The sequence below is a fragment of the Mesobacillus zeae genome (assembly GCF_003570705.1).
GTDB classification, from domain to species: domain Bacteria; phylum Bacillota; class Bacilli; order Bacillales; family Cytobacillaceae; genus Mesobacillus_C; species Mesobacillus_C zeae.
The window spans coordinates 1-115,343 of sequence record NZ_QWVT01000002.1 but is presented as its reverse complement, the minus strand read 5'-3'; the positions used below and the strand labels follow the sequence as shown (position 1 = coordinate 115,343).

Here is a 115,343-nt window from a genome sequence, read left to right as displayed (position 1 = left end):
GGCCATTCTTTTGCCTCCTCGACGAATCTGTTGAAGTCGGAGACGAGCCGGTTAAGGACAATGGCTTGTTCACCAGCCTGCCTGCGTACACCTTTTGCATCAAACATGGTGATGACCGCAAAGATGGCTGATAGGGCGAATACAGGTGAATCAAGGCCTGATTCAAGAGCAATGCCTGTAGCGAGAGCTGTCACAGCGGCGGAGTGAGAACTTGGCATGCCGCCGGTACTGGTAAGCAGGGACCAGTCAATACGCCTTGTAGCGATATACTGGATGGGGACCTTGATGAATTGTGCGAAGAAAATGGCTGCAAAGGACACCCATAAAGGAAAATTTTCAAATAAGTCCATGACGTAACCCCCTCTGAAATTAGGATTGTTCTCTACATTTATACCCTTAACGAGCTGGATCATGACCTGGGAGCAGGTCTTTTGTTATGCTGTTTTTAACGGGAAGGATGGGAGTGAAAGTATGCAGGACTATCCAATGGAATATTACCAGTTTTTTATCCGTTTCAATGAGGGTGATTATTATACATGCCATGATTTGCTTGAAGATATGTGGATGGAGGAGAAGGGAAATTTATTTTTGAAAGGACTCCTCCAGATGACTGTTGCTCTTTATCATTACAGCTATGGCAATGTAAAAGGAGCAAGGGTAATGATGTATGTAGCATTGGAATATCTTCAGCCTTACAGGCCAGGCCATTGGGGGCTGGACCTTGAAAAGGTGGTGAATTTCATTCAGGATTGCCTTTTTATTATACCAGAAGATATAGATGCAATACCGTATTCAGCCATTGGCAGTCTGCCGGTGCTACCTTCCCTGTTTTTATTTCTCGAGGATGATTAGCAAGTCGAAATAATACTATTGTTCAGATATAATAGAACTATATTATGGAGGTGACAGACATTGTTTAATGTAAAAAGAGAATTTGATTTCTCAGCTGCGGGGGAATGTCTCGCAATGGGGATTTTCAACCGGACAGGCAATCTTGAAGGTTTACAGGGAGAAGCAGATGCAATCTTTGGCGGTCAGCTGCAGGAGCTTGTAAAAAGCGGGGATATTGGCACAAAAAAGAAAACGGTATCAAAAATACATACTTTTGGCAAGATAGGGGCGAAGAGACTATATTTCCTTGGCCTAGGGCATGAAAAAGAGCTGACCTTCGAATTGCTGAGGGAATCATTCGGGAAGCTGCTCAAGTCTACCAAGCATGAAAAGTGGTCTGAGGCAGCCATTCTGCTTGATACTTTTGCGACTGATAAAGTTGGCACGCTTGATGCTGCTTATGCCCTTGGGGAAGCAATGGCTCTCGCGACATACGAATTTGAAAGCTACAGACAAAAGTCGAATGAACCAGACAGGAAACTGGAGAACGTGACAGTTTATTCCCAGGTAGAAGAACAAGAGGATGTTGAAGCGGCACTGAGAGTCGGATACGTATTTGGCAGCGCAACGAATTCAACCAGGACGCTAGTCAACCTTCCAGGAAATATGCTGACAGCATCTGTTATGGCCGATTATGCGCTGAAGCTTGCAGACAAATACGGGTTTGAATCTGAAATCCTTGAAAAAGAAGACATGGAGAAGCTTGGAATGGGTGCATTTCTGGCTGTCAACCAAGGCTCTTTAGAGCCTCCGAAGATGATTGTTCTTAAATATCAGGGCAAGGAGGAATGGAAGGATGTCATCGGTCTTGTAGGCAAAGGCATCACCTTTGATACCGGCGGTTATTCCATTAAACCAAAGGACGGAATCGTTGGAATGAAGACCGACATGGGCGGGGCTGCCGCTGTTCTTGGGGCAATGGAAATAATTGGTGAATTGATGCCGGAGCAAAACATTGTTGCAGTCATTCCTTCAACAGACAACATGATCAGCGGAAACGCATTTAAACCAGATGATGTGATCACGTCGATGAGCGGTAAAACAATTGAAGTGCTGAATACTGATGCTGAAGGCCGACTTGTGCTGGCTGATGCCGTAACCTATGCGAAGCATCATGGAGCCGACTACCTTGTCGATGTAGCGACTTTGACGGGCGGCGTTGTAGTTGCGCTCGGCACAGATATCACTGGTGCACTCACGAACAACGAGGGCTGGTTTGAGCAGGTTCTTGAAGCTTCCAATGAAGCCGGAGAGCCAATCTGGCGGCTTCCATTGTTTGAAAAAGACATCGAGCGCGTGAGAGGCAGCAAGATTGCCGATCTAAATAACTCGCCTGGACGCGAGGGACACGCCATTATGGGTGGTGCTTTTGTTGGTGAATTTGCTGAAGGCACACCATGGGTCCATCTTGATATCGCCGGAACAGCTACTACTGAGAAAGAGCATGACCTCGGACCGGCAGGTGCAACTGGAGTAATGGCCCGAACACTGGCCCTTCTGGTTGAACGTTTTGAACCAATTTCATAAGCAAATGTGAAAAACCGGCTGCTGTTGTAGCCGGTTTTTTTGCGTTTCAGCAAATGAGCAGTTTACTTGCCGGTTTTCAAAGTTAATTAAGATCTAGGGAGGTTTTTGGATATTCGCGTAAAAAGGGTTCAACTCGCCCCAAAACTCGTCTTATCAAACCAATAATCAATTTGTGTAAAATACCACTTTGAATGCCACTTGCTGGAAAAGCACCAGCCGGCTTCTCTTAAAGGATACAATCCCCAGTGAAAATTCATTGACAGAAAAATAAGCCTATGATAATTTTATATTTATATTTTAACTCTCTACCAATTTACCAAACTAAAGTATAGAGAAAGGGGCAGGACTTACATCATGAATGCCGTAATTATTGCAGTCCTTGTCATGCTAGTATTAAGCCTTTTGCGTGTCAATGTGGTTATTTCCTTAATTGTTTCTTCGCTAATAGGAGGATTAACAGGAGGGCTTGGTCTTGAAAATGCAATTGAAGTCTTCACAGAGGGCCTTGGAGGAAGCGCTTCTGTTGCCTTGAGTTATGCACTCCTTGGCGCATTTGCAGTGGCTGTTTCCAGCACAGGGCTTCCAAATCTGCTTGTAGAATGGATGCTTAAAATCATTGGAAGAAGCGGAGAAGCCAAGGGAAGGGCCTACTCAAAGGTCCTTATCATTTTTCTAATTCTAATGATGGCCATTTTTTCACAGAACTTGATTCCGATCCACATTGCATTCATTCCAATTTTCATTCCGCCACTCTTGACTATTTTTAACGAACTGAAAATCGACAGACGCCTGATTTCTTCTATTATTACTTTTGGGCTGATTACACCATATATGTTTCTCCCGGCGGGCTTCGGAAAGATATTTCATGAAATCCTCCAGAAGAATATGGCGGACAGCGGCCTGTCTGTAAAAATGGAGGATATCCCGGATGCTATGCTGATCCCTGCGATCGGCATGATTGTTGGATTGGCCATTGCTGTTTTCATTAGTTACCGGAAACCAAGAAGCTATGTGCAGCACGATTGGATAACCACTGAAAAGACGGTTTATTCGAGAAAGAATATTGCTTTTTCAGTACTCGCAATCATTGCAGCGCTGGCTATTCAGATCATGCTTGATTCAATGATTTTTGGAGCGCTTGCGGGTATCGGTGTCATATATTTAAGCGGAGCTGTCAATTGGCGTGAGGCCGACAGTCTTTTAATGGATGGAATGAAGATGATGGCATTCATAGGTTTCGTGATGCTGTCGGCATTTGGATTTGCTGCTGTCCTTAAGGAGACTGGTGATGTTGAAGGCCTTGTCACGATGGCTGCAGGCATGATCGGGGATAATCAGGCGCTAGGTGCCTTGATTATGCTGTTAGTAGGTTTGCTTGTCACATTGGGGATCGGTTCGTCTTTCTCTACAATTCCCATCATCGCCACAATCTTTGTGCCGCTATGCATTCAACTTGGTTTCAGCCCTCTGGCTACTATTGCGATTGTCGGAACGTCGGCAGCGCTCGGGGATGCTGGTTCACCAGCATCTGACAGTACGCTTGGACCGACTTCGGGCCTGAATGCGGATGGCCAGCATAACCACATTTGGGATACTTGTGTCCCTACTTTCACCCACTATAACATTTCGCTCATTGTCTTCGGATGGATTGCAGCAATGGTTTTGTAGCGTTACTTTTTGACTGCTTTTTTTCTGGATGAAGTAGCTAAATAGGCAAAAACTCCATGTCCGCGGACAGATGCCCACTCCATTCAAGGCCCATCTGCATATGAAATAGTGTAGGAAGAAGAGGAGGAGGATGCATCATATGAGGAATCTATACCCCGGTTATCGAGGAGACAGCCGGTTTTTCTTTGGAGGGCCGTTTCTCGGAGGCTTGCTGGGAGGGCTTGTTGGCAGTGCTATTTTTGCACCGCGGCCGTTTTACCCGCCGCCATACCCTGCCTTTCAGCCATACCCGGCATACCCGCCGTATCAGCCGTACCCGTTTTCTCCCTATGGAGGGGTTCCATACTAGCGATAAGGTTTTTTAGAACAGCTCTTTAAAGAAAGGGCTGTTTTTTTATAAATAAGAACCACTTACCGCCATCTTAATTGTATAGTCAGCTCTGCAGAAGGCCTATTATTCTTCCTTCCGGTAAAATGAATGGTAAAGCCGTCCGGGTTAAAAGAGAGGGAGGGCTTGTTCCTGACTCCAGTTGAAAGGATTAGCCCTTCAACCGCTGAATGCTTTGATTCCTGTGCAGCGCTCATGATTCTGGAAGAAAATGATGGGGAAGCCGAAATTTTCTCCATTATTTTACGTGCATCCTGAAACAGGGCCAAAGATACACCAGCCGACTGGCGAAACTGTGCGGTATTGACAGGAGGAAAAGCCCTCCAGACTGGGCGGCGCTGGTAAAAGGGCTGGATATATTGCCGAGGGTATCCGCTTCTGAAATGATGAAAATATCTCATTTATTCTCTCCTCCCATTTTATATAGGGCATTTTCATTATATGAAGACCCCCTTCCATGTATGTGGGAGAAACTACAGAGTTTCAATTGCAAAAAAGAGGGTATTTTTCGGAAAATGGCGAACTGTTTATTCATATACTTGAAGAATTCCCATAAATTATGGTGGAAGGGCAATACAGGGGAGGGGCCTGAATGGATTTAGACCTCGTCATGGAATTAATCGCAGAGAATGGGTACCTCGGCTTGTTTTTTTGGCTGTGGTTAGGTGTCTTTGGTGTGCCCCTGCCCAATGAAGTGATAGTTATGGGAGTCGGTTTCGCTTCTTCAATAGAAGTGTTTCATCCCTTGCTTGCGTTTGCAGTTACATACACGGGAATCATTTTTGCGCTTACGACAAGCTATTTGCTTGGAAGGCTTGTGGGGAAGCGAATACTCGAAATCTTGAAGAAGAACAAGCAATTTTCAAAATCACTGGAATCATCATTTAGATTAATGGAGAAATATCATGCCTTTTCCTTGTCCTTCAGCTATTTCATTCCTGGTGTACGAAACTTTATTCCATTCTTATATGGAATGGGAGGATTGCGGTTTCGCACATTTGCGCTCTTTTCCTATTCGGGTTCGCTAACATGGCTCTTGGTGGTCTTTTCGCTTGGATTTTTATTTGGAGATAATATGGATAGGTTACTGAAGTTCGGGGGTGAATCGGGAGTCATTCTTTTAGGAGTTGCCCTGCTGACAGCGGCTGTGTTAGTCTTCAGAAGAAAACGGCGCAGCGGGTCGAGAGTCCTTGACAGGTAAGGACGGGAATCCTCCCGCCCTTATTTGGGAACTGCTTATTGCCTGTGTTCAAATAAATCAATGGCTCCAAGGACGATATGTGCAAGGCCGAATCCGACAACAGTATTCGATAGCATGCTGTCCACCCTGCGGTTTTGTTTTATGGCATAGCCTGCAGCTGTTACGGCAGTTCCAAGCACAGTAGGAATTAAGCCTTCACGGACTGAATTCATGCTTTATTTACCTCGGATATGATCATTTGACCATCAGGACAATAAAAGTATTTCCTGTTTCAAGGTTATTATTTTGGAGTTAATTGCTGATTAAAAATTGGAGGAATTGTCGTGGAAATAGAAAATACACTCATGAACGCACTCGGTATAGAAATTACGAAAATAGAAAAAGGATTGGTGACAGCCAAGATGCCTGTGGATGGACGTACACGCCAGCCATTTGGCCTTCTCCACGGCGGGGCATCGGTTGCACTTGCTGAAACCGCAGCAAGTGTTGGGGCTTATGAGCTGGCTGATAAAGAGACCGAAGCCGTCGTCGGGCTTGAAATTAATGCGAACCATATCCGCTCGGTACGGGAAGGCTGGGTGACAGCGACTGGAACCATCCTTCATCAAGGAAAATCGACAATGGTGTGGGAAATCAAGATCACCGATGAAGAGGACCAGCTTATCTGCATTTCCAGATGCACGATGGCAATCATAAAGAAAAAGTAAAAAGCAGCCTGGCTGCTTTTTACTTTTTCTACATGCTGGACGAAAGACGGCATGGATGGATTTCAAAAATGTCTCCTAGCCGCCTGCTGTGGAAAGACGTCGGCGCCAGCCTTAACAAATTGTTCCTAATTGTACAAAGGGCGGGCATCTCAATCTGTGCCACCTTACCGAAATTTTTTATAGTGCTCGATACTTTCCTTAAATGGCCAGGACGGTGTTCTGAGTAGGAAAGGAAGCCTTCCTCAAGAGACTCTGATTCAGCAAGAGTATTCGCCAGCATGACTGCATCCTCGATTGCCTGTGAGGCACCTTGCCCTATATTGGGAATGGAAGAGTGGGCAGCATCCCCCAATAGAAGGATATGGTTGTACAGAAACCTGGATATCGGCTTGAACTCATATAAGTCATGGTTAAGGATTTCCTCATCCTTAACTCTTTCAAGTATTTGCTGGATAGGGTCGTGGTAATAGAAAAAATTGAACAATAAATCAATGGATGTCCATTTTGCCATTGCTTCGCTGTGGCCTTCACTATTTTTGACTGCATACCAGTACAGGCGATTTCCCGGTAAAGGGACAATGCCGAATCTTCCGCGCGGGCCCCATGTTTCACTAAAAGCACACTCCCCTAAATCCTTATCGTGTTCGAGAATGCCCCTCCAGCATGTATAGCCGGAAAATACCGGTTTATGGCCACTGATCACACGGGATCGTACTGTGGAATGGCACCCGTCACACGCAATCATGTAAGTGCACTCTTCCATGGTCCCATCTCTGAAATACAGGCGAACGCCGTTTTTATGCTGTTTAAAGTCTGCAAGTTTTTTACCGTAATGAAGAGTCCCAGGAGCAAGTGAACCAGCAAGAATCCTTAAAAAGTCAATTCCGCTGAAAAACCGAAAACACGTTGCAAGTGCTGGAGAACTGTACTTAAGTGTTGAAATAAGTTTCCCTGAGTCTGCCTTGATATTGTATTCATTTGTTCCAAGGCTGCATTCGGACATGGCAGGGGAAAGCCCGAGCAGTTCCAGGCAGATAAGGGCATTACCCCCAAGAATCATCCCGGAGTCGGGCATGTCTGCCGTTTTGTTCCGTTCATAAACCTCTGCCCTAATCCCTTTTCTCTGCAGGGCGAGGGCTGTGCATAAACCGCTGATTCCGCCGCCAATTACCGCAACCTTTTCGCCTGCCATAAGGACTCTTCCTTTCTTTATATTGTTAATTTCATAATACGCTAACTTCTTGTATGCAGGTATGGATAAAAATTGAACTTTCTGGAAAATTATTATGACTTTAAAAACAAACATAGAAAAGCCATTCATTTGTCTTAAAATGAATGGCTTCACAGTGTTTATCTCGTATTGGCAGTTTTTTTTCTTTGTTTTGCAAGGTCATCCCTTACACTGTTGCCCCAAAGTTTAACGCCGGAATTATAGGCCGCACGGCTGATAAGATGGCCGGACACTGGAGAAGTCATAAAAATGAAGGCAATCCCAAGCAGCAGCCTTGAGTGGAAATGGCCGGTATCGAGATACGCATATAATAGCGCCCCCAAAAGGACGAGCATGACGCCCATCGTCGCACTTTTTGAAGCAGCATGATTCCTTGTATAAACATCAGGCAGGCGAAGCAGCCCAAAAGCAGTCACAAGGCTCAAAAGCGCTCCTGATAAAACAAACAATCCGATGAGGAATTTAAAGATCACGATCACGTTCCATAATCACTCCTTTCTCCAAATACTTTGAAAAGGCGACTGTACCGATAAAAGCCAGGATGCCAATCAAGAGGATGATATCGAGAAAGGCAGTAGTATTCAAAAGAATGGAGACGACGGCAATGATGGATACAAGGTTGATGCCCAAAGCGTCAAGGGCGACCACTCTGTCTGGAGTGGTCGGCCCTTTTATGACCCGGTAAATCAAGCCGAGCATCGACAGTGAAATAATGAACAGCGATATGCGGAGGACTAATTCAAACATTACCTGCTCACCTCCATGATCGCTTTTTCGAAAGAGTTTTTGATGCTGTCAATCGCTTCCTGTGTATCGTCAATATTCATGGCATGGACGTATAGGATTTTGTTGTCCGGAGAAACATCGACCACAAGTGTCCCGGGTGTCAGTGTAATCAGGTTTGCAAGGATGGTAATTTCCCAGTCTTCCGTCAACTCCGTCGGAAGGGCAAAAATGCCAGGCTTTATATTTAATTTCGGCCTCAGAATCACCTTGAGTACCGCAATGTTGGATAGAAATAACTCTTTATTGAAGATTAAGAAGAGCTTGATGACAGCCAGTACTTTGTTCAAATAAAAGTTAGTGCTGAAAAATCGGCGAAAAGTAAATATGATCAAGAGGCCGAAGAAATAACCTATAAAAAAAGTTGCAGGTGTATAGGATGTTTTCAGAAACATCCATATAAACGCAAGAAAGACATTAAGCAGAATCTGAAAAGCCATCCTCTATCACTCCTTTAGAACCGCATTGATATATATATCGGGATTGGTCAGTGTCTCTGCAGCGAGCGAGATGACCGGATAGATTGCCTCTGTTCCAAGGCCGTACAGGACAGCGATGGCTGTCAGGATGGCCGGTGCTGCCAACAACCCTTTCACAGGGACTTTCTCCTCATCTTTGAAAGCCCGCTCACTTCCCCAGAAAGCTCCCATAAATATCTTCATGACAGAAAAAAGGACGAAGAGGCTTGACATCAGGACAATTCCTGAACCCCAGAAGCTCGCGGATTCAAAGCCTGATCTTACAATCAAAAGCTTTCCGACAAATCCGCTAAGCGGCGGAATGCCTGCAAGGGCAAGCGCAGCAATGAAGAAAGTCCACCCGAGTCCCGGGTACTTGTTAATGAGCCCGCCCATTTTCCGAAGGTCAGCTGTCCCGGCAAGTTTGGCGATTATGCCGATAATCAGGAAGAGGGCAGCCTTAATCACCATGTCATGGATAAGGTAAAAAACAGAACCGGTCATTGACTCTTTCGTCATAATGGATACACCGAACAGGATGACTCCGACTGCAATGATGATATTGTAAATGATGATTTTTTTAATATCATTAAAGGCGATTGCCCCAATGACCCCGGCAACGATGGTCAAAATAGAAAGCACCTGCAGGAGATCATGTGTAAAGATATCATGAGGGAAAAACAGCGTATATGTTCTAATGATCGAGTACACACCAACCTTGGTTAATAACGCCCCGAACAGGGCCATGACAGGAGCGGGGGGTGCGTAATAAGATCCGGGAAGCCAGAAATAAAGCGGAAAGATAGCGCCCTTAAGCCCGAATACGATTAAAAAAAGGACAGCAATAACAGTTAGGATACCATGATTTCCAGCTTCCGCGATCCTTACGGAAATATGGGCCATGTTCAGGGTTCCGACAACTGAATATAAAAAGGCAACAGAGATGACGAAAAGCGCGGAAGAAATCACGTTGACAAGTATATATTTTATCGACTCACGGAGCTGAATTTTTGTACCGCCCAGAACGAGGAGAACATAGGATGCCATCAGCATTACTTCAAAAAAGACGAATAGGTTGAAAATGTCGCCAGTTGTAAACGCCCCGTTTACGCCGACTATCAAAAAGTTGAAGATGGAATAGTAATAGAATTTCTCCCTGTCTTCCCCGATGGAGCGGAAAGAATAAAATAGACAGGCTGCAGCAATCACGCTTGTCGTCAGCACCAGGAGGGCTGAAAGCATATCAGAAACAAGTGTAATCCCAAAAGGTGCTTCCCAGTTGCTTACATTCATTGTCTGGATTCCATCATTGTAAACCTGTGTAGCAAGCACCGCTGATACTGCAATTGCAAGGAGTGCACTGAATCCCGAAATATAACGCTGAACTTTAATGCTATTGGCGAAAAAAATAAGGATGATTCCTGTGAAAAGCGGAATCAAAATTGGCATTATCAATAAATTACTCATGTCCTTCCTTTCCTCTCAAGCGATCCATATTATCTGTGCCCAGCTCCTGATATGCACGGTATGCAAGCACCAGGAAGAATGAAGTAACACCAAAACTGATAACAATCGCGGTTAAGATCAAAGCTTGTGGAAGCGGGTCTACGTATGACTTCGCATGCTCACCAAGCAAAGGGGCAGCGCCGCGTTTCAGGCCGCCCATCGTCAGAATTAAAAGATGGGCGCCATGGCTTAAGAGGCCAGTGCCGATAATGATCCTGAGCAGACTTTTTGAAAGCATGAGATAGGTTGCTGTCATAAACAATATTCCAATCAGAAAACTCATTAAAATTTCCATTATTCACTCTCCCCGATCGTCTGGATGATCGTCATCGTCACACCGATAACGACAAGAAAGACACCTGTGTCAAAAAGGACTGCTGTGTGGAGGGAAGTCTTCCCGAGCAGCGGCAGGGAGACGTATGTGTATGCATGTGTCAGGAAAGGCTTACCTGCAATCAAAGCTCCAGTACCGGTCCCCGCTGAAAACAGCAGGCCGGCACCGATCATTTTTTTATAGTCGACCGGAAGAATCGCGGTAACCGTTTTAATATCATAAGCAAGAAGCAAAAGCACAATGGCCCCTGACGACATCAGACCCCCGATAAAGCCTCCGCCGGGATGGTAATGACCTGTAAAAAAAAGATAAATCGAAAAAAGGATAATGACAAACAGGGTTACTTTTGTCACTGTTTGCAAAATGATATCATTTGTTTTCATCATTCCGTTTTCCCCTTTGCCAGACGCAACTTGATCATTCCGTATATCCCTAAAGCAGCGATTCCAAGCACGCAAATTTCGAACAATGTATCAAAGCCGCGGAAGTCTACAAGGATAACGTTCACCATATTTTCGCCGCCGGCTTTTTTATAGGTATTTTCAATATAGTAGTTGGAGATGCTTTCAAACTTCTTGCTGCTGTGCGCTGAAAGGGATATAACGGTGACAATGGCACCAACCCCGGCGGCGATCAGCAGATTGAAGAGCTTGAAGCCGACCCGTCCTTCGCTTTTCCGAAGCTTTGGAAGGTGGTAGAAACAAAGCAGAAACAGTGAAACAGAGACTGTTTCGATGACTAGCTGGGTCAAGGCAAGGTCTGGAGCCCTGAAGATAACAAAGAACAATGCCACAGTATAGCCGACTGCCCCGAGCAGGATAATTGATGTTAGCCTGGATTTGGCAAACAGGATGGACACAGATGAAAGCGCAATGATCGCCACCAGAATGACCTCGTAGAACCGGACTTCAGCCAGGTCTGCCGTATCAAATTTGACAGCTTGTGAATAAACAAGGGCAACTCCAAGAATGAAGATAAAGAACGAAAAAATATAGACAAGATACGTTCTGATAAAACCGTTCATATACATTCTTGTGAATTTGCGCGATACTCGCTGTAATAATTCAAGCGAATGATCATAAAGCTTGTTGAAAGAAAATTTTTCCGGGAACAGCCTGTAAATCCCAGACCAGGATTCCTGCGTTTTATAAAGAAGGATACCAACAAGAACCACACCTATCGTCATGAACAGCTCCGGTTTAAACCCGTGCCAATGGCTGATATGGACGTTAAACTGTTTCCCGTCTTCCACAAGGGATGGCAAGATTGCAGCCATGGCAGGTGAAATCAAAGTATTGGCAAGCAGTTTTGGGAACAGTCCGAACACGATTACAAGAGATGCGAGGATAATCGGGGGCACAAGCATGCCGAGCGGTGCTTCGTGCGGTTCCTTATCCAATTTTTCGGGCTTGAATCCTCCTGTGAAAGTCCTGAATAACAGGATCATGCAGTAAACGAAGGTGAAAACGCTCCCTGTCCATGCGATAACAGGAAATAATATACCCCAAACATCGAGGCTGAAGATACCAGCTTCTTTTGCGTTAAGCATTCCTGTGAAGAACATTTCCTTGCTCAGGAACCCGTTGAATGGAGGGAGGCCAGCCATTGAAAGAGTGCCAATCAGGGAAATGGTGAACGTGATCGGCATAAGTGTCATCAAGCCGCCAAGGCGGCGGATATCCCGTGTGCCTGTTTCATGGTCGATAATGCCGACAGCCATAAAAAGACTTCCTTTGAAGGTTGCATGGTTGATCAGATGAAAGACTGCAGCAGTGACGGCAACGGTATATATTCCGTCATTTACTCCGTCAAAATGAAGTGCCACCGCTCCAATTCCTAAGAGAGACATAATCATGCCAAGCTGGCTGATGGTTGAATAGGCAAGGATTCCTTTTAAGTCTGACTGTCTGACAGCCGAGAAGGACCCCCAAAAAAGCGTAATGATCCCAATGCCCGCAACGAGCCACAGCCATATTCCGGATTGCGCGAATATTGGTGTAAGACGGGCAACCAGGTAGATTCCCGCTTTCACCATTGTTGCTGAGTGTAAATAAGCACTGACCGGTGTCGGTGCTTCCATGGCATCTGGAAGCCAGATATGGAATGGAAATTGGGCAGACTTCGTAAAGGCTCCGAGCAAAAAGCAAAGCAAAGCCGGAATAAACAGCTGGCTGCCAGGCAGTTCGCCAGCAACAGCAATTGTTTCCGAGATACTGAAAGTGCCTGTCATCATGTAAAGCAGTAGAATGCCGCCAAGCATAGCCAAGCCGCCAAAAACGGTGATAAGCATGGACTTTTGCGCTCCGTAGCGTGATCTTTCCCTGTGATGCCAATAACCAATTAGCAAAAAAGATGAAAAACTGGTGAGTTCCCAGAAGCTGTAGAGCAAAATAAGATTGTCGGAGAGGACCACGCCAAGCATCGCTCCCATAAATAGAAGCAAATAGACGTAAAAGAGATTCAGTTTTTCCTTTTCCTTTGATAAATAATAAATGGAATAAAGGACAACCAGCGATCCAATCCCTGTAATCAGCAGGGCAAACAATAATCCCAACCCATCAATTTTCACAGTGAAATCAATGCCGAGTGAGGGGATCCATTGAAGATTCCTGGTGATGGTGTTTCCCTGGGAGGTTTGGGAAATGAACTGCAGAAAATAGGAGAAGAGCAATATTGGCAGTGGCAGAAGAAACCAGCCAGTATGTATTTTTGGGAATGTTCTATATAGTGTCGGAATAAGCGCTGCCAACACCAATGGTGAAACGATGGCTAGGTGTAGTAAAGACAAAAGCATAACCTCCTTGATAACCTTGTATATTCCTTCTTTCAATCCCGACTTTACTCTAACATTTTTAGTCTTTTGTCATCAAACCATAGTGATTCAACGGAAATATCGGAACCTTTAGACAAAAGTATACCTTAAAAGACATGATTCTGCATTAATGCAATATTCAAAGCTGCCGATAGGGTATAGAATCTGTTATTTTGTGCGAGGCTATGCCCAGATGGGAGGCGTGAAGATTGGCCAAGAAAATCATAGTATGCATGGCTTTGTTTTTTGTATTGCTGTCTGGAGCATATTACGCCGATAACAGGATTGGTGCAAGAGATGGAACAAATGGCAGCAGGACTGAACAAATACAAACCATTGAAACTTCAGAGGAAGAACAAATAAAAGATCGTACTGTATTTAAACCGCGTGAATATGTGAAAATCATCCCGAAATAAAAGGGTTGCCTTCTTTCTGATAAAAGTCTAAAAGTCCGGACGCACTCACGGGAGAGCAGCTGGGCTTTTTATGATTTTTTGAAGCCTGCGGAATTTGCCGGAGAGAGCCTGAAAAAGTTATATTTTCGACATAATAAAATTGCAGAAAAGTTAAAAAACTATAAACAATACATGCTATAATAATTTAAATATGGCTGCGTATTGTGGCGTGCGGAAAGTTGGGAGACTATGAAAGAAAAGGAACGGGTCGTTTTTATTGATTTCGAATTTACGATGCCTGACCGCAACAGCCGCCGAAAAGGCTTTTATCCGGAAATCATTGAAGCTGGAGTGGTTTTAACCGAAAGGGGGCAGATTGCAGAGCAGTTTTCAACCTTTGTTGTGCCGGTGAAATTCCCGGCTTTGACAGAAAGGTGCAAATCCTTCCTGAATATTTCCCAGGAGCAGGTTGATTCAGGGATCAGCTTGCAGGAGCTGGCAGGAAGGTTTAACAATATTCAGGGGAATTGGCCTTGCTGTATTGTCACTTGGGGAAATATGGATATGAAAGTTTTACGCCATAACTGCCAGCAGGCTTCTATTCCTTTTCCGCTCTCGGGCAGGGAAATCGATTTATCGATGGAGTATAAGCGGTTTTTTGGGGACCAGAACCAGACGGGGTTATGGAAGGCTGTCCAGGAATATGGCAGGGAAGGGACAGGCAAGCATCACCGGGCGCTGGATGATGCACTGACAACCTACCATATTTACAAGCTAGTCGAGAAAGATAAACGATACTTGCAAAAGCCTGAACCAACAACAATAGGTGATAGAGTGGACTTTGCAAAACTGTTTAACAAATTCGCATAAAAAACCAGATCACCATAAAGGTAATCTGGTTTTTTGCTTGTTCCATTAATGTTTGAAGTAATCTTGTTCAAGGGACTCGATATTCCTCAAGCTCATGCTTGCCCATTCAGAATCGTCTGCTTTAAGTGAATCTTTTAGTTTCTCCACAGCTTCCTTTAATGATTCCTGATAGTCTGGAATTTCTCCGTCAAAGTGTTTGACCATTGTTTTAGGGACATTGGTCTGTTCCCGGCAGGAAAGGGCTTTTCGTTCGTGGAAGAAACCGACATCTGCCTGTTTCGGGTTATGAAGGTCACCCTGCATTGGATGTTTCAGTACTCCCAGAATCCGCACAAGATAGTGTTCAGGGCGGATATCCGTCACTTCCCCGATATACTTGCCGGTCTTATAAATAGCAGTTACAGAATCGCCAATTTGAATCGCGCTCATTTTTTTCACTCCTTCCTCGTTCGTGTCTATGTCATATTATGGGGCAAACAATAGAAAAAACAAAGTGCAAACCGGAAAGGAATCCAGTAAAGTATTGAAAGGAGGGATGAATTATATGAGAAAATCAATCACTGCCCTGCTCCTTGCATCTGTCCTTTTACTTGGTGCATGCGGAACAGGAGAAGAAAAATTAAAAGAAGGAAAGAATGCTGGAGAAAAAACTGAACAGCAGCATAACAATCCAGAACAATCTGTAAAAAGGCCGGGTGAGGCTGATGGATACTTTCCACAGCTGACAACTAAAGTGGCAGATAATGAAAGGCTTGTGGAGATGGTTACCTCCATGGGGCACATTAAAATAAAGTTATTCCCCGAACAGGCGCCAAAAGCTGTCGAGAATTTCATCACACACAGCAAGAATGGATATTATGACGGAGTGCTATTCCATCGCGTTATTGACGAATTCATGATCCAAGGGGGAGACCCGACAGGAACGGGAAGGGGCGGTGAAAGCATTTACGGACAGCCGTTTGAGGATGAATTTTCAAAGAACCTCTTCAATCTTCGCGGGGCGTTGTCCATGGCTAATGCTGGTCCTAATACCAACGGAAGCCAGTTTTTCATTGTTCAGAACAGCTCTCTTCACCCAAAGGCTAAGGACGCTATAAAAGATTATCCGGAAGAAATCAGGGAGGCATACGAAAAAGGCGGGACTCCCTGGCTTGATTTTAAGCATACAGTCTTTGGGCAGGTTACCGAAGGGATGGACATTGTCGACAAGATTGCGGCCGTATCCGTAAACGAGAAAGGTAAGCCTGATGAAGATGTTAAGATTAAAAAGGTGAAAATATTGAAATAGCAGAGCCTTTCATTGGAGGCGGAGGGGGCATGTTGCTATAATGGTGGAAGAATGCCTGCCGCTTTGGCAGAAAGGAAGTCGGCTATGCTGCAATCTTATGTTTTGTCGTTGTTTTTATATTTTCCGAAGGATAAGTCAGAGTATATCCCGGCCTCAATTACTTTTGTCATCTTTGCTGTTGCTGCTGTCCTTACGATGAGGCTTATTGTTAAAGTTTCAAATAAAGAAGCGGAAAAAGCAAAGGAATTTGAGGCAGAGCTTGAGAAAAAAATGGCTCAACCAAAACAAAAATCTTAAACACTGAGAAAGCTCCGTGTAAGTCGGACTCTTAGATTGTTGAAGAAGCTACCTTCTTGAAGGTGGAAAAATGAGATTACGTAAAGGTCGTTTTTACTTAGCTAACCTTAGCTGGGTAAAGGCGATTTTTTTTGTTCCTTAACTGTTTTCGAAACGCTTATTGTTTTTATAGAAGAATACGGTGGTTTTTTATTGTTTTTGATGAGGAAAAGTGAATTTTCAACCATTTAGGAGCAATCTTTCTTGCCTAGTGTGTCCGTAACCGGTTCCATAAAAGAATCTTTTAAAAAGGATCTACTCTGTAAATCGGTCTATCTACGGTAACGGGCATTCTATCTCCGGTCACGACAATTGCTGAACCAAAACGCATTCGAGATATTCGTATCAAACTGAGGGAGTTGGAGTTCTCTGCATCGGGTGTCTCCGGGTTAACCGGATTCTTTTTTTTGACGTTTATTTAGGTCTAAAGACTGAAAAGTAAGAAACATTACCTGCCGATACGTTTCATAAGTATAAAAAGAGGGTAAATTTTTTGATTTATGTACCCTGATTCCGGAAATACTGTTGTTTATATTTTCTTAAACAGGGAGCAGGGGAGAACAATGCAGGATATTCAAATTCAAATATTAATCGAAAGTATTATAGAGAATTCAGGTACTGAGGCAAAGGTGGTTCTTGAGGGGGATTTCCCAGGGGACCGTTTTGCTGGAGGCAAGTACCAGTTTGGGACACATACGATTACTCTGTACATAGAAGAGATAAGAAGACAATGTAAAAAGATTTTCGGTTCGGAGGATTGCTTCTTCGATTACCTTGCGGTGGTTTTTGCCCATGAAATTGGCCACGCTGAGGACCGGGAGCTTCTTGGGCTGATTGACAGGATGGATAACAGTGAGGATGAGGAAGAGAGAAATAACATTCTGCTGACAATTGAACAGAATGCCTGGGAATATGCCAGGACAATCGTTCCGGAGAGCAGCAGCAGGCGTTTTCTTGAAACGATTATCTTTCATTCTCTGCAGCCGCACTATGATGTGCTCGGCCTTGTACAAGAAGGGTCAGGCACTCATCCGCGCTTTAAAGCGCCGATGGGTGCCTGACCCCTTTTTTGTATTTCATTGATCTGGTGTGCTCCAGTCCATACGACGCTAAACGGGCGCTTTCGCTTTTCTTAGGTTAAGGCGGTTTTTAGTCTTTTCAATCCGTCCATTAGGACACTTTCGGGGCAGGCTACATTCATTCGGACAAAGCCTTCACCACCCGGCCCGTACTTTGGTCCAGGCTCAAGTGCAAGCTTTCCCTTTTGCAGAAGCAACGATCGAAGTTCTTCATCACTAAGGCCGAGCTTGCGGCAGTCAATCCACAGAAGGTAGGAGGCGTCGGGGAATTCTGTATGTACTCCGGGAATCTCCCTATGTATGTATTCAATGGCTGTATTCAGGTTGTTTTTTAGGTAGGATAGCAGATGGTCAAGCCACTCATCACCAAATTGGTAAGCTGCCTGGAGTGCAGTGATTCCAAATGCATTGATACCAAAAAGGCCTTGTTTAGCCTGCTGCGCCTGGAATTTTTCATATAGCTGTTGATTCGGGATAATTACAGCTGATGCCTGTAGGCCGGCAATGTTAAAGGTCTTGCTTGGAGCTACAAAGGTAATGACATGGTCTTTAAATTCTTCTTTAGCTGAAGCAATTGGAATATGGCGGTTAGGCTGGAATACAAGGTCTGAGTGAATCTCGTCAGAAATGATAAGACAGTCGTATTGTCGGCAAAGCTCACCCATTCTTTCCAGCTCATTCCTTTGCCAAACCCTACCGCCAGGATTATGCGGGCTGCAAAGAATGAAAAGTTTAACTCCCTCTTTTAGTTTCTCCTCAAAATCAGAGAAGTCGATATTGTAGCGGCCGTCCTTCAATAGCAGCGGGGAATTGACAAGAGTGCACCCATTTTTTTCAGTCATTTCCATGAATGGCGGGTAGATGGGAGATTGAACCATAACTTTGTCTCCTGGCTTGGTGAATGCGCCAATGGCAGTACTGATGGAAGGAACGACCCCAGGGCTATATAACATCCATGATGTTTCGATATTCCAGTCGTGCCTCCTCGCCAGCCAGCCCTGCACGGCTTCATTTGCAGCAGGAGATGCAAACGTATATCCATAAATGCCATGTTCCATCCTGTCTTTTATTGCATTTGTGACAGCATCAGGGGGGAGGAAGTCCATATCTGCGACCCACATTGGGAGAACATCGTTTGTTCCGAACATTTCCTTTGTCTTTTCCCATTTCACTGAATTGGATCCAACTCTGTCAATCACTCTGCTGAAGTCAATCTTTATCATAATTTCCACTCCTGTCGGATAAATTCTCTTCGTGCTGTTTTCATGATAGAATAAGCATACCAAAAAAGTTGAAAATATAGGTGATTAAAATGGAAGCCCAGGAAATGACCCGTCAAATGACAAATATTTTGAATGAGTGGGACCCGTTTAGCTGCGGAGCAGGCGGATACGACCCTGAAATCGCCGATGTTCTGCAGGCTGTCCACGACCTGGATGAGCCGCATAATCTTGCTGTTAGAATACAGGCAATATATGAACATTCCTTTGAGGAAACTCTTCCATATGACGCCTGTTTTCTTCTGGCTAAATCGCTGCTGGCTGTCAAAGGTCTGGGAGAATGCACACTATAGGGTTGATGAACAATTAGCATCAGGTAAAAACGGCAGCCATCACTGGCTGCCGTTTGCCGTTCCCAAGCTTTTTCTTCCTATAAAACGTTTGATGCTACTATACACTGCCTCCGGCTTTTCCTCCGGGACAAGATGGCCTGTCTCTTTTAGCACGGTCAACTCTGAATTAGGAAGATCCTGGCTAAGCCTTTTGCCTATTTCAAGCGGAACCACCCGGTCATGATCTCCCCAAATAAGCAGGCAAGGTTCATGTATCCTTTTTAACGCTTCGGGAGGAAGGTCACCTTCCCTATGGCGAATCATATTTGTCAGTGCCTTAAATATCCGGTTCTCCAAAAATGGGGCGAGATACCCCTGCTCCATTTCATCGTCAATTAAAGAATGATCGTGGACGACCTGCTGCAGATTTTTCCGGACTCCTGTCTTGGCAAAGTGATACTTTACATAGTGGTGGAAGAACGGAAGATAGCTTGAAACGACCAGCGGAACGGCGGCCCGTTTCGAGTAGCCAGAACTGCACAGCAGAACCGCCTTTCCAGCGGACTTGGGGAAATGGTAGAGCACATTAAGGGCAATTTGGCCGCCCATGGAATGTCCGATTAAGGTATACGATGTGATGCCAAGCGATTCAAGCAAACTTGTAACCGTAGCCGCCATGTTCCTGTACGAATAGGTGAACCCTGTAGTTTTCCCGCTTTTTCCAAATGGCGGGAGATCAACCGAAATGACATTGAAATCCTTGCACAGCAAAGGGACAAGCTGTCTGAAACTGAAAGTGGACGAAAGAAAACCATGGAGGAGCACGACTGTCTCTGTTGAACTGGCATGAGGAAAATGCTCATAATATACATCAATATTGTTGATAAACTTCGTACCTGTAAAGGAAGGGGCTGTCATCATTTTTCCTCCTTGAAAGGGGCCTATTAAGCATTAGTTTTTTTATTTTCCCCACAGATGCGGGTTTAAACACATATTTGTCCCTGTGATGGGAGGAAAAAGGGCTTTAGAAAAAGAGTTTTAAACAGTAAAAAAGCAGGCAGGGTTGTTAGCCTGCCTGCTAAAAAAGGGGGGGAATACTGGAAAGCCTTATACCATCATGTTTTCCAATTCCCCATTTTTCATACAATAAAAAGAAAAAATCTCCTCATCATTCATGCTGTTTTAGGAACTTCTCAAGTTCAATAAATCTACTTCGTCGATTTCTTTTGCCATTTTGAGGAACAGCTACGCTTTTTTTGTGCCAAGCTCTTCAACAAGCTGCGTTTATTCATCGTCAATGGCAGAATGGTCATTGCGTGACTTATGCTCCAAAAGCTCTGATGCCGGAACGTCAAGCACGGTTGAAAATTTCATGACTGTTTGGAGATCCGGTATTTTTTCACCGTTTTCATATTTTTCAATGGTGTGGGTTCCTACCCTGGCTTTAAGCGCAAGATCTTCAAGGGTAAGATTCTGTTCTAAACGGATGGTTCTAATGTTCTGGCCAATTGCAGACATATTGATCCCTCCCTTTTTTCCTTATAGTTTATTTTATCATGAATACCCTTAGTAAATTTGACCTCTATTTGAACTTTTTGTTAAATTCAGAATTGTAGAATTGAATATTTTCTTATGACATATGGGAGCCAAGACAATTTGTTAACATTCTTTTTGTCATAATTGATTTTCTGTGATATAATTTTATATTGCGTATAATCAGGATAAAATCATATTTATGAATTAGGAGTGTTTACATGACAGAGAAGATTGAAACAGGCAGTGTCTTAACAGGAAAAGTTACAGGGATTCAGCCATACGGAGCATTTGTAGCCCTAAATGAAAGCACGCAGGGCCTTGTCCACATTTCAGAAATCACTCACGGATATGTTAAAGATATCAATGAGTTCCTTAAAGTAGGAGACGAAGTAAACGTCAAGGTTTTATCAATTGATGAAGCTGCAGGGAAAATCGGACTTTCTATCAGAGCTACTGAAGAAGCGCCGGAGCAAGCTGTTAAAGCTAAAAAGCCACGCAAACGTCCTGCACAAATCATCCAGGACAATGATGCTTCCGGGTTCAATACTTTAAAAGACAAGCTTCAGGATTGGATCAACCAATCACAAAAAGAAAATACAATGAAGAAATAAGAAGAAAAAACCGGGTATTCAATCCGGTTTTTTTTATTTTTTTTATTTATGGGTTCAAAAAGGTATAGAGGAAAAGGTACAATATAATTAGGCAGTTTCAAATTTTTAGAAAATGAACGGAGGAATGCTCATGTCAACTAAAACAGACAATCTCATTGAACAAACTGAACGGTTCGGAGCTCCCAATTATCATCCGCTGCCCATCGTAATTTCACGCGCTGAAGGTGTATGGGTAGAGGATCCGGAAGGCAATAAATATATGGACATGCTGAGTGCCTACTCTGCAGTCAACCAAGGGCATCGCCATCCAAAGATTATTCAGGCACTGAAGGACCAAGCCGATAGAGTCACCCTGACTTCACGTGCTTTTCATAATGACCAATTGGGCCCTTGGTATGAAAAAGTATGCAGGCTCGCCGGCAAGGAAATGGCTCTGCCCATGAACACAGGGGCGGAAGCGGTTGAAACAGCCATTAAGGCTGCAAGGCGCTGGGCATATGATGTAAAAGGCGTGGCCGAAAACCAGGCTGAAGTGATTGCATGTATCGGGAACTTTCATGGCAGAACAATGACAGCGGTTTCATTATCATCCGAAGAGGAGTACAAGCGGGGATTTGGCCCAATGCTTCCAGGAATAAAGCTGGTTCCTTATGGTGATATTGATGCACTGAACGAAGCTATTACACCAAATACTGCCGCATTTTTAATTGAACCTATCCAAGGAGAGGCAGGCATTGTCATGCCACCTGAAGGTTTCCTTAAAGAAGCGCGCGATTTGTGCCGTCAGGAAAAAGTACTGTTTATTGCTGATGAAATACAGGCTGGGCTAGGCCGCTCAGGCAAGCTTTTTGCGTGCGAGTGGGAAAATGTCGACCCTGATATGTATATTCTCGGAAAAGCACTTGGCGGTGGAGTGTTCCCTATTTCCTGTGTGCTTGCAGACAGAGAAATATTAGGCGTATTTAACCCTGGGTCCCACGGTTCAACTTTTGGCGGAAACCCGATAGCCTGTGCCGTTTCCATTGCAGCACTTGATGTCCTTGTAGATGAAGGTCTTGCAGAACGTTCACGGGAAATGGGTGAATATTTTACAGGAAAGCTCCGTGAAATTGACAACCCACTCATCAATGAAATTAGGGGAAGGGGCCTGTTCATCGGCGTGGAACTGAATGAGCCTGCACGTAAATATTGCGAACAGCTAAAGGAAGAAGGCCTTCTCTGCAAAGAAACCCACGATACTGTCATTCGGTTTGCCCCTCCACTCGTCATAACCCGGGAGGAATTGGACTGGGCAATCGAGAGGATCAAAAAAATATTATCCTAATATATAAATGAACATAAAAATCCGCCTATAATGGGCGGATTTTTTATTTTGCCTGATCGCTTTATACTATCTCGATTCGACTTACCTTGTTGTACGAGGTTCAGCTTCGCGCTCAGCTTCAGCGCTTGGTGCAAAGAGAAGCCCAAGGTTAATGAGTCCTGCTAGTCCGACCAGGCCATATATAATCCTGGATAGCGCAGCATCCTGGCCGCCGAAAATAGCGGCGACAAGATCAAATTGGAAAAATCCAACTAAACCCCAGTTGATAGCACCGATGATTGTAAGAACTAAAGCAATACGTTGAATAGTGCTCATGGATACTTACTTCCTCCTTAATAGATGGGTTCTAGTATATTTTATTGAATCCGGAAAAAATTATTCATCCCCGCGACATTTTTACTTTACCTGCGTGGTATAAAAGAAAAACCCCTGGCATAACCTTGGATGTGCTGACGGGAAAGTTTAATATTTTGCATTGGACTTGTTGTTCGGTAATAATGAACATTGAAGGAAGGTGATCAGCTTTGGATAATTTTACATTTTGGAATCCAACGCAGCTTATTTTCGGAAAAGGGCAGCTGGAACAGCTCAAGACAGAGGTCCCGAAATATGGGAGTAAAGTACTTCTAGTTTATGGAGGAGGCAGCATCAAGCGCAATGGTCTCCATGACCGGATCCTCGGCCACTTAAAGGAAATCGATGCAAAGGTATTTGAACTTCCGGGAGTCGAACCTAATCCAAGGCTCTCTACTGTCTCGAAAGGCGTCGAGATCTGCAAGAAGGAAGGAATCGAATTTCTGCTTGCTGCTGGCGGCGGAAGTGTAATCGATTGTACAAAATTGATTGCGGCAGGCGCCAAGTATGACGGAGATCCATGGGACATTGTAACGAAAAAAGTAATCGCCACGGAAGCTCTACCTTTTGGAACGGTTCTTACGCTGGCAGCGACAGGTTCTGAAATGAACGCAGGGTCTGTCATCACCAATTGGGAAACGAATGAAAAGTACGGCTGGGGAAGCCCTGCTGTATTTCCGGCGTTTTCCATCCTCGACCCTGAAAATACTTTTTCCGTTCCAAAGGATCAAACGATTTATGGAATGGTTGATATGATGTCACACGTATTCGAGCACTACTTCCATCCGGAAGAAAATACAGGGCTGCAGGACAGAATGTGCGAATCGCTTCTCCTGACAGTAATGGAAACAGCACCTAAGCTTCTTGAAGACCTAGAGAATTACGAGCACCGCAGCACGATTCTTTATTGTGGAACAATGGCGTTGAACGGTATGCTTTCAATGGGATTCCGAGGAGACTGGGCAACACATAATATTGAGCATGCAGTATCGGCGGTTTATGACATTCCTCACGGCGGGGGCTTGGCCATTCTGTTCCCTAACTGGATGAAGCATAACCTGAAGGTAAATCCTGAACGGTTTGCACAGCTCGCAGTCAGGGTGTTTGGCGTGGACCCAGCAGGGAAATCAGCTGAAGAGACTGGGCTTGAAGGAATTGAGAAGCTTCGTGATTTCTGGAATAGCATTGGGGCACCGTCACGTCTTGCTGATTACAAAATCGATGACAGCAAGATTGAAGTTATGGCAGACAAGGCAATGGCGAATGGAGAATTCGGGACCTTCAACAAGCTGCAGCATGAAGATGTCCTAGAAATATACCGAATGTCCCTCTAAGAACAAAGACGAGAAACAGTGCTCGGATCGTTTTTTGCCGCTTAGACGGCAAGTTTATGAATAGGCCGTCATCATCAGCTGGTTTTAGCTGTGTATGACGGTTTTTTTGTATCAGGGAAGTTTTTTAGCTGGACCTGTTTGGCTGAGTGATAAAAACATGTTTTTCACACGATTTTAAGAGGGAAAGGAACATTATTGTCTTTAACAGCGAATTTGCCCAGTGCCAGATTGTAAACTGCCCCTCAGTAATCTTTTTTGGAGGAGAAATTTATAACACAGGTTATTTCCGGTTTCGGATAATATACTTACGGTTAGCCATAATATATTTACGGCTAAAGCAATCATATTCATGGTCGCTGTGTCCAGCTTCGACGGCTTGCAGGCTAGCTTAGGGGCTCTGCTAAACGGCTCTTTTCTTATCCTTTTTTTAGAAAATAAAAGGATGTGAAAAATGGTTCGGAATTGGGTACGCTTACATTAAGGGATGCTTCTTGATTCTTATTGAGGGTTTCGTTAAAGTGTTAGAGAATACATATAATTGGAGGATCAAGTATGACACATGTCCGTTTTGATTACTCAAAAGCGATGAACTTCTTTGGGGAACACGAAGTTACATACTTAAGAGACTTTGTAAAAGTAGCCCACCACTCCCTGCATGAAAAAACAGGAGCCGGCAGTGACTATTTAGGCTGGATCGATTTACCGAAAGAATACGATAAGGAAGAATTTGCACGTATTCAGAAGTCCGCGGCAAAAATCAAGAGTGATTCCGATGTCCTTATTGTCATTGGTATCGGCGGATCTTATCTGGGTGCCAGGGCAGCGCTCGAGTTCCTGCAGCACCACTTTTATAATGCTTTGCCAAAAGAAAAGCGCAGCACTCCGCAAATTATTTTTGCCGGTAATAACATCAGCTCTTCTTATATGAGAGATTTGATGGATGTCCTTGAAGGGAAAGATTTTTCCATCAATGTCATTTCTAAATCTGGTACTACAACAGAGCCTGCGATTGCTTTCCGTATCTTCCGCAAGATGCTTGAGGAAAAATACGGTGTCGATGAAGCCAAAAAACGCATTTATGCTACAACTGACAGAGCAAGGGGTGCCCTTAAGACATTGGCAGATGAAGAAGGATATGAAACCTTCGTTATTCCTGATGATGTTGGCGGACGCTATTCCGTTCTCACAGCCGTAGGCTTGCTTCCTATCGCTGTAAGCGGTGCAGACATCGATAGAATGATGGAAGGTGCTGCTAAGGCGCAAGAGGACTTCAGCGCTTCCGAGCTTGAAGAGAACCCTGCCTACCAGTATGCTGCAGTACGGAACGTCCTTTACAATAAAGGGAAAACCATCGAGATGCTGATCAATTATGAACCGTCGCTTCAATACTTCTCCGAGTGGTGGAAGCAGCTATTCGGCGAAAGTGAAGGAAAAGACCAAAAAGGAATTTATCCATCCTCAGCGAATTTCTCGACTGACCTTCACTCAATGGGTCAATATGTCCAAGAAGGCCGCAGAGACTTGTTTGAAACCATCATCAAGGTCGGGAAGCCAGAGCATGAACTGACAATTGAAACAGCCGAAAATGACCTTGATGGTCTGAATTACCTTGCTGGCCAAACAGTTGACTTTGTAAACAACAAAGCATTTGAGGGCACTTTGCTTGCCCATACAGATGGGGATGTGCCAAACTTGATTGTCACAATTCCTGAGCGAAATGAATATACATTTGGCTATCTTGTTTATTTCTTTGAGAAAGCCTGCGCCATGAGCGGTTACCTTTTAGGAGTTAATCCATTTGATCAGCCTGGAGTAGAGGCATATAAAGTCAATATGTTCGCCCTCCTTGGCAAGCCAGGGTTCGAAGAGAAGAAAGCAGAACTTGAAAAGCGTTTAAAATAGCATAACCGAAAAAAGCATCAGTCCTAGGGCTGATGCTTTTCTGATTGAAGAGACAGCCTTGCGCGGTAGTCCATCCATAAATTTTTTCATGAAAGCCAGGCTTTTCGCAAAAGCTAACGGAAAACATGAAAGGTGTGGTTTTAGGTTGATAGAAATACCCTCAAAAATTGAAGGAACACATTATGACCTCTATATGCTTGAGCAAGTACTTAAGCCCATGGGATATACCATTGGAGGAAACTGGGATTATGATCATGGATCTTTTGACTATACGATAGATGAACGGGTGGGCTACCAGGTTCTTAGATTGCCGTTCAGGGCTGTTGACGGCCAGTTGGATTCTAACGGCTGCACTGTGGAGTTCCAACGTCCTTTTCTTCTTTCGCATAAGTATCAGCGCGGTCTTGATGACCATGCGGACGTGGGGAATATCGGCGCTTCTTTCAACCAGTTTTCAGAGCCGGTCGATAAAGATGCGAGCTTTCCCCGGCAATATGAGGAAGTAGGAAAGTCACTCCTTAAAGAGGTAGAGGCAGCCCTTTTGGGTGGGAATTGAGGCTGCCTCAGGCTAGACAACGACGAGGAGTATATCCTTACTGCCAATATCAGCTGTAACCGGGGGATTGACGATAACGTCATCCCCTTTTTTGATGCCTATCAGAAGCATACCCTTCGAGAGCATGCAGGCATGCGCCTGTCCGAATGTCTTATGCCCCGTTATGTCTGAAGCAGGAATCATTTTTAACTCGTTTCCGTCAAAAGCATTAAGTACTTCCTGGAGAGGGGCAGCAATCCCTGGATGCTGGAGGCTGTTCAGGAACATGCTTCCAGCAAGCTCGTTTGTCTGGATGATTTCATCAGCACCTGCACGAAAGGCATTGTTTATCTGACTTTTTGTCAGGACTTCGGCAATGCAGTGGACGTCAGAATTAATCCCCTTGATTGCCAGCAATGTCAGTACAGTGTTCTTATCAGCCTGATGTTCAACAAGGTTCTGGTCTGCTGTAATAATAACCTTGCAGGCAGAAGAAAGTCCGGCTTTAAGAAGAATTTCATCCAGATGCGAAGCTCCTTTAATAAAATGGAAACCATGTTTTGAATGGGGGTGGGAGTCAAGTGACTCATCAATTAAAACAACCGGTTTTTTTTTCTCTCCAAAACACCTGGCGATCTTTTTTGAACGTTCATTCCAGCCGATAATGATTAAATGTCCTTCCCCTTTATAAGCTGTTTTGCCTTCGTAGTATTCTTCCTGCATGTTCACCGCGGCTGCCGAAAGTGTAACAAAGTAGGAGGATAAAAACCCTGCACCTGCAAAAAGGAGAATAATTGCTGTAATTCTGCCAGGTAAAGTAATGGGGACGTAATCGCCGTAGCCGACGGTCGAGGCTGTCATGAGTGCCCACCAGATTCCGTCAAATATAGTTGGAAATGTATTAGGCTCAATCGCATGGATTACTGCCCCGAAAATGAACATGTTCAATCCGGCTACTAAAAGAATCCTGAAGAGGAGTGGCATCCTGATGAACCTGATATAAAGATGCTGGACCATGTTTCACCTCCTTTTTCCTTAGCGAGTGCTCCTCCATATTTTCACCTAAACTGCTGATTTTAGCCGAGCCATCCTAAACAAAAAGGATATTTATTTTTAATATTCAAAAAATAATGCTTAAACTGTGCAAAAGTCCATACAAAAGGAAGGGCAATACATAGTCTGTAAGTAAAAGGAGGGGTGAAAATGGTTAATCCTGTGCTTGTATTTCTTGCCTGCATCCTTGCTGGATTTGCTCTAGTGAATCTTCCGGCTGTACCGATGCTTTCAGGACTTGTGCCTTTCTTCGAAATTGTTGCTGCGCTTGCCATCATCATTTTTTCATTCGTACTTCTGTACATGGGCCTTAGAGCCTTGTTCAGTGGAACCTGGCTATAACAATCATGAATAGGAAAAGGAGGCTGCATTCGCAGCCTCCTTTTCTTTATATTACGCCGCTGAACGGGCGCTTTCGCTTTTCTTTGTCTAGCTGCAGCGTCCAGCGCCTAGTGGACTTCGCCCACCTCTCTACGATAAGTCAACATCGAATCGCTACGCTCATGGTGTTTCCTTTATCTCGTGCCGGTGTGCTCCAGTCCATACGGCGCTTAACGGACGCTTTCGCTTTTCAATAATTACGCGGTTGCTCTTTCTTTGTCGGCCGCTGAGTCTTTGTGCTTCCATACCTTACCGTAGAAGACAACACTTGAGGCAAGCAAGGCGACACCAAAAAGGAAGGTTTTCATATCGGCTGTTCCGGCAATGATGACCCAGACTGAATAAAGTGTAGATAGTACAGCGATAACTCCGTCAACGATCCTTGAACGGCTGCTCGTATAAGTTTCTCCTGTCATGACCAGTTTTAGCTGGAATACTGAAGCGATAAAATACGGGACAAGATAGGACAAGGTTGCAATCGTAATGATGAAATCAAAGGCTGCTGAAATGGAATTGGAAATAGTTGAAAAAATGAACAACTGGCCAAGAATATTTGTCACAATAAGTGAGAAAATTGGGAGTCCATTTTCATTTTCTTTCAGGAACGATGGAAGGAACAATCCTTGCTTCGCTGCCTGGAATGGCACTTCCACGCTTAGCATGACCCAGCCAATCGTTGAGCCAAGAAGGCTGATGATTCCAAGTCCAGCCAGAATTTTACCGCCAATAGGTCCCATAACGGCCACCATGGCATCGACCAATGGCTTTTCAGAAGCAATCAATGTATTTTGGTCAAGCATACCCATCACGAGCATACTAATGCCGATATAGATGGCAAGAGCAATAAACAGTCCGAGGATGGTTGCTCTTTTGACATCCGTCTGTTTTTTCGCCCTAGAAGAGAAAACTACGGCAGACTCGACACCAATAAAGGCCCAAAGTGTTGTGAGTGCAGCGCTGTTTACCTGGCCGAGAAGACCGATTGCATGGCCAGCTTCATCATAGCGTGGTGCTGAGAAAGGAAGGATATTCGTTTTTTGGAAGGCGTAAAGACCTACCAGGATAAAGAGGAAAAATCCGACCACTTTTGCTGCAGTTGCCGCAAAGTTCAATTGTCCTGCTTTTTCCAGCCCTCGTAAAATAGTAAAATGGGTACTCCATAGCAAAATGGTGCAAACAGTGAAGGTTAAAAGGTTTCCGGTGGTAACAGTAATGCCGCCAAATGTAAAAAGTTCAGCGGAGCTTGTTAAAATAGGAAAGAATGTTGACAAAAAGCTTGCGAAAGTTGTAATAATGGCAATATTTCCTGCCAGGTTTCCGATCCAATATCCCCATGAGGACATGAATCCTGACAATGTGGCAGCATGTGAACCTTTTCGGAATAATTCTTTAGCGTAGATCTGCGGGCCCCCGTTAAGATCTGGCTTCCTCATTCCTAGGTTGCCAAAAACAAGGGTGGTCATCAGGACACCAAATCCTGTCAAAGACCATGCGAGCAATACGCCGAGCGGACTAGCCGACTCGGAAAGTGACCGAGGGATCATAAAAATCCCCGAACCTACCATATTTCCAACGACAAGTGCTGTTAAAATCCAAAATCCTAACTTTTTTGACTGACCCACTGTGTTTTTCCCCTTTCAATTGCCCTCTGCTCAAATGAAGAGTCCATCGGTCATGTCGACGCAAAGAGCACACCTTTATTTAAAAGGTGTGCTCCAGTATCCACACCAGACAAGAACGGATAGTTCATCATGGCTTCTCAGCCATGACAGTCCTGCACCTTTCGGCAACAGTCCCAGCTGCTGTATGCAGAGACACACAGCGCTTCGGCGATAGTTCCTTTCAAATAACTTCATCGAGTTCCCAGACTCTCCATTATTCTACTGATAAATACCGCGACCTCTACCTCATCTTGAGCTGATGAGGGTTAAATGTATGAATTTAATGTAGCTATCATACAATAGCCTGTCAGATGTGTCAAAGATAACTTTTCCCATATATATAGGAATGGGAAGGGCATAGAGTATATTGCAAGGATATTTATGGACTGTTAAAACAGCAATGAAGTTGTTTACATGAATTTCTAAAAAGACCTATAATAGAATGCGTCGGGAAAAATTTTGGCGGGAGTGAATGGTGTGCAGGATTTCATTATGAATGTATTGGAAATGCTCTCAAGCCTTGGCTATTTAGGAATTGCCTTGGGTTTGATGATTGAAATCATCCCAAGCGAAATCGTTTTGGGATATGGGGGCTACATGATTTCAGAGGAGACGATCGGCTTTGCAGGTGCAGTAATCGCCGGAACCATCGGGGGAACAATTGCCCAGGTATTCCTTTACTGGCTTGGAATGTACGGAGGAAGACCTTTTCTTGAAAAATACGGTAAATATTTGCTGATCAACCAGCATCATATAGATTTATCCCAGGAGTGGTTTAGGAAATTCGGCCCCGGGGTGATCTTCTCGGCAAGGTTTATACCTGTCGTCAGGCATGCGATTTCGATACCTGCGGGGATTGCAAGAATGTCTTTTATTAAGTTTACGTTGTATACCGTTGCCGCGATTATTCCGTGGACAATTTTCTTCCTGTATCTTGGGATGGTCCTTGGAGAAAATTGGCCGCAAATCAAGGAGTTCGCACGGCCATACATCATTCCAATCAGCGCCATCGCTTTGATTGGGGGAATATCATATTTCCTTTACAGCCGAAAAAAGAAAAAAGCCTGATTCCGCAGTTGTATTACCCCTATCTGCCTGATTTTAAGTATTTGTAAAAAAACGTAAATTCCAATCATGAAACAGGGGAAAAGGGGTATTATAATAGAAAACGGCGGGAGGTGGGCCTATGGTTCGTTTGGACGGGCAGATTATTTCCGGCATATTTGACGACCGGACTAAAGAATTTGAAATTGAGAAAGTAAAAGATTTTTATACAAAGTCAATCATTAAAAAAAATCAGGTAGATACCCTTTACCATTATTTGAAGCTCCATGAGGACGACCAGGAAGGCCAGATTATCACCATGTATGACCAGATACCCGTATTGTTGACTCAAGGGGAAATCAAGCGCCTGCTCAGGGATCTTGAGCAAGTCAAAAGCATGTACCAATAATATATCGTATAAAAAAGACAACAGAGTTTAACTCTTTGTCTTTTTTTGACTCTAAAAAATATGTCATAAAATATTAACATTTTAGGTTGACATACAAATAAATCTTTAATAATATATACCCTGTAAGGTATAAGGTAATAATGGTGTAAACGAAGGCATATGTTCTTTTTTTTGAAAACAATTATACCCCAAAGGGTAATTGGAGGGAAAAGCTTGGAAGAGAAACAAAAAACGACGATTGTCCTTTTCAGCGGTGATTATGACAAAGCGATGGCCGCCTATATTATCGCGAACGGTGCCGCAGCGTACGATCATGAAGTGACGATTTTTCACACCTTCTGGGGACTGAACGCCTTGAGAAAGGATGAGCCTATCAAGGTTCAAAAAAACTTCATGGAGAAACTTTTTGGCTGGATGATGCCCAGAGGGGCGGACAGAATGGGACTTTCTCGAATGAACTTTGGCGGTTTGGGAACGAAAATGATTAAGGAAATTATTAAAAAACATAATGCAATGCCGCTTCCGGCACTTATTGATCTTGCAAAAGAGCAAGACATAAAGCTGGTCGCCTGCCAAATGACTGTTGACTTGCTTGGACTGAAGGAAGAAGAAATCATGGAGGGCGTGGAATTTGCAGGAGTTGCAGCCTATCTTGGCGATGCGGCAGAAGGAAGAGTCAATCTATTCATTTAATTCAGGAGGAATAGCAATGGGAAGGGTAAAGACTGATTTGACCATTGATGCAAAAGGGCTGGCCTGCCCGATGCCGATTCTTAGAACAAGAATGGCTATTAATGAAATCAATCCGGGTGAAGTTCTCGAAGTACAGGCAACAGATAAAGGATCGAAAGCAGATATTCAGGCGTGGTCCAAAAGTTCCGGACATCACTACCTTGGGACGGTGGAAGAAAACGGTGTGCTCACGCATTATATCCGCAAAGCAAGCAAGGATGAAGAGACAGTAGAAACAGAATATCCCCATGTAGTGACAAATGAGGAGTTGGCGGCAAAGCTTGAGTCCAATGAAGAGGTTCTGATTGTCGATGTACGGGAGCCTGCAGAATTTGCATTTGGGCATATCCCGAGTGCGGTTTCCATGCCTCTTGGTGAACTTGAAGAAAGAGCTGCTGAGCTTGGCGGGAATCATACAATTTATGTCATTTGCCGAACAGGAAACCGAAGTGACGCTGCTTCCCGAATTCTTTCGGAAAAAGGTATTGCTAACGTGTGGAATGTTAAGCCTGGTATGTCACTCTGGAACGGTCCGGTTGAAGGGGAAAATTAAAAAATTTTAAGTTGTAAAATACCAACGGGGGTAATTAAATGATAAAATCAATGGCTTCAAAAGAAGTTGCCCAAAAAATATTCAACAAAGAAGAGCTGTTCATTCTCGATGTGCGAAACGAAAGTGACTTTATTGACTGGAAAATTGAAGGAGAGAATTTCTCCTATTTAAATATTCCTTATTTTGATCTCCTTGATGGAGTGGAAGGTATTCTTGATAGAATCCCGAAGGACAGGGAGGTGCTTGTAGTCTGCGCAAAGGAAGGTTCTTCGGTCATGGTGGCTGAAATGCTTGATGAGGTCGGCCAGAATGCTTCATACCTTTCAGGGGGAATGAAGGCTTGGAGCGAATATCTTCAGCCAGTTAAAATCGCCGATTTGGAAGACGGGGGTGAGCTCTATCAATTTGTGCGGATCGGCAAAGGTTGCCTTTCCTATATGGTTCTCTCCAAAGGTGAAGCCGCCATTGTGGATGCTACAAGGATGGCTGACGTCTATATGGAATTTGCAAAAGAAAAAGGAGCAGTCATCAAGCATGTTTTCGATACCCACCTGCACGCAGACCACATTTCAGGCGGAAGAAAAATTGCGGAGGCGGCAAGCGGTTCTTACTGGCTACCTCCTAAAGATGCAGAAGAAGTCACCTTTCCATATGAGAAGCTGACAGATGGCATTGAAGTAACCGTCGGTGGCACAAGTATCATGATCCAGGCTTTATACTCCCCTGGGCATACGATAGGATCAACTTCTTTTGTCATTGACAGCAAATACCTTTTGTCAGGAGATATTCTGTTCATCGATTCGATCGGGCGTCCTGACCTTGCCGGAAAAGCACAGGACTGGGTAACGGACTTGCGCGAATCTCTGTATAAGCGCTATAGAAAACTATCAGATGAACTAGTTGTTCTTCCAGCCCATTTCATGATCATTGAAGAATTGAATGATGATGGAAGTGTTTCCGAAAAACTAGGAACATTGTTTGCGGAAAATCACGGATTGAACATTGAAAATGAGGAAGAGTTCAGGAGGCTCGTCACAGAGAATCTTCCACCTCAACCAAACGCATATCAGGAAATCCGCGAAGCCAATATGGGTAAAATCAACCCTGATTTGGAACAGCAGAGGGAAATGGAAATTGGGCCGAATCGTTGTGCGGTAAGGTAGCCATTCTATAAAAAGATAAAATCAGGAGGAGATCAATATGGAAGCAGCAAAATTTTTGGATGCGAAAGGGTTTGCGTGCCCAATGCCGGTTGTAAGGACGAAAAAAGCGATGGATGGAATGGCACAAGGAGAAGTGCTTGAAATTCACACAACGGACAAAGGATCCATAAAAGACATGGCCGCATGGGCAGCGTCGACTGGAAATGAGCTTGTGAAACAAACAGAGGAAGATGGAGTTTATAAGTTTTGGATAGAGAAAGCATAATAGAGGAGGGGTATATCCCCTTCTCTAAACGATTGGACTTCTTGTATAACCGCTAGCTTACTATTCAGGAAGTGCAAACTTTAGGGGGGAAACACGATGGATTTCGCCTTCATTACCATCATTTTTCTGATTGGGTTCATCGGTTCATTCATATCGGGCATGGTTGGCATCGGCGGTTCAATCATCAAATACCCGATGCTTCTCTATATCCCGCCGTTGTTCGGGATCGCCGCATTCAGTGCACATGAAGTATCGGGAATAAGCGCAGTACAGGTGTTTTTTGCGACCATCGGAGGCGTTTGGGCTTACCGAAAAGGCGGTTACCTCAATAAAACGCTTATTATCTATATGGGTGCCAGCATCCTTGCAGGAAGTTTTATTGGCAGCTATGGATCAAGGTTCATGCCGGAAAGCGGGATCAATCTTGTTTATGGAGTATTGGCATTGATTGCGGCAATTATGATGTTCATCCCTAAAAAAGGGATTGACGATATTCCGCTTGACCAGGTCACTTTCAATAAATGGCTTGCTGCAGTATTAGCTTTTATTGTTGGGATTGGCGCGGGAATAGTCGGTGCTGCGGGCGCTTTCCTGCTTGTGCCGATCATGCTGGTTGTCCTCAAGATTCCGACAAGGATGACGATTGCCACATCGCTTGCAATCACGTTTATTTCTTCCATTGGTTCAACGGTAGGAAAAGTAGCAACGGGGCAGGTTGACTATGTTCCTGCCGCTATCATGGTTGTCGCAAGCTTGGTTGCTTCACCGCTTGGTGCCAATGCTGGAAAGAAAATCAATACAAAAATACTTCAAATTTTGCTCGCTGTCCTGATTTTGGCTACAGCTGTGAAAATTTGGATCGATATTCTTTAGGAAAACAAAGATTGCTGAATCAATCATATGTAAAAGAACCGTCCGGGTTATGGACGGTTCTTTTTTGCTTTATCAAGAATCGAGTTGTCAGGCTGAGGTTTGAGCAACGCGATATTGGCTCCCTCATCACAGCGTCCCAGAAAGTGAATCCACTTGTCCCAATATTCCTTAATCAGCAGAATGACACCAAATATAAAGGGAAGAAGCAGGTAACCTATCCTGTAAAGCAAAAGCAGGACAACCACCTTTTCATCAGGTATGCCGATTTCCTGAGTTCCCCATATAAAGACGAGGTCAAATGAACCCAGCCCCCCTGGTATCATGCTCACGATTCCTGCGCATGAGGCAATGACGAAGACAGGGAAAAGGCTTCCTGCTCCAGCTGGGAGGTGGAGGATTGAGGCAATATAAATAATGACTGCGTAAATGGCCATCCACTCAAACAATGAAACGGTCACTAGCCTTATGGCTGTCTGCGAATCAATGATATTAGCGCCATCCTCTTTTAAGCGGCGGAATGTGAAGAACAGAAAAGCAGGCAAGTACAGGCTGACTGCAAAAACAGCAAGTACGAGCCATTTTGCATCTGCAAGAAGCGGATAGTTCCGGTAACCGGCAGCGATCATCCATGACAGCAAAGAAATACCTGTCAAATAAAAAAGAGAAACAGAAGCGATGGTGCGCAAAAGCACCCGTTTGTCACGTTCATACCGCCCGTAGAAATAGGTCCGGAGCATAGCGCCGGCAAAGCCCCCAAATCCAATTAAATTGGAAAAAGAGTTGGCAATGAAGGAAATTCGCAGCAGCCTCCCAAGCGTAATATCTGCCCGCAGAAGCTGCAAAAGGATGGCATCATAAAAAAACATCGGTACAATTGCACCGCAGGTAAGCAAAAAAACGGTAGCCAGCTCAGGATATGAAAACTCGTTAAGTTCTTTTTTCAGTACGCTGACATGGATGCCAGCTGCAAATTGATGGATCTCAACACTTGCAATAATGAGCAATGCTAATGGAAGGAATATTTTAATGCTTTTCAGCAGTCTTTCTTTTTTAAAATCAGGCATGTAATCCACCTTTTCCGAATTGCTACATACACTATATACCTTTGAACAAGAAAATAACAGTGGTACTTGAGGCATTCAATTTGTTTTAGGAATCATTTGTATTTTGCGACAATAAACTATTTTATAGGAATTAATAGAAAGGATTGTGAGTATGCGAATACCGCAAATGACGAAGACTGACGGTTTCCAAAGCGCTTATTCCCGGTTTAAGGCTGCTTCACTTTCTCATAAACGGTTTTTCCAGCACGCTGTTTTTCAGGAAGCTTTCAATGCTGCCCAGGAACCAGGCGGCATTGAGAAAATCTATCAGCAAGCCCGAAATTTTGACAGTGATGGCGTTTTTAACGACCGGGTCTGGAATAATCCTGCATCCCTCAACCCTTCTCTTGTAAGAGCGGCTCTCAGTAAAGGAGGGATGACTGCAGGGGGAGAAATTATGAGTCTCCTCAGGATTTTATCCATTGCAAGAGGCAAGGGTACGAATCCAATCATGACCGCACAGGCTTGTAACGAATTTTTGTCAAAAGCACTTCTCCTTAATATGGATTTGTTGATCTTAAGAGAAACGGAAGAGAACAGAATCTACCTTCTCCATGAAGAAAAACTTGCCAGAAAAGTAGTTAGCTTTGTGGGAGACAACTGCTTTTCGCCGGTTGTATTCCAGTCCATTCAAAAGGAAATAGAAAATCTCGCGTCTCAAAGGCCTATCGTGGTAAAAAAAATCATTCAAATGATCACAAAAACAAAAAGGCTTACCGGAATGATGGCAGAAGCAGGAAGCGGTTGGGCGGTATTAGACAGGTCTCTCCATGCACCTTCTAGTTTGTCAGCATCTTTCGGAAGCGGTTATAAAGAAGCACTGGGAAATTGCAGCGATCTGCTTCTTGTAAAGGAAGCTTTTCAGCTAAGAACAACGATGGAAAATACGGGTATAGTCTCCGTTTACCATGCTGTTTTCCTAATGTACATTAATAAAGAAAAGCCTTATCTCATTCAGTCCTTTTTATGCATCGATGAGCAATCCAAAACCAATTTAAGGAACAATCTTCCCTTAATCAGGAAATTGGTCGATTCCGCAGTCAACTATCAAACAAGGCAGTGTATTTACGGATTGATGCGGCTCCTGCAAAGAGATATTTTAACCCCTGACTTGAAATCTCTTCTCGATGAGCTGAACAACTGGGCATGTAAAAAAAATACACAAGCCTCAGGTGCTGAATGGGATCACTCCCCGCATTCTTCTGCAGTAGTTGCAGCTGCAATTAGTATCCTAGGCCAGCCGCTCGGTGTCGGGCAAGGGTTCAATCCGGCTTGTGAGCCTGCCGCCGTAATGAGCTACTGGTCCCAGAAGGAGCCAACGCTTCTAATCAAGCTTCTCCTTGAGCTTCTGTCCACTGAAAGGATATCACTGGAGTTTGAGGGCAAAAGCATCCTCTCCTCCCGATTGCCTTTGGTAGAGCTTGAGGACCATGAAAATATCGATGTGGTTTCCTTGCTCATGTTTCCCCCATTGCTCGCCATCCGTGATGAAATGGTTAGGCGCAGCGGTGAAACAGAGAGATATCCTCAAAAAGCTGTCCATCCTGGTTTTTATGTCACAGGTATCTGGAAGGGCTTTATCAGAGCGGACGAAGAAGATGAATTTGAAAAGAAGTTTTATCAGCATTACCATCCATCGTCACAGGTCCGAGCTGTAACAGGGCTTCCGCAGCCTGCTGTCATCTTGATATACAACAGGGAAGGAATAGAGATTGGAAAACTCACAGTCCTAATTCAGAGGGTTACAAGCGATGGAAAGGGAAAAACAAGAGTGTACTTTTACAGTCCTAACAATGACAGCCTGCAGGAATGGAGCAAGGGAATCAAGACAAGCATTTCCGGGAATGGGGAAAAAGAAGGGGAATCATCGCTTCTTTTTAAGGATTTTCTGGAATGTCTCCATTCGTTTCATTTTGATGATAAACAAACCGGTGATCATGATATTTAAAAAGTAATTCTTGATTCAATGATTAAGCAAGCTTTATAACGGGTAAATACACACAAGCCTAAAAATAGAGACATGTAAGGGAGAGGGGAGAACTAAATGCAATGCCTAAAAAATTATTAAAAATATGCTGTATGGCCTTATTGATTGGTTTAATGTCCGCATGCGCTGAAAAAGACCAGCTCGATGACGGCACGGAACTTATCAATGAAGGTCAATTTGTGTTTACTGCATCCGGAGAATTCAAGCCTTTCAGCTATCTTAAAGACGATCTATCGATGTCAGGCTTTGATATCGAAGTCGGGGAGGCACTCGCAAAGGAAATGGGACTACAACCGGTGCAGAAAAGAATGAAGTTCAAGGGAATTGTTGAAGGAGTGAAAACAGGAAGGGCTGATGCAGCAGTTGCGAGCCACACCATCAATCCTCAGCGCAGCAAGCACGTTTTGTTTTCCACGCCTTATTACTACTCCGGGCCGCAAATTTTCACAAGGCCTGACAGCCCCATTAAGACAACATCGGACCTGAAAGGGAAAGAAGTGGCAGTTGCAAAAGGTTCAACCTACGCAGACACAGCATTAAAATTCACGGATGACGTGAAGATGTATGACAGTGATATTACTGCGCTTAAAGCCTTAAGCAGCGGGAGGCATGATGCGGTCATTACCGACTTCGTTACTGGCAAAAGCGCTAAAAAGGAAGGTTTTGTCATTGACGGGAGGGAGCTGATTGAGCGAAGCGAGCAAGCTGTCGTAATCTCTCAGAATAACCCGGAGCTGCATAAAAAGGTGAACGAAGCCTTGGAGAACTTAAGGAAAGATGGAACGTTGAAAAAAATAAGCAAAAAGTACTTTGGCCAGGATATCACAGCCAGGCCTGAATGACATCAAAAAAACAAATAGAGCGGGAAGTATTTCATATATGGAAGGGGTGTTGTGGATTTGCCTAGCTTTGGACATGTGTTTCAAACACTGCTTGACAGCAGGAACTTATTTTTCGATGCGATGATGCTGACACTTCAACTGACTGTCGTATCCATCATTTTTGGAATTGTAATCGGACTTTTCTTTGCCCTTCTGAAAATATCAAACATAAAGATTCTTGGATATATCTCGGATGCTTATGTTTACTTGATTCGAGGAACTCCGTTGATTGTCCAGATTTTCATCCTTTATTTCGGTATCAGCGGTATTTTTCTCATTCCTGACTTCTGGGCTGCTGCTCTTGCCCTCGCTTTTCATAACGGGGCCTATATTGCTGAAATTTTCAGAGGGACCATACAGGCGGTCGATCAGGGCCAAATGGAAGCGGGCCGGTCTCTCGGTATGACGAAAAGCCTGGCAATGCGGAGAATTATTCTTCCACAAGCTTTCCGACGGTCGCTGCCTCCGCTTGGCAACCAGTTTATCATTGGTTTGAAGGATTCCTCATTGGCTGCTTTCATTTCCATGAATGAACTGTTCAATGTGGCAACAACGCTCGGATCGAATAATTTTGACGAGATGACATATTTGATAATAGTCGCCATTTATTATCTTTTGCTTGTGGCCCTTCTCACCTGGGTTGTCAACAGTATTGAAAAGAAATTGGCCGTAAGCGACCGATAGGAGGAGCAGTATGACTGAAAAAGAAATGATCAGAACCAATAATTTAAATAAATGCTTTGGCGAACTTCATGTTCTTAAGGATATCAATATAACTGTATATGAAAGTGATGTTGTCTGCCTTATTGGAGCAAGCGGATCGGGAAAAAGCACCTTGCTCCGCTGCCTGAATTACCTTGAAAGGAAAAATAGCGGAAGCATCGTTCTTGAAGGGAAGGAAGTGGATTTCAAGAAAGATAGTGTGAATGAGGTCCGCCAGAAAGTCGGGATGGTGTTCCAGCATTTCAACCTTTTTCCTCATATGACTGTACTGGAAAATGTCATTGAAGCACCTATCCATGTGAAAAAGATTCCGAAAGCACAGGCTGTCAAGGAAGCGAAAGAACTCCTTGGGAAGGTTGGGCTAGATGACAAAATGGATGTGTATCCCAGCAAACTTTCCGGAGGGCAGAAACAGCGGGTGGCCATTGCAAGGGCATTGGCGATGAAGCCTGATATTATGCTGTTTGATGAACCTACTTCCGCACTTGACCCCGAGCTGGTCGGGGAAGTCCTTTCCACCATGAAGGAGCTCGCTGAAGAGGGTATGACCATGATTGTGGTCACTCATGAAATGGGATTTGCCCGGGAAGTGGCAGACTGGATTGTATACATGGATGAGGGGAGGATCATTGAAAAAGCAAATCCGGATGACTTCTTTACAAATCCTAAGGAAGAGAGAACAAAGGAGTTCCTTAAGACAACAGCATTAAAATAATAACAATCAGGCAGCAGCGGTGTCAAAACCCTGCTGCCTGATTTGAAGAAAAATGGGGCAATGATAAGATAGAGCTCTTTTACTGCAGAGAATTGACCGAAATTTGCTATACAGCGATAATACATACATATTTCCCTGCTTTACATTTATCTGCCATGAGAGTATGATAACAGCATTCATTCTTTATATTGAATCGCTTAATCCATTTGGAGCGGGGGAACCAAAATGGCGGGCTTTTATGACCGTCATGGGGTGAAGCCTTGATAAGAAGGCGGGGCCATTTTCCGGGCCCTAATCCGACAGCTAACCTCGCAGGCGTGCAGGAGAGTAAGAGCCATGCTTGTGGGACATTTGTAGTTTCAAGTCCGCAAGGCTAGTGACTTTAGCCTCTGCGGGCTTTTTTATTTTGTTATAAAACCCTGCGAATTGCTGAAGTTCAACATAATTCGCGAGGAACAGCTTCATACTAAAATTAATCGATGCTAAAGGATGAGGGAATTGGAAACACAATCTATTATCGCACTTGGAATCTTTATCATTGCCTATGGCATTATCATCTCGGAAAGGATTCACAGGACTATCATTGCTATGCTCGGCGGACTTGCAATGGTTATGGCAGGTGTGCTCGACCAGGAAACCGCTATACACCATGTCGATTTCAATACGATCGGCCTTTTGATTGGGATGATGGTGATTGTATCCATCATGTCGAGGACGGGTCTTTTCTCTTTCATGGCTGTCTGGCTGGCTAAGCTTGTGAAAGGAAATCCACTCTATATTTTCATCGTATTGAATTTATTTACAGCTGCTGCTTCTGCATTTCTTGACAATGTAACAACCGTATTGCTCGTTGTACCCGTGACAATCAGCATTGCAAGGCAGTTGGACATAAAGCCGCTTCCTTTTTTGATTTCCCTGATTCTGTCATCGAACATTGGCGGAACCGCTACAATGATTGGCGACCCGCCAAACATTATGATTGGGAGTTCTGTAGAAGAGCTGACTTTTCTTTCTTTCATTGAAAATCTTGGATTCATTTGCTTTTTGATTTTGATTGTAACGATTGCCATCTTTTCTATTTTGTATAGAAAGCAGCTGCGGACAACAGAACAGAAGAAAAGTGAACTGTTAAAAAAGAACGCTCTTGATGAAATTGAGGATCCTGTACTGCTTAAAAAGAGTCTTGCTGTAACAGCACTGACCATTACCGGGTTCTTTGCACACCAATTTATACATATCGAAACAGCGACCATCGCCTTGGCAGGAGCGTTTTTCCTTTTACTTCTTGCTGGAAGGGAGCACCTAAATGCGGCGTTGGAGAAAATTGAATGGACCACATTGTTCTTTTTTGTCGGGTTATTTATCATGGTCGGCGGGCTTGTAGAAACAGGCTGGATCAGCATGCTGGCGGACAAGGCAATGGAATTGACAGGAGGAGAAATGAAGCCAACCACCCTCCTGATTCTATGGATGAGTGCCATCGTGTCAGCATTTGTCGACAATATTCCATTCGTCGCCACAATGATTCCAATGATTAAAGAGATGGGAAACATGGGTATTACAAATCTTGAACCCTTGTGGTGGGCCCTCTCGCTTGGTGCCTGCCTAGGTGGGAATGGAACATTGGTAGGGGCGAGCGCAAATCTCGTGGTTGCTGGTTTGGCAGCCGCTGAGGGTCACAAGATTACGTTCATCGATTATTTAAAAGTTGGTTTTCCGTTAATGATATTGTCAATCGTTATTGCTACAGTCTATCTATACTTTTCCTATTTGGTTTAAAAAAGCAGCTTACTTTAAAGGAGAAAAAAATGAAAAAAATAAGGGGAATCAAACTCGACCCGCCAAAAATATTGGTGCTTGGCTTTTCTTCAGTAATATTGCTAGGTTCTATTCTTCTCATGCTACCAGTTGCGACTGTTGACGGAAATGGTCTGCGTGGGATAGACGCCTTGTTCACCGCTACATCAGCAACATGTGTGACCGGGCTTGTCGTAGTGGATACAGGCAGTACGTTTACCACTTTTGGAGAAATTGTCATCCTTACACTGATTCAGGTAGGCGGCCTAGGGTTTATGAGTTTTGCAACACTTGTTGCCTTTATCCTCGGGAAGAAAATATCGCTAAAGGAACGGCTGATCCTTCAGGAGTCGTTAAACCATTTGACTGTAGAAGGCATTGTGCGGATGGTCAGGAGAATCCTGATTTTTACTGCGTTGATTGAAACAACAGGTGCTGTTCTGCTTTCATACAGGTTTTCCTTTGATATGCCGTTAGGCAAAGCTATATACAATGGTTTTTTTCATTCAATTTCTAATTTCAACAATGCAGGTTTTGACTTAATGGGTGATTTTCGCAGTTTAACCGGTTATGTGGATGACCCGATTGTGTCATTGACTGTCTCTGGCCTGATTTTTCTCGGGGGAATTGGTTTCATTGTCATGAACGAACTCTACGAGTACAGAACTACTCGCAAGCTTTCCCTTCACTCGAAGCTTGTTCTTTCTGTAACCGGCTGCCTGATTACAATAGGAACTGTTATGATCTTTTTCCTGGAATATCATAACCCGAAAACATTGGAGCCGCTATCGATGACAGGCAAAGTTCTCGGTTCGCTGTATCAGGCGATAACCCCGAGGACAGCGGGATCCAATACATTGAACATTGCGGATCTTACTCAGTCAACGCTTCTCCTGACTATTATTCTGATGTTCATCGGTGCTTCCCCAGGTTCAACTGGAGGCGGGATTAAGACATCCACCTTTGCAGTCCTGCTCGGCGCTGTAAAAGCACAAATAAAGGGGAAAGAAGATGTGGCCTTCTTTGGAAGGCGCGTTTTGCCCCAGACGATATATAAGTCACTGACCGTAACATTAAGTGCCATTTTCCTGGTGCTCGCAGTGACGATGCTTTTAACCATTACAGAGCCGGGAAAGGATTTCTTGGCCATCTTGTTTGAAAGCACTTCAGCTTTCGCAACCGTTGGGTTATCCATGGGGATTACACCTGATTTATCCACTGCAGGTAAAATCTTGATTACGTTCACAATGTTTGCTGGGCGGGTAGGTCCGCTCACCGTTGCATTTGCAGTTACGCTCAGGAGGCAGCAGGATCCGTACCGCTACCCTGCGGGCAAAATAATGATTGGTTAGGAGGATTCCATGCGAAAACAATATGCGGTAATTGGCATGGGCCGGTTTGGCTCAAGTGTAGCAGCAGCACTATATGCTGAAGGAAACGAAGTGCTCGGCATTGATAAAAAAGAAGCACACATCGATGAACATAAGGAATCCGTAACACATGCAGTTATTGGTGATTCTACAGAAGAAGAAACCTTGAAGGCCGTAGGTATCAGGAACTTTGATACGGTGATTGTTGCCATTGGGGATGATATCCAGGCAAGTATCCTCACAGTGCTGCTTCTGAAAGAAATGGGCGTTAGCCATGTTGTGGCAAAGGCGCTTAATAAAAACCATGCCCAAGTCCTTTATAAGGTTGGGGCGGATAAAGTCATCTTTCCTGAAAGGGATATGGGGGAACGGGTGGCTCACCAGCTAATGGCCGCTCCAAATGTCCTGAATTTCATTGAGCTTGCTGATGAATACAGTATTGAAGAAATCAAGGTTCCAGGAAGCATGAATGGAAGAAGCCTGAAGGAAATCAATTTGCGGGCGAAGTATAACATTACAGTAATCGCAATCAAAGAGAGGGACAAAATTGATATTTCTCCAGATCCTTATAAAAAGCTGCACGACGATGATGTTTTAATCGTCATCGGAGAAAACAAGGACCTTGTGAAATTCGAAAAGACAGAATAAGCTGCTTTCGCTTGCTGGAGCGGCCAAAAGAAAGAGACCTCACTCGGGGTCTCTTTCTTTTTGAGGGATGAAAACAAGAAACTCTTCCACATCCTCTTTTTGAAGTGGATAACTGATATAGTACCCTTGGGCATAATTGCACTGGCCATTATGGAGGAGTTCGAGCTGTTCAGGTGTTTCAACTCCCTCAGCGACTACTTTTAAATTTAAGCTATGTGCAAGCGAAATAACTGCTGAGGCGATTGCGGCATTTGTACGGTCGTGCTCAGAATTCATAATGAAGGTCTTATCAATTTTCAATGTATCAATAGGAAGATACTTTAAATAATTTAACGAAGAAAAACCGGTTCCAAAGTCATCTATTGATATTGATATCCCCAGCGATTTAAGGTTGTTCAGCATTCTTGCTGCTTTTTCCGAATGGTCCATCAGAAGGCTCTCCGTCAGTTCAAGCTCAAGAGAGGAAGGAGGCAGTCCTGTTTCTTTCAGAATCTGAGCGATTTGCACATCAAGCTGTGGGTGCTGGAATTGTTTTGCCGAAAGGTTTACGCTGACAGACAAATGGGACAAACCAGCTTGATGCCAACGGGCGCATTGGCTGCATGCTTCCCGGATCACCCATTCACCAACAGGGATAATCATGCCTGTTTCTTCAAGGATGCTGATGAAAGTATCTGGATAGAGAAGATCCGGCCCCTTTTTCCAGCGAATCAGTGCTTCTATCCCGTAGATCTTCCCGGTTTTAATATTCATTTTTGGCTGGTAATGGAGGACGAATTCACCTGCCTGAATGGCTTGGCGCAGGGCGATTTCCAAATCCAGCCTTTCCATTGCATGCTCCTTCATGACAGGGGTAAACCATGTCAGGCAGTTTCTTCCTTTTTCTTTTGATTTGTACATGGCAATGTCTGCATTTTTAATCAAGATGTTCATATCAGTTCCATCGTCCGGACAGAAGCAAAGGCCTATGCTTGCGGTGATGCTGAACCATTGCCCGTACAGATGAAAGGGTTCTTTAAGAGCGGCCATGATTTCTTCTGCCACTGTATGTGCGTCCTCCTGTTTACCTATACAGGGGATCAGCATGATAAATTCATCTCCGCCAAGCCGGGCAACAATATTATCGCTCCCCGCCGTTTCCTGGAGACGAAGTGCAACGGCCTTTAACAGCATATCCCCAGCCTCATGCCCCAGACTGTCATTGATAATTTTAAAGTGATCCAAATCCAGCATAAGAATAGCAAGGCGTTTGCTGTTTAACTTCTTTTTATCAAGAAAGTGCTTGAGATATGTCTGGATGAACCAGCGGTTTGGAAGGCCTGTAAGTGCATCATGGAAGGCCATATGCTGGATTTGCGCCTCAGCCTTTTTCTTATCCCTTATATCCCTGCACCATGCGTATTGAAGGCTACGCCCACCTAGCTGGATTTGCTGAAGGTTGATATCGACAGGAATTTTCCCATGGCTATGGCTGATCATTTCATCTTCGAACTTCATTGCTTTCTCTGTCTGGCTTTTTCCGAGTAAGGAGAGTTTATATGGCAGGAGGCTGAAGACCTGGTCGACTGTGAGTTCAAGTAGGCTGTCTTTTTCGTAGCCCAGCACTTCACAGGCGATTGTATTAACATTTTCCAGCCTTCCTCCAAGACCAATGAGAAAAAAACTGTCAGCTGCCTGCTCGATTAAGTTCCTGAATATTTCTTCATTCTCTTGCAAAAGCTTTTCCGCATTGACACGATCCGTAATATCCAGTGCAAACCCAAGAAGATAGTCCTCCGCTGATTCTTTCATGGTAATGATCGTCTTTCCTGAAAACATTTGTCTTTCACTGCCCTTAAAGCTTGCAAGTACTTCTCGTGTAAGTAATTTTCGCTGTTCCCATACTTTTAGGTCATCATTGCGATTACTTTCAGCGATACCTTCAGGGAAAAAATCAAATACCGTTTTACCAATAATTTCTTGAAGTTCCATTCCATGAGCCTTGCATACCTGTTCATTCGCAAAGATCGTCCGCCCTGATGAATCTTCCAGAAAAATATTGATTGGAAGTGCATCAAGTATTTTTACATTCAAATTTTCTTTTATCCGTAAATCTTTCAATAGGTTTTCTTCCCGTTTTTTTAGCAGGTTAATTTGATGGAGCAGTTGTTCAATCGTTTCGGAACATTCCGGTGATGTATTGGTTTTCAACAAAAACCCCGTCCTTTATTCTTTATGGGTTTTGAGACAGCATATGGATTTTAGGTCATTTGCCTAGTACTATTTTATATCGGTGCATTATTGGAACAGTAAAGAGTTTTGAAACATTTATGAAAATGAAATTCCCATAAAAAATTTTTATTTACAATATAAAAAAAGATTGAATGAGGACGATGTTAAAGGTGTTAATAGTGAAAACATTCAAAGAAGTATTTCATACATGGGAAAAAAGCTAATCATTTACCTTATCTTTTCCATACTTTTAATTACAGCCACAGCAGGCTGCTCTCAAACCAGGAGTATTGAGAAAAAAGAGAGGGTTAAAGTCGGTATTTTGTTGTCTGACGGTCAGACTAGGGGATCAGTCATTCAGTGATTCCGCTTTTTGAGGTTTAAGCAAAGCACGGGATGAGCTCGGCATGATTTTTGACTATCGTGAAAGCTTGCAGGTGATATGTACCATTTGCACAAGATTGAAGAACATCGTTGCTCCTTCTTTTCAAACCGATTCTCACTATATATGTATATCCTTTTACCTATACCCTAAAAAATGCTGCCCGCTAAATACAGATATATCTTAAGGCGGCTGCTTGGGTCAATGAGTACCATTGCGCTTCCTGCCAGAAACCATAATGCCACGGTGAAATCATTCAAAGCACAAAGCATTCCGTTGTTTTTATCAAACCTGATTTAATATGAACCTATGTGGATTTTAAAACGCTGACTTTCAACCTGTTTTGCCATGGCCATGGCCTCCTTTGCGAAATGGAGTGGCCAAATGCTCTTTCAAGCAAGCCCAGTCTTCTCATTCCCTGTCAGCATGGGCTAAAACCATTGTTTACATTGGATCTATGGCAAAAGGCAGCCATGGCGGCTGCCTTCTGTTTTATTCCTCTTTTATCTTGACCAGTACCACTTTTTCCTCTTTGAATGCTTTGGCCAATGAAACCATAATCAGAAGCATCACGATTGTAAACGGAAGAGCTGCGATAATGGATGCCCTTTGCAAGGCTTCAAGTCCCCCAGTCCAAAGAAGAATAGCAGCAGAAGCAGATTGGATAATGCCCCAGACAAGCTTTATTCTGTTGGGAGGATTCAAATTTCCATTTGTTGTTTGCATGGCTAACACAAAGGTTGCTGAATCAGCTGATGTGATGAAGAATGTGCTGATCAGGAAAATTGCAAGCAATGAAAGGACCGAAGAGAACGGGAAGTTTTCTAACAGGCTAAAGAGCGCCATTTCACTGCCATTTGTCTTGATTACGTCCATGAGCCCTTTATGCTCGAAAAATTCAAGGTAAATGCCCGTTCCTCCAAAGACAGAGAACCAAAGGGCGCCAAATATGGTTGGGACAAGCAAAACTCCGACGACAAACTCACGGATCGTCCGCCCTTTGGAAATCCGGGCAATAAATGTTCCAACAAAAGGTGCCCAGGCAATCCACCATGCCCAGTAAAAGATGGTCCAGTCCTGAAACCATGTGATTTCCTGGTCAAATGGACTCAAACGGAAACTCATGGAAGGCAGGTTCTGCAAATAAGAACCGAGTGTTGTAGTGAAAAGGTCCATGATAAAGTTACTTGGCCCGACGAAAAGCAGGAACAGCATCAAAAGAATGGCAAGAACAATATTGATATTGCTCAAAAACTTAATTCCTTTATTTAAACCTGTTTGTGCTGATAGCATGAACAACACGGTAGCAACAGCAATAACCACGAGCTGTGTGTTGAAGTTATTCGGTATTCCTGGAAATGTATAGGAAAGTCCTCCGCTGATCTGGATCGCTCCAAGGCCAAGCGATGTGGCCACTCCAAATACGGTCGCAAATACAGCAATGCAATCGACAGCAACTCCAATCGGCCCATCTACTCTATCACCCAGAATAGGTCTTAACAGCGTGCTTATGACGCCAGGCTGGCCTTTGCGAAACTGGAAATAGGCAAGCGCAAGGCCGATAACAGTATATATGGCCCACGGGTGGAGTCCCCAATGGAAAAATGAGTAGCGCATGGCAGCCCTTGCAGCCTCGGGGGTCTGCCCTTCAGCGAAAGGCGGGGCATAATAGTGGAACATCGGCTCTGCGACTCCCCAGAATACAAGGCCAATACCCATTCCTGCAGAAAACAGCATAGCGAACCAGGTTAAGTAGTTATACTCGGGCCTGTCGCTGTCGCGGCCAAGACGGATATTTCCATAACGCGAAAAGATCAAAGCTATTGCAAATATTAAAAAAGCCGAAGCTGACAATAAATAAAACCAGCCGAATTTCTCCAGTATAACTCCTTGGACAATTTTCGTCACATGGTCAAGATTGCCCACAGGCAAGACGTCTGCAGGGATCAATCCCCACAAAATAAATAATATTGTTATGATCACTGAAACCACGAATACTGGTGACAGTTTCTTCATCCAATCCCTCCTGATTTTTATTCAGATTCATAGGAATCCATTATTAAACTTCACTATTGATGTTCCAGCCGAAAAGTTAAACAAAGACACGGAAAGGGAAACTTGGCACGAAAGGTGATTAGGTTGGGGAAAAGGAAAACCGAGGTTTTTCGTTAACCTTTAAATAGTGGATTTACCATTGTTGCGACCACATAGAAAAATGCCATCTCCGCAGTGCACTAGCTGCTGCGAAACTCCATTAATAATTAGAAATTAGAATCTATTCCTGAAGCAACGTTACAGAAAATAGGAAAGGCGTTCCTGCAATTCTTCCCCCGAGCCGGGTCTCTGCTTGGCAGAGTGATAGATTTTCAAGCCTCCTTTCCATTCTATCGTAACAAAAGAAAGAAGAAAGGGACAGGTATAGCTGCTTAGGCTGTTTTGGGTGTAGGCGCTTGCATCGCTGTGACAAAAGGAATAAACAGGGATAATATTTTTTTCTTACCGAAGGCTAATGGTGGACATATTGTTCGCTTTACAGGGTAAAAGCTGTTTGAATATAATATAAAAGGCTGGATCCCTTGAAAAAGGGAGAATTTCAAATGCACAGCCTTATTTTAAAAAGCAATCGAGGGAGCAAATATGGTGAAACAAGAGAAAAAATCAAGGTACCTTGCAGGTATATCGCTTGCAGTCATGGGAGCAGGTTTCCTCATGACCATCCCCTTTCATGATTCTTTCTGGGGCAGACTCCTTCAAGGTGGGTTTGAGGCAGGCCTGGTGGGCGGCCTTGCAGACTGGTTTGCGGTAACTGCATTGTTCCGCCATCCGCTGGGAATCCCCATTCCCCATACAGCATTGCTGCCTAATAACCGTGACAGGGTAACCAGATCCCTTACAAGAATGATTGAAGAGGAATGGCTCACGAAAGAGAGTATCATGGGGAAGATTTCCCAGATTCAGTTTACGGAAAGAGTGCTGCAAATCATTGAGAGTGAACTTGGCAAGAGCACTGTAAAAAAGGCGCTACAAACACTGATCAGTGAAGCTGTAAAGGCAGTTGATACAGAAAAGCTCGCTCCACCCCTTGAAAAGGAATTAAAATCGTATATGTCTTCGGTCGATGCTGGATCTGTGATTGAGAAGGCGACAAATCATATTCTTGAGAAAAAATATGATGAAAAAGCAATGGACCATGTGCTCGAGGAATTAGGGAAATGGGCTGCGAAAGATGAGTCCAAACTTGCGCTTGGAAAAATGGGTAAACAGCTTATCGAAACAACAGAGGCAGATGGACTGCTCAAGTTTGCGATTCAATCCTTTAGCCAGCTCGTAAATGAAGAAAAGATTGGCCAGATGCTGCAAACCTTCATCCAAAACAGGATCAGGAATGTCAGTAAACATGATAACGCATATCGCCAGCTGATACTCGAGAGGACCAAGGAAGAAATCACGAACCTGCCGGCGCGTCAGGACCTTATGGCTGATATAAATGAATGGAAAGGACAGGTTGTTGAAGGTCTTGAAATTTCCGGACAGATTCAAAAATTCCTCGAAAGCGCCAAGGGCCGTCTTCTGAGTGTGATTGAAGGAGAGTCCTTTGTACTAGTATACGTAAATCCTGTAATATGCCGTTTTATCGATAGCATAAAAGCGAATGAGGAACGCATCACGCTGATTGAAGAATGGGTTCATAAACAAGTTGTTGATGCGATTGAAAAAAACCATTCGAAAATCGGACGGCTTGTTAAAGAAAATCTTGATAAGTATGATACTGAAACATTGATTGATATGATGGAAAACAATATTGGGAAAGATTTGCAATGGATTCGTGTGAACGGTGCTGTCTGCGGCTTTTTCATCGGCCTTGTTCTTACGGTGTTTAAAACATTTTTTTAATTAAGAAGTACCTCTTCTACTTGGTAGTGTTTTTTCTCTAATCACCTATACCAGGATGAGGTGCTTTTTTTCTGTGAAAATAATCTCCTCACAGTTTATTTTTCAGGGGCGAACCACCTTAAATGCCACGTATTACTTCCTGTCTGTAGCTAATAGCCAGTATGGGGCGAAGTTCCGGGATTAAGACCTATTTTCATGCTTGGGTTGCGAGGGAAACCTTATGAATGTTTATTTAGTCTATGTCAACTTATTAATGAATAGCTATACCAAAAGTATCAATGAATAAAGTGGTTTTTATCTGTGGGAAAGTTGAGTAATACAAGAGTAAACAATTACCTTTTCAATGTTTTATGCCGGAAAAAAAGAGAAAAATGAATAATAATCCAAACCAACTCAATACATATTGCCCCCTAAGTTGGAACCTCCCCCCCTTGGAAAAGGGATTGACTATTAATGGAATCTTGAGCCATTCGCACTCAAAAGTATTCTTTATTCCTGCTCCCCATAAATATTCCTCTGTGCATGCTGATTTGCGGTCTATGACACGAACCCTTTCACTATTCTCTTAATTAAGTTTAAAATGATTGCCTTTTGACTAACATAAAGAGTATCGGATAGTTTTGGAAAGGGAAGGTATTACTGCCATGAAATCACATGAAAAAAAACCTGTTAACCCTGCTAAGTCCATAGATTCTTTGCAGGGTCTTTTTCAAATATTAAAAAAATCCAAGGATTTTATTACGCTTTCTCCCCCTTTTAACAGTCTGTCTATAAGGATCTCATATTTTCGGACATTAGTTGATGCGAATATCTTACATCAAGATGTCTTATCATATTTAAGCGGAAGATCTTTTAGCTCACTACAAGACGTACAAGCAGTCCTGTCGTTCGGAACTTCAAAAGTGACAGAACAAGTAGAGGTTATTCAGAAAAGTGTATTAAACGGATATATACTCATTCAGCTTAATGAAAGCGATTCGTCATGTTTGTTAATAGATATATCCAAAATAGAGGGTAGGGATATTACAAAACCAGAAATAGAATTCAACATCCTGGCACCAAAGCTAGCATTTGTCGAAAAGTTAGACACCAACTTGAACTTGCTGCGGAGAAAGCTTTTAACCCCCTATTTGAGGGTAGAACAATTGGAAGTGGGATATTTATCAAATACAGCTGTTGCTGTTGTGTATATTGAGGGAATCGCAAATGATCAAAATGTAAAAGAAATCATAAAACGAGTGAGTTCAATTGAAACAGACCATGTTTTTGATAGTTCCTACTTAGTACGTACTATTGTAGACAACCCAAATTCTATGTTCCAGCAATTCATCAGCACAGAGCGCCCCGATCGAGTGGCAGCTATTTTAGCTGAAGGAAAGATTGCTTTGCTTGTTGATGGATCGCCTTTTGTTATTACACTCCCAACCACACTGATTGAGTTTTTTTCAACGGCAGAAGATTACAGTATTCCCTGGATTGTAGCTTCTTTCTTCCGAGCATTAAGGGTATTCTCTGTTTTATTTTCCGTTTTAACTACTCCTTTATATGTTGCTATTATAACGTATCATTATGAGCTCATTCCAAAGGAGCTCCTTGAAACTCTTGTGGTTTCCAGGAGTAAAATACCATTTCCCCCAGTAATAGAAGCGCTAGTTTTAGAAGTAGTCATTGAATTGCTGAGAGAGGCAGGGGCTCGTCTGCCTACCAAGGTGGGATTAACGGTAGGGATAGTGGGGGGGATTGTTATTGGACAGGCTGCAGTAGAAGCGAGCCTTACAAGTAATGTGCTTATTATCATTATTGCTCTTTCAGCCCTGGCATCATTCACAACTCCAATATATAGTATGGGAAATACAATTCGAGTGATTCGTTTTCCATTTATCTTCGCTGCGCAGTTGCTTGGATTACTAGGTATTGTCATAGCCAGCGCTTTTCTCTTGACTCATTTGTTACGTACAAAATCATTGGGACGTCCTTATTTATCTCCGTTTTATCCTACGAGGCTTTCAGACTGGAAAGACAGTATTATCCGTATGCCGCTTATCTCAATGAACCGACGTCCTTTGGCAGCAAGTGCCAAACAGCCAATCCGCTTTAACTCAGAAAAAGCAAAGAAAAATAGGACATCACCACGAAGTGATTTCGATGATTAAATCACAAATGGAGGGATCTTATGAAAAAAGTTCCTATTGAATATCAAATCTCCCCTTACATGGTTTTTTTCTTGGTAAACTCCATGCAAATTGGAGTTGGATTGCTGGGTTTTGAAAGAATCAGTGCAAAACTGGCGGGAAACGATGCGTGGATCAGTACCCTTCTTTCCGGATTATCAATCAATGTGATGATCTGGATGATTTATAAGATTCTAAATCAAGGCAAAGGTAATATTGTGGCGATTCATCATGATGTATTTGGAAAATGGATTGGTGGAGCATTCAGTCTAATTTTTCTTTTTTATCTTTTGGTTACTGGAGCGACAATATTGCGTACCTATATTGAGGTAGTGCAGGTTTGGATGTTTTCAATTATGCCGACTTGGATTCTTGTCGGTATTTTTTTAATCTTATGTTATTACATCGTGTCGGGAGGATTTCGCGTTGTAGCTGGAATTTGCTTCTTTGGTGTTTTACTTCCGAGCACGCTTGCTTTTACCTTTTTCTTTCCGTTACAGTTTGCTGATTTTCGGAACTTATTTCCAATAATGCAGCATTCGTTTAAAGAAATCATTAAGGGAATGCAAGGGAACTTGTTTAGCTATTTTGGGTTTGAAACGTTGCTTGTTTATTATACCTTTATTAAAAACCCAAAAAAGTCACAGAAATTCGCACACTATGGTGCGTTAGTGACGACCGCAGTATACACGTACCTCATGATATTATCGCTAGTATTTTTTAGTGAAAAACAGCTTGCAAGTGCCATATGGGCCTATTTAAGCATGAGCAAGATCATACAGTTTTCTTTTATAGAACGATTCGAGTATATTCTAATTTCTTTTTGGGCATTTGTAATATTGCCTAACGTGGTACTTACATTATGGGGAGTGAGCCGCGGGATGAGAGAGACATTTGGGATGAAACAAAAATATATTTTGCCAATCCTGATTCTGTTCATTTTTATTTTGACAATATTGTTGGATGACCGAAATAAAGTTAATCTAATCAGTACTTGGGTCGGTAAGAGTGGCTTTATCATTGTATACATTTATCTTCCCGTGTTGTGGTTAATTCAATCGTTGCAAATAAAATTCAGGAGACAAACATGAAGAGATGGATGGTTTGGCTGATAATAGGTGTGTTACTGACTGGATGTGATCAAACCAAGGTTGTGGACGACATTGATCTAGTTCAAGTCGCTGCATATGATTTAGAAGAAGATAATCTGAAAGGAACCTTTGCAATTTCGACTTACACAAAGGAAGGAGAAGGACAACCAGAAATCTATACAGCATCAGGCAAAACAAGTAAGCAAATCCTTGCACTAGCATCGGAAAAATCTTCAAAGCCCTTGGAACTTGGCCAATTGAGAGTGATAGTATTCGATAAGGATTTGGCGAAAAAAGGATTAAAAGAAATATTAGATACGATGAATCGAATGCCTAACGTAGGGAACTTGATTTATTTGGCAATATCAAACGGAAAGGCTGAGACAATTCTGAGGGGTTCCTATACCAAAGAAAAAGGAATTTCAAATTACTTACCATCTTTGATTGAGCAAAACATAACATATGGAATTCTACCAGAGACAAACCTCTATTTATTTCTAAACCAGCTTTACGATGATGCAAGGGATTCATACTTGCCGATCGTTTCAAATAAAGGGAATATTTTGAAAATAGATGGTATAGCATTATTTAAAGGATACACGATGGTCGATTCCATCACAGCGAAAGATTTGTTCATATTCAAAGTACTGACAGATAAGTTCTATCGGGGAACTTATCAATTTAAGCTTCCAGGAACACCTGATAATTATGCCGTTATAGAAAACATTAAAGCGAAAACAAAGTACAAAATGAAGGGAAACAGCAAGTATCCATTTATAGATGCCCGTATTCAAGTGAAAGGTAAAATTCAAGAGTTTACAGAAAGAAAAAACCTTGAAAATCCAAAAGAAGTACAAAAGTTAGAGAGTGTAATGGAAGAAGAATTGGAACGACAGGCAGCTAAACTTATAGAAAGGTTCATAGCCAAGGGTACAGATCCTTTAGGTCTAAGGAAATTCGGTAGAGTTCATACCAGAAAGTGGAATGATAAAGAGTGGGCAGAATCGTATAAACATCTACGTTTTCAGGTAACCGCAGATGTGAAAATAATCCAATCAGGAGTGACAGAATAAAGGGGGGAATTTCATTAGTAGAATCGACTTGAAATTAATTGGGCGAAAGGTGGGGACTTTGTCCACACCTTTCGCTTGCGTGCTTGGGCTTATGTGCCGGGAGGGCAAGGTTCATATGCTTATCTTAATAAGATGTCTGACGGCAAAGCCGCCAGGCATTTTTATATTTTTAATTGCTTCTGCTTTTCTCTTAACCCATTGATCAGGATTTCAATTACTTCAGGCCTGCTGAATTCCTTTGGCGGGAGCTCCCCGTTCTTTAGCATTGTCCTCACTTTTGTCCCTGAGAGGATGAGCCGGTCCTCTTCGTCATGCGGACATGTTTTTGATGAACCCATGCTTCCGCATTTATTGCAGTAAAAGCTATTTTCAAAGAACAAAGTTTGAATCCCGATTTCTTCTTTTGAAAAACAGGAGAAAATCTTTTGGGCATCGTACGTCCCGTAATAATTGCCGACCCCAGCATGGTCACGACCGACAATAAAATGGGTGCATCCAAAGTTTTTCCTTACAATTGCATGGAAAACGGCCTCCCTAGGACCAGCATAGCGCATTGCGGCCGGAAAGACTGCCAGCATTGTCCGTTTTGCTGGATAATAGTGGTCTAAAAGGGTGCGATAGCTTTCCATCCTGATATCAGCAGGGATATCATCTGATTTTGTTTCTCCTACCAGCGGATGAAGGAGCAGGCCGTCTACCGCCTCTAGGGCAGTTTTTTGAATATACTCATGTGCACGATGAACGGGGTTGCGGGTCTGGAACCCAACGACCGTGCTCCAGCCTTTCCTTGTGAAAGCTTCCCTGGTTTCAGTAGGAGTCAAATAATATTCGCTGAATTGTGTCCTTGAAGGCCTTCGGGTTACGATTACAGGACCTCCGATGTATATGGAAGGCCGGTTATATAGTTTATGGATCCCGGGATGTCCGGGGTCGTCAGTACCGAAGACCCGCTTTGCCTCAACCGCCTTGTCAGGCGTATAGACATCGGTGACCGTCAGGCAGCCGTAATGGACACCATCCTTCATCAAAGAAACCTTGTCGCCGTGGGAAAGAAGCGCTGCTTCCTGTTCGTTTACCGGGAGAGTGACAGGAAGGCTCCAGGGCAAACCGGATGCCAAGCGCATATTTTCGACAACCGATCTATAATCATTCTGGCCCATAAATCCGTCCAGCGGGCTGTACCCTCCAATGGCAATCAATTCAAGGTCAGCAAGGGCCATGCCGTCGAGCTCTATATCCAGCTTGCAGGAGCTGTAACATGCATGATCATTTGACAATCGGTTGATGAGCGTCCCGCCATGGGGATCAATCATTAGAAATCCCTCCTTGCTTTTGCAGCAATTCCCTGTGGAGGCCGCATTCTTTTTTATCAGTCATTGCCCATCTTCCCGAGCGGTGGTCATTAGGATCAGTGGCAGGAAGCGTGCATGTTTTACAGCCTATGCTCGGGTAGGATCTATCGTGAAGTTCATTATAAGGCAGCTCGTGGAGTTTGATATAAGACCATATATCTTCCCAAGTCCAGTGAATCAGCGGGCAAACTTTAATTTTTTTAAACTTTTCATCCCGGTTGATAAAATCGACCTTTTTTCTTGTCTCTGATTGCTCACGGCGCAAGCCGGATATCCACGCTGCTTTATCCTGAAGCTGTTCGGAAAGCGGTATGATTTTTCGCATATGGCAGCACTGATCAGGCTCAGTCTTCCATATTTCATCCCCGTACAGCTCTGCCTGCCCATTCAGTGTAAGGGAGGATTTCACTTTCTCTATCACTAACCGCGGGTATTTCTCTTCCATCTTTGCTATCAATTTATACGTTTCTAAAAAATGCAGTTCAGTATCCAAAAAAATCACTGTCGCGTTGGGCATGATTTTACTGATTAAATCAATAAGCACAACCCCTTCCGCCCCAAAGCTGCAGGCATAGGTAATTTGGCTGCCGTATTCCTGGAAAGCCCACTTCAGCACATCCATGCTCTCCTTTAGCTGGGTATTGAGCTCGAGGACTTTTCCTTCGTCCCATGATTCGTATGTCAAAAAGCCATTCATATTTCTTTCCCCGCCTTATCATAAAGTTCGCCTAAAGCGCAGGCAATGTACTTTCGCTCGACTTGTTGCTGGGTAAATACCTAAAGGCAAAGTATTCATCAGAACTTGCCCCTGTTCCTTTGGGTGAAGGCTAGTCAGTCACATCCCTAGGCTGGCTGAATATACTTTTTTGACTGTATCTCAGGGAGAAGGAGGGAGCCGGTTGACACTCGCGATTATACAGGGCAGCAGCCATAAGCCTGAACGGGCAGAGGTTAATGTGGTCATTGATGTCATTCGTGCATTTACCGTTGCCCACCACGCATTTTTAATGGGGGCCAGAGAAATTATCCTGTCGCCAACGATTGATGCTGCCTTCAGACTGAAGGAAAGCGATGAGGACTTTCTTTTAGCAGGGGAGGTTGAAGGCCTTCCTATAAGAGGCTTTGACCTGGATAATTCCCCGTGGAATTTGCAGGGTAAGAATCTTTGCGGGAAAGTGCTGGTCCAGAAAACGACCAACGGGGTAAAAGCTGCTTTGAACGCCCTTGCAGCTGATTATGTATTTATTACGGGGTTTTCAAATGCGAAAGTGACCGCGGAATATATCCGTGCGAACCTAATAAGGTCGGGCGAAGTGTCTCACATCAATCTGATCGCCTCCCATCCAACAGGTGACGAAGATTTGGCATGCGCGGAGTATATAGCAGGCATTATTACAGGTGATAGTCGCGTAGATGCTAAGGAGGCTGCCGAAAGGATACAAAGGTCCGGTCCTGCGGAAAAATTCTTGAATAGAAGTCGGCCAGAATTTAAGAAGGAAGACATTCTATTATGCCTTGAAGAAATAGACGGCAGCTTTATCATGCAGGTGAACAGCGATAAAGGGCTGCCGAGAATTGAGAGGATATTTATATGAGAATTGATCAATTAATGCTTCCGGAAAGGGAAGAAAAACCAAGGACATCGGGTATTACCGTCTTAATTGATAATGGTGTCCCGCTTAACTTTTTCAGGGATACCGTTATATCATCGGGGAAATATATTGATTTTGTGAAATTTGGCTGGGGAACGTCATTAGTTACAGAGCAGCTATCCGAAAAGATTGCTTGTTTAAGATATCATGATATTGAATTCTTTTTTGGGGGCACCTTGTTTGAAAAGTTCGCAAGCCAGGGAAAGGTCGAAAGCTTCCATCGCTATTGCAAAAAAAGCGGTTGCAGATATGTGGAAATTTCCAACGGAACGATCGAAATGACAAATAGTGAAAAGGCTCTGTACATTGAGCAGTTCTCCAGAGATTTTTCCGTATTCAGTGAGGTGGGCAGCAAGTCGGGGGAAATATCCGATGGGCAAAATTCCTCGCAATGGATTGACTGGATTTGCGAAGACCTTAATGCAGGGGCGAAAAAAGTAATCACGGAAACGAGGGAAAGCGGCACAAGCGGGCTGTGTCGGAGCAATGGTGAAATCCGGCTTGATATTATTGGGGATATTGTTGCATCCGGAATCGATTTGGATTCGGTGATTTTCGAAGCCCCTTCAAAAAGGATCCAGACCGAGCTGATCAAGGCTGCAGGAGCAGATGTGAACCTTGCCAACATATCCTTTTCTGATACGATTCCACTGGAGACTTTGAGGCTGGGTCTCCGTTCTGATACATTCCATTTGTTTAAAGGAGATGCAGTAAATGCGAGAAACTAACAAAGTTTTTCACCTGGCAATACCATGCAAGGATCTTGACGAAACTCTTCAATTTTATAAGAAGCTTGGATGCAGGCCTGCAAGAAGGTATGAAGACAGAGTGACTTTCGATTTTTTTGGCGACCAGCTTGTCTGCCATTTAAATCCGGAAGAAGTGGATGAGAAGCCAAAAATGTATCCGCGTCACTTCGGTGTAACCTTCGTGCAGCGAGAGGAATTTGAGTCTTTGCTGAAAAAAGCAGAGCAAAGCGAACTCCCTTTTTTCCAGGAGCTTATGGTCCGTTTTCCGGGAAAACGAGAGGAACATATGACATTTTTTCTCATTGATCCTGCCAATAATCTGCTGGAATTTAAGTTTTATCATGATAGAAGCATGCTATATTAAGAGAAAAGAAGTACTGGTTTGGTTAAGTTTGTAATAGGAAAGGTGTACCAAGCCGCCAATTATATATGATGTGCTTTTTACCCAGCTTTCTCAGAAAAGGTGGGTATTTTTATTCAAAATTCTGAATATTTGTTGCTCCTGCTTGATTATCAGATTCCCTTTCCATAACTTTAAGGTAATTAAACAAAGAAGGGGAGAGACATAATGAACAAAATTCTAAGAACAGGATTTATTCTTTTCACTACTCTGCTGCTTCTTACGGGCACGATGCCGGGAGTGAGCTTTGCCAAAAAAGGAAGCATCGATTATGACAGCTTTAGTGAAGTGGCCTATGGGTCTGACGGAATGGTCGCGACCGCCCATCCGCTTGCTACGGAAATAGGGAAAGATGTCCTAAAGAAAGGCGGTAATGCAATTGATGCCGCTGTCGCCATCCAATTTGCCTTAAATGTGGTGGAACCGATGATGTCCGGAATTGGCGGGGGCGGATTTATGATGGTGTATGACGGAAAGACAAAAGAAACAAACATTATTAACAGCCGGGAGAGGGCTCCCGAGGGTGCATCGCCGGACATGTTTCTTGATGAAAATGGAAAGCCGGTTCCTTTTGAAGAGAGATCTACAGGAGGGGAAGCTGTTGGGGTGCCAGGAACATTAAAGGGGCTGGAAGATGCGCTCGACAAGTGGGGAACAAAGCGGATGCAGCAGCTGGTGGCCCCTTCCATCAAGCTTGCCGATAAAGGGTTCCCTATTGATTCTGTCCTTGCCGAAGCGATTGAAGAAAACAAAAAGGCATTGTCCCGCAGTGCCGCCAAAGATGTTTTCCTTAAAAACGGAAGACCTCTTTCCGATGGTGATACTCTTGTTCAGAAAGATCTCGCCAAAACCTTTAAATTGATACGTTCAAAAGGTACTGATGCTTTTTACCACGGTGAAATCGGCCAGGCTATTGCCAAAACGGTCAGGGAAAAAGGCGGCTCGATGACGGAAAGGGATCTTGCGAAATATGATGTGACAATGGATGAGCCAATCTGGGGAGAGTACCAGGGCTATAATATCGCCAGCATGCCTCCGCCAAGCTCGGGTGGTGTCTTTCTTCTTCAAATGCTGAAAATACTCGACGGCTTCCATTTGTCACAATACGATGTACGCTCCAAGGAAAAATATCATTTGCTTTCCGAAACGATGCACCTGGCGTATGCAGATAGGGCTGTATATGCAGGCGATCCTGAATTTGTAAAGGTACCTTTGCAAGGCCTTCTGCATCCCGACTATATTAAAGAGCGGCAGAAGATGATTGATCCTGTGCGGGTTAACATGAACCCAGCAGCAGGTGAACCATGGAAATATGAAGAGGGAAGCCCGGACTATGCAGCGGTCACCCAGCCTAATGATAAGAAATATGGAGAAACGACCCACTTTACGGTTGCGGATAGATGGGGAAATGTTGTCTCCTACACGACAACGATTGAACAGCTGTTTGGAACAGGCATCATGGTTTCAGGATACGGAATTGTACTGAATAACGAATTGACCGACTTTGATGCCGTGCCTGGCGGTGCGAATGAAGTCCAGCCGAACAAGCGGCCGCTGAGCAGCATGACCCCTACAATCGTTTTTGACGGAGAAAAGCCTTTACTAACAGTCGGATCGCCGGGAGGCCCAACGATTATTGCCTCCGTGCTTCAAACGATTCTTCACCATATTGAATATGATATGGAATTAAAGCAGGCGGTGGAGGAACCAAGGATTTATACGAACAATATGAGCTCATACCGATATGAACAGGGAGTTCCAGCCGATGTTGTCAGCAGTTTGAACAGGATGGGGCACAAATTCGGCCCAGCTCCTATAACAATCGGAAATGTACAGAGTATACAAATCAACCACGATGAAGGAATCTTTAAAGGAGTGGCTGATTCAAGCCGAAACGGTTCAGCCGCCGGGCTAACCCTGAAAGGAAATAAGGCGGGGTATTAGAGTTGTAAGTAGACTTCTGAAGCTTATTCTGTTTCAGCAGTGCCAATTCAACCGGTGAAATAAAGTTTTTGATATACAAAAACAAAAATGGACCCTCTATTGTTGCAAAACAGATTCAGGCCCCTTGCCCAATTGATTGCGCAGCAGCTTCCCGATATAGCCAGCCAGTTCTTTTTCCTTTTTTTATTATTGTCCATAATCCATATCACCTGCAGTAGTTTACTGCAAGGGACATTGCTGATCTTCTGGAGATTATATTTGCGATTGCAGAGCGAAGAGGAATCACAGAACCGGAAATTGAATATACCAGGCAGACTAAATAAGGGCAGCAAGGAAGTTATAAGAAAAAATTTTTTCTTGAATGGGTTGAAGAATAATGGGCTCAGCAAAAAAAGCTGTTGGCGGCGCAACAGCTTTTTCTTTAGTTAAACGTGCTCTCCCTTTTGCTTTGTGCTGCTTTCCGCCATACATAAAGGATGCCGATTAGCCATAAGACCATTAGTACGGCATAGATCACAGTACTGCCTGCATGAGGGATGCTTGCTGTATCCATCAGTGTCCTCGTATTGGTCATGATGATCATTCCACCGACAAGCACTCCGAGAAGGTGGGAAGGAATGATCCTTACCAGCCAAGCTGCAATTGGGGCAGCAACAAGGCCGCCGACCATGAGGGCGATAACCCATTGCCAATTAAACTGGGTCCATCCTAGGGTGAGGATAAATCCCAGAGTTGCGGAAAGGGCGATAGCAAATTCACTAGTATCGACCGTACCGATCACTTTCCTTGCTTCCATTTTCTTTGAGAGAAGAACAGGGGTGGCGATAGGTCCCCAGCCTCCTCCTCCAGTGGAATCAAAAAAACCGGCAATGAAGCCCAGTGGAATGAAAAATTTAGAGGTTAACGCTGCTGGTTTTTCTCCGGACGAATGAATGGAACGGAAAAACAGAAACCGGTATATCACATAGAAACCCAGGCATAGCAGGAAAAAGGATACATATGGTTTGATTAAGTTACCCGGGATGCTCCCAAGGAATACCGCCCCGGTGAAAGCGCCGATTGAACCAGGCAGAATGAGTTTTTTGACAACTTGTTTATCAACATTGCCAAATCTCAAATGGGAAACCCCTGATGCCGCCGTTGTTACTACCTCTGCCATGTGTACGGATGCCGAGGCAACGGCAGGGGCAATTCCAAACAGTAGCAAGAGTGAGGAGGATGTCACACCGTAAGCCATTCCCAATGAGCCGTCCACTAACTGTGCGGCTAAGCCGATCAACGCTAAAATAATGAGCCTTCTCAAAACAATCTCTCCTTTTTTCAGACTGGACTGTTCCAGGAATAGTGAAGGGTAAAAGCAGCCCACCTTCTAAGCTATAGTATGGATTTTGGGCAAAATGGTTCATTGAATGCTGCCGGCAGCAATATGGAAGGCTGACAGCTGTTTTTAGGGAGTTTTTACGGGGGAAATGAACCAAGACAGTGATTTCACCGATTGCATGGCAGAGCCATTTATGGATAAAATAAAATAGTTTTCACCTGTGCGGAAAATCAGGATTATGCGGCCTAGAAGTAATATCAGCGGGAGTGAAATGTATGGGAGCAAGGGAGTCAATTGCAAAGAAGGTTGCATGGATTAGTGTATGGAGCAATATTGTCCTCACCTTAGGAAAAATTTTCATCGGCTGGTACGGGAAAAGTGATGCTGTTTTTGCAGATGGGATCCACTCTGCAGCTGATGTTTTTGCTTCAATCATTGTCCTTCTTGTCATTAAGCTGGCAAATAAACCAGCGGATGAGGATCATCCTTATGGACACGGAAAAGCTGAAATTATTGTTTCAGGAGTCGTGGGCATGGTTCTTCTGCTGGTGTCTGCCTACGTTGTGTACGAAGGAATATCTGGCTTTTTCCATCCAATTGAAGCCCCAAGTCTGATGGCCATGTGGGTGGCAATCATTTCATATGGAGCTAAAGTTGTTTTGTATCGATACTCCTTGGGCGTTGCCACACAACATAAAAGCAAGGCTATCGAGGCCATCGCTTTTGACCATAAGGCAGATATTGTTGCGTCTATTGCGGCTGCGGCTGGTGTGCTTCTTTCGGTTGCAGGAGACAGGCTGGGCCTTGGTTTCCTGTTGTACAGCGATAAGGTTGCAAGTATTTTTGTCGCCTACCTGATTTTTAAAATTTCCAGGGAAATGCTGACAGAAGCTTTCCATATCCTCATTGAACGCAGCGTCGATCCGGAACTCCTTCAGGATTACATCACCATCATCTCTGAGTTCCAGGATATCCGGAGAATCGACCGCGTAAGGGCGAGGGAGCATGGCCATTATATTCTTGTCGATATTAGAATATCCATTGATCATTTTAAGACGATAAAAGAAGGCCATGATCTTTCCAAAGAGATTAAAGGGGCACTCATAAAGAAATACGATAACATTCAGGAAGTCATGATCCATCTCAATCCCTACTTCCCAGAGGGAGAGGGAATTAAGGATAAGTTTAGGGCTCCACAATAGATGTGGGGTCCTTAATTTAGTGGAAATACGAATCCCTCTGCATTGAATTGGAAATTTATTACTGAAAAAGCAGATAAAATGGGCGCTACAGTAGATAGACGGGCATAACCGTAGATAGAAAGAGTGTAACCTTAGATATCCGGCTTTCCAAAGAAAAATTCATCTCAATATGCTATTGTGGAATCGGTTACAGGTGGTGGCGGGGCAAAACCACCTACTGTTAAAGAGGAAAAAGTGCATTTTTCTCCTCAATATTTTTGAAAAATCATCAAATTTCACGAAAAAAACAAACTGTTTTTCCTTTCCTAACTAACTTAATAGGCAATCACGAGCAATTCTAATCTGAAAATTGGTCTCTTTCCTGAGGGCTCCTAATAAATGCGGGGCCTTTTTTAGGTGGGTTATAGATACAAGACAAAAAGCTTAAATCTTGCGTTGTTTTTTTTCGGTAATATAATGTATAGTAAATTGCTGATGGAATATTGCCCATAAAATAACTTCACTGTTTATTAATGGGCTGCAATAGTATAACGATCATCGAATATAAATCAAGTTAGTGGAACATGATTTGCTGGCCCGGCAAAAGCTATGGGGTTGTTGTTGAAAATAAAGAACATGGAGGATCATTAGTGAAAAAAATCGTATTAACTGGCGGAGGCTCTACTGGGCATGTTTCATTAAACCTTGCATTGATCCCGCTGTTGAAAGAACATGGCTGGGATATATTTTATATTGGTTCAAGTACTGGAATAGAAAGGAATCTTATTGAGAAAATTCCTTACGTTACATATCATGCGATCTCCACAGGCAAGCTAAGAAGGTATTTTGACATCAAAAACTTTTTAGATCCATTAAAAGTGGGGCTCGGGGTCATTCAATCCCAAAAATTAATTCGCGATATTAAACCTGATATCGTTTTTTCAAAAGGCGGGTTTGTTTCGGTACCTGTTATTCTTGCTGCCTGGATCAATAGGGTGCCAATCATCTCCCATGAATCCGATATGAATCTTGGGTTGGCATCCAAAATCGCCTTGCCTTTTTCTAAGAAAATGTGCTTTACCTTTCCGGAGACAGGCAAACATATTCCTGATGACAAAGAGTTATTTCTTGGACCTGTTATTAGGGCCCAAATCAAAAATGGTTCGAGAAAGAAAGGCCTGGAGCTATGTGGGTTTGATGACAAAAAACCTGTCATACTCGTGATGGGAGGAAGCCTGGGCGCCCAAAAGATTAACGATACAGTAAGAAATTGTTTATCCGACTTGTTAAGGAACTATCAAATCATCCATCTTTGCGGAAAAGGCAAAGCGGATTCCAGTATTCAAATGAAGGGGTACAAACAGTTCGAGTATGTGGATGATGAATTGGCTGATCTATATGCCGCAACAGATTTGATTATTTCCCGTGCAGGATCAAACTCAATATTCGAATTCTTGGCGTTGAAAATTCCAATGATCCTGATCCCGCTTCCATTATCCTCAAGCAGGGGGGATCAAATCCTGAATGCGCAGTCCTTTGAAAAACAGGGATTTTGTGAAGTATTGGATGAGGAAGATTTGACAGTACAATTATTAACAGAAAAAATTAATGGGATGTATAGCCGTAAATATGATTATAAAAAGAATATGAGCGACAATAACCCGGGTGATGGTTTGATGAAATTATATGACATGATAGAAAAAGTCAGTGTATCAAAAAAAGGTTAGTACAGAAAAAAGGATCCAGCCTCATTGAAGGCTGGGTCCTTTTTTGGTTGCCTAGCTATAGTGCTTGTGCACACGGAGGTTCTGATTTTCTCTGTCCAGCTGCAGCGCCCAGTGCCTTGTGGACTTCCCCCGCCTCCCTACGACGAAGCACAGGATGTGCGAGTAAGGCGTTGCGCACAGGACGTGCGCGCCTTTAGCGTTATAAGTCAACATCGATTCGCTTACGCTCATCGTGTTTCCTTTATCGCGCATTAACGGGCAGTAGGTTCCCAACTGCCCGTAACAGCCCGATTGGCTATCTAACTATCAGCGGCAAAAACCTAACCGCTGATTGAAGATTCGCCGTATCTCGGTCGGTTGGCTCCAGTCCATACGGCACTTAACGGGTGCTTCCGCTTTTCATTGTCCAACTGCAGCGCCTAGGCGCTGCAGCTTTTCTTATAAAAAATAAATAAAATTATTTTATTATGCATATAGAAGCATAATTAATCAGAATCACATTATAAACAGGAGTTTTTCGCTGTTTTTCGACTAATATTGTAATTTTCATAAAAAACACACTAATTTATAATTCCTATTAAATAGACAACAGAAAGGAAAGCAATTCATTGACTAATAACTTTTCTTGGAAAATAAAAGATGATGAAGAATTACCCACTCAACATTATTTGGTTAGGAAATGAGTGAAAGGGCCATGGAGCAAGGAAAGAAGTTTTTAATAATCAATGCCGATGATTTTGGTTTAACAGAAGGGGTCTCGGAAGGAATCCTGCATGCCCATGGCAGTGGAATCGTTTCAAGCACATCAGTCATGATGAACCGGCCCTTTAGCAAAGAAGCATTAATAAAAGCTAATGCATATCCGAGCCTGGAGGTAGGGGTTCACCTCGTCTTCAATAAAGACCGTCCTTTACTTCCTAGGGAGTGTGTTCCGTCACTTGTGGACCAAGATGGTTTTTTTCATAAAAATGTTTTTCTAAACCGGAAAAAAATCGTTTTAGACGAGCTATACCAAGAGTTTGCTGCACAGGTAAACGACTATATTTCCCTAATGGACCGGCAGCCGTCACACCTTGATTGTCATCACTGGGGAATATTGCATCTTCCCTTTTTTAAGGTATATCTGCAAGTTGGCCAGTTATTTAATGTTCCTGTAAGAGTCCCGTTTTTTGATCCGAAGAATTATCCTTATTCTTCCCTACAGGAATTACTAAAAGATGTCCCATTATTTAATCTCAATAAACGATTGCTAAGGCTGAGAAGTCTGGCGGCGGATTCAGGCTTAGTGTTCGCCGACTACTTTTGTCCGGGGTTTTACGGTTCAAAAATCTCACTGGAATCTTTTAAAACACAATTGGAAAATTTGCCTCCCGGTACTGCTGAGTTAATGACACACCCTGGGTTTGCTGATAGCAGCCTATATTCTGCAAGCTCCTATAATAAACTGCGATTAAAAGAATTAAAAATATTAACTTCTCCAGGATTGCCAGAGTTTTTGCTGCAGCAAGATATTGTGCTGACAAATTACTCCGAATTGAAAAGTTCGGCATTAATCTTAAAAAACAATCAGGAGATAGTGAAATGAAAGATGTCATTCATTATTGGAAAAGCAATGGGGTCATGATTGAAGACCCTGCAACTACATTTATCTCAGGAGATGCTGTATTGGAACCCGGGGTAATAATTTGCCCGATGGTTGTGATAAAAGGAAAATCCATTGTGAAAAGCGGAAGTACCATTGATTCATTTTCCAATGTCATCAATTCAATCATTGGTCCTGATTGTACGATTCTCTCTTCCACTATCATTGATTCAAGCTTGAATGGAAATAACACTGTCGGTCCGTATTCATATTTAAGAAATCACACGGTGTTAAAAAATGGAGCCAAGCTAGGAAGCCTTTGTGAAATCAATGATTCTGTCTTAGGAGAAGGAACTAAATGCAAACACTTTTCTTACCTTGGACACGCGCAAGTAGGCAGAAATGTAAATATTGGCGCTGGAACGATTACATGTAACTTTGACGGCAGGAATAAATTTAAAACGAAAATCGGCGATCATGCTTTCCTGGGGGCAAATTCATTGCTGGTTGCTCCGGAAAAAATAGGTGATCGAGCTTTTACAGGCGCCGGTTCGGTTATTACAAAAGACGTTTGTGCTAATGAAAAAGTGTACGGAGTTCCTGCGAAAACAAGAATTTAAGATTGAAAGAAGTGACGAATCAAATGAATAAGCAGCCAAGTGTACTGGCAGTAATGGCCCATCCCGATGATGCGGAATTGAGGTGTTTTGGCACACTTTTGAAATATAAGGAAATAGGCTATGAATGTAAGCTGTTGGTTGTATCTGGAGGGGAAAATGGAATCTCCCTCCAAGATAAATTAGAATATAACATTGATTACATACCAAAAACAGAGAGAGAACATGAAACAAGAAGTGCTTTTGAAAATACAGGCATAGAGATAGACATTCTGCAATTTGATGATGGAAATATACGTCTTGATAAGTCTCTCATAGCTGCCATTGAGAAAGTCATTAGAGATTTTGCCCCTGATGTCGTGATCACTCATTGCCCGGAAGACCTTGGCGTGGATCACCAGGATCATTCAGCTGTAGGGAAAGCAGCAATAAATATCGCTTCTCGAGTTGAAGGAGTAAAAAAGATACTGCTCTGTGAACCTCTATTAACTTTAAGAGCCGGATTCATCCCGAACTATTTTGTGGATATCACCAAATATTTCAACCGGAAGATGGAAGCACTGTCACACCATAAAACCCAGCATGGCAGATACTATTTGGAAGAGCACTACCATGTTGCGAAATCTGTATTCTATTCATTATCCCTAGGGGCTAAGCCTGTTGAGGAAGGCCTCAAGCATGAGGTTTTCAATGCGATTTTCACCCTCGAGACTTAAACGTTAAATATAGGAAGTGGAGATGAAAATGGAAAAGATTATCGATGCAGCACATGGAGGCGAAGGATGGCAAGGCCGCGAATATGACCATCTTAATGATATTGGCAAGCTATGGAGCGACTGCGGTGTTTCAGCAGAATCAGACCCTTTAAAAAGAGTTCTGCTAAGAAGGCCTGGAAAAGAAATAGAGAGATTGGAAGATCCACAAAACTTGTTATGGCTGGAAAAACTCAATCCCGAGAAAGCAAGGTACCAGCACGATACATTAGTTGATGTGTACCGGCAGTGGGGAGTCAATGTAGAGCTGCTGGAAGATCATGCGGCAGATTTATATCCGAATCTCATGTACGTCCGAGATTCTTTCACGATGACCCCACAAGGTGCAATCGTGTCCAGACTTGCATCGAAAATCAGGTCGGGGGAAGAGACAATTGTCTCGAAACAGCTTTCCAATATGGGTGTCCCAATCGTTGCGACTGCACACGCAAACATGTTATTGGAAGGGCCGGATATATTTATTGTCAATAAGAATTTAGTATTCCTTGGAGTAGGTATCAGGACGAATTACGAGGCTGTTCATTTTGTTCGATATTTGCTTGAGCTGCAGGGGTTTGCGGAAATTCATATCATCCAGACCACATATGGATGCGGTCACTTGGATGGCGTTGTGAGTATATTAAATTCTTCGAATGCAGTCATCATCCCGCAAAGGGCATCCTATCAATTGTATGAAGTGTTGAAAAGACATGGCTTTCATATTATTGAGCTCTCAAACTTAAAAGAAATAGATGAAAATATGGCGATAAACTTTGTTGCTCTAAACGAAGAAAATATCGTGATAAACAAAGGTGCTGCGGATTCAGTGAAAAAGTATGAAGCGGCTGGAGTGAATTGTATGGAAGTAGACTTATCCGAGATAACAAAAGGCGGGGGTGCAGTGCACTGTATAACCGGGGTTATTAAAAGGGGGTAAACGATGAAAATATCAATTATTATTCCCATTAAATCTACATTAAATAAAGATTTGCGTGATTTTACGAATTATATTATAAGTTTGTCCTCCCAACTGCAGAAAACTGAAAGTCAAATCATCATTGCAGACGAAAGTGAACTTGCCTCACATTTATTCATGAAAGAAAAATTCAAAAACCGAAGTAATATCTCCCATATCATACCGGATGATGAAATCAGGACTGGAGCAAACGACAAATTAAATGGCATATATGCTGCACTAAAATATGTGAGGTACGACAATATATTGCTGGTTGATGACCACTACCGGATTACCTACTCAACTTTACAAAGACTAGCAAACTACTTTAATCAATATGACTGTTTTAAAGGAACACCAAAGTTTGATGCCTTTCCTTTTTCTGTGAAGATTGATTTGTGCGGACTGTTTATTGTGAATATGCTGGACTACAGAAAGCAATACAGCGGACATTTAGCGTTTAAAAAGAAACTAATCGATGAACATGGCTTTCCGGACCGCGATGCACTGTTCGACGAATTTGCCATGGAAAAACATTTTAGAAAGAATCAATATTCAATAGGCTATATTCGTGAGGCTTCCCTTGAAGCAACTCAAAGTATCAGCATGAAAAAGTTTCTGGAGCAGCGGGTTCGATACGCCTACGAAAATATAGCTTTTCCAATAAGATTTGTTTTCTTTCTTTCAATATTGCCATTACTGCTTCTATTGCTGATTACTAATAATCTTCTGCCTTTATATTTCGCTGCGGCTCTAACAATTGGAGCGATGAGTGTTTCATTTATAGGCCAATTAAAATACGGAAAGGGAATCGTTCCGAGGCATACATTTCTGTACAGCGCAATTTGGTTTTGGTTTTATCCCTTCACCTCATGGCTTTCGATCTATAAATATTTTACTGGCGGAGTTGAATTTGGAGGCAATAAAGTCCGGAAAGCTGCCTAATCTAATAGATCTACTTTAAATTTCTTATCGAAGGATGGACAGGATGTTTACCAATAAACAGTTGAATCAAGCGAAAGAAATCCTCTCATACGCTAAAGAACACACGGAGTTTTACAAAAAAGCATTGGAACATACGGATATAGCTGCTTTGAATTACAGTGATTTTCAGGAGATACCCATTCTGACGAAAGAAAAACTGATCTTTGATCAACAGGAGTTTGTATCAAAAAGTGTTGATTATAGCAGTGTAATGTACGAATATACTTCCGGCACTACCGGAGAGCCTTTTTCAATCCCGCGTACGAAGGATGATAAATTGAGGACAAGCATTACTTTGCTCAAAGAGAGGCAAAAAAGGATAGGGAGGTTTCCCGGACTTAAGTTTGCCACCTTTTTTGCAGGCAGCAGTGAGGTGGTAACTGAGGCAGAAGAAGGCTGGCTGAATATTACAGTAAAAGACCTCAATGAAGAAAGCATGAACAGAATTGTTGAAAAACTGATCGACTACAAGCCTGATTTTTTACAAGGCAGTTCAAGAGTTCTCACCTATTTAGCGGAGTTTATTTTGACAAATAAGATTGATATGAAACAAAGCCAGATTAAAATGATTGAAAACCGTGCCGAGGGTTTATTAAGCACTCAAAAAGAATTATTGGAGCAAGCTTTTATGTGCCCTGTTGCAAATATGTATGGACTGCGAGAAAGCTGGGGCGTTGCCTATTCCTGTGATTTCAACCATTTGCATATCATGAATGATAATGTTTTTGTCGAAATACTGGATGAGTTTGGGGATTTTGCAGGCTTCGATCAAACTGGCCATATCCATATTACGTGCTTTCATTCTAAAGCCATGCCGCTCATCAGATATGACACAGGGGATATCGGAATGCTTTCTAAAAAGCAATGTGCCTGCGGAAATCCATCGTTCATTCTCGAACTATCAGGATATAGAAAATTGGATATGATACAAACGCCTGCAGGGTTTTCTCATCCCTCTATTTTGAAATATTTAAATGATTATTTTATCAAAAACAAGTTTGGAATCATTCAATTCCAAGTTGTCCAGGAAGGACTGAATGCCTTCACTTTAAGATGCCATAGTTTAGCAGATTTACATGAAAGCCAGGTGCGGCAGCTGAAAGACAAGTTCCAGGAACTGTTGGGTTATGAAGCCAGCGTAAAGGTAATCCAAACGAATCATTTTGTTTTGAAGGAATTCAGCAGCAAATTTAAATGGTTTGTATCCAATTGTTAAATTAGGTCTTCATTTGGACTTAACAGCTTATTATGCCCGACTGCATATTCTTTCTGTCCGAATTTAGTATTCATTAAGTCAATGACATGCTGCGATCTGTTTTGATAACCGGTGACTTGAAATAAGACAAGCGAATCTCTCATTGCCTGATAGCTTAATTCATATTTAGAGAGATAGTAGTAGACCAAACTTTTTTGAAAAATCAGTTCTGCCAATAAATAATTAGAGTCTATTTTATTGCAGATTAAAATTCCCTGTTCTATATACGATAATGATTTCTCCAGCTTGTTCGTTCTATATAATAGCTTGCTGTAATTGTACAGTATTCTGACATTGACAATCTTATTGCTTTTTGAATCATCATGCGTAATCTGCTTCAGCAGCTTCAGGCATTTCAGATAGTACTTTTCGGCAACTGTAAAATTTTTATCGTCACTGAATACATTTGCCATACTGTTTAATATTTCAACCTCTCGAAGAGTATATTGGCTTTCATTATTATAAAAAACGTTCAGGGCATCGTTGAAGAGTTTAATCGATTTGTTTAAGTCGTTGTTTAAATAATAGGAGCATATCCCTTGAAGCCAGTAATATAATTGTTCATTTTCTTTAGTTTTCAAAATAATCGTTTTTTCATTATCCAAGGTTTCTTGAAGGTTTTGGTAATCGCCAATCCTTAAGCAGTACCGAATATGGCCAATCACTTCATCTAAATATTGGTCATCGGTTTCATGGAAATAGTGGACATCTACACCTAAGCGTTTGGATAGTTTATACAGTATGTCTGAGGAAGGAATGATAAAACCTTTTTCAAGCTGGGAAATGAACGCTTGAGAACATATTCCTACTGCTAACTGTTTTTGAGTAAGATTCTTTTCTTTACGCAGCATTTTTAATTGCTTTCCAATTTTACTCATCAGATTCACCCTTAGTCACAGTATATTTCTACCTCAACTGACTAGATTTTACTACAAAAAATATAAATAAGGTAGTAATGCCTATGAAACCACATGAAGAGTATAAGAATATTGCAGGAATTAAGTTTGAAATATAAAAAAAGGTTGGGATTATGAAAACTTCACATTGTATTTACTTTGGTGTTAGCAGCTATTTAGAAAAAGATTCCGCAATCGCATTAAAACAGTATGAATTATTCCATTTATTCGGCGGGGTGGATCTTAAAGTAACGAGAGAGGACAATCCATTAACACCGGTATACAGGATTTCGGGATGTTCGGTTGACTCAATTGCGTTGTATAACAATAGCGGGATTAAGTCGGAAAGAGTAGTTGACCCAGATTGGAACAGTGCATTTAAGAAGACCTTGACTATATTAAACGAAAAAAAAGTACATCCAGTTTTCGCTAATTGCTTTTATCTTCCGTATGATAAGAAAAATTATAAAAGGAATAACGAAAATCACCTTGTGTTATTGGAAGAATTTAATGAGATCACTCGTTCTTTTCTATTAAGTGATGAAAAAGGGACTTTTTCGATAGATATGGAAGATTTAAAGCTAGCATGCTCAAAGACGAAGAACCAGCCTTATCAATCTTTAGCTATCTCAGTCGAAAACGATTTCTCACACCAGCAAATCCATGACAGGATCAGGGAGATCATGATCGCCAATGCCCGGAAGAATCGCGGCAGTATCGTGAAAGAGATGATGAAGCTTGAGAATGGCATCTATGAAATTAACCAATGTTCCGGCATTCATCAAACCGTTGCCCTTCAGGCATTGTCCATCATCATGCGGCACCCGAATGGGACTATCAGCAGCAGGGGATTTATGAGTGAAAGCCTTAGCAGCTATAGTAACGAGCTTTGCCAGCTGTATAAAGATTTAAGCAGGCTTTGGTTCACTCTTGCCAATGATTTAATCCGATTATCGCTAAACAATATTGCTGCAGATGAAATCATCCAGCAAATAAAGCTGATTTCCAAAAGTGAAGAGGAAGCTAACAATGCATTATTAAAAGAATTTGAGGAGATTGGACTTCCTGGCAGCTAATATATTTACTGCCATTGGATTTCGATATTCCGGCAGGAGGGCTTTATTTGGATACTAAGTTAAAAGATATAGACATTAGTGTGCTCAAGGATGTTATTTCTTCATTCTCTCAGGATTACAAGCCTCGTAATGATATATCGATGAATGATCATCTTGTTGACGATTTGGGCATTGATTCTATTGCATTAATCAGTTTAGTCATCAGTCTGGAGGATCATTTCCATATTAATATTACAGATGATATGATGGTCCCCGAAAATTTTGAAACAGTCAGCAGTGTCAGTATTATGATTAACACTCTGCTGGAAAGGCTGCACGGTTAGCATGGTTCAAGCCCTTAATTTTAGTTCAGTGGAAGTCATGAACAGGAATGATCAAGCGTATATCGTCAAAACAGCGCAACAAAAGGACTTGGTTACGACGATTGAACAAATTCATTATCTTCAAAATCTTCCAGATGAAATCAAATCATATTTTCCGGAAATCACGGAATTTAATATCACAGCGGAGTCTGTTTCGTATCATATGCCTTTTTACAAAATGAACCAACTGGATGATGCCTTACTAGACCCAGACTGCCAAATGGACGAAATCCATGAAGCATTAACTTTACTGATCGATTTATTGTTTAGTCATATTTATGGAAAAGATTCAAAACCTGTTCCGGAAGACTTTGTATTAAAAACACATATTCAGCGGATGGAAAAACGTATACACTACTTTCTTTCCCAGCGTCCGGATTTATGCAGGCTGATATTATCCCCAGCATTAAAAATAAATGGGGAGATATTCACAAATACACTTCCTTCTTTTGATTTCTTATTACGTGAAAAAAATTTGGAGTCTTTAACACCATCTAATCTATCCTTTGTACATGGAGATCTTGAGGCAAACCATATTTTGTTCCTGAAGCAACAGGGTGAGATGCAGTTAAAGCTACTCGACCCAAGATCGACAGACAAGGGCGGAGATTTCGCTTATGACCTAGGAAAGCTGTTTCAATCGATCCACGGGAAATCACATGTCATCCAAAGAGGCCAATTCTCTTTAAAATATGAACTTGAAAAGGATATTCCGGAAATAGAGTTTTATGTAAATAGCGGTAGACCTAGTGAATACAAAGATTTGTTCGATAAAGTCATTAATAGAATCAATGAAAGATGCAATGACAAAAACTGGGAAAAAAGAACACTGTTTAGCGAAGCCGCACACTTTTTAAGTGCTCCACCTTTCTTTTTAGAGAGTGATTGTGATGCTGCAGCCGGTCTTTATTTGCAAGGGATCCTTCTATTAAATGATTTTATGAAAAACCATCTGTAAATTTTTTTGACAGGAGCTGTTTAACATCGATTTCTTACATGATCTTTTGGATGAGGCTGTAAGCAAAGTTCCTGGAAAAACAGCAGTCATTACGAAAGGCGAATCCATAACATATAAGGAAATCGCAATGAAAAGTCTTCAGGCGGCTTCCTATTTAAAAGATAACGGTATAAAAAAGGGCGATCGTGTCCTCATCTTGATGGACAATAGTATCCCATTACTGTATTTACTTTTTGGAATTTCTAGAATTGGCGGTATTGCAGTTGTCCTAAACCCGCAAACATCAGACTATAATCTTCGCTATATCATTGAAGATTGTTCTCCTTCAATGCTGGTTGTCAGCCATGTTGCGTTAGTCGATTCATTAAGTGCTGAGATTAAAATTGCCAATATTAAGAATATCAACTTACATATGGATGAATATGATCCAACGCCTTTTGATTCTAAATGCAATTTATTGCCGAGTGATTTAGCGCTGCTCGTATATACATCCGGGAGCACTGGAACACCTAAAGCGGTGATGTGCCCGCACAAGAATATTATTTTTTGCACAAAAGCCATATCAGCGGAATTGAAGATTGAATCGAGTGATGTTATCGGCAATTTCTTGCCGTTATCGTTTGATTATGGATTGTATCAAGTGTTTATAAGTTTTGAAAATCATGCGACTTTGGCATTGGAGTCCAGCTTTTCGAGTATCGAACTATTAAAAAGAATCAAAGACTGGAATATTACCGTCCTGCCATCGCTTCCGCATTTAACCCAAGGTTTAATAAAATTGCTTCTCAGAGAAAAAACACCTTTGTCGTTAAGGATGTTGACGAATACCGGGGAGCATTTGCCGAAGGAAACTGTACATGAACTAAAAGATCTTTTACCGGATTGTAAAGTGTACCTAATGTATGGACTCACTGAGTGTAAAAGAGTATCGATTCTGCAGCCGGATGAAATGGCAAAGGAGGCTGATTCGGTAGGAAGGCCGCTACAAAATGTCAGCTGTTATGTCATTGATGAAAATAATCAAAAAGTACCTCCTGGCACGGCGGGACAATTGGTTGTTGAGGGACCTAACGTCATGACTGGTTATTGGAATAACGAAGAACTGACAGAACGAGTATTCAGGAAAACTGCAGAAGGCTATGCCCTTTACACCGGGGATTTTTTCAGGATGGACGATGATGGATATCTGTACTGCATCGGAAGAAATGATGGTGTTTTCAAACAAAACGGCTATAGAGTCAGTACAAGAGAAATAGAACAAGCTGCACTCAGGCTTGAAGGTATTGAACAGGCAGCCGTATTGCAGCCTGATGCGCAATTTGAATATTCAATGCTGTTCGTACAAACGCGCATCAGCCCAAGTCAGATTCGGCAAAAGCTGAAATTTGTTTTGGAAGGCTACAAGCTTCCGCCCTATATCGAAGTACTGGATGAGTTTCCGTTAACCAATAATGGAAAGATAGATAAAAATAAGCTTGGCAATATGCGGTTGAAGAGGGGGATAAAAAGTGTTTGAAGAATTCAGGCTGGAATCGACGGTTTGTGATGAACTAATAAAAGGTTTAGTCATTTTACAAGACATTGACCCTGCATCTCCAAGAAAAGAAAATTTGGCAGCTGTCCGGGAGCTTATAAATGAGAATAGAATTTTAGCTGAATTTTGCAATGATCTTAAAAATAGCATTCTATCAACACAGGAAAAAGGATACTTTCTACTGGATTCCAATAAAATCGTCAACAGTGACGAAGAGGCCAGATTATTGAACTTCCTCCTCGTTTGCTGTGCAGGGGAACCCATATGGCTGTTTAATGATGAAAGCTTCTGGTTTGAGCTGGGGGTGAAATTGGATGCTGATCCCGGTCGGACACATGGTGTTGGCGAAAATAAACTTCATGTAGATATGGTCGGATACAGCCGCGTTCCAAGACTTATCTCGTTTCATTCGATGCGGAAAGATCTGAATGGAGGAGGTATGACACTCCTCGCTGATATGGAGAAAGCAATAGGATTCCTTTCCGATGAAGATATCAAGCTATTAAGCAGTCCGCACTTTAAGTATTGGCATGATGAAGGTGTCCGTGAAGTAGGAACAGGTCTTGATCAGTTTCCAGTGATTGACCATAACAGCCTAGCCGGCAGAAGAGTGTATCGGTTCACTTCCAAGATGGATCAGCATTTTGAGAAGGAAGGGCTGGTACTGACACATGAGGGTGAGCAGAAGAAGCAAAAAATTATAGGCAGTTTTACTAGATTGTCGGAAGCGGCTGAAAAGGTCAGAGAGGAATTCGTACTCCAGCCAGGGCAGATATTGATTTTTGACCAATTAAGATTTGTGCATGGCAGAGGAGTTTTGGGACCGAACCAGCAAGCTATTCCTGAAGATAAAAGAAGGCTGATCTCACAATGCTATGCACATTAACCGATACATCTGCAGTCTAAAAATACTTATTGGGTGGTCTTGATATGAAAATAACATTTAATCCGGAGATTTCTGTAACAGATACTCCGGGAGGGAAGATCATCGTAATTCACCATTCTTCAGAAGGATTTTTTATCGAGGAAAGCACGTATTCCTTACTGGAGCCCGCGCTAGATCGCTACGTTACCATTCAAGAACTATTTAATCAGCATGATTTTGATTGTGATGAGGTAGAAGAATTTATTAATTTCCTTGTTGAAAATGAAATTTTAATTGCTGGTTGATCGCATTCAGAAAATGCATATAAATGATTTTCATTTTAAGGAGGTGATCTAAATGAAAAAGGTTGAGCTAACAGCTATTCCACTAGGCCAAGTTAATGCAATTGTTTCAAAACAGCGCAATTAGAACTGATGCTCCATCCGGAAATAGCAATTATTATGCAACGAATATTTTAAGGAGGTGATACACATGAAAAAGGTTGAGCTAACAGCTATTCCACTAGGCCAAGTCAATACAATTGTTTCAAAGCAGCGCAATTAGAACTGGACGTCCGCTGGGAAAAATAGCAATTGAAACTGTTGCCCGCATATATGCAATTTATTATGCGGGCAAACAGATGATGAATTTAGGATGGGAGTTTGGGCGTTGATGAATGTCAGGGAAAGTTATGTGAGGGAATGCACAGAAACTGTTCACATGCTTGCGAAAGAATATCTTACATCTCCCTTTAATGTATTAGAGATGTTTGCAGGCAGCGGTTCTATTTATACAAAAGGATTTGTGGATTTTTCTGAAAAGATTATAGGCTATGAACTGAATAAGGAATTACAAGCAGCATTCGAACAAAATATAACGAACGGACAGTTCATCCAAGCTAATTCAATAGAGAAGCTGATGAATGATGAGTTTCAGCGGGACTTGATAGATTCGAACATTAATATTATCTCCATTGACAATCCATTAGGCCAATATAATGGTGATTTTTTTGAAAACTTTCAAATAATGGACCATATAAAAAATGTTATTCCACTAAACCAAAAATCAATACTATGTTTAAATCTTGTAAAAACACCTTATCATCCCGAACGGCATGGAGAATGGATTAATCGCAGAAGTGAATTTTTTCGGGATAACGGTTTGAATGTGAACCTGGATGCGGCAGTGAATACATATATTTCTCTTCTGGAATTGCAAGAAATAAAGATATTAGACTACAGAGCTGTTCTCAGGGAAAAGCACGAAGGCATCGATTACTACTATATGTTATTTGTTGTTGTGGAGGGATAAAGTGAAGATTGCAATCAGCCAGCCGGAACACTTCCCTTATATGGGTTATTTTCAAAAAATGTCCCAAGCGGATGCCTTTGTCATCCTGGACGATGTTCAATTTTCCGGCCCCCGTAGTTATCAAAACAGAAACAAATTTATCAATGCCGCAGGTGAGGAAGAATGGTTCACTGTACCAGTAGAGAAAAATTCATTTTACAAACTAATAAAAGATGTCAATACTGCACCCGATTTTGGCTGGCGGAAAAAACTGCTGAAAAAGATTGACTACCATTTTTCCATGGATCTTCAAGATGTATTTATACCCGAGAAACTAGTTGATATCAATATGAACTCCATTAATATTTGTAAAAAAGCTTTTGGAATACATACCCCTTTATTCTTCAGCTCTGAAATTCCAACAACAGGAAATAAAAATGAACTCCTGATTTCAATTTGCAAGTACTTTCAAGCAGATACATATGTCTCGGGAGAGGGGGCCAAAAACTACTTGGATGTGAATGAGTTTAATAAGGAAGGCATTGATGTCATTTTTTTAAAACCTATGCTGTCCAACTATGATTCATCCATTATCCATCTCAGTGAGGGCCGGAATGAAGCTGGCAGAGAGGAATTAAATCAATACATGCTGTATGTATCAGAATAGCAGTTAAGCAGCCAAAAGGAAGTGGAATGATGCAAGACAAGATCTTCTCAATAGATGATGAACTGGAGTTTATTGCAATACCAGCAGGTACATTTACGATGGGTGCACTGCATGGTGATGAGCACGCTGCAGAAATTGAAACACAGAGAGAGATTAGATTAACTGAATCCTTTGCTATGCAAAGGACTCCTGTAACTGTGAAGCAGTATCTTAAGTTTACAGCGGAAACGGGCCATAATGCGGACTATAAGATAGAAATCTGGGATGGAGATGAGTGGGTTTTGGGGCCTGATTTTTCAGATGCGAATAACTGTGGCGATTTTCCGGTCATTGGTGTGTCATATTTTGATACCTTAAAATTTATAGAATGGGCTTCGAAAAAATATAAGGTATCGTTCCGCCTGCCGACTGAAGCGGAGTTTGAATACGCTGCAAAACAAGAGTGCAGTTGTTCGTGCGCTTGCAAAAAGTCGCTGGAGTGCAGGGAATTAAAATTAACAAGAGACTCAGAAGAGCTGAAAAAGAAAGTGTACCCAGTAAAAAATTCAATAGCTGCTTTCAATGGTTTACAAGGGATGCATGGCCTCATATGGCAATGGTGCGAGGACTGGTTCTATTTCTATGATCCGGTTGACATTATTGATCCAAGCGGTCCAAAGGATAAACCAGAGTATGCCCCGTGGCGAGGAGAAAAGTGGACAACGGGAAAGGTGATTAGAGGTGGTTCATTTTCATATCCTTATCACCATTCGAGATGTTCTAATAGGCATTATGCAAAGCTGGAGGACAGGAACTATAACGTTGGTTTCAGGCTGAGTTTCAGTATTTGACAATGATCATTCGAAAAGTAACCTGATATGAATAGAAGGAGATTTATATGCCTGTAATTGAAGTGGACAAATTATTTAAAGAATATAAGACGAAAAACGGTGAAAAAAAGGTGGCCCTGAACGGAGTATCGTTTGATGTGCATGAAGGTGAAGTTTTTGGTTTATTAGGCCCGAATGGAGCGGGAAAGACGACAACCATCAAAATACTTTCCACCTTGCTTCTTCCTACCCGCGGTTCTGCTTCAGTGCTAGGGATAGATGTCATAAGGAATGGAGAACAAGTCAGGAGCCAAATCAATTTTGTATATGGAGGAGAAAAAGGGGTTTACGGGCGTTTAACCGCCTTTGAATATCTCTCCTATTTCTGCGTTCTGTACAGAATTCCCCGTAAGCAGCAAAAACTGCTCATAGACGAACTGATTACAATGGTTGGGCTGGAGCACGCAGAGGGCCAGCAAATCTATACATACTCTAAAGGAATGATCCAGCGCCTCCATATAGCCAGGTCACTTATAAATGATCCTAAGGTAATATTTCTTGACGAACCGACAATCGGCCTTGACCCGGTGGGCTCAAAAATGCTCCGTGAATTAATTAAATCTCTATCCAAAAAAGGCATCACCTTCATTTTGACTACCCATTATATGAGCGAGGCCGACGAGCTTTGCGACAGAATCGTTTTTCTCAAAAACGGCAGTATGTCTTCAATCGGTACCCCGAAGCAAATAAAGGAAGAATGCAACGATTTGAATGTGTTTGAAGCGACAATACAATTATTCGACCAATCAGGATTGGAAAATGAAGAGCTCATCTCCGTCAATGATTTGCAGCATATCACAGAATCATATAAAACAATCAAGCTGGAATTTAAAAAAAATCTGGATATATCAGAGCTGGAAAATGTCTTGAAAAAATACTGTCAGGTAATAAAAATACAACGGAAAGAAATTTCTCTTGAGGATGCCTATATCTATCTGATGAAAGATGTGGAGTGAGTGGATTGAACATACTATCGTTAATCATAAAAGAATTTATCTACTTTACGAATCTGAATAACAGAATATACCAATTTATACTATTTGTTCAGCCACTGGTGCTCCTGACGATCATTCACTTCATGTCAGTCATGAAGGGGATTGAAATTACCGGACCTTATATTATTGCAACTGCAATTGTCAGCATGTGGAGCTATGTTCTATATTCGTCTGGTTCATCACTTATTTGGCAAAAGTGGAATGACTCATTGAACTTATTGATCGCTGCTCCTGTTAGTTTGTTTCAGATTGTTTTATCGAAGATGTTGAGCAACTCCCTTATAGCTTTCATATCGTTAACTCTTACACTTTTTTACGCCAAAATTATTTTTTCTTTGAACATTGGGATAGCGCATTTAGGGACGTTTATTTTTACCGCAATTGTCCTGTTGGTTTCATTGTCTGTTGTGGGAATGTTTCTGGCGGTGGTATTTACTACAGTTCAAGAAGTATATAGCTTCCAGAATTTTATTCTCACACCAGTGATTTTACTGTCAGGAATCTTTATACCTGTTGAAAGCCTGCCGTTTACTTTCCGCATAATTTCTTACTTATTGCCAATGACCTGGGCGGTAGAAAGTATTTATAGCGGTTTAAATGAAACAAATGATGTGTTTCTTCTGGCCGGTGTATCTTTAGGTTCTTCATTTATTTACTTATTTATCTTATTTTTTGGTATCAGGCGAATGGAAAAAATCATGAAACAATCTGGCAGTTTAGGAGTTGTTTAAAGATAATATGTTATTACAAAGCAGGTTAAGCTTTACATTCCTTTCTTTTAAGGCGCTATACTCCTATAATTCATTGAAATTATTTATTTTTTTTCGATTTCTCGATCCCTTCATCCATTATTTATTCTTCGCAATGATTACAACATCCATTGTTGGAAGTGAGTATCTTACATATGTCATCCTTGGCAATATTGCATTTTATACAGGCAGGGAATTGTTTCAAAACTTCATTTCCATTTTTCGCTACGAGAGGCGATTCGGCACACTTAGTTTGAATGTGGCAGCGCCACTCCCTACATTTGTGATATTAATAAAAAAATCCGTTGTTCCTCTATTAGATAGCTTATTTATTTTTATTATTAGTGTATTAATGGCCTATGTCATGTTTGATGTTTCTTTTTCATGGCAGAGCTTCTGGCTTCTCTGTGGGGCTGGGGTCATCATGGTCTTTGCATTATTCGGAGCCGCGCTGCTTATTGCCGGCATTTCACTGCTGTTTTCAAATGTAAATTTATTTGTGAATCTTTTATTTGCAGGCTTTCAATTACTATGCGGCGTGAACTTTCCCGTTTCCCTACTACCTGATTTCCTGCAGAATATCTCAAATATACTCCCTCTCACACATAGTGTGGAATTGATACGGGATATTCAGGCGGGACAGAATGAACGGATATATCATCTTGCTCTGGCGGAGTTAAGCATTGGAGCCGTTTACTTTATCATTGCCATCCTGCTTATCGGACTTATGGAAAAGTATGCGAAACAAACGGGACGGCTCTTCGACAATGAATAATTTATATATCTAAATTGTCTTAATATCCTCATCATTTACATTCTTAAACGGCTGCCAAGTGGTTGCCGTTTTTTATCAGTTCATTTTCTTTGAATGAATTGTAAGTATATCCCTTTGGTTAAATCTACTAACATGTATGGAATACACGAGTGTGTCATTTTGTAATAAATGTTATATTTGGTTATAAATATATTTTATTAACAAAATATTGTATTTTTTCTCTTTTCTAATGAAATTAAATAAAATAAGGAAAAGTAGATTTACTCCAAGCCATGCTTTATAGTCTTAAAAATCTAATAAGTATAAACATATAAGCTGATTTATTAACAAAATTGTAAAAGTATATCAATAATTCTTTCCAATCACCGATAATAAAAATACCAACACAAGAAGACTTTGGCTTTGAGAGGGAGAAAAGGATGAGGAAGAGCATAAAAGTAAAAATGTTAGTGGTATTTTTGGGTATTATTTGCCTGTCAGGAGTCTTGATCAGCTATACTTCGTATCAATCATCGGTTAGGCTGATCAAAGAATCTGCCTCCGTACAGGCAGTCAGTATTGCTGAGCACGTAGTCAAGAAAATCGATCCTGACCGGTATCCGGAGATAACCGTTGCAGCTGGAGAAAAAGGCTATTTTGAAGAACTCCAGCAAACTCTGAATGAAATCAGGGAAGCTAACGGGTTGAAGTACATATATACAATGGAAAGAAAAAAGACAGATAGCGGCTATGACTATTTTTACATGGTTAACGGAGTACCGGATTGGTCTAAGGACCAATGGCTGGGCGATAAAGAAAAGAATATTGATGAATATCCAGACGTGGTTCAAGCGTTTGAAACAGGTAAAACCCAAACAGACATGACGTATACGAAAGAAGATGGAGGAATTGTATCGGCTTATGTTCCGATCATGTCTCGGTCGGGGGAAATGCTTGGGATTGTCGGGACGGATATTGATGTCACGGGTATTTATAAAAAGCTGGCATTAAGCCGAATGCAGCTTGTCTGGATTACTGTTGGGATACTTGCTGTAAGCGCAATTCTCATTTACACGTTTACACTTTCATTTACAAAACCATTAAAAGGTCTTACGGCATTTGTCGAAGCGCTCGGCAGGGGGGACCTTTCCGGAAGCATAGAGTCGAAAAGGACTGATGAAATCGGGAGACTGACGGCAAGCTTTAACGGAATGATCGTCCAGTTAAGGGCGATGATCAAGGGAATAAATGACAACTCTGTCGAACTTAACGACAAGTCGGCTGAACTGCTGGAACACGCGAATGAGACAAGAGTGACAGGGATTGAAATTGCCACAGCGATGCAGGGAATTTACGACAGTTCAATCAGCCAGCAGGAAAGCATGTACACGAGTGTGGAAAACATCAAGGAAATGTCCACTGGAATTCAGCATACGGCAGCAGCATCTGCGGGTGCTTCGGAACAGTCCGTTGCAGCGCTAACTGAAGTGGAATACGGAAAAGGAAAGCTTGGGAATGTTGTTTCTCAGATGACGACAATCAGCAGATCTGTTAATGAATCTTCGAATGCTATTCTGAAGATGCAGCAGCATTCGAAGGAAATAGCAAAGATTGTCGGTATGATACAAGAAATTTCTTCACAGACAAACCTGCTTGCTTTGAACGCGGCCATTGAAGCCGCAAGGGCCGGGGAATCGGGTAAAGGTTTTGCCGTTGTTGCGGAAGAAGTGAGAAAGCTTGCAGAGCAGTCGAATCGAGCGACCGAAAATATTCAATCTCTTATTGGGAAAATTAATCATGATACGGGTGCTTCGGTATCAGCAATGGATGTTGTTCTTGAAGATGTAAAGACCGGAATCTCCACAGTCGAGGAAACCGGTGAAGCATTTGAGCACATTTTCACTGCCATGGAGGAGTCAGCGCAGCAGATTCAGAAAGTTACCTCTATATCCGAAGAGATGGCAGCATCAGCGGAGGATCTCAATCAGGCGGCACTCGAGGCAGCTAAAATGGCCGAGCAGGCTGCGGTTGGGACAAAAGAAACTGTCCAGGTAACGAAAAGGCAGGAGGAACTTGCAATTGGAATGTCGGAATCTATCGACAGCCTTTCAATCATGTCTGCAGCATTAAAGGAATTAACGAGCACCTTTAAACTTTAATCTTCTAAAAGCCAGGCTGCTGATGGGCCTGGCTTTTGTGCGCGCAATATTTGGAATGTTTGCGGACATCCCTCCATACAATAATGGAATCAGCCTGATTTGATGTTTAGAATCCCTTAAAGTTGGGAAAAGGGTCATTTGGATAAAGTTTTCAATGTTGAACTGCTTCTGTTTGTCCTTTACAATTTATCAAAATAGGAGTATATTATTTTTCTGTAGTGAGTTGTCCCTTGGTGCTTTATGGAATGAAGATAATAATGACATTTTCTAAATAAAAGCAGGTGAAAAAATGAAAAGATTAATTAATAAAGACGAATTGAATGTAAATAACTATATGGGCTTTTTCTATTTAGCCGTGATCCTTATGTGGCTTAAAACGTATATAGTCCAGATGACCCAGTTTGATTTGGGTGTTGATAGCTTTATGCAAAATTTCCTGCTCTTTCTCAACCCGCTCGGTTCTTCTGTTCTGTTTCTCGGCCTTGCCTTGTTCAGGAAAGGAAGAAAAAAATATCTTTCGCTTTTAATCATTGATTTTATAATGAGCTTCATTCTATACGCAAATGTTCTATATTATCGCTTTTTCAATGACTTTATTACTTTGCCGACTCTGACTCAGACTGAGAACTTCGGTGATGTAAGTGGGAGCGTCATCTCGCTAATCAAACTAGGAGACCTCCTGTTCTTTGCAGATTTCATCCTACTGCTTGTTCTGTTTGCGGGACGCAGGATCAAAATTGATTCGTCTCACATTAACCGCAAAAAAGCCATGGCTGTGATCCTTGCTGCATTGGCTATTTCAACAGTCAATTTGGGACTAGCGGAGAAAGACAGACCGCAGCTTTTGAAGAGGACATTTGACAGGAATTATATCGTTAAGTACCTTGGAATGTACAATTACACCATTTACGATGCGGTGCAAAGCACGAAAGCCTCTGCACAGCGGGTTATGGCTGACAGCAGTGATATTACGGAAGTTATTAACTTTACACAGTCACAATACGCTAAGCCAAATCCGGAATACTTTGGGGCGGGAAAAGGGCGGAACGTCATTTACCTGCACCTTGAATCCATGCAGAATTTCTTGATTAATTACAATCTTAATGGTGAAGAAGTCACGCCGTTCCTGAACTCATTGACACGTGACTCCAACACTTTCTATTTCGATAATTTCTTCCACCAGACAGCACAGGGGAAAACTGCTGATGCTGAGTTCATGCTTGAGAATTCTCTGTTCGGTCTGCCACAAGGGTCTGCTTTCACAAACAAAGGCTTGAACACCTACCAGGCTGCACCAGCGATTCTAGGTCAGCAGGGTTACACATCTGCAGTGTTCCATGGCAATACGAAATCATTCTGGAACCGCGACGAAATCTACAAATCGTTTGGATATAACAAGTTTTTCGATTCATCCTACTATGACATGAAGCCGGAAAACGTTGAAAACTATGGGATGAAGGATAAACCTTTCTTCAAGGAATCAATCCCGATGCTTTCAGATCTTAAGCAGCCGTTTTATTCGAAATTTATCATGCTGTCCAATCATTATCCTTATCCAATCGATGAAGAGGATGCCTCAATTGGCCCGCATACGACCGGTGATAAATCAGTAGATTCCTATTTCCAGACAGCCCGCTATTCGGATGAGGCTATCAAGGAATTCTTTGATTACTTGAAGGAGTCCGGCCTTTATGACAACTCCATCATTGTGATGTATGGTGATCATTACGGGATATCTGAAAATCATAACAGTGCGATGGAAACAGTCCTCGGCAAGGAAGTAACACCTGCAGTTAGCGCTGACTTGCAAAAAGTGCCTCTCTTCATCCATGTACCTGGTGTCAAGGGTGGAACGATGCATCAGTATGGCGGCCAGATTGATTTAATGCCGACGCTGCTTCACTTGCTGGGAATTGATACCAAAAATTATGTGCAGTTCGGTACAGACCTTCTGTCACCTGAACACCGCAATATCGTTCCTTTCCGCAATGGAAACTTTGTCACACCAACCGTGACATCTGTGAATGAAAAATACTATGATACGAAAACCGGGGAACCACTGGAGAAAACTGAGGAAATGCAGCAGGAACGTGAATTTGTTCAGCAGCAGCTTCAACTTTCCGACAGAGTTGTAAATGGTGATCTTCTGCGCTTTTACACTCCAGAAAATTTCAAACCGGTAGACCGTTCAAACTATGATTATACAAACGAAGACCAAAAAGAAAAAAAATAGTAGACAAAAAACAAGGGAGCGGAAAAATCCGCTCCCTTTATTTTTTACTTAAAATCGATTTGTTCTGTCAGGCCAAGGCCTTCCGCAATCCGGCTTCCAAGCTCTGCATCAGCTTTCAGGAAATGACCAATCTGCCTGATTTTTATATCATCCCTGGCAACAGGCTTCATTGCGCCAACGATATTTTCTATGAGCCTTGCTTGTTCTTCCTTGCTCATGAGACGGTAAAGGTCACCAGCCTGCGTATAGTGGTCATCATGGCTGTATGCCATGCTCCCGGCTGAACCCGTCACTTCAAAGCTTGCTAATTTATGCTGAGGTGATTCCTCTGGTCCTCCAAAGCTGTTTGGTTCGTAATAAACAGAACCCCCGCCATTATTGTCGCTTCTCATTTGGCCGTCACGTTGATAGTGGCTGACGCCGGATTGAGGACGGTTGATTGGCAGCAGGTTATGATTGGTCCCTACGCGGTACCTGTGAGCATCAGCATAGGCAAATAAGCGGCCTTGGAGCATCTTGTCTGGAGAAGCTTCCACGCCTGGTACAAACGACCCTGGAGAGAATGTGGCCTGTTCCACTTCTGCGAAATAGTTATCCGGGTTTCTGTCAAGAACCATCCGGCCAACCTCGATCAGCGGATAATCCTTCTGTGACCAGACTTTGGTCACATCAAATGGGTCGAAGCGGTATGTATCCGCATCTTCTAATGGCATGATTTGTACACATAGCTTCCATGAAGGGAAGTCGCCCTGCTCAATTGCATTGAATAAGTCTTCTGTATGGTAATCAGGATTGACTCCAGCAATTTCGGCTGCTGTATCAGGCGCAAGGTTTTTGATGCCTTGCTCGGTCTTAAAGTGGTATTTGACCCATACCGCTTCCCCTTTGTTATTGACCCACTTGAAGGTATGGCTGCCGAATCCGTGCATATGGCGGAAAGTGGCTGGAATGCCGCGGTCTGACATAAGAATTGTCACCTGGTGAAGCGACTCAGGAGACAGGGACCAGAAATCCCATACAGCAGTCGGGTTTTTTAAATGTGTTTTTGGATCACGTTTTTGTGTATGAATAAAATCCGGGAACTTGATGGCATCTCGGATGAAAAATACCGGTGTATTGTTGCCGACAAGGTCATAGTTACCGGCTTCAGTGTAAAACTTTACAGCAAAGCCTCGCGGGTCCCTTACCGTGTCTGCGGAGCCAAGTTCCCCTGCAACAGTTGAAAAACGGGTGAACACAGGTGTCCGCTTTCCAACTTCAGAAAGGAAGTCTGCTTTTGTGAATGAGCTTAAGTCATTGGTTACTTCGAAATATCCGTGGGCTCCGGCACCTTTTGCATGGACAACCCTCTCAGGCACTCTTTCACGGTTGAAATGGGCAAGCTTCTCAAGCAAATGGACGTCCTGGATCAGAGTAGGTCCCCTGGAGCCTGCCGTCATTGAATTTTGATTATCACCAACTGGTGCTCCCCAGCTCGTTGTCAGCCCTTTTTTATCTTTATCCATGTGGTTGTTCCTCCCTTTTGTTCTTCTTTATATTAATACTTAATTTTAATAAAAACTAAATATTAATTTATAATTATTATAATGTAGTCCTTTTTTCTCGTCAATCATTTAAACCATATGGTACTCGTTCATGAAAAATGCTTTGAAGATCAGGAAGAGCAAAAAATGAACACTGTGTGAAACTTTTTTAAATACGTCCATCGAAGGAAATAAATGGACTATAATGATGATGAAAAAATTGGTTAATGGAGGTCATGGAATGAAGAATGAATTAACACAATCAGTCAACCAACAGATAGCAAACTGGAGTGTGCTTTACATCAAATTACATAATTATCATTGGTATGTGACAGGCCCTGAATTTTTCACGTTGCATGCCAAATTTGAAGAGTTGTATAATGAGGCTGGGCTCCACATTGATGAGCTTGCTGAACGCCTGCTGGCACTTGGAGATAAACCAGTCGCAACGATGGCTGGCTGCCTGGAGATTTCATCAGTGAAAGAAGCTGAAGGAAAAGAAACAGCGATAGAAATGGTTGAAAAAATTGTCAGTGATTTTTCCATCATGATTGAGGAACTGAAAAAAGGAATGGGTACAGCAGAAGCTGCAAATGATGAAACAACCGGAGACTTGCTGCTATCAATCCACTCAAGCCTGGAAAAGCATGTATGGATGCTGAATTCGTTTCTCGGGAAATAGTTAAAAAGAGACAGGTTTGCCTGTCTCTTTTTTATTTGCTTTATAATGTAATTCTCTTTTAAAAATGGAATCATTGGTTGTAATCTAATGTTAATTAGGGGGCTTTATCTATATTAAATTCAGCGGTCCTACGTCAATCGAGCAGGTATCTTTATAAAGCGACAATACTTCCAGATTCCAATATCAATAAAGAAAGCCGGTTACTCGCACATTTGCGGGCAGCCGGCCTTTTTAGAGGAGAAGATGAGATTCGAACTCACGCGACGGTCGCCCGCCCTAGCGCATTTCGAGTGCGCCCCCTTGAACCACTTGGGTACTTCTCCGAATATATGGAGCGGGTGAGGGGAATCGAACCCCCGCCGTCAGCTTGGGAAGCTGGAATTCTACCATTAAACTACACCCGCATATTTAGTTGAATTGAAAGACAGGAATGATCCCGTATTCGGTACCAATCCTGCCTTGGAAATGCGGATGAGAGGACTTGAACCTCCACGGTGTTGCCACCACTAGAACCTGAATCTAGCGCGTCTGCCGATTCCGCCACACCCGCGTGTAAAATGACGATATAAATACTATACCATAAAAGCATTATTGTGTCATAGAAAATTTCTGCCACGATTTTTAAAACTAGTGTGTAATATTGATGTAATAGCTGTTATATTTTCGTAATGATACGTCATAATCCTTCGTAAAACTGGAATGTAAGCGGATAAAAGGAATGCGGCGGCATAAGGTTTATTTTACCACCAGTTTGGCGAATACAAGCATGGCAATGAATCTATCATTCAGCCACACTTTGGAATTTTTTGCGTGATGAAAGCTAGTGTTACAATTGGTAGCCTGATAGTTGAGAGCAATTTAGATACCAAGGAGGATTATCATGTCATTAACGAAAAAAGCACTTGTGGCAGTTATGCCGTTGTTAGTGGTGCTGCTTTTTTCTTTCCAGCCGGAAGCAGAAGCAGCGGGCACTTATTCAGTCAAAAAAGGAGACACTTATTGGACCCTTGCCTCAAAATTTGGGGTTTCAGTGAATGAATTGAAGAAAGCAAACCGAGCACAGAGCAACTCGCTGAAAATCGGACAAACTCTTTCCGTTCCGAATTCATCTGTCTCAAATGTTGATAAGGATTTAATGGCGCGCCTTGTCCGTGCAGAAGCGGAAAGCGAGCCGTACGCAGGGAAAGTTGCAGTGGCGACTGTCATACTCAACAGGGTGGCCAGCCCGCAGTTCCCGAATTCAGTCCGAGGAGTCGTTTACGAGAATGTAAAGGGGCATTACGCCTTTTCTCCCGTAAAGAACGGAAGAATCAACAGGCCTGCAGATGCAGCTTCAAAGCGTGCGGTCAATGAAGCCCTCGCATACAGCGGACAAGGAAAAGGGTCATTGTATTTCTATAACCCAAGAACAGCATCGAGCAGCTGGGTATTTTCACGCCAGACAACGGTTACAATCGGGAACCATAGATTCGCCAGGTAGGCATTCAATAACTTTGTTGACAAATAGTATAATAAAAAGCATATGTAAAGGCCGCTTTTCATCCACATGTCCAAGGATGAAAGGAGGCCTTTTTCGTATGACAAATTTTAGAAAGCGCAATTTTACGGCAGTTTGATGCCTGCACTGCGATTTTTAACTAAAGTAGTTGGAAATTTCTAATAATGATGGTATGATTTTTACATAGAAAAAGAAACGGTGTTCCGTAATAGCAAACAAAGGATTAGGTAATGGAATTGACAGTCGCCACTTATTAAAGATGCAGGAGGAAACAAAAATGCCGAATTATGTAACAGTGGGGAATTTACAGGCAGAGCGCCAGCTTTATGATTTTATTAATTTAGAGGTCCTTCCGGGCAGCGGAGTGGAGAAGGATGAGTTCTGGGAGGGCTTTGAAAGACTTGCAACGGAGCTGATACCCAAAAACCGCGAACTTCTGGCCAAACGGGACGATATTCAGGAAAAAATCAACAAGTGGCACAGGGGGAATCAAGCTTTTGATTTCGGCAAGTACAAAAGCTTCCTGAAAGAAATTGGCTATCTTGAGTCTTATACTGGTAACTATGAAATTGGCACACAGCAGGTCGATGATGAGATTGCCGCCCAGGCGGGTCCGCAGCTTGTCGTCCCTGTCAATAATGCGCGCTATGCCATCAATGCAGCTAATGCGCGCTGGGGAAGCCTCTATGATGCGCTATATGGAACAGATGCAATCAGTGAAGAGGGCGGAGCTGAAAAAGGTCTTGGTTACAACCCTGTCCGGGGAGAGCGGGTTGTACAGTACGGGCGGGAGTTTCTTGACAATACGGTACCATTAAATAGAGGCTCGCATAAGCAGGCGGCTAAGTATACGATTGAAGCCGGCCGGCTTTCAGTGCTGCTGGAGGATGGAGTAACAGCAGAACTTGCAGAGCCTGGAATACTTAAGGGATATACGGGAAATCCAAAAGATCCTTCCAGTATTCTCTTTCTTAACAATGGGCTTCATTTTGAAATTGCAATCGATTCAGGCCATCCAATCGGCAAGACGGACAAAGCAGGAGTCAAGGATATTATCGTCGAGTCTGCTGTGACAACAATCATGGACTGTGAAGATTCAGTTGCCGCTGTAGACGCAGAGGATAAAGTCCTTGTTTACCGCAACTGGCTTGGATTGATGAAGGGCGACCTTTCAGCGGCGTTCAGGAAAAGCGGTAAAGAAATGACGAGAACGCTTAATCCGGACCGCAGCTATGTTTCATTAACAGGAGAGGAATTTACCTTAAAAGGGCGTTCCCTTATGTTCATCCGGAATGTGGGGCACTTGATGACCACCAATGCAGTGCTTGCTCCTGATGGCAATGAAATGCCGGAAGGAATCCTGGATGCCGTGATCACAAGCCTGATCGCAAAGCATACTCTTCTGGGGACAGGAACATACCAAAATTCATCAAAGGGCTCAATCTACATTGTGAAACCGAAAATGCATGGCTCTGAGGAAGTAAAGTTTGCCAATACACTTTTTGCCAGAACTGAAAATTTGCTCGGCCTTGAGCAAAACACGGTGAAAATTGGAGTGATGGACGAGGAACGCAGAACATCATTAAATCTAGAAGCCTGCATCAGGGAAGTAAAGGACAGAATTGTTTTTATCAATACAGGATTCCTTGACCGCACTGGGGATGAAATTCATACATCAATGGAAGCAGGCCCAATGATCCGCAAGAATGATATGAAATCCTCAACATGGCTTGCAAGTTATGAAAAATCCAATGTGTTGGCAGGATTATCTACGGGATTCAGGGAGCGTGCCCAAATAGGCAAAGGGATGTGGGCGATGCCTGACATGATGGCAGCGATGCTCGAGCAAAAAATCGGACATTTACATGCAGGAGCTAATACGGCATGGGTACCGTCCCCGACCGCCGCCACATTGCATGCCTTGCATTATCATACTGTTGATGTGAAAAGGGTCCAAGACTGTTTGGCGGAAAACAAAGAAGACTTAACGGATGCAATCCTTACAATTCCTGTAGCCGAAAATACAAAGTGGACATTAGAAGAGATCCAGGAAGAGCTTGATAATAACGCACAGGGTATCCTTGGCTACGTGGTGCGCTGGGTTGAGCAAGGGATTGGGTGTTCCAAGGTTCCGGACATTCATAATATCGGCTTGATGGAGGACAGGGCTACATTAAGGATTTCGAGCCAGCATATGGCCAATTGGCTTCACCATGGAGTGGTGACAAAGGAGCAAGTGCTTGAGACGCTAAAACGGATGGCCCGCGTGGTTGATGAACAGAATGCGGGAGATTCGGATTACCGGCCAATGGCACCAGAATATGATAGCTCTGTCGCTTTCCAGGCGGCCTGCGACCTCGTGTTTTCGGGCTTTAATCTGCCAAATGGTTACACAGAACCAATCCTTCACCGCCGCCGCCAGGAAGCAAAGGCGAGGTATGCGCTCAAGGAGCAGAGGTAGCAATCCTGTTTCAAATGGAATTCATTGGGGGTAATGGTTTGGAAAGAGTGAATACCGTCAAGTCTGTTGGAAGGGCACTTGAGATCATTGAGATTGTCAGTGCGAAAAAAAATGGTCTTGGTGTAACGGAGATTGCGAAACAAATTGATATAAATAAAAGCTCGGTCCACCGGATACTGGCAACGCTTGTTCAATATGGATACGTTGTACAAGACGGTGAAACAGGAAAATACAGGCTCGGATATAAATTCCTTGAATACAGTTCGAGGCTGCTCGATTCGATTGATTTGCGTGCGGAAGCCAGACCGTTTCTCCAGGAGCTTGAGAAAGAAACGAATGAAGTGATCCATCTCGTCATTCATGATCATGGAGAAGTCGTGTATATCGAGAAGCTGGAAGGAAATGAAACATTGCGGATGCATTCAAAAGTCGGAAGGCGGGCACCTATGCATTGTACGTCTGTCGGCAAAGCAATCCTGGCATTCCTTCCCGAAAATATTGTCTTTGAAATTCTAGCGCGTAAAGGTTTGCCACAGCATACGGAAAAAACGATTACGAAAGAAGACGTTTTGCTACAAGAGCTTGAAGAGATAGGTAGAAAAGGGTATGCCCTTGACCTTGAGGAAAATGAAAAGGGGATTACCTGTATCGCTGTCCCGATTTTGGACCATTCAGGCAGAGCTGTCGCTGCTGTCAGTGTTTCAGGGCCCTCAACTCGAATGTCTGACGGAACGATGCAAGAGCTCCAGGGGGAAATGAAACAAATTGGCAGGGAGCTGTCAGCCCGGCTTGGATATAGTGCAAGAATGAGAGGATAAATCCAATAGATATACATTTTGATTTGCCGCAGCCTTTTTGGCTGCGGTGTTTTAATTTTAGCTGTACGTAATCTTAAGTCCGAAGCGCTTGTTGTAGCTAGTGTATACGAGGTCTGAAAATTCAGTTTTTATGTTTGAAATTAAAAAAGATGAACAGTAAAATAGGTAGGGATAACAAGAAAGGAGTGTGACAGATGAAAGGCTTGTATAGGGATTTCTTTTTCTTTCCGGATATTACAGTATTGATTTTTGCAATCCTTTGCGGTTTCGGAACCATGCTGTACTTGGGGATGAGTAGTACAATGCTATTTTCGTTCCTTGGAGGGATGCTGTTTTTCGTGTTTATCGAGTATTTTACTCATCGTTACTTTTTCCATTTGAAAGCCCCGGAAAACCGTCTGTTTTTAAAATTTCTGAAAAGGCTGCATTATGACCATCATACCGATCCTGCTAACCTGAAGCTTTTATTCCTACCGGTATGGTACAGCCTCCCGAATTTTTTTATCCTATCTCTCATCTTCTATGCAATTGTTGGAAACATGAATGATACGCTTTCTTTTGGAGTAGGGCTGATGGCGATGCTGCTGATTTATGAATGGAAACATTATGTAGCACACAAACCAATTAAGCCAACAACTCGATTAGGACGATGGGCGAAAAAGACTCACATCCTCCATCACTACAAAAATGAGAATTACTGGTACGGCGTCACCAGTCCGCTCCCCGATTTTCTTTTTGGCACTTTTAAAGATGAAAAGCATGTTGAAACGAGCAAAACAGCAAAAAACCTTGAGCATCGTTCCTGACAATCCTTCCATTCCGAAAAACCGGAAATTCCGGATATACGGAATGATTTTACACTAAGAATTCCGTATATCCGGAATTCTTTTTTTTAACTGTGCTACTTTTGTTCAAAAAGAGATGAATAAAACGTTGAAAGACTTGCACTTTTTAAGTAATATTAAACTTTTCTGAAAATTAAACTTGTATGGCATGTAACTTGCATCCTTTTGAATGTACGTTGTTTTGCATACTTAGGGGTTGAAGAATGTAATCGCTTACCAGGATAAGAATAAGGGGGATGTTGATGGATTTAATTATTATTCTTTTGGCGCTGGGGCTGCTGATGTTTGTGGCCTACCGTGGTTTTTCAGTCATTTTATTTGCGCCAATCTGTGCGTTGTTTGCTGTTTTACTGACAGAGCCAAGCCATGTATTACCATTCTTTTCAAGCATTTTCATGGAAAAGATGGTCGGATTCATAAAAAATTATTTTCCAGTTTTCCTTTTGGGTGCGATTTTTGGCAAGGTAGTTGAAATGTCAGGCCTAGCGGAGTCAATTGCCAAAACGATTGTCAGGGCAATCGGTGCAAAGAGGGCGATGCTTGCGATTGTGCTGCTTGGCGCGATACTGACATATAGCGGTGTGAGCCTTTTTGTTGCTGTTTTTGCGATTTATCCTTTTGCCGCACAGCTATTCAAGCAGGCAGATATCCCAAAGAGGCTCATACCAGGGACAATCGCCCTTGGCGCTTTTACTTTTACAATGGATGCCTTGCCGGGCACACCGCAAATACAAAATGTCATTCCGGTTTCGTTCTTTAAGACAGATATTTACGCAGCACCTCTTCTTGGTATTATGGGCAGCTTGTTTGTCCTCGCCCTTGGCATGCTGTATTTGGAATCGAGAAGAAAGAAAGCAGAAAATGCGGGAGAAGGCTATTCGGGCTTCGGTACAGAAACAGCCGCCACCTCCGAAACGGCAAGCCTCCAGCAGCCTGCAGAAGCAGGTCCGGACTTGGCATCAGGGCAGCCGCTTGTAAGGCAGATTCTCGCATTTGTTCCGCTTATTCTCGTTGGAGTAATGAACAAGGTCTTTGTCACATATATACCAAAATGGTATCCAGAAGGTTTCGATTTCAGCAAGGTAGGAATGGAAGCATTGGGAACAGTTGATATATCGGCAGTTGCTGCTATCTGGGCAGTCGAAATGGCCTTGATTGTCGGGATTATTGCAACGATTCTGTTTGATTGGAAGCGGGTGACCGTGAATTTTAAAGAAGGTTTGAATACAAGCATTGGCGGTTCGCTTTTAGCAACAATGAATACCGCTGCAGAGTATGGTTTTGGAGGGGTGATTGCGGCACTTCCTGGATTCGCGCTCATCTCAAACGGAATATCAGGTACATTTTCCAATCCGCTTGTTAATGGCGCTGTTACGACCACTGCTCTAGCGGGAATAACCGGGTCGGCGTCTGGAGGGATGGGAATTGCGCTAAGTGCGATGGCGGAGACTTATATAAAGGCAATAGAAGCAGCAAATATCCCTCCGGAAGTGATGCATAGGGTTATTTCGATGGCCTCAGGCGGTATGGATACACTTCCGCATAACGGGGCTGTTATTACCCTGCTTGCAGTGACAGGGCTGACACATAAGCAATCTTATAAAGATATTTTTGCGATCACAGTAATCAAAACCCTGGCTGTATTCTTCATCATCGCCATGTATTCATTCACAGGGACAGTTTAAGTGAAACGCATTATTGGAGGGTAATAGTAATGGGAAATATGCTTGAAGGTAGAGTGGCATTTATTACGGGAGCGGCCAGCGGGATTGGGCTTGAGGTAGCAGCGGGGTTTGCCGAAGAAGGAGCCGCTGTCGTTATTTCTGATTTAGACAGTGAGAAAAGCGAGCGGGCGGCAGATGAGCTGTCCGCGAGGGGATTCGAGGCGTTTGCTGCACCATGTGACGTAACTGATGAATCAGCCTTCGGGAAAAGCCTCAATGAAGCATACGAAAGGTTTGGAAGCGTTGATATACTTGTAAATAATGCCGGCCTCCAGCACATATCGCCGATCGAAGGGTTTCCGTCTGATAAATTCGAGCTTCTTATCAAAGTCATGCTCACAGCACCGTTTTTCGGTACAAAACATGTCTTTCCACTGATGAAAAAACAGGGGTATGGACGGATTATCAATATGGCATCAATCAATGGGCTTGTTGGCTTTGCGGGAAAAGCGGCATACAATAGTGCGAAGCATGGCGTAATTGGGCTAACGAAAGTTTCTGCACTCGAAGGTGCTGCCCATGGAATCACGGTAAATGCCCTATGTCCGGGCTATGTCGATACTCCACTCGTTCAAAACCAGCTTAATGATCTTGCCGTGACTAGAAAGGTTCCACTTGAAAGTGTCATTGAGGAAGTCATTTTTCCGCTGGTGCCTCAGAAGCGTTTGTTGGCGGTTGAAGAAATTTCCGATTATGCCGTCTTCCTTGCAAGCGAAAAGGCGAAGGGCGTCACAGGTCAGGCCGTGGTACTTGATGGAGGCTACACAGTACAATAATAGATATTTTCAAAGCAGGCAGGAAGAAGTCATTCTTTCCTGCTTTTTTTAGAAATTTCTCCCGGATGAAAGGATTGGGTACTGACCAAATTTTTCCTTGATTTGATATAATGGACAAAAACTGATAAAGGTGAGGGCATATGAATAGTAGTATCGGGGAAGTCCCGCCTGAATGGCTTGAGGAAATCATCAATCTTTCTGCCGAGCGGATTGTGGTCGTTAACCGTGACGGCATCATTCTCTACATTAATCCTGCCTACTGTGAGTTTTTGGGCACCTCCGTTCAAAATGCGATAGGGCGGCATGTAAAGGATGTAATTGATAATACCCGAATGCATTTGGTAGCCGAAACAGGCCAGGCCGAATTAGCGGCTGTCCAGCCGATAAATGGGAGCGAGATGATTGCCAATCGTTTTCCTCTTATTGTAGATGGTGAACTTGTTGGGGCTTTAGGGACAGTCATGTTCCGGAACCCTGAGGAGTGGATGGTATATCAATCAAAAATCCAGTCTCTTATCAAAGAGCTCAAATATTATAAGCGTCGGGTAGAGAAAGAACTAAAAAGCAAATACAGCTTTGCGGACTTGATTGGGAATTCTCCAGACTTTTTAAATGCAAAGATGCTGGCAGAAAGAGTTGCGGGAAGCCGTTCGGCTGTACTCCTTACGGGAGAATCAGGCACCGGGAAGGAGCTCTTTGCCCATGCCCTTCACCATAACAGCGGGCGTGCTGCCTACCCATTCGTCCCCATCAATTGTGCATCGATTCCTGAGCAATTATTAGAATCCGAATTATTCGGATATGAAGAGGGAGCCTTTACAGGAGCAAAGAAGGGCGGAAAAAAAGGGCTTATTCAAACCGCCGGCAACGGAACAATGTTTCTTGATGAGATTGGGGATATGCCTTTAGCCATGCAAGGGAAGTTATTAAGAGCGCTTCAGGAAAAAGAAATTCAGCAAGTAGGCGGACAAAAAACAATCCCTGTCGATGTAAGAGTGATCGCCGCTACTCACCGCAACCTTGAAGAAATGGTGAAGAAAGGGCAATTTCGCCAGGACTTGTATTACCGCCTGAACGTCATTAAAATTGATATTCCCCCGTTACGGAAGAGGAGGGAGGATATTGAACTCCTTGCAGTAAATTTATTGAAGAAGCTTGAAAAGAGGTTCCACCGCAGGGGGATTGAAATTTCGAAGGAATTAATTAGAAGGCTGGAAAACCATGATTGGCCCGGAAATATCCGGGAGCTTGAAAATGTGCTGGAACGTGCCATCAATGTTTTGGACGGGAGAGTGCTTAAGGTTGCTCATCTTCCCTTGTATCTGCGGGAACCTTATGAACAAGCGTACACTGTAGTGGGAGGCAAGCTGAGAGAGCCTCATGGAAAGCCTCAAATTGCTCCGCTGAGAACAGCCCTTGCTGAAACAGAAAAGAGTTTGCTGCTTGAGGCACTAGCTGTGGCAAATGGTGACAAGCTAGAGGCAGCAAAGCTTCTGCAGATTAGCAAAACGAGCTTTTACGATAAATGTAAAAACCATGGAATCAAATCTAATGAGAGATGAAAGCCCAAGATAAAATAAAAAAACAGGGAGCATGAAAAGTCCCTGTTTTGATAAATCAGTATGAAATATCTTAAGCCATTACAGGAGAGCCTTTAATGGAAACAGCTGTTCCAGCTTTTCCTTCAAGTGCACTGTATGCCTGCTCAAGAGAAGTAATAATTGTTTTACGCGAAGCACTTGTTTCAGCAAAAGTCATGGCTGCTTCAATTTTCGGAAGCATGCTTCCTGGAGCGAATTGTCCTTCTTCAATATAAGTTTTCAATTCTTCCAGAGTTACATCTTCAAGTTTCTTTTGGTTAGGCTTGTTAAAGTTTACATACACATTGTCCACTGCAGTGAGGATCAAGAGGGCATCTGCATCAACTAGTTCAGCAAGCTTTTCAGAAGCGAAGTCTTTGTCGATAACAGCTTCAACACCGCTGAATCCTTCGCCGTTATCTACAACTGGAATTCCGCCGCCGCCAACAGAGATAACGATGTTTCCAGCTTCAACAAGGGAACTGATCACGGAGTGCTCAACGATTCCTACAGGTTTTGGCGATGCAACAACACGCCTCCAGCCGCGGCCAGCGTCTTCTTTGAAGGAAACGCCTGTTTCTTCCATCACGCGTTTTGCTTCTTCTTCACTGTAGAAAGGACCGATTGGCTTTGTTGGATTAACAAAAGCAGAATCCTGTTGGTCAACAAGAACACGTGTCACAACAGTAACGACATCTTTTTTGATTCCTTTTTCCCTTAATGCTTTTTCCATTGCATTTTGCATCCAGTACCCAATCATTCCTTGGCTCATTGCGCCGCATGTGTCAAGAGGCATTGCAGGGTTCTTTTCAGAATCAGCAGCTTTTTGCTGAAGAAGGATGTTTCCGACTTGTGGGCCGTTGCCATGGGAAATGATGATATCAATGCCGTTTTCGATAAAAGCAGCAAGCTGTCTTGCTGTATCTTCTAAAGCCTTTTGCTGTGCCTGTGCTGTAGCTTCTCCTGATTGGATCGCGTTACCGCCTAATGCAATTACTACTTTTTTTCTAGACAATGTGATGACCTCCAAATAGTGTTTTTTTCTAAACTGTTAAATTGATATTTTTCCCATTGCGATCTGAACGATGGCAAAGACCGCAAGGATGACGAATACGGCAGCCGTAATCAGCTCTGGACGGGTAAATATTGTTTTAGCCTTAGACTCTTTTTGGACGCTTCTGAATACCAGTATCCCTGGTGCGTACAGAATCATTGTAAGCAGAAGGTAGTCGACGCCGGCAGCATAAATCATCCAAATGCTGTATACGCTTGCGATAATGCCGACGATCAAGTTTTTGGTCTTATCTGCATATGTGCTCTGAACCGAATGCTTGAGCTGGAAGAATGCAGAGAAAGCGTACGGAATCAGGATAGCTGAAGAAGCCAGAGAGAAAGCAAAGTTATAAGCCTGGTCAGTAAATAGGAAAGACAGGAGGAACACCTGTATCAATACGTTGCTGATCCACATTGAGTTCACTGGTGCGCCATTTTTATTTTCTTTTGCAAACCATTTAGGGAACAAGCCGTCTTTACCTGCAAGGAAAGGTATCTCAGAAGCGAGCAGTGTCCAGCCAAGCCAGGCTCCAAGCACTGAAATGATCAATCCAAGGTTTATGAGGGTAGCGCCCCATTTACCGACAACGCTTTCCAATACATAAGCCATTGACGGGTTATCCAGCGCGGCAACTTCCGGCCTGCTCATCATACCAACGCTCATGAGTGTAATAATGATATAGATGACCAAAGTGCCAAGCAGTCCAATGATAGTTGCTTTGCCGACATCCTTTTTATCCTTCGCGCGGCTTGAAAGGACAACAGCGCCTTCAACCCCAATGAATACCCAGAGAGTTACAAGCATGGTGCTTTTTACTTGTCCCATTACATCTGCGAATTGGAAGCTTCCGCCTGTACCCCAGAAATCAGCAGTAAAAGTATCAAAATGAAAAGCAAAAATTCCAACGATAATAAACAAGAAAACTGGTACCAATTTTGCAATAGTGGTAATGAGGTTGACCATTGCAGCGGATTGAACTCCGCGAAGGATTAAAGCATGTACAAGCCATAAAAGTATGCTTGCTCCGATAATCGAAGCGATATTTTGTCCACCTTTAAAAGTTGGGAAAAAGTAACCGATGGAAGAGAATAGAAGTGTGGCATAGGCAACGTTTCCAAGCCAGGCTGAGAACCAGTAGCCCCATGCACTGTTAAAACCCATGAATCTTCCGAAGCCTTCAGTAGCATAGCTGAAGATACCGCCTTCTAAATCAGGTCGTTTATCCGTCAGGTTTTGGAAAGAGAGACCAAGGGCGATAATACCGACTCCGGTGATAATCCAGCCAAGTACCATTGCTCCTGCTGAAGCATCGCCTGCCATATCCGTAGCCAGGTTGAAAGCGCCGCCGCCGATCATTGAACCAACCACAATGGCGATCAGTGGGAACAAGCCCAGTTTTTTTTCATCAGACATATTTATTGCACTCCTTTATGTTGAATGGAAAGAACAAGGGAGAAGAGAATTTATCCCTTCTCCACCTTGTCCGTTTCTTATTACAGGTTGCCGAGTGTAGCAGCCATGACTGCTTTGATTGTGTGCATTCTGTTTTCCGCTTGGTCGAATACTTTTGAATGTTTGCTGCGGAAAACTTCATCTGTAACTTCCATTTCAGCAAGGCCATGCTTCTCCTTGATGTCGCGTCCGTAAGCAGTTTCCTGGTCATGGAATGCTGGGAGGCAATGAAGGAAAATCATGTTTTCGTTGCCAGTTTTCTTGATCATGTCCATGTTTACTTGGTATGGAGATAGAAGGGCAATTCTTTCAGCGAATTTATCTTCTTCACCCATGGAAACCCAAACGTCAGTATAGATTACATCTGCTTCTGCAACAGCTTCTTCTACGCTGCTTGTGATAGTGATTTTTCCGCCTGATTTCTTAGCGAAATCTTCGGCAATTGTAACGATTTCTTGAGCTGGGAACAAGGATTCAGGGCTGCAGATCCTTACATCCATTCCAACAAGCGCGCCGCCTACAAGAAGGCTGTTTGCTACGTTGTTACGGCCGTCTCCAACATATACGAATTTGATGCCTTCAAGTTTGCCGAAGTTTTCCTGTACTGTAAGGAAGTCAGCAAGAGTTTGGGTTGGATGCCAAAGGTCAGTCAAACCGTTCCAAACTGGCACGCCGGAATGCTCAGCAAGCATTTGTACTTTTTTGTGCTCAAAGCCGCGGAATTCGATACCGTCAAACATTCTGCCAAGAACTTTAGCAGTGTCTTCGATCGATTCTTTCTTTCCAAGCTGGATGTCATCTTTACCAAGGTATTCAGGATGTGCACCAAGGTCGATACAAGCAACTGTGAAAGCACAGCGTGTTCTTGTTGATGGCTTTTCGAAAAGAAGGGCAACATTTTTGCCTTCAAGATGGCGGTGAGTAATGCCTTTTTTCTTTTCATCTTTCAATTTCGCAGCTAATTCGATGAATGATAGAAACTCTTCGCGGCTGAATTCTTGTTCAGCTAGAAAGCTTTTGCCTTTTAAAGTTGTGAAGTCCATTATGCATCTCTCCTATAAATCTTTTATTTTAAGTTTTCGCGTACGATTGGCATGCTCATGCAACGTGGACCCCCACGGCCCCGGGACAATTCCGAGCTGAGGACTTCAATAACCTCAATGCCATGCTGACGAAGCAATTCGTTCGAGATGTAGTTACGGTCATATGTGACAACAACGCCAGGAGCGATTGCCAAAGTGTTGGATCCATCGTTCCACTGTTCACGGGATGCAGCAATTTCGTCTCCGCCGCCGCAAGGAATGAGGACTAGTTCGCTAAGTCCAAGCACTTCTTTCAGTGCTTCCTGAAGGTTGTTGCGGTGTGAAATGCTTACAGTATTTTCTTCTTTGCCTTTTTCCAGAATGTAAACGTTCATTTGTCCGTTTGAATCTTGGATTTCAGGGTGAATAGTGAACTTATCGTAGTCTACCATTGTAAATACAGTGTCAAGGTGCATGAACGCTCTGCATTTTGGAATTTCTACAGCTACTACTTTTTTGAAGGAATCTTGTTTTTTGAACAAGTTAATTGCAATCTGTTCGATTGCTTTTGCAGAAGTACGGGCAGAAACCCCGATAGCAACAACTTCATCGTTAAGTACTAGTTCGTCTCCGCCTTCAATTGAGAATTGATAGTCGCGGTCAAGCCATACTGGAACATCATGCGATGCGAATCTTGGATGGTATTTAATGATATATTGCATGAACAATGATTCACGTTGTCTTGCAGGTTCTCTCATTTTGTTGATGGAAAGTCCGCTTCCAATGCTTGCTGCTGGGTCACGTGTGAAGTAAAGGTTAGGCATTGGGTCTAGATAGAATGGATAGTGATCTTCCATTAATTCGTAAAGGTGTGTTTTCTTTTTAGTGTCGATTTCTTTTTTCAATACGCCGCCCATGATTTTGTCTACCATTTCCTGGGTAGGGAATGAAAGCAAGTATTCTTTCAATACTGCAGTTGCTCCATTGGCAGTCAATTGGCTTTCAGCAAGCATTTCATCGACAAATTGCTTGCGGATATTTTCATCGCTAAGAGTTTCAGCGACAAGCTTCTCCAGGTAAAGAACTTCAGTGCCTCTGTTTTTCAGAGTTTCTGCGAAATAGTCGTGTTCTCTCTGAATGATAGGCAAGTAAGGGATATCATCGAACAAGAGCCTTTGCAGATATTCCGGAGTCAGGTTTTCAACTTCTTTTCCCGGGCGTTTAAGCAATACTGTTTTCAGCGTTCCAATTTCAGAGGTGACGTTGATTGGATGTTTCATAGACTTGTTTCGGCCTTCTTTTACTGCCAATTCAATAGTACTGTTCATGTTTGTCTTTCCTCCTTATGTTGAATCCTTGCTACACCTTTATTCTAAGTGATGGAAACGCTTTATTTTGTAAGCCTCCTTACAAAGTGAGTGTGAATATCATTACACTTTTTTGTTGTCCGTATAAAAACTAGTGAATAAATATTGTAATTCTTTAAGGATATGACCTTAATAAACTAAGATAGGCGTATAAATAGTGCATATATGCAAAATTACGCATACAAAGTTCTACTATTGAGAAAATTCGAAAATAGGGAAAAAAGGACCTTGATACGGATGTTATCAAGGTCCCTTCTCTATTTTCTTCAGGTTATGCAGGGCAAGATCCGGTACAGTACCGCTGCTTAGCTGTTTCAGCTGCTGTGTATCCAGTTCTTTTGTTGAGAAAGTCAATGGAACTCTTTTTTCCTCCCGCTGGATTAAAGAGACATGAGCCAGAGAGTCAGTCAGTTTTCCCCTGCTTTCTTCCTTGTAAAAACTGATAGCCAATTTTTGGGCATGATGCTGATAGTTTTTCAATGTGATGTGGCATTGTACGGTATGGCTGTCATCCACGGAATGGCAGGAGCTTTTTTCTTTTATATATTCAACCGCCTGTACTCCGTCTTTCCCTGAGAATGAGTATGTTTTTGCTGTGGTTTCAATTGTGTGATTAATGATTGGGGAGGCTCCTAGAAGTAAAATTCCTATGATGAGTAATTCGAATTTTTGATAGATCTTGTAATATTCCTGCTTTTCCTGCTTTAGCCATATCGCAAACAGTAAGATTCCCGCTGCCTGTAGAATAGCTGCGAAAATTGGGGCAAATGGTATATTCTTTTGTGATAAAAGATTCTCGATGGCTGTCCCAGTGAATAAATGATCACCGAATGTTTTTGGATCCCCGGGAAGCTGAATAAGCATCAGGAGACCTAAGGAAAAGATTGCTGCGCCCAAAACATTGTAGGACACTTTCGTCATGGCGTACCCCCTTGGTAATATACTGGCTATTTTATGTCTATTATATGAACGGAAGGGTACTGATACAACTTTCCTGCCCGCAAAAAAAATTGAGCGAGCAGATTTGGTGCTGCGTGCTGCAGCAAATTTCCTCCATAAAAAAAGATTGCCGCTTACCTAGCAAGTGTTAGGTAAGCGGCAATCTTCTATATTCAGTTTATCTCTTTTCTGAAAAAGGATCCATATTCCAAACAGCTGCATTTCTCACCATTCACAATGTGCCACATAGAATAGTAGTTTATCGTCAAAATGCCGCTTCAAAATATTCGGGTTTATGTATCCTGATTTTCTTGGCGCATACTGAAATGATATTTTCTTTTTTTAATTGATTCATTAGGAGACTGACAGTTTCCCGAGTTGTTCCAGATATCCTGGAAATTTTAGAAGCGGTTAATGGGCAGGGGATGACGATTTCTGTTCCATCCTTCTCGCCAAGGTCTTCCATAAGGAACTGCAGTGAATGGAGGACTCTGTCCTGTGCATTTGGTATTACAATTTTTTGGACGCGTTTTTGGTGGAGTGAAATAATGCCGGATAACCTGTTGATGATATTCATGAGCAGTTTAGGGTTGGACTTCGCCAGGTCTTCAAGCACATGGGCCTGTATGAAGTATACTTTGATATCGGTTACAGCAATGGCTGTATGCTGATAGTACTTGTCTGTGAAGACCCCGGCAAGAGGGAACATCTGGTCATGCTTTACAAAGTCAAGGTAAAGCATGCTTCCTTGTTCGTTCCCTATTTCAAACATTACATAGCCTTCAATTAAAAAGAAGATTTTATCGCGGGGATCCCCTTCCATGAACAGATACTGATTCTTTTTGTATGTTCTGCTGAAAACATAAGGCTTGAATTTTTCTATCATTTTTTCGGGAAGTGATGAAAAAATGTCAAACTTGCTCAAATCAAATACTGTATCGCATGGTAACAAACTGAACACTCCTTCTTAACACGCTCTCAACTGGCAGGGTTGACAAGTTTCATAAATGCTGTGGCTGCTTCTGGCGACCTGCAAATTACCAGGCAGGTATCATTGCCGCAGATGGTTCCGGCTTTTCCTTCTATTTCAATGGCATCAAGAATGACTCCGAATGCATGAGCATGTCCTGGCAGCGTTTTAATGATGACGAAATAGTGCACTGCTTCAATGCTGACCATGGAGTCTTTTACTTTTCGGTGGAACTTGTCCATGGTGTAATAATCCTGGTCCATTTTAAAACTATATTTAAATCCCCCGTTTTTCCCGGGAATCTTGATTAGTCTTAAAGACCGCAAATCCCTCGAGATGGTAGCCTGGGTGACATCAAGGCCTCGCTTATACAGCATAGAGGCCAATTCTTCTTGGGTTTTAATCTCGTTTTCTGAGATTAGTTCCTTAATAAGCTTTAATCTCATCTCTTTTTTCATGATAATGGCTCTCTTTCTGTCTAAAAATTTTCTCCTATTTCCATAATATTAGCAAAATCCTCAGAATTAAATATATAAACAGTGAATTTATTATGAACTTATGTGATAAAAATAGGTTTTGAAGGATGAATTGTAAGTTTTTTGCCTTTAATTGTTTCTTATGTATATATTTTATCTTATTTTAGGGAATCTACCCACATTTGAAAAATTTATATTTTAGGAAGGTTTCAGTGAGTCCTGTTACATATTATGTATTGACGCCGAACTGTTATTAAACTATACTTAGTTACATAAAGTAACTGATAAAGGGGATGAAATATTTTGAACTTTCACCAAAAGCCAAACATGTTTGTAGAGTCCATCTTTCTTCAGGTTCAAGATCTGAATCGGAGTGTTTCTTTTTATACTAACATACTTGGATTTAAAGTCTTGAAGACAAGCAATGATGGTGTTTCGCTTTCGGCCGATGGAAAGACAGAAATGATCATACTTCAATATAATGAAGGAGTTAGGGAAAGGGAAGCCAGGAAAACGGGGCTTTACCATTTTGCTTTGCTGCTTCCTGAACGCAGGCACCTCGGGGCATTTCTTGCCCATATGATAAAGGCGGGGTTTCCTTTACAAGGTGCTTCTGACCATCTAGTCAGTGAAGCCATTTACATTGCCGACCCAGATGGGAATGGAATTGAAGTATATGCAGACCGCCCTGCAGATGCATGGGTGTGGGAAGAAGGGGAAGTTGAGATGTCATCATTGCCGCTCAATGCGGAAGAGCTTCTCAGTGAAGGCATCGGATATGAGTGGAGCGGCATGCCGGAAGGGACAACGATTGGGCATATCCACCTCCATGTTTCCGATTTAAAGGAGGCTGAAAAGTTCTACTGTCGCACACTCGGGTATGAAGTGGTGAATCGGTATGGATCGCAAGCCCTTTTCCTATCCACTGGAGGCTACCACCACCACATTGGCCTGAACACTTGGAATGGAGCAGGAGCCCCGGCACCCAGTGGGGAGAGTGCGGGCATGAAACTATTTACGATTATGCTTTCCGATATGGATGAAAGGGAGAAAGTATTAGAGAGAATCAGGCAATCTGGAGCTTCTTTCACCCTGGATAGCCAAAGGATACTTGTGCACGATCCATCGGGCACCCAGCTTGCACTTTCTGTTAAATAGGTTTATATTCTCATTTGTTCCAATTTTTATTTTATGCTGTCAAAAACGGTTATTCACGATATAATGGATATTAACAGCAATGTTTTTTGTTGACATTGCACGAAAAATATTTTATGTTAGTAGTAACTGAATAGTTCCTTAAAGGGGAGTAGCTGTACAATAAAGTCGTCATTACGGGACGTGTCCCCGGCTTTATTGGCAACTTATGTTGTTAGCAAGACCTTTACTTAACGGTAATGGTCTTTTTGTATGCTTTTTGGCCTTTACCGCCCGTCGGTAAAGGCCTTTTTATTTGGTTATCCTAATGGCAGGTAATCGGTGAAAAGATACTTTGACAACTGTCCAGCTCTAGCGGCTAGCCTGCTGTTAGGGCTCTGCAAAAGGTTTGCCTTTCTTGTAAGGGCCAGAAAAAGAACTAATATTTAGAGGAGGAAATTTGCATGGATGTATCATTGTTACTTGAATATGGTTGGGTGCTTCTGGTCCTGGTTGCACTTGAAGGACTCCTGGCGGCCGATAACGCCCTTGTGCTGGCGATTATGGTTAAAGACCTTCCGGAGGAAAAGAGAAAGAAAGCATTGTTTTATGGATTGGCTGGAGCATTTATATTTCGTTTTGCCTCTTTGTTCGCTATATCTTTCCTTGTTGATGTATGGCAAGTTCAGGCGATTGGAGCGCTCTATCTCCTGTTTATGTCACTGAACCACATTATCCGTAAGCTTATTAAAGGGGAAGCTGAAGAAAAGCCGAAAAATACTAAAAAGAAGCCAGCGGGCTTCTGGATTACAGTGCTTAAAGTAGAGGTTGCCGATATCGCCTTTGCGGTTGATTCGATTCTTGCGGCTGTCGCTATGGCTGTTATGCTGCCAGATACACCGCTTCCGCAAATTGGAGGTCTTGACGGCGGGAAATTCCTCGTCATTTTTGCCGGAGGTATGATTGGATTGATTATCATGCGTTTTGCAGCGAATATGTTCGTTAAGCTGCTTGAAAGCAGGCCTGGACTTGAGATTGCGGCCTTTGCAATCGTCGGCTGGGTCGGGGTCAAGCTTGCTGTTTATACACTTTCACATCCGGCACTCGGTGTTTTAAGCGAGGAATTCGCCCATTCGACAGGATGGAAAATTGGCTTTTATGTTGTCTTGATCGGGATTGCTGCGGCAGGCTGGTTCCTATCAAATGATAAAAATGCAGAGGGTCAGGTTAAAAAGTCAAAAATATCATAGTCTAAAATGTGCTGCTTGATAATAGCAACGCTAACGCTTCAATAATATTCCATTTCCGTTCACTTTTTGGACGGATTTTTTTTATTCGCTTACTATATATCGTGGTAAAATGATGATTATACATACAATATGTGGTAAATGGTAGGGGGATAAAGAATGGAAAATGCTTTGTACGAACGATTCAGAGAAATCGTGGAAAGCAGTAATCAGGATGTCGTCCAGGAAAATGCGAATGTAGACGGGCTGTCACCGATGGGAATGATGCTGCTGTTTGCATCAGCATCCACGAAAGCCTATACAGTTGATCATCTCTTGTCAGACGAAGTAAAAACAGCATACAGTAACGGATATATACACATTCATGACCTTGATTTCTATGCAAGTGGCACAACGACTTGCACACAGCTGCCATTGAGCAAAATTTTAAAGGGTGGATTTAATACAGGACATGGCCATATGCGGGAGCCTAACAGCATAATGAGTGCCATGGCATTGACAAGCATTATATTCCAGTCGAACCAGAACAATCAGCATGGGGGTCAGTCTATTCCTGCTTTTGATTATGACCTTGCCCCATATGTCCAGAAGTCATTCAACCAAAATAAAAGGATGCTTACAGATTTTTTGCCTAGTACCGAGGATGAAACCATTGAGGAAAAGGCGTGGAAATTGACAGAAAGAGATGTATTTCAGGCATGTGAAGCTTTTGTCCATAACAGCAATTCCATGCATTCGCGCGGCGGCGGGCAAGTCCCGTTCATTTCAGTCAATTTGGGGACCGACACTTCAATGGAAGGAAGGATGGTCACAAGGAATCTCCTCCTTGCGACTCAAAAGGGCTTAGGAGCTGGAGAAACACCAATTTTTCCGATTATAGTATTCAAGGTGAAAAATGGGGTGAATTTTAATGAAGGAGACCCCAATTATGATCTTTACCGACTGTCTCTTGAGACGACTTCAAGGCGTTTGTTTCCAAACTACGTGTTCATTGATGCACCATTCAATCTTGCCTATTATGATGGTTCGCCCGAAAGTGAAATTGCCACAATGGGGTGCAGGACCAGGACGATATCCAATGTGAACGGGAAGGAAACACCCGTAGGCAGAGGCAACCTTTCTTTTACCACAATTAACTTGCCATTACTGGCTATTGAAGCAAGAGATATAAACAGCTTCTTTGAACAGCTTGGATATTATACCGATTTGGCTGTCAGGCAGCTTTATGAACGGTTTTTGTATCAATCCCAAAAAACGGCATCCCACTTTAAGTTTCTCTATGGCCAGGGTGCGTGGTGGAATGGTGAAACATTAAATCCGCATGATAAGCTTGGAGAAATACTGAAACAAGGGACATTGTCTGTTGGGTTTGTTGGTTTGGCAGAAGCACTTTCAGCACTCACGGGGATGCATCATGGGGAAAGTCTAGATTCAAGAAATCTTGGTATCGATATCGTCCGTTTTATGCGGGAGAAAATGGATCGGGCAACAACGGAATATGGTATGAACTACAGTCTTCTGGCGACCCCAGCTGAATCGTTTGCCGGGAAAGCGCTGCGACTCACCAGAAGCAGACATGGAATCATCAAAGGAGTTACCGACAGGGAGTATTTCACAAATTCATTCCATGTACCGGTTTACTATCCTATTAAAGCAGTGGATAAAATAAAAATAGAAGCTCCATACCATGAACTAACTAATGCCGGACATATTACATATATCGAGCTTGACGGAGATACAAACAAAAATATTGATGCGCTTGATTCAATTCTTCGGGCGATGCAAAAGTACGGAATAGGTTATGGAAGCATCAACCATCCAGTTGATGGCTGTATGGTATGCGGGCATCAGGGTATTATCGACAATGAGTGCCCGTCCTGCGGCAACAAGGATGAATCCAAAATTGAACGGATTCGGAGGATTACAGGTTATTTAGTCGGGAGTTTAAACCGATGGAACAGCAGTAAAAGAGCCGAAGAGAAGGAAAGAAGAACGCACATCTAGCGGTGAGGGCTTTGAAATTTCCTGTGAACGCTAAAAGGAGAAGATGGCGATGAGGAACCAGGATTATGGAAAGAATAAGCTGAGAGTAGTGAACATTGTCCATGACAGCATTGTGGATGGGCCAGGACTGCGCACAGTTTTCTTTTTTTCCGGCTGTGCCCACCGCTGTAAGGGATGCCATAACCCTGAGTCCTGGAATCCGGAATATGGAGATGAATGGGATGTTGAATCGCTGTATCGGGAAGCAGTTGGCAACGAGCTGTGTGATGTGACATTTAGCGGGGGAGATCCGTTTTATCAGGGGACCGGTATTATGAACCTTGCTAAAATGCTGAAAAAAGCAGGGAAAAGGATTTGGTGCTATACAGGTTATACTTTTGAAGAAATTCAAAAGCGGCCTCTGTTTAAAAGCACTTTAGAATATATAGATGTCCTGGTGGATGGACGCTTCCGAGAAGCGGAACGCGATTTGACCTTGAAATTTAAAGGGAGCCGCAATCAGCGGCTCATAGACGTCCAGAAAAGCATGAATGAATCAACCGTGATTTTATGGGATGAGCATTAATATCTTTTGGAATAATAATTTTCAGTGTAATAAGGCTGGGATTTATTGTTAAACGCAACACCTATTCCAAGCAAACGGTAGTCAGGCTGCAGTATGTTTTTCCTATGACCAAGCGAATTCATCAGTCCTTCATGGGCAAAAACAGAGCTGTTTTGCCCATAGGCAAGGTTTTCCCCCGCTACTGAAAATTTGATATCATCCTCCGCCATTCGGTCAAACGGAGATTGTCCTTCAAGGTTGGTGTGGCTGAAATAATTGTTTTCGGCCATATCTTTGCTGTGATTTCGCGCTGTTTCCCTAATGTGTTCATCCCAGGAGAGGATGGGAAGGTTTTTTTCAGCCCTTTCGGCATTTGTCAAATCAAACAGCTGATATTCAAAACCTTCCTTTAGTTGGTCATTGGCTTCTGAATAATAGTCCTGTTTTTTATTTTCAAGCCTTTCGCTGATGATTTGGATAGATGTGACGGCATCCCCTTCATGCTTGTCGTAAAAAATCGTGATATAGGTTCCATCTATATGAAACAGGTCGTAGTCCCTGTCAGCCGGAAGTTTGTAGAAAGTCATCCTTTTGTGGATTTTCGTGAGAGGTTCACCCAGTTGGTCTAATACTTTCTCGCGAGAAATGCCATGTTTGATGCCCAGTCTGGAAGAAATTAAATCCTGGTTTGAATATAGGCCTTCTACAATGCCGTTTTCGTCATATGCCGCCATTGTAAAGTTTTGATAATTTTGATGGTAGGTGTTCCAGTGTACTCCGTATTCATTGTAGCTGCTTCGTTTAGCAATACCCAGCTGCTGTTCGGTATCTTTTTTTGAGTCGCCAATTTCTATATTATGAACGGATAGAACCTGATCTGCGGGAATGCCAAGGTCAGGTTTCTTGATTTTTTCCGAAACTCCCTTAGGCTGTTTGCCCGTATATTTCCCGAGTGCGGTATTGAGTTCTTGCTGTAAACTTTCAAATCCGCCGATGATTGAGTTAAGAGAAAGGCTGTAATTCTTCTCCTGATTTTCGCTGCTGGAGGACAAGCTGCCGGTAAATGAATCTTTGACTGCAGAAATTCGATCGTCTATTGCCGGCCAGGAAATATAAAGGAATAAACAGGACATCAGGATCACCAAATACCTCATCGGATTCCTCACTTTCTTTGTTTTGGCTGCATCTGTATCTAATGAAGAGAACAAAAGCCTATTTTTAATATATCCAGCAAACACCATGAGTAAAAGTAAAGTGAAAGAACATCTGTAATAAATACCCAAAAAAAGTTGTTGCAAAACCTGGGGGACAGATAGAACTATTTACTATCATTTAAAAAAAACGGGCTGAATGCCCGTTTAAGTCAGTGGATAGGGATATTCTTTTAGAGTGCTGCTATTTCTGAAACTATTTCATAGGAGCGGAGCCTTGCCTGATGATCATAAATTTGGGCATTGATAATTATTTCGTTCGCCTGTGTTTTGTCTAAAAATGATTGCAACTGCTTCCTTATACGATCAGAATCCCCAATGATCGAGGAGCTGAGCTGATTTAATAAAATTTCTTTCTCATAGTCTGTCCAAAGCGCGTCCATATCGTCGACAGGTGGCTGTAAAGGTCCTGGGTTATTCCTAATTAAATTCAGGAATTGCTGCTGCATCGAAGTTGCAAGCCTTTTTGCTTCATCGGCAATATCTGCAGCGATCACGTTAAGTCCAACCATTGCATATGGTTCTTTTAATACATCTGATGGTTTAAAGCTCCGGCGGTATATGTCCAAAGCTGGCAAAGTGTTTTCAGGGGAAAAGTGGCTGGCGAAGGAAAATGGAAGGCCGAGTTCCCCTGCGAGCCGGGCACTGAAACCGCTCGATCCCAGAAGCCAGACAGGAACGCTAAGGCCTTCTCCTGGAATAGCCCTTACGCGTGGCTTTTCTTCCTTGGAGATTGGGTTGAAATACCCTCGAAGTTCATTGAGCTGTTCCGGAAAATCCTGGCCGTCGCTCCTCCGTTCTCTCCTGAGAGCAAAAGCTGTTAACTGGTCCGTACCGGGGGCTCGGCCCAACCCAAGATCAATTCGTCCGGGGAATAATGACTCGAGTGTGCCGAATTGCTCTACGATAACAAGCGGTGCGTGGTTTGGGAGCATAATTCCGCCCGAACCCACTCTGATCGTTGAAGTTCCTGATGCAACATGTCCGATAACAACTGAAGTCGCCGAACTTGCGATCCCTGGCATATTATGATGCTCAGCCAGCCAATATCTGTGATACCCCATTTTTTCCGCATGTCTGGCAAGGTCAACTGTGTTCATTAATGATTGAGCAGCGGTACCGCCAGAAATAATGGGGGAAAGGTCTAGGACGGAGAGGGGAATATCCCTAAGCTTCTTTCCGTAACTATTTATATAAGAAGTGCCTAACATTTTTTCATCTTCTTTCCTGCAGAATTCTATTCTTTGTGCCATTTTCAACATCATCATTTTAACAGCGATATTTCGGGACGTGAAATAAAAAGCTTTGTCAGGGAACTATTGGCAATGTTTCTGGTATGGCCAGCTCATCAGTTTTTGCCGGGAACAATGTACTATTTCAACCAAAAATAAGAAAAAATAACTCAGGATACTTGCCTATTCTTTCAAGTTCTGTTATTCTAAAAAAGAATTATTTTTGTTCGTTATGGATAGTTCACCTGAATATATCACTGAGAGCAAGAATAGTAACAAATGTGTGAATAGCACACTGGGAGGCAACAAACATGGAAAATGGTAAAGTAAAATGGTTTAACGCAGAAAAAGGCTTCGGCTTCATCGAGCGTGAAGGCGGAGAAGACGTATTCGTTCATTTCTCAGCTATTCAAGGTGAAGGCTTCAAATCTCTTGACGAAGGTCAAGAAGTATCATTTGACGTTGAGCAAGGCGCTCGTGGACCACAAGCAGCCAACGTTGTAAAACTGTAATAACTAACTTTACAACTTTCAAACAGATCCTTCGGGGTCTGTTTTTATTTTGTGGTTTTTAGGGAATACCAAGAAAAAAGCCAGCCGGAAACGGCTGGCTTCAAGATTAAAGCACAATAAAAAACCTTGCGCAATCGCAAGGTTTTTCGATGGAGAATAGGGGGCTCGAACCCCTGACCTCTTGCATGCCATGCAAGCGCTCTCCCAGCTGAGCTAATCCCCCGTACTGAATCGCTATCAGGTACAAGAAAGATTATAGCCGCTAAATTGTTTGTGTGCAAGAGGAAATTGAAATTTTTTTCTGGTTAATGATAGCGGATTGCAGGATGTCCTAATGTAGCCATGTTGGCTGGATCGCTTAAAGGCTCTGGATTTCCACCCTTTCTATCCCTTCAATCAATGATACCGTCTGGTAAACATCTGTTGTTTTCCTTCGGATGTCTACCGTAACGACCAGTTGGATTTGCTGGTCACCTTCCGCAAGATCTTTAATGCGTACATTTTTAAGGGAAATTTTTTCTTTCTTTATCAATGAAAGAATATCAGCAATGCTTCCTTTGCTCCTGACTCTAAATTCAAGCATGATTTCCTTTTCGCGAAGCTGTTTTGGCCCTACGAGTCCCATTAAGAAAGGCATGAATTCAACGCTGAAAATCAATAAGGCAACTCCGGCAATTGCCTCCATATAGAATCCTGCGCCAACGGCAATCCCTATTCCTGCTGCGCCCCAAATCATGGCAGCTGTAGTAAGCCCTGATATCGTATCATTTCCTCTGCGCAGTATGACACCTGCACCAAGAAAACCTATTCCTGAAACGATTTGGGCGGCGAGACGGAGGGGGTCCATAGTGATGTTGACATCGCCATCTCCTGGAAACATATAAGCGGATTCGCTTGATACTATTGTTAATAGGCAACTTACTATAGAAATAACAAGACTTGTCTTTAATCCGACAGGCTTACGCTTTAGTTCCCGTTCAAGTCCGATAACGAGGCCCAGAAATGCTGATAGTCCGAGTCTTAATAAAATTTCTGCATCAATAACATGGATAGCCATATTCCACACCCTTAAGGAAAAAAGTATTTTAAGAAACAGGAGGGCTGCTTAGACAAACGGTAAGCATTAATATTCTCGTGCGATTACTTTCTATATGAAAATATGTTTTGGAATGAGTATTTATCACAAGCGAGAAGAACAAAACATGCTGCTGTTAAATACCCCGGAGCAATTTTATATATCCGTTGAAGATCGCTTTTAAACGTCAAATGTTAGCTGGGTCTCATTCCGGAGCTGTGTTTGCCTGAAACAAAAGGGATATTTCAATTGAAAAAAGTATATTGCAAACATGTTTCAATCATGTTATAGTTAATATCGCTTCAGCAAAAAGACATGCCGTCATGAATAAAACTTTTGAAATAAAAAAATAAAAAAAGTCTTTACTTCAGTAACTCGGTGTGCTATATTAATAAAGTCGCTTCGGCGGCAAGCTAACTAAATTGCTCTTTGAAAACTAAACAAACAAGCGTCAACAAACAATATTTTATGATGACTTCCTAACGGAAGTACATCAGCCAACGTTTTATTTTATGAG

112 protein-coding genes, 4 tRNA genes and 2 riboswitches (1 of these 118 running past the window's edge) are annotated in these 115,343 nt (G+C 42.7%); of the genes, 75 read left to right on the top strand and 41 right to left on the bottom strand.

Features of this window, described 5'->3' with window-relative positions; all coding sequences use genetic code 11:
• Window positions 1-350: the 5' portion of a divergent PAP2 family protein gene (locus D1970_RS01065; RefSeq protein ID WP_119111025.1), read on the bottom strand. It extends 124 nt beyond the left edge of the window; the window shows 350 of its 474 coding nt (coding positions 1-350); it begins with the start codon at window positions 348-350; the stop codon falls past the left edge of the window.
• 121 nt (window positions 351-471) lie between these two features.
• Between D1970_RS01065 and D1970_RS01060 the strand changes: the two genes are divergently transcribed.
• The 4 genes from D1970_RS01060 (at window position 472) to D1970_RS01045 (ending at window position 4,435) form a co-directional block, all read left to right on the top strand.
• The gene (locus D1970_RS01060; protein WP_119111024.1) at window positions 472-852 is read left to right on the top strand and encodes a DUF309 domain-containing protein; all 381 of its coding nucleotides are present in this window, start codon (window positions 472-474) and stop codon (window positions 850-852) included.
• A gap of 60 nt (window positions 853-912) precedes the next feature.
• Entirely contained in the window at window positions 913-2,418 is a 1,506-nt protein-coding gene (locus D1970_RS01055) for a leucyl aminopeptidase (RefSeq protein ID WP_119111023.1), read from the top strand.
• A gap of 354 nt (window positions 2,419-2,772) precedes the next feature.
• Window positions 2,773-4,086, top strand: a complete 1,314-nt coding sequence (locus D1970_RS01050) for a Na+/H+ antiporter family protein (protein ID WP_119111022.1) — start codon at window positions 2,773-2,775, stop codon at window positions 4,084-4,086.
• Between the two features lie 139 nt (window positions 4,087-4,225).
• Window positions 4,226-4,435 (top strand): hypothetical protein, encoded by a 210-nt coding sequence (locus tag D1970_RS01045; RefSeq protein WP_374978527.1) that lies wholly within the window; start codon window positions 4,226-4,228, stop codon window positions 4,433-4,435.
• Between the two features lie 62 nt (window positions 4,436-4,497).
• On the opposite strand, the gene D1970_RS01040 is transcribed toward D1970_RS01045, so the two are convergent.
• Entirely contained in the window at window positions 4,498-4,875 is a 378-nt protein-coding gene (locus D1970_RS01040) for a YuzC family spore coat inner layer protein (RefSeq protein ID WP_119111020.1), read from the bottom strand.
• Window positions 4,876-5,066: 191 nt separating this feature from the next.
• Here D1970_RS01040 and D1970_RS01035 point away from each other — a divergent pair, with 191 nt between their 5' ends.
• Complete coding sequence (locus D1970_RS01035) at window positions 5,067-5,675, top strand: DedA family protein (RefSeq protein ID WP_119111019.1); 609 nt, start codon at window positions 5,067-5,069, stop codon at window positions 5,673-5,675.
• Between the two features lie 35 nt (window positions 5,676-5,710).
• Here D1970_RS01035 and D1970_RS01030 read toward each other — a convergent pair whose 3' ends face one another.
• Window positions 5,711-5,887 carry an asparagine synthase gene (locus tag D1970_RS01030; RefSeq protein WP_119111018.1) on the bottom strand — a complete coding sequence of 59 codons (177 nt, stop codon included), beginning with the start codon at window positions 5,885-5,887 and terminating at the stop codon, window positions 5,711-5,713.
• Window positions 5,888-6,019: 132 nt separating this feature from the next.
• On the opposite strand from D1970_RS01030, the gene D1970_RS01025 reads away from it, so the two are divergent.
• Complete coding sequence (locus D1970_RS01025; protein ID WP_119111081.1) at window positions 6,020-6,382, top strand: PaaI family thioesterase; 363 nt, start codon at window positions 6,020-6,022, stop codon at window positions 6,380-6,382.
• A 28-nt stretch (window positions 6,383-6,410) separates the two neighbouring features.
• Here the strand turns inward: D1970_RS01025 and D1970_RS01020 are convergent, their stop codons facing one another.
• The 8 genes from D1970_RS01020 to D1970_RS00985 all read right to left on the bottom strand — a co-directional run bounded on the left by D1970_RS01020 (window position 6,411) and on the right by D1970_RS00985 (window position 13,482).
• On the bottom strand, window positions 6,411-7,574 hold the full coding sequence (locus D1970_RS01020) for an FAD-dependent oxidoreductase (protein ID WP_181213371.1): 1,164 nt from the start codon (window positions 7,572-7,574) through the stop codon (window positions 6,411-6,413).
• Between the two features lie 158 nt (window positions 7,575-7,732).
• Window positions 7,733-8,092: a monovalent cation/H(+) antiporter subunit G gene (gene mnhG, locus D1970_RS01015; RefSeq protein WP_119111016.1), complete on the bottom strand. Its 360-nt coding sequence runs from the start codon at window positions 8,090-8,092 to the stop codon at window positions 7,733-7,735.
• Complete coding sequence (locus D1970_RS01010) at window positions 8,076-8,360, bottom strand: Na(+)/H(+) antiporter subunit F1 (RefSeq protein ID WP_119111015.1); 285 nt, start codon at window positions 8,358-8,360, stop codon at window positions 8,076-8,078. Before D1970_RS01010 ends, mnhG begins: the two co-directional genes overlap by 17 nt.
• The gene (locus tag D1970_RS01005; RefSeq protein ID WP_119111014.1) at window positions 8,360-8,836 is read right to left on the bottom strand and encodes a Na+/H+ antiporter subunit E; all 477 of its coding nucleotides are present in this window, start codon (window positions 8,834-8,836) and stop codon (window positions 8,360-8,362) included. Before D1970_RS01005 ends, D1970_RS01010 begins: the two co-directional genes overlap by 1 nt.
• Window positions 8,837-8,842: 6 nt before the next feature.
• Window positions 8,843-10,321 carry a Na+/H+ antiporter subunit D gene (locus D1970_RS01000; protein ID WP_119111013.1) on the bottom strand — a complete coding sequence of 493 codons (1,479 nt, stop codon included), beginning with the start codon at window positions 10,319-10,321 and terminating at the stop codon, window positions 8,843-8,845.
• A complete protein-coding gene (locus D1970_RS00995; RefSeq protein WP_119111012.1) occupies window positions 10,314-10,655 on the bottom strand; it encodes a Na(+)/H(+) antiporter subunit C in 342 nt (113 codons plus the stop codon). Before D1970_RS00995 ends, D1970_RS01000 begins: the two co-directional genes overlap by 8 nt.
• Window positions 10,655-11,077, bottom strand: coding sequence for a Na(+)/H(+) antiporter subunit B (locus D1970_RS00990; protein WP_119111080.1), 423 nt, complete (start codon window positions 11,075-11,077; stop codon window positions 10,655-10,657). Before D1970_RS00990 ends, D1970_RS00995 begins: the two co-directional genes overlap by 1 nt.
• The gene (locus tag D1970_RS00985) at window positions 11,077-13,482 is read right to left on the bottom strand and encodes a Na+/H+ antiporter subunit A (RefSeq protein WP_119111011.1); all 2,406 of its coding nucleotides are present in this window, start codon (window positions 13,480-13,482) and stop codon (window positions 11,077-11,079) included. Before D1970_RS00985 ends, D1970_RS00990 begins: the two co-directional genes overlap by 1 nt.
• A 233-nt stretch (window positions 13,483-13,715) precedes the next feature.
• Between D1970_RS00985 and D1970_RS00980 the strand changes: the two genes are divergently transcribed.
• Window positions 13,716-13,922: a hypothetical protein gene (locus tag D1970_RS00980; protein ID WP_119111010.1), complete on the top strand. Its 207-nt coding sequence runs from the start codon at window positions 13,716-13,718 to the stop codon at window positions 13,920-13,922.
• Between the two features lie 228 nt (window positions 13,923-14,150).
• Complete coding sequence (gene kapD, locus D1970_RS00975) at window positions 14,151-14,771, top strand: 3'-5' exonuclease KapD (protein WP_119111009.1); 621 nt, start codon at window positions 14,151-14,153, stop codon at window positions 14,769-14,771.
• Between the two features lie 45 nt (window positions 14,772-14,816).
• On the opposite strand, the gene kapB is transcribed toward kapD, so the two are convergent.
• Window positions 14,817-15,200 (bottom strand): kinase-associated lipoprotein KapB, encoded by a 384-nt coding sequence (kapB, locus tag D1970_RS00970; protein WP_119111008.1) that lies wholly within the window; start codon window positions 15,198-15,200, stop codon window positions 14,817-14,819.
• A 115-nt stretch (window positions 15,201-15,315) separates the two neighbouring features.
• On the opposite strand from kapB, the gene D1970_RS00965 reads away from it, so the two are divergent.
• The 3 genes from D1970_RS00965 to D1970_RS00955 all read left to right on the top strand — a co-directional run bounded on the left by D1970_RS00965 (window position 15,316) and on the right by D1970_RS00955 (window position 17,456).
• Window positions 15,316-16,059, top strand: a complete 744-nt coding sequence (locus D1970_RS00965) for a peptidylprolyl isomerase (RefSeq protein WP_119111007.1) — start codon at window positions 15,316-15,318, stop codon at window positions 16,057-16,059.
• Window positions 16,060-16,143: 84 nt separating this feature from the next.
• Window positions 16,144-16,356 carry a hypothetical protein gene (locus D1970_RS00960; protein WP_119111079.1) on the top strand — a complete coding sequence of 71 codons (213 nt, stop codon included), beginning with the start codon at window positions 16,144-16,146 and terminating at the stop codon, window positions 16,354-16,356.
• A 602-nt stretch (window positions 16,357-16,958) separates the two neighbouring features.
• A complete protein-coding gene (locus tag D1970_RS00955; protein ID WP_119111078.1) occupies window positions 16,959-17,456 on the top strand; it encodes a hypothetical protein in 498 nt (165 codons plus the stop codon).
• Window positions 17,457-17,527: 71 nt separating this feature from the next.
• Here the strand turns inward: D1970_RS00955 and D1970_RS00950 are convergent, their stop codons facing one another.
• Window positions 17,528-18,697 carry a MalY/PatB family protein gene (locus D1970_RS00950; RefSeq protein WP_119111006.1) on the bottom strand — a complete coding sequence of 390 codons (1,170 nt, stop codon included), beginning with the start codon at window positions 18,695-18,697 and terminating at the stop codon, window positions 17,528-17,530.
• 89 nt (window positions 18,698-18,786) lie between these two features.
• Between D1970_RS00950 and D1970_RS00945 the strand changes: the two genes are divergently transcribed.
• Entirely contained in the window at window positions 18,787-19,047 is a 261-nt protein-coding gene (locus tag D1970_RS00945; RefSeq protein WP_246370215.1) for a DUF1871 family protein, read from the top strand.
• A gap of 39 nt (window positions 19,048-19,086) precedes the next feature.
• On the opposite strand, the gene D1970_RS00940 is transcribed toward D1970_RS00945, so the two are convergent.
• Complete coding sequence (locus D1970_RS00940; RefSeq protein WP_119111005.1) at window positions 19,087-19,944, bottom strand: alpha/beta fold hydrolase; 858 nt, start codon at window positions 19,942-19,944, stop codon at window positions 19,087-19,089.
• A 366-nt stretch (window positions 19,945-20,310) separates the two neighbouring features.
• Window positions 20,311-20,544 carry a helix-turn-helix domain-containing protein gene (locus D1970_RS00935; RefSeq protein WP_246370214.1) on the bottom strand — a complete coding sequence of 78 codons (234 nt, stop codon included), beginning with the start codon at window positions 20,542-20,544 and terminating at the stop codon, window positions 20,311-20,313.
• Between the two features lie 236 nt (window positions 20,545-20,780).
• Between D1970_RS00935 and yugI the strand changes: the two genes are divergently transcribed.
• Window positions 20,781-21,173, top strand: coding sequence for a S1 domain-containing post-transcriptional regulator GSP13 (gene yugI / locus D1970_RS00930; RefSeq protein WP_119111004.1), 393 nt, complete (start codon window positions 20,781-20,783; stop codon window positions 21,171-21,173).
• Between the two features lie 130 nt (window positions 21,174-21,303).
• The gene (locus D1970_RS00925) at window positions 21,304-22,497 is read left to right on the top strand and encodes an ornithine--oxo-acid transaminase (protein ID WP_281373537.1); all 1,194 of its coding nucleotides are present in this window, start codon (window positions 21,304-21,306) and stop codon (window positions 22,495-22,497) included.
• Window positions 22,498-22,578: 81 nt separating this feature from the next.
• On the opposite strand, the gene D1970_RS00920 is transcribed toward D1970_RS00925, so the two are convergent.
• A complete protein-coding gene (locus D1970_RS00920; protein WP_119111002.1) occupies window positions 22,579-22,812 on the bottom strand; it encodes a DUF378 domain-containing protein in 234 nt (77 codons plus the stop codon).
• A 209-nt stretch (window positions 22,813-23,021) separates the two neighbouring features.
• Here D1970_RS00920 and D1970_RS00915 point away from each other — a divergent pair, with 209 nt between their 5' ends.
• The 3 genes from D1970_RS00915 to D1970_RS00905 all read left to right on the top strand — a co-directional run bounded on the left by D1970_RS00915 (window position 23,022) and on the right by D1970_RS00905 (window position 26,643).
• On the top strand, window positions 23,022-24,185 hold the full coding sequence (locus D1970_RS00915; protein WP_119111001.1) for an iron-containing alcohol dehydrogenase: 1,164 nt from the start codon (window positions 23,022-23,024) through the stop codon (window positions 24,183-24,185).
• A gap of 552 nt (window positions 24,186-24,737) precedes the next feature.
• Complete coding sequence (locus tag D1970_RS00910; protein WP_119111000.1) at window positions 24,738-26,087, top strand: glucose-6-phosphate isomerase; 1,350 nt, start codon at window positions 24,738-24,740, stop codon at window positions 26,085-26,087.
• A 145-nt stretch (window positions 26,088-26,232) separates the two neighbouring features.
• Complete coding sequence (locus D1970_RS00905; protein ID WP_119111076.1) at window positions 26,233-26,643, top strand: YugN-like family protein; 411 nt, start codon at window positions 26,233-26,235, stop codon at window positions 26,641-26,643.
• Between the two features lie 12 nt (window positions 26,644-26,655).
• Here the strand turns inward: D1970_RS00905 and D1970_RS00900 are convergent, their stop codons facing one another.
• Window positions 26,656-27,639 carry a potassium channel family protein gene (locus D1970_RS00900; RefSeq protein ID WP_119110999.1) on the bottom strand — a complete coding sequence of 328 codons (984 nt, stop codon included), beginning with the start codon at window positions 27,637-27,639 and terminating at the stop codon, window positions 26,656-26,658.
• A 186-nt stretch (window positions 27,640-27,825) separates the two neighbouring features.
• On the opposite strand from D1970_RS00900, the gene D1970_RS00895 reads away from it, so the two are divergent.
• Entirely contained in the window at window positions 27,826-28,017 is a 192-nt protein-coding gene (locus tag D1970_RS00895) for a hypothetical protein (protein ID WP_119110998.1), read from the top strand.
• Between the two features lie 236 nt (window positions 28,018-28,253).
• Here the strand turns inward: D1970_RS00895 and D1970_RS00890 are convergent, their stop codons facing one another.
• The gene (locus D1970_RS00890; protein ID WP_119110997.1) at window positions 28,254-29,678 is read right to left on the bottom strand and encodes an amino acid permease; all 1,425 of its coding nucleotides are present in this window, start codon (window positions 29,676-29,678) and stop codon (window positions 28,254-28,256) included.
• A 112-nt stretch (window positions 29,679-29,790) separates the two neighbouring features.
• A riboswitch (Lysine riboswitch) is annotated at window positions 29,791-29,969 on the bottom strand.
• Window positions 29,970-30,194: 225 nt separating this feature from the next.
• Between D1970_RS00890 and uptA the strand changes: the two genes are divergently transcribed.
• From uptA to D1970_RS00855, 7 genes are all read left to right on the top strand, one after another.
• Window positions 30,195-30,785, top strand: coding sequence for an undecaprenyl phosphate transporter UptA (gene uptA, locus D1970_RS00885; protein WP_119110996.1), 591 nt, complete (start codon window positions 30,195-30,197; stop codon window positions 30,783-30,785).
• 118 nt (window positions 30,786-30,903) lie between these two features.
• The gene (locus D1970_RS00880; RefSeq protein ID WP_119110995.1) at window positions 30,904-31,170 is read left to right on the top strand and encodes a hypothetical protein; all 267 of its coding nucleotides are present in this window, start codon (window positions 30,904-30,906) and stop codon (window positions 31,168-31,170) included.
• 213 nt (window positions 31,171-31,383) lie between these two features.
• A complete protein-coding gene (locus D1970_RS00875; protein ID WP_119110994.1) occupies window positions 31,384-31,863 on the top strand; it encodes a DsrE/DsrF/DrsH-like family protein in 480 nt (159 codons plus the stop codon).
• Window positions 31,864-31,879: 16 nt separating this feature from the next.
• Window positions 31,880-32,455: a sulfurtransferase TusA family protein gene (locus D1970_RS00870; protein WP_119110993.1), complete on the top strand. Its 576-nt coding sequence runs from the start codon at window positions 31,880-31,882 to the stop codon at window positions 32,453-32,455.
• 38 nt (window positions 32,456-32,493) lie between these two features.
• The gene (locus tag D1970_RS00865) at window positions 32,494-33,618 is read left to right on the top strand and encodes an MBL fold metallo-hydrolase (RefSeq protein WP_246370213.1); all 1,125 of its coding nucleotides are present in this window, start codon (window positions 32,494-32,496) and stop codon (window positions 33,616-33,618) included.
• 37 nt (window positions 33,619-33,655) lie between these two features.
• Window positions 33,656-33,883 carry a sulfurtransferase TusA family protein gene (locus D1970_RS00860; RefSeq protein WP_119110992.1) on the top strand — a complete coding sequence of 76 codons (228 nt, stop codon included), beginning with the start codon at window positions 33,656-33,658 and terminating at the stop codon, window positions 33,881-33,883.
• 96 nt (window positions 33,884-33,979) lie between these two features.
• Window positions 33,980-34,756 carry a sulfite exporter TauE/SafE family protein gene (locus D1970_RS00855; RefSeq protein WP_119110991.1) on the top strand — a complete coding sequence of 259 codons (777 nt, stop codon included), beginning with the start codon at window positions 33,980-33,982 and terminating at the stop codon, window positions 34,754-34,756.
• Window positions 34,757-34,803: 47 nt separating this feature from the next.
• On the opposite strand, the gene D1970_RS00850 is transcribed toward D1970_RS00855, so the two are convergent.
• Window positions 34,804-35,820, bottom strand: coding sequence for a lysylphosphatidylglycerol synthase domain-containing protein (locus D1970_RS00850; protein ID WP_181213369.1), 1,017 nt, complete (start codon window positions 35,818-35,820; stop codon window positions 34,804-34,806).
• 151 nt (window positions 35,821-35,971) lie between these two features.
• Here D1970_RS00850 and D1970_RS00845 point away from each other — a divergent pair, with 151 nt between their 5' ends.
• The 7 genes from D1970_RS00845 (at window position 35,972) to D1970_RS00815 (ending at window position 43,980) form a co-directional block, all read left to right on the top strand.
• On the top strand, window positions 35,972-37,807 hold the full coding sequence (locus D1970_RS00845) for a hypothetical protein (protein ID WP_119110989.1): 1,836 nt from the start codon (window positions 35,972-35,974) through the stop codon (window positions 37,805-37,807).
• A 101-nt stretch (window positions 37,808-37,908) separates the two neighbouring features.
• On the top strand, window positions 37,909-38,688 hold the full coding sequence (locus D1970_RS00840; RefSeq protein ID WP_119110988.1) for a transporter substrate-binding domain-containing protein: 780 nt from the start codon (window positions 37,909-37,911) through the stop codon (window positions 38,686-38,688).
• Window positions 38,689-38,745: 57 nt separating this feature from the next.
• Window positions 38,746-39,411: an amino acid ABC transporter permease gene (locus D1970_RS00835; protein ID WP_119110987.1), complete on the top strand. Its 666-nt coding sequence runs from the start codon at window positions 38,746-38,748 to the stop codon at window positions 39,409-39,411.
• Window positions 39,412-39,421: 10 nt separating this feature from the next.
• The gene (locus D1970_RS00830) at window positions 39,422-40,165 is read left to right on the top strand and encodes an amino acid ABC transporter ATP-binding protein (RefSeq protein ID WP_119110986.1); all 744 of its coding nucleotides are present in this window, start codon (window positions 39,422-39,424) and stop codon (window positions 40,163-40,165) included.
• Window positions 40,166-40,349: 184 nt separating this feature from the next.
• Window positions 40,350-40,498: riboswitch (cyclic di-AMP (ydaO/yuaA leader) on the top strand.
• A 165-nt stretch (window positions 40,499-40,663) separates the two neighbouring features.
• The gene (locus D1970_RS00825) at window positions 40,664-41,944 is read left to right on the top strand and encodes an ArsB/NhaD family transporter (RefSeq protein ID WP_119110985.1); all 1,281 of its coding nucleotides are present in this window, start codon (window positions 40,664-40,666) and stop codon (window positions 41,942-41,944) included.
• A 29-nt stretch (window positions 41,945-41,973) separates the two neighbouring features.
• Window positions 41,974-43,314, top strand: a complete 1,341-nt coding sequence (locus D1970_RS00820) for a TrkH family potassium uptake protein (protein WP_119110984.1) — start codon at window positions 41,974-41,976, stop codon at window positions 43,312-43,314.
• 9 nt (window positions 43,315-43,323) lie between these two features.
• The gene (locus D1970_RS00815; RefSeq protein WP_119110983.1) at window positions 43,324-43,980 is read left to right on the top strand and encodes a potassium channel family protein; all 657 of its coding nucleotides are present in this window, start codon (window positions 43,324-43,326) and stop codon (window positions 43,978-43,980) included.
• Window positions 43,981-44,019: 39 nt separating this feature from the next.
• Here the strand turns inward: D1970_RS00815 and D1970_RS00810 are convergent, their stop codons facing one another.
• The 3 genes from D1970_RS00810 to D1970_RS00800 all read right to left on the bottom strand — a co-directional run bounded on the left by D1970_RS00810 (window position 44,020) and on the right by D1970_RS00800 (window position 48,589).
• The gene (locus D1970_RS00810) at window positions 44,020-46,170 is read right to left on the bottom strand and encodes a sensor domain-containing protein (protein ID WP_119111074.1); all 2,151 of its coding nucleotides are present in this window, start codon (window positions 46,168-46,170) and stop codon (window positions 44,020-44,022) included.
• A 552-nt stretch (window positions 46,171-46,722) separates the two neighbouring features.
• Window positions 46,723-46,845 carry a YrhK family protein gene (locus D1970_RS23315; protein ID WP_374978526.1) on the bottom strand — a complete coding sequence of 41 codons (123 nt, stop codon included), beginning with the start codon at window positions 46,843-46,845 and terminating at the stop codon, window positions 46,723-46,725.
• Window positions 46,846-47,065: 220 nt separating this feature from the next.
• Entirely contained in the window at window positions 47,066-48,589 is a 1,524-nt protein-coding gene (locus tag D1970_RS00800) for a glycine betaine uptake BCCT transporter (RefSeq protein WP_119110982.1), read from the bottom strand.
• Between the two features lie 621 nt (window positions 48,590-49,210).
• Between D1970_RS00800 and D1970_RS00795 the strand changes: the two genes are divergently transcribed.
• The 4 genes from D1970_RS00795 (at window position 49,211) to D1970_RS00780 (ending at window position 54,802) form a co-directional block, all read left to right on the top strand.
• On the top strand, window positions 49,211-50,467 hold the full coding sequence (locus D1970_RS00795) for a DUF445 domain-containing protein (RefSeq protein WP_119110981.1): 1,257 nt from the start codon (window positions 49,211-49,213) through the stop codon (window positions 50,465-50,467).
• Between the two features lie 644 nt (window positions 50,468-51,111).
• Window positions 51,112-52,620, top strand: coding sequence for a spore germination protein (locus tag D1970_RS00790; protein ID WP_119110980.1), 1,509 nt, complete (start codon window positions 51,112-51,114; stop codon window positions 52,618-52,620).
• Between the two features lie 20 nt (window positions 52,621-52,640).
• Window positions 52,641-53,729 (top strand): GerAB/ArcD/ProY family transporter, encoded by a 1,089-nt coding sequence (locus D1970_RS00785; protein WP_119110979.1) that lies wholly within the window; start codon window positions 52,641-52,643, stop codon window positions 53,727-53,729.
• Window positions 53,726-54,802 carry a Ger(x)C family spore germination protein gene (locus tag D1970_RS00780; RefSeq protein WP_119110978.1) on the top strand — a complete coding sequence of 359 codons (1,077 nt, stop codon included), beginning with the start codon at window positions 53,726-53,728 and terminating at the stop codon, window positions 54,800-54,802. Before D1970_RS00785 ends, D1970_RS00780 begins: the two co-directional genes overlap by 4 nt.
• A 161-nt stretch (window positions 54,803-54,963) precedes the next feature.
• Here the strand turns inward: D1970_RS00780 and sat are convergent, their stop codons facing one another.
• Together sat and D1970_RS00770 are read right to left on the bottom strand one after the other, a co-directional pair.
• Window positions 54,964-56,115 (bottom strand): sulfate adenylyltransferase, encoded by a 1,152-nt coding sequence (sat, locus tag D1970_RS00775; RefSeq protein WP_119110977.1) that lies wholly within the window; start codon window positions 56,113-56,115, stop codon window positions 54,964-54,966.
• Window positions 56,108-56,851: a phosphoadenylyl-sulfate reductase gene (locus D1970_RS00770; protein WP_119110976.1), complete on the bottom strand. Its 744-nt coding sequence runs from the start codon at window positions 56,849-56,851 to the stop codon at window positions 56,108-56,110. The genes sat and D1970_RS00770 overlap by 8 nt, the downstream gene beginning before the upstream one ends.
• Window positions 56,852-57,053: 202 nt before the next feature.
• Here D1970_RS00770 and D1970_RS00765 point away from each other — a divergent pair, with 202 nt between their 5' ends.
• The 4 genes from D1970_RS00765 (at window position 57,054) to ggt (ending at window position 60,899) form a co-directional block, all read left to right on the top strand.
• Window positions 57,054-57,749 (top strand): 2-phosphosulfolactate phosphatase, encoded by a 696-nt coding sequence (locus D1970_RS00765; RefSeq protein ID WP_119110975.1) that lies wholly within the window; start codon window positions 57,054-57,056, stop codon window positions 57,747-57,749.
• On the top strand, window positions 57,746-58,534 hold the full coding sequence (locus D1970_RS00760) for a phosphosulfolactate synthase (protein WP_119110974.1): 789 nt from the start codon (window positions 57,746-57,748) through the stop codon (window positions 58,532-58,534). Before D1970_RS00765 ends, D1970_RS00760 begins: the two co-directional genes overlap by 4 nt.
• Window positions 58,521-58,919, top strand: coding sequence for a VOC family protein (locus tag D1970_RS00755; RefSeq protein ID WP_119110973.1), 399 nt, complete (start codon window positions 58,521-58,523; stop codon window positions 58,917-58,919). Before D1970_RS00760 ends, D1970_RS00755 begins: the two co-directional genes overlap by 14 nt.
• A 213-nt stretch (window positions 58,920-59,132) precedes the next feature.
• On the top strand, window positions 59,133-60,899 hold the full coding sequence (gene ggt, locus D1970_RS00750; protein WP_374978528.1) for a gamma-glutamyltransferase: 1,767 nt from the start codon (window positions 59,133-59,135) through the stop codon (window positions 60,897-60,899).
• A 421-nt stretch (window positions 60,900-61,320) separates the two neighbouring features.
• Here ggt and D1970_RS00745 read toward each other — a convergent pair whose 3' ends face one another.
• Window positions 61,321-62,202: a sulfite exporter TauE/SafE family protein gene (locus tag D1970_RS00745; RefSeq protein ID WP_119110971.1), complete on the bottom strand. Its 882-nt coding sequence runs from the start codon at window positions 62,200-62,202 to the stop codon at window positions 61,321-61,323.
• A gap of 293 nt (window positions 62,203-62,495) precedes the next feature.
• On the opposite strand from D1970_RS00745, the gene D1970_RS00740 reads away from it, so the two are divergent.
• The 8 genes from D1970_RS00740 to D1970_RS00705 all read left to right on the top strand — a co-directional run bounded on the left by D1970_RS00740 (window position 62,496) and on the right by D1970_RS00705 (window position 71,234).
• Window positions 62,496-63,422: a cation diffusion facilitator family transporter gene (locus tag D1970_RS00740; RefSeq protein WP_119110970.1), complete on the top strand. Its 927-nt coding sequence runs from the start codon at window positions 62,496-62,498 to the stop codon at window positions 63,420-63,422.
• A 629-nt stretch (window positions 63,423-64,051) separates the two neighbouring features.
• Window positions 64,052-65,128, top strand: coding sequence for an undecaprenyldiphospho-muramoylpentapeptide beta-N-acetylglucosaminyltransferase (murG, locus tag D1970_RS00735; RefSeq protein ID WP_142920983.1), 1,077 nt, complete (start codon window positions 64,052-64,054; stop codon window positions 65,126-65,128).
• 679 nt (window positions 65,129-65,807) lie between these two features.
• Window positions 65,808-66,713 (top strand): carbohydrate deacetylase, encoded by a 906-nt coding sequence (locus tag D1970_RS00730; protein ID WP_119110968.1) that lies wholly within the window; start codon window positions 65,808-65,810, stop codon window positions 66,711-66,713.
• Window positions 66,710-67,330 carry a DapH/DapD/GlmU-related protein gene (locus D1970_RS00725; protein ID WP_119110967.1) on the top strand — a complete coding sequence of 207 codons (621 nt, stop codon included), beginning with the start codon at window positions 66,710-66,712 and terminating at the stop codon, window positions 67,328-67,330. Before D1970_RS00730 ends, D1970_RS00725 begins: the two co-directional genes overlap by 4 nt.
• A 23-nt stretch (window positions 67,331-67,353) precedes the next feature.
• Window positions 67,354-68,043 (top strand): PIG-L deacetylase family protein, encoded by a 690-nt coding sequence (locus D1970_RS00720; RefSeq protein WP_142920982.1) that lies wholly within the window; start codon window positions 67,354-67,356, stop codon window positions 68,041-68,043.
• A 22-nt stretch (window positions 68,044-68,065) separates the two neighbouring features.
• Window positions 68,066-69,016, top strand: coding sequence for a dimethylarginine dimethylaminohydrolase family protein (locus tag D1970_RS00715; RefSeq protein WP_119110965.1), 951 nt, complete (start codon window positions 68,066-68,068; stop codon window positions 69,014-69,016).
• Window positions 69,017-69,019: 3 nt separating this feature from the next.
• Window positions 69,020-69,979 carry a glycosyltransferase family 2 protein gene (locus D1970_RS00710; protein ID WP_119110964.1) on the top strand — a complete coding sequence of 320 codons (960 nt, stop codon included), beginning with the start codon at window positions 69,020-69,022 and terminating at the stop codon, window positions 69,977-69,979.
• A 43-nt stretch (window positions 69,980-70,022) separates the two neighbouring features.
• Window positions 70,023-71,234: a phenylacetate--CoA ligase family protein gene (locus tag D1970_RS00705; protein ID WP_181213366.1), complete on the top strand. Its 1,212-nt coding sequence runs from the start codon at window positions 70,023-70,025 to the stop codon at window positions 71,232-71,234.
• Here the strand turns inward: D1970_RS00705 and D1970_RS00700 are convergent.
• The gene (locus tag D1970_RS00700) at window positions 71,231-72,151 is read right to left on the bottom strand and encodes a helix-turn-helix domain-containing protein (RefSeq protein ID WP_119110962.1); all 921 of its coding nucleotides are present in this window, start codon (window positions 72,149-72,151) and stop codon (window positions 71,231-71,233) included. The genes D1970_RS00705 and D1970_RS00700 overlap by 4 nt on opposite strands.
• Before the next feature lie 152 nt (window positions 72,152-72,303).
• Here D1970_RS00700 and D1970_RS00695 point away from each other — a divergent pair, with 152 nt between their 5' ends.
• The 14 genes from D1970_RS00695 (at window position 72,304) to ltaS (ending at window position 86,680) form a co-directional block, all read left to right on the top strand.
• A complete protein-coding gene (locus D1970_RS00695) occupies window positions 72,304-73,245 on the top strand; it encodes a hypothetical protein (RefSeq protein ID WP_119110961.1) in 942 nt (313 codons plus the stop codon).
• 47 nt (window positions 73,246-73,292) lie between these two features.
• Window positions 73,293-73,568: a phosphopantetheine-binding protein gene (locus tag D1970_RS00690; RefSeq protein WP_142920981.1), complete on the top strand. Its 276-nt coding sequence runs from the start codon at window positions 73,293-73,295 to the stop codon at window positions 73,566-73,568.
• 37 nt (window positions 73,569-73,605) lie between these two features.
• Window positions 73,606-74,565: a hypothetical protein gene (locus tag D1970_RS00685; RefSeq protein WP_142920980.1), complete on the top strand. Its 960-nt coding sequence runs from the start codon at window positions 73,606-73,608 to the stop codon at window positions 74,563-74,565.
• A 46-nt stretch (window positions 74,566-74,611) separates the two neighbouring features.
• Window positions 74,612-76,081 (top strand): class I adenylate-forming enzyme family protein, encoded by a 1,470-nt coding sequence (locus D1970_RS00680; RefSeq protein ID WP_246370212.1) that lies wholly within the window; start codon window positions 74,612-74,614, stop codon window positions 76,079-76,081.
• The gene (locus tag D1970_RS00675) at window positions 76,074-76,985 is read left to right on the top strand and encodes a TauD/TfdA family dioxygenase (RefSeq protein WP_119110957.1); all 912 of its coding nucleotides are present in this window, start codon (window positions 76,074-76,076) and stop codon (window positions 76,983-76,985) included. The genes D1970_RS00680 and D1970_RS00675 overlap by 8 nt, the downstream gene beginning before the upstream one ends.
• Window positions 76,986-77,029: 44 nt before the next feature.
• Entirely contained in the window at window positions 77,030-77,269 is a 240-nt protein-coding gene (locus tag D1970_RS00670) for a hypothetical protein (RefSeq protein ID WP_119110956.1), read from the top strand.
• A 364-nt stretch (window positions 77,270-77,633) separates the two neighbouring features.
• Window positions 77,634-78,275 (top strand): hypothetical protein, encoded by a 642-nt coding sequence (locus D1970_RS00665; RefSeq protein ID WP_142920979.1) that lies wholly within the window; start codon window positions 77,634-77,636, stop codon window positions 78,273-78,275.
• A 1-nt stretch (window position 78,276) separates the two neighbouring features.
• Window positions 78,277-78,921 (top strand): WbqC family protein, encoded by a 645-nt coding sequence (locus D1970_RS00660; RefSeq protein ID WP_119110954.1) that lies wholly within the window; start codon window positions 78,277-78,279, stop codon window positions 78,919-78,921.
• A 26-nt stretch (window positions 78,922-78,947) separates the two neighbouring features.
• Window positions 78,948-79,751: a formylglycine-generating enzyme family protein gene (locus D1970_RS00655; RefSeq protein ID WP_119110953.1), complete on the top strand. Its 804-nt coding sequence runs from the start codon at window positions 78,948-78,950 to the stop codon at window positions 79,749-79,751.
• A 47-nt stretch (window positions 79,752-79,798) separates the two neighbouring features.
• Window positions 79,799-80,746, top strand: a complete 948-nt coding sequence (locus tag D1970_RS00650) for an ABC transporter ATP-binding protein (protein ID WP_119110952.1) — start codon at window positions 79,799-79,801, stop codon at window positions 80,744-80,746.
• A gap of 5 nt (window positions 80,747-80,751) precedes the next feature.
• The gene (locus D1970_RS00645; RefSeq protein ID WP_181213365.1) at window positions 80,752-81,516 is read left to right on the top strand and encodes an ABC transporter permease; all 765 of its coding nucleotides are present in this window, start codon (window positions 80,752-80,754) and stop codon (window positions 81,514-81,516) included.
• A gap of 7 nt (window positions 81,517-81,523) precedes the next feature.
• Window positions 81,524-82,309 carry an ABC transporter permease gene (locus tag D1970_RS00640; RefSeq protein ID WP_119110950.1) on the top strand — a complete coding sequence of 262 codons (786 nt, stop codon included), beginning with the start codon at window positions 81,524-81,526 and terminating at the stop codon, window positions 82,307-82,309.
• Between the two features lie 419 nt (window positions 82,310-82,728).
• Window positions 82,729-84,447 carry a methyl-accepting chemotaxis protein gene (locus tag D1970_RS22110; protein WP_119110949.1) on the top strand — a complete coding sequence of 573 codons (1,719 nt, stop codon included), beginning with the start codon at window positions 82,729-82,731 and terminating at the stop codon, window positions 84,445-84,447.
• A gap of 289 nt (window positions 84,448-84,736) precedes the next feature.
• Window positions 84,737-86,680: a lipoteichoic acid synthase gene (ltaS, locus tag D1970_RS00630; RefSeq protein WP_119110948.1), complete on the top strand. Its 1,944-nt coding sequence runs from the start codon at window positions 84,737-84,739 to the stop codon at window positions 86,678-86,680.
• 44 nt (window positions 86,681-86,724) lie between these two features.
• On the opposite strand, the gene katA is transcribed toward ltaS, so the two are convergent.
• Window positions 86,725-88,185 (bottom strand): catalase KatA, encoded by a 1,461-nt coding sequence (gene katA / locus D1970_RS00625; protein ID WP_119110947.1) that lies wholly within the window; start codon window positions 88,183-88,185, stop codon window positions 86,725-86,727.
• A gap of 259 nt (window positions 88,186-88,444) precedes the next feature.
• On the opposite strand from katA, the gene D1970_RS00620 reads away from it, so the two are divergent.
• The gene (locus D1970_RS00620; protein ID WP_119110946.1) at window positions 88,445-88,885 is read left to right on the top strand and encodes a Dps family protein; all 441 of its coding nucleotides are present in this window, start codon (window positions 88,445-88,447) and stop codon (window positions 88,883-88,885) included.
• Between the two features lie 235 nt (window positions 88,886-89,120).
• Here D1970_RS00620 and D1970_RS00615 read toward each other — a convergent pair.
• The 3 genes from D1970_RS00615 to D1970_RS00605 all read right to left on the bottom strand — a co-directional run bounded on the left by D1970_RS00615 (window position 89,121) and on the right by D1970_RS00605 (window position 89,435).
• A tRNA-Ser gene (locus D1970_RS00615) sits at window positions 89,121-89,208 on the bottom strand.
• A gap of 7 nt (window positions 89,209-89,215) precedes the next feature.
• Window positions 89,216-89,289, bottom strand: a tRNA-Gly gene (locus D1970_RS00610).
• 62 nt (window positions 89,290-89,351) lie between these two features.
• Window positions 89,352-89,435 (bottom strand) — tRNA-Leu (locus D1970_RS00605).
• Between the two features lie 330 nt (window positions 89,436-89,765).
• On the opposite strand from D1970_RS00605, the gene D1970_RS00600 reads away from it, so the two are divergent.
• The 7 genes from D1970_RS00600 to D1970_RS00570 all read left to right on the top strand — a co-directional run bounded on the left by D1970_RS00600 (window position 89,766) and on the right by D1970_RS00570 (window position 98,569).
• Window positions 89,766-90,365, top strand: coding sequence for a cell wall hydrolase (locus tag D1970_RS00600; protein WP_119110945.1), 600 nt, complete (start codon window positions 89,766-89,768; stop codon window positions 90,363-90,365).
• Between the two features lie 295 nt (window positions 90,366-90,660).
• Window positions 90,661-92,844, top strand: a complete 2,184-nt coding sequence (locus tag D1970_RS00595; RefSeq protein ID WP_119110944.1) for a malate synthase G — start codon at window positions 90,661-90,663, stop codon at window positions 92,842-92,844.
• Window positions 92,845-92,882: 38 nt separating this feature from the next.
• Window positions 92,883-93,662 carry an IclR family transcriptional regulator gene (locus D1970_RS00590; RefSeq protein WP_119110943.1) on the top strand — a complete coding sequence of 260 codons (780 nt, stop codon included), beginning with the start codon at window positions 92,883-92,885 and terminating at the stop codon, window positions 93,660-93,662.
• Between the two features lie 194 nt (window positions 93,663-93,856).
• Window positions 93,857-94,468 (top strand): sterol desaturase family protein, encoded by a 612-nt coding sequence (locus tag D1970_RS00585; RefSeq protein WP_119110942.1) that lies wholly within the window; start codon window positions 93,857-93,859, stop codon window positions 94,466-94,468.
• 281 nt (window positions 94,469-94,749) lie between these two features.
• A complete protein-coding gene (locus D1970_RS00580; RefSeq protein ID WP_119110941.1) occupies window positions 94,750-96,192 on the top strand; it encodes a GntP family permease in 1,443 nt (480 codons plus the stop codon).
• Between the two features lie 38 nt (window positions 96,193-96,230).
• Entirely contained in the window at window positions 96,231-97,007 is a 777-nt protein-coding gene (locus tag D1970_RS00575) for a 3-hydroxybutyrate dehydrogenase (RefSeq protein ID WP_119111073.1), read from the top strand.
• A gap of 140 nt (window positions 97,008-97,147) precedes the next feature.
• Window positions 97,148-98,569 (top strand): sigma-54 interaction domain-containing protein, encoded by a 1,422-nt coding sequence (locus D1970_RS00570; protein WP_119110940.1) that lies wholly within the window; start codon window positions 97,148-97,150, stop codon window positions 98,567-98,569.
• Window positions 98,570-98,639: 70 nt separating this feature from the next.
• Here D1970_RS00570 and arcC read toward each other — a convergent pair whose 3' ends face one another.
• The 7 genes from arcC to argR form a co-directional block, all read right to left on the bottom strand.
• Window positions 98,640-99,602 carry a carbamate kinase gene (gene arcC, locus D1970_RS00565; RefSeq protein WP_119110939.1) on the bottom strand — a complete coding sequence of 321 codons (963 nt, stop codon included), beginning with the start codon at window positions 99,600-99,602 and terminating at the stop codon, window positions 98,640-98,642.
• Window positions 99,603-99,638: 36 nt separating this feature from the next.
• Window positions 99,639-101,054 (bottom strand): arginine-ornithine antiporter, encoded by a 1,416-nt coding sequence (arcD, locus tag D1970_RS00560; protein WP_119110938.1) that lies wholly within the window; start codon window positions 101,052-101,054, stop codon window positions 99,639-99,641.
• Between the two features lie 80 nt (window positions 101,055-101,134).
• The gene (gene argF, locus D1970_RS00555) at window positions 101,135-102,136 is read right to left on the bottom strand and encodes an ornithine carbamoyltransferase (RefSeq protein ID WP_119110937.1); all 1,002 of its coding nucleotides are present in this window, start codon (window positions 102,134-102,136) and stop codon (window positions 101,135-101,137) included.
• Between the two features lie 23 nt (window positions 102,137-102,159).
• Window positions 102,160-103,395 carry an arginine deiminase gene (arcA, locus tag D1970_RS00550; RefSeq protein WP_119111072.1) on the bottom strand — a complete coding sequence of 412 codons (1,236 nt, stop codon included), beginning with the start codon at window positions 103,393-103,395 and terminating at the stop codon, window positions 102,160-102,162.
• A gap of 330 nt (window positions 103,396-103,725) precedes the next feature.
• On the bottom strand, window positions 103,726-104,403 hold the full coding sequence (locus tag D1970_RS00545) for a hypothetical protein (RefSeq protein ID WP_119110936.1): 678 nt from the start codon (window positions 104,401-104,403) through the stop codon (window positions 103,726-103,728).
• 283 nt (window positions 104,404-104,686) lie between these two features.
• Window positions 104,687-105,373, bottom strand: coding sequence for a Crp/Fnr family transcriptional regulator (locus tag D1970_RS00540; RefSeq protein WP_119110935.1), 687 nt, complete (start codon window positions 105,371-105,373; stop codon window positions 104,687-104,689).
• Window positions 105,374-105,399: 26 nt separating this feature from the next.
• Complete coding sequence (gene argR, locus D1970_RS00535; protein ID WP_119110934.1) at window positions 105,400-105,849, bottom strand: arginine repressor; 450 nt, start codon at window positions 105,847-105,849, stop codon at window positions 105,400-105,402.
• Window positions 105,850-106,170: 321 nt separating this feature from the next.
• On the opposite strand from argR, the gene D1970_RS00530 reads away from it, so the two are divergent.
• The 4 genes from D1970_RS00530 (at window position 106,171) to nrdG (ending at window position 110,817) form a co-directional block, all read left to right on the top strand.
• Window positions 106,171-107,025: a VOC family protein gene (locus D1970_RS00530; RefSeq protein WP_119110933.1), complete on the top strand. Its 855-nt coding sequence runs from the start codon at window positions 106,171-106,173 to the stop codon at window positions 107,023-107,025.
• 440 nt (window positions 107,026-107,465) lie between these two features.
• Window positions 107,466-108,251: a MeeY/MeeF family manganese export membrane protein gene (locus D1970_RS00525; protein WP_119110932.1), complete on the top strand. Its 786-nt coding sequence runs from the start codon at window positions 107,466-107,468 to the stop codon at window positions 108,249-108,251.
• 156 nt (window positions 108,252-108,407) lie between these two features.
• The gene (locus D1970_RS00520) at window positions 108,408-110,252 is read left to right on the top strand and encodes an anaerobic ribonucleoside triphosphate reductase (RefSeq protein ID WP_119110931.1); all 1,845 of its coding nucleotides are present in this window, start codon (window positions 108,408-108,410) and stop codon (window positions 110,250-110,252) included.
• Window positions 110,253-110,331: 79 nt separating this feature from the next.
• Window positions 110,332-110,817 (top strand): anaerobic ribonucleoside-triphosphate reductase activating protein, encoded by a 486-nt coding sequence (gene nrdG, locus D1970_RS00515; protein WP_119111071.1) that lies wholly within the window; start codon window positions 110,332-110,334, stop codon window positions 110,815-110,817.
• On the opposite strand, the gene D1970_RS00510 is transcribed toward nrdG, so the two are convergent.
• Together D1970_RS00510 and D1970_RS00505 are read right to left on the bottom strand one after the other, a co-directional pair.
• On the bottom strand, window positions 110,814-111,950 hold the full coding sequence (locus D1970_RS00510) for a CAP domain-containing protein (RefSeq protein ID WP_119111070.1): 1,137 nt from the start codon (window positions 111,948-111,950) through the stop codon (window positions 110,814-110,816). The two genes, nrdG and D1970_RS00510, sit on opposite strands and share 4 nt — an antisense overlap.
• 230 nt (window positions 111,951-112,180) lie before the next feature.
• A complete protein-coding gene (locus D1970_RS00505; protein WP_119111069.1) occupies window positions 112,181-113,218 on the bottom strand; it encodes an LLM class flavin-dependent oxidoreductase in 1,038 nt (345 codons plus the stop codon).
• A 332-nt stretch (window positions 113,219-113,550) separates the two neighbouring features.
• Here D1970_RS00505 and D1970_RS00500 point away from each other — a divergent pair, with 332 nt between their 5' ends.
• Complete coding sequence (locus D1970_RS00500) at window positions 113,551-113,751, top strand: cold-shock protein (RefSeq protein WP_071460486.1); 201 nt, start codon at window positions 113,551-113,553, stop codon at window positions 113,749-113,751.
• A 150-nt stretch (window positions 113,752-113,901) separates the two neighbouring features.
• Here D1970_RS00500 and D1970_RS00495 read toward each other — a convergent pair.
• Together D1970_RS00495 and D1970_RS00490 are read right to left on the bottom strand one after the other, a co-directional pair.
• A tRNA-Ala gene (locus D1970_RS00495) sits at window positions 113,902-113,974 on the bottom strand.
• Between the two features lie 135 nt (window positions 113,975-114,109).
• Window positions 114,110-114,808 carry an MgtC/SapB family protein gene (locus D1970_RS00490; protein WP_181213363.1) on the bottom strand — a complete coding sequence of 233 codons (699 nt, stop codon included), beginning with the start codon at window positions 114,806-114,808 and terminating at the stop codon, window positions 114,110-114,112.
• Window positions 114,809-115,343 lie beyond the last annotated feature (535 nt).

What these genes read in the sequence shown, in the direction of transcription:
- D1970_RS00700 (WP_119110962.1), bottom strand. Translation starts at nt 72,151, where the DNA reads ATGAGTAAAATTGGAAAGCAATTAAAAATGCTGCGTAAAGAAAAGAAT.
- D1970_RS00955 (WP_119111078.1), top strand. Translation starts at nt 16,959, where the DNA reads ATGCAGGATATTCAAATTCAAATATTAATCGAAAGTATTATAGAGAAT.
- D1970_RS00600 (WP_119110945.1), top strand. Translation starts at nt 89,766, where the DNA reads ATGTCATTAACGAAAAAAGCACTTGTGGCAGTTATGCCGTTGTTAGTG.
- D1970_RS01040 (WP_119111020.1), bottom strand. Translation starts at nt 4,875, where the DNA reads ATGAGATATTTTCATCATTTCAGAAGCGGATACCCTCGGCAATATATC.
- arcD (WP_119110938.1), bottom strand. Translation starts at nt 101,054, where the DNA reads ATGTCTGATGAAAAAAAACTGGGCTTGTTCCCACTGATCGCCATTGTG.
- D1970_RS00670 (WP_119110956.1), top strand. Translation starts at nt 77,030, where the DNA reads ATGAAAATAACATTTAATCCGGAGATTTCTGTAACAGATACTCCGGGA.
- D1970_RS00960 (WP_119111079.1), top strand. Translation starts at nt 16,144, where the DNA reads ATGCTGCAATCTTATGTTTTGTCGTTGTTTTTATATTTTCCGAAGGAT.
- D1970_RS00935 (WP_246370214.1), bottom strand. Translation starts at nt 20,544, where the DNA reads ATGTCTGCAATTGGCCAGAACATTAGAACCATCCGTTTAGAACAGAAT.
- D1970_RS01045 (WP_374978527.1), top strand. Translation starts at nt 4,226, where the DNA reads ATGAGGAATCTATACCCCGGTTATCGAGGAGACAGCCGGTTTTTCTTT.
- D1970_RS00505 (WP_119111069.1), bottom strand. Translation starts at nt 113,218, where the DNA reads ATGTTAGGCACTTCTTATATAAATAGTTACGGAAAGAAGCTTAGGGAT.
- D1970_RS00870 (WP_119110993.1), top strand. Translation starts at nt 31,880, where the DNA reads ATGGGAAGGGTAAAGACTGATTTGACCATTGATGCAAAAGGGCTGGCC.
- D1970_RS23315 (WP_374978526.1), bottom strand. Translation starts at nt 46,845, where the DNA reads ATGCTTTGTGCTTTGAATGATTTCACCGTGGCATTATGGTTTCTGGCA.
- D1970_RS00910 (WP_119111000.1), top strand. Translation starts at nt 24,738, where the DNA reads ATGACACATGTCCGTTTTGATTACTCAAAAGCGATGAACTTCTTTGGG.
- D1970_RS00695 (WP_119110961.1), top strand. Translation starts at nt 72,304, where the DNA reads ATGAAAACTTCACATTGTATTTACTTTGGTGTTAGCAGCTATTTAGAA.
- D1970_RS01005 (WP_119111014.1), bottom strand. Translation starts at nt 8,836, where the DNA reads ATGGCTTTTCAGATTCTGCTTAATGTCTTTCTTGCGTTTATATGGATG.
- D1970_RS00850 (WP_181213369.1), bottom strand. Translation starts at nt 35,820, where the DNA reads ATGCCTGATTTTAAAAAAGAAAGACTGCTGAAAAGCATTAAAATATTC.
- D1970_RS00510 (WP_119111070.1), bottom strand. Translation starts at nt 111,950, where the DNA reads ATGAGGTATTTGGTGATCCTGATGTCCTGTTTATTCCTTTATATTTCC.
- D1970_RS01025 (WP_119111081.1), top strand. Translation starts at nt 6,020, where the DNA reads ATGAACGCACTCGGTATAGAAATTACGAAAATAGAAAAAGGATTGGTG.
- D1970_RS00965 (WP_119111007.1), top strand. Translation starts at nt 15,316, where the DNA reads ATGAGAAAATCAATCACTGCCCTGCTCCTTGCATCTGTCCTTTTACTT.
- D1970_RS00940 (WP_119111005.1), bottom strand. Translation starts at nt 19,944, where the DNA reads ATGACAGCCCCTTCCTTTACAGGTACGAAGTTTATCAACAATATTGAT.
- D1970_RS00755 (WP_119110973.1), top strand. Translation starts at nt 58,521, where the DNA reads ATGCGAGAAACTAACAAAGTTTTTCACCTGGCAATACCATGCAAGGAT.
- D1970_RS00900 (WP_119110999.1), bottom strand. Translation starts at nt 27,639, where the DNA reads ATGGTCCAGCATCTTTATATCAGGTTCATCAGGATGCCACTCCTCTTC.
- D1970_RS00720 (WP_142920982.1), top strand. Translation starts at nt 67,354, where the DNA reads ATGAATAAGCAGCCAAGTGTACTGGCAGTAATGGCCCATCCCGATGAT.
- D1970_RS00925 (WP_281373537.1), top strand. Translation starts at nt 21,304, where the DNA reads ATGTCAACTAAAACAGACAATCTCATTGAACAAACTGAACGGTTCGGA.
- D1970_RS00880 (WP_119110995.1), top strand. Translation starts at nt 30,904, where the DNA reads ATGGTTCGTTTGGACGGGCAGATTATTTCCGGCATATTTGACGACCGG.
- D1970_RS00500 (WP_071460486.1), top strand. Translation starts at nt 113,551, where the DNA reads ATGGAAAATGGTAAAGTAAAATGGTTTAACGCAGAAAAAGGCTTCGGC.
- D1970_RS00790 (WP_119110980.1), top strand. Translation starts at nt 51,112, where the DNA reads ATGAAATCACATGAAAAAAAACCTGTTAACCCTGCTAAGTCCATAGAT.
- D1970_RS00490 (WP_181213363.1), bottom strand. Translation starts at nt 114,808, where the DNA reads ATGGCTATCCATGTTATTGATGCAGAAATTTTATTAAGACTCGGACTA.
- D1970_RS00585 (WP_119110942.1), top strand. Translation starts at nt 93,857, where the DNA reads ATGAAAGGCTTGTATAGGGATTTCTTTTTCTTTCCGGATATTACAGTA.
- D1970_RS00715 (WP_119110965.1), top strand. Translation starts at nt 68,066, where the DNA reads ATGAAAATGGAAAAGATTATCGATGCAGCACATGGAGGCGAAGGATGG.
- D1970_RS00820 (WP_119110984.1), top strand. Translation starts at nt 41,974, where the DNA reads ATGAAAAAAATAAGGGGAATCAAACTCGACCCGCCAAAAATATTGGTG.
- argF (WP_119110937.1), bottom strand. Translation starts at nt 102,136, where the DNA reads ATGGACTTCACAACTTTAAAAGGCAAAAGCTTTCTAGCTGAACAAGAA.
- D1970_RS00575 (WP_119111073.1), top strand. Translation starts at nt 96,231, where the DNA reads ATGCTTGAAGGTAGAGTGGCATTTATTACGGGAGCGGCCAGCGGGATT.
- D1970_RS00920 (WP_119111002.1), bottom strand. Translation starts at nt 22,812, where the DNA reads ATGAGCACTATTCAACGTATTGCTTTAGTTCTTACAATCATCGGTGCT.
- D1970_RS00655 (WP_119110953.1), top strand. Translation starts at nt 78,948, where the DNA reads ATGATGCAAGACAAGATCTTCTCAATAGATGATGAACTGGAGTTTATT.
- D1970_RS00725 (WP_119110967.1), top strand. Translation starts at nt 66,710, where the DNA reads ATGAAAGATGTCATTCATTATTGGAAAAGCAATGGGGTCATGATTGAA.
- D1970_RS00945 (WP_246370215.1), top strand. Translation starts at nt 18,787, where the DNA reads ATGGAAGCCCAGGAAATGACCCGTCAAATGACAAATATTTTGAATGAG.
- arcA (WP_119111072.1), bottom strand. Translation starts at nt 103,395, where the DNA reads ATGAAACATCCAATCAACGTCACCTCTGAAATTGGAACGCTGAAAACA.
- D1970_RS01010 (WP_119111015.1), bottom strand. Translation starts at nt 8,360, where the DNA reads ATGTTTGAATTAGTCCTCCGCATATCGCTGTTCATTATTTCACTGTCG.
- D1970_RS00740 (WP_119110970.1), top strand. Translation starts at nt 62,496, where the DNA reads ATGGGAGCAAGGGAGTCAATTGCAAAGAAGGTTGCATGGATTAGTGTA.
- sat (WP_119110977.1), bottom strand. Translation starts at nt 56,115, where the DNA reads ATGATTGATCCCCATGGCGGGACGCTCATCAACCGATTGTCAAATGAT.
- D1970_RS00840 (WP_119110988.1), top strand. Translation starts at nt 37,909, where the DNA reads ATGCCTAAAAAATTATTAAAAATATGCTGTATGGCCTTATTGATTGGT.
- D1970_RS00785 (WP_119110979.1), top strand. Translation starts at nt 52,641, where the DNA reads ATGAAAAAAGTTCCTATTGAATATCAAATCTCCCCTTACATGGTTTTT.
- D1970_RS00845 (WP_119110989.1), top strand. Translation starts at nt 35,972, where the DNA reads ATGCGAATACCGCAAATGACGAAGACTGACGGTTTCCAAAGCGCTTAT.
- D1970_RS00580 (WP_119110941.1), top strand. Translation starts at nt 94,750, where the DNA reads ATGGATTTAATTATTATTCTTTTGGCGCTGGGGCTGCTGATGTTTGTG.
- D1970_RS01035 (WP_119111019.1), top strand. Translation starts at nt 5,067, where the DNA reads ATGGATTTAGACCTCGTCATGGAATTAATCGCAGAGAATGGGTACCTC.
- kapB (WP_119111008.1), bottom strand. Translation starts at nt 15,200, where the DNA reads ATGAGCGCGATTCAAATTGGCGATTCTGTAACTGCTATTTATAAGACC.
- D1970_RS00710 (WP_119110964.1), top strand. Translation starts at nt 69,020, where the DNA reads ATGAAAATATCAATTATTATTCCCATTAAATCTACATTAAATAAAGAT.
- D1970_RS00780 (WP_119110978.1), top strand. Translation starts at nt 53,726, where the DNA reads ATGAAGAGATGGATGGTTTGGCTGATAATAGGTGTGTTACTGACTGGA.
- D1970_RS00815 (WP_119110983.1), top strand. Translation starts at nt 43,324, where the DNA reads ATGCGAAAACAATATGCGGTAATTGGCATGGGCCGGTTTGGCTCAAGT.
- D1970_RS00895 (WP_119110998.1), top strand. Translation starts at nt 27,826, where the DNA reads ATGGTTAATCCTGTGCTTGTATTTCTTGCCTGCATCCTTGCTGGATTT.
- D1970_RS01060 (WP_119111024.1), top strand. Translation starts at nt 472, where the DNA reads ATGCAGGACTATCCAATGGAATATTACCAGTTTTTTATCCGTTTCAAT.
- D1970_RS00760 (WP_119110974.1), top strand. Translation starts at nt 57,746, where the DNA reads ATGAGAATTGATCAATTAATGCTTCCGGAAAGGGAAGAAAAACCAAGG.
- D1970_RS00865 (WP_246370213.1), top strand. Translation starts at nt 32,494, where the DNA reads ATGATAAAATCAATGGCTTCAAAAGAAGTTGCCCAAAAAATATTCAAC.
- D1970_RS00525 (WP_119110932.1), top strand. Translation starts at nt 107,466, where the DNA reads ATGGATGTATCATTGTTACTTGAATATGGTTGGGTGCTTCTGGTCCTG.
- D1970_RS00830 (WP_119110986.1), top strand. Translation starts at nt 39,422, where the DNA reads ATGACTGAAAAAGAAATGATCAGAACCAATAATTTAAATAAATGCTTT.
- D1970_RS01030 (WP_119111018.1), bottom strand. Translation starts at nt 5,887, where the DNA reads ATGAATTCAGTCCGTGAAGGCTTAATTCCTACTGTGCTTGGAACTGCC.
- kapD (WP_119111009.1), top strand. Translation starts at nt 14,151, where the DNA reads ATGAAAGAAAAGGAACGGGTCGTTTTTATTGATTTCGAATTTACGATG.
- D1970_RS00950 (WP_119111006.1), bottom strand. Translation starts at nt 18,697, where the DNA reads ATGATAAAGATTGACTTCAGCAGAGTGATTGACAGAGTTGGATCCAAT.
- D1970_RS00545 (WP_119110936.1), bottom strand. Translation starts at nt 104,403, where the DNA reads ATGACGAAAGTGTCCTACAATGTTTTGGGCGCAGCAATCTTTTCCTTA.
- D1970_RS01000 (WP_119111013.1), bottom strand. Translation starts at nt 10,321, where the DNA reads ATGAGTAATTTATTGATAATGCCAATTTTGATTCCGCTTTTCACAGGA.
- D1970_RS00520 (WP_119110931.1), top strand. Translation starts at nt 108,408, where the DNA reads ATGGAAAATGCTTTGTACGAACGATTCAGAGAAATCGTGGAAAGCAGT.
- ltaS (WP_119110948.1), top strand. Translation starts at nt 84,737, where the DNA reads ATGAAAAGATTAATTAATAAAGACGAATTGAATGTAAATAACTATATG.
- D1970_RS00990 (WP_119111080.1), bottom strand. Translation starts at nt 11,077, where the DNA reads ATGAAAACAAATGATATCATTTTGCAAACAGTGACAAAAGTAACCCTG.
- D1970_RS00795 (WP_119110981.1), top strand. Translation starts at nt 49,211, where the DNA reads ATGGTGAAACAAGAGAAAAAATCAAGGTACCTTGCAGGTATATCGCTT.
- D1970_RS00595 (WP_119110944.1), top strand. Translation starts at nt 90,661, where the DNA reads ATGCCGAATTATGTAACAGTGGGGAATTTACAGGCAGAGCGCCAGCTT.
- D1970_RS00995 (WP_119111012.1), bottom strand. Translation starts at nt 10,655, where the DNA reads ATGGAAATTTTAATGAGTTTTCTGATTGGAATATTGTTTATGACAGCA.
- D1970_RS00650 (WP_119110952.1), top strand. Translation starts at nt 79,799, where the DNA reads ATGCCTGTAATTGAAGTGGACAAATTATTTAAAGAATATAAGACGAAA.
- D1970_RS01020 (WP_181213371.1), bottom strand. Translation starts at nt 7,574, where the DNA reads ATGGCAGGCGAAAAGGTTGCGGTAATTGGCGGCGGAATCAGCGGTTTA.
- D1970_RS00800 (WP_119110982.1), bottom strand. Translation starts at nt 48,589, where the DNA reads ATGAAGAAACTGTCACCAGTATTCGTGGTTTCAGTGATCATAACAATA.
- argR (WP_119110934.1), bottom strand. Translation starts at nt 105,849, where the DNA reads ATGAAAAAAGAGATGAGATTAAAGCTTATTAAGGAACTAATCTCAGAA.
- D1970_RS01050 (WP_119111022.1), top strand. Translation starts at nt 2,773, where the DNA reads ATGAATGCCGTAATTATTGCAGTCCTTGTCATGCTAGTATTAAGCCTT.
- D1970_RS00620 (WP_119110946.1), top strand. Translation starts at nt 88,445, where the DNA reads ATGAAGAATGAATTAACACAATCAGTCAACCAACAGATAGCAAACTGG.
- D1970_RS00570 (WP_119110940.1), top strand. Translation starts at nt 97,148, where the DNA reads ATGAATAGTAGTATCGGGGAAGTCCCGCCTGAATGGCTTGAGGAAATC.
- D1970_RS00685 (WP_142920980.1), top strand. Translation starts at nt 73,606, where the DNA reads ATGAACAGGAATGATCAAGCGTATATCGTCAAAACAGCGCAACAAAAG.
- D1970_RS00730 (WP_119110968.1), top strand. Translation starts at nt 65,808, where the DNA reads ATGAGTGAAAGGGCCATGGAGCAAGGAAAGAAGTTTTTAATAATCAAT.
- D1970_RS00705 (WP_181213366.1), top strand. Translation starts at nt 70,023, where the DNA reads ATGTTTACCAATAAACAGTTGAATCAAGCGAAAGAAATCCTCTCATAC.
- D1970_RS00860 (WP_119110992.1), top strand. Translation starts at nt 33,656, where the DNA reads ATGGAAGCAGCAAAATTTTTGGATGCGAAAGGGTTTGCGTGCCCAATG.
- D1970_RS00770 (WP_119110976.1), bottom strand. Translation starts at nt 56,851, where the DNA reads ATGAATGGCTTTTTGACATACGAATCATGGGACGAAGGAAAAGTCCTC.
- D1970_RS00855 (WP_119110991.1), top strand. Translation starts at nt 33,980, where the DNA reads ATGGATTTCGCCTTCATTACCATCATTTTTCTGATTGGGTTCATCGGT.
- yugI (WP_119111004.1), top strand. Translation starts at nt 20,781, where the DNA reads ATGACAGAGAAGATTGAAACAGGCAGTGTCTTAACAGGAAAAGTTACA.
- D1970_RS00640 (WP_119110950.1), top strand. Translation starts at nt 81,524, where the DNA reads ATGTTATTACAAAGCAGGTTAAGCTTTACATTCCTTTCTTTTAAGGCG.
- D1970_RS22110 (WP_119110949.1), top strand. Translation starts at nt 82,729, where the DNA reads ATGAGGAAGAGCATAAAAGTAAAAATGTTAGTGGTATTTTTGGGTATT.
- katA (WP_119110947.1), bottom strand. Translation starts at nt 88,185, where the DNA reads ATGGATAAAGATAAAAAAGGGCTGACAACGAGCTGGGGAGCACCAGTT.